General features: G+C 71.1%; 105 protein-coding genes and 7 tRNA genes (2 of these 112 only partly in view). 26 read left to right on the top strand and 86 right to left on the bottom strand.

Annotated features, from left to right (window positions below):
• Together RPQ07_RS30845 and RPQ07_RS30840 are read left to right on the top strand one after the other, a co-directional pair.
• On the top strand, positions 1-1,799 hold the 3' portion of the coding sequence (locus RPQ07_RS30845; RefSeq protein WP_313949086.1) for an MMPL family transporter. 343 nt of this gene lie to the left of the window's left edge; only the last 1,799 of its 2,142 coding nucleotides appear in the window; its start codon lies off the left edge, out of view; it ends in the stop codon at positions 1,797-1,799.
• Between the two features lie 101 nt (positions 1,800-1,900).
• Positions 1,901-2,434: an SMI1/KNR4 family protein gene (locus tag RPQ07_RS30840; protein ID WP_313947492.1), complete on the top strand. Its 534-nt coding sequence runs from the start codon at positions 1,901-1,903 to the stop codon at positions 2,432-2,434.
• A 108-nt stretch (positions 2,435-2,542) separates the two neighbouring features.
• On the opposite strand, the gene RPQ07_RS30835 is transcribed toward RPQ07_RS30840, so the two are convergent.
• Positions 2,543-3,976, bottom strand: coding sequence for an RsmB/NOP family class I SAM-dependent RNA methyltransferase (locus RPQ07_RS30835; protein WP_313947491.1), 1,434 nt, complete (start codon positions 3,974-3,976; stop codon positions 2,543-2,545).
• Between the two features lie 32 nt (positions 3,977-4,008).
• The gene (gene fmt, locus RPQ07_RS30830) at positions 4,009-4,953 is read right to left on the bottom strand and encodes a methionyl-tRNA formyltransferase (protein WP_313947490.1); all 945 of its coding nucleotides are present in this window, start codon (positions 4,951-4,953) and stop codon (positions 4,009-4,011) included.
• Between the two features lie 250 nt (positions 4,954-5,203).
• Between fmt and RPQ07_RS30825 the strand changes: the two genes are divergently transcribed.
• Positions 5,204-5,761: a hypothetical protein gene (locus tag RPQ07_RS30825; protein ID WP_313947489.1), complete on the top strand. Its 558-nt coding sequence runs from the start codon at positions 5,204-5,206 to the stop codon at positions 5,759-5,761.
• Between the two features lie 123 nt (positions 5,762-5,884).
• Here the strand turns inward: RPQ07_RS30825 and RPQ07_RS30820 are convergent, their stop codons facing one another.
• From RPQ07_RS30820 to pyrR, 14 genes are all read right to left on the bottom strand, one after another.
• Positions 5,885-8,029: a primosomal protein N' gene (locus tag RPQ07_RS30820; protein ID WP_313947488.1), complete on the bottom strand. Its 2,145-nt coding sequence runs from the start codon at positions 8,027-8,029 to the stop codon at positions 5,885-5,887.
• A gap of 123 nt (positions 8,030-8,152) precedes the next feature.
• Positions 8,153-9,376, bottom strand: coding sequence for a methionine adenosyltransferase (gene metK, locus RPQ07_RS30815; RefSeq protein ID WP_313947487.1), 1,224 nt, complete (start codon positions 9,374-9,376; stop codon positions 8,153-8,155).
• Positions 9,377-9,629: 253 nt separating this feature from the next.
• A complete protein-coding gene (gene coaBC, locus RPQ07_RS30810) occupies positions 9,630-10,847 on the bottom strand; it encodes a bifunctional phosphopantothenoylcysteine decarboxylase/phosphopantothenate--cysteine ligase CoaBC (protein ID WP_313947486.1) in 1,218 nt (405 codons plus the stop codon).
• Between the two features lie 79 nt (positions 10,848-10,926).
• Positions 10,927-11,199, bottom strand: coding sequence for a DNA-directed RNA polymerase subunit omega (rpoZ, locus tag RPQ07_RS30805; RefSeq protein WP_028814064.1), 273 nt, complete (start codon positions 11,197-11,199; stop codon positions 10,927-10,929).
• 53 nt (positions 11,200-11,252) lie between these two features.
• On the bottom strand, positions 11,253-11,834 hold the full coding sequence (gmk, locus tag RPQ07_RS30800; protein ID WP_313947485.1) for a guanylate kinase: 582 nt from the start codon (positions 11,832-11,834) through the stop codon (positions 11,253-11,255).
• 38 nt (positions 11,835-11,872) lie between these two features.
• Positions 11,873-12,196, bottom strand: a complete 324-nt coding sequence (locus tag RPQ07_RS30795; protein WP_005319887.1) for an integration host factor — start codon at positions 12,194-12,196, stop codon at positions 11,873-11,875.
• A gap of 279 nt (positions 12,197-12,475) precedes the next feature.
• A complete protein-coding gene (pyrF, locus tag RPQ07_RS30790; RefSeq protein WP_313947484.1) occupies positions 12,476-13,321 on the bottom strand; it encodes an orotidine-5'-phosphate decarboxylase in 846 nt (281 codons plus the stop codon).
• On the bottom strand, positions 13,318-14,427 hold the full coding sequence (locus RPQ07_RS30785; protein ID WP_313947483.1) for a quinone-dependent dihydroorotate dehydrogenase: 1,110 nt from the start codon (positions 14,425-14,427) through the stop codon (positions 13,318-13,320). The genes pyrF and RPQ07_RS30785 overlap by 4 nt, the downstream gene beginning before the upstream one ends.
• 62 nt (positions 14,428-14,489) lie before the next feature.
• Complete coding sequence (gene carB / locus RPQ07_RS30780; RefSeq protein ID WP_313947482.1) at positions 14,490-17,798, bottom strand: carbamoyl-phosphate synthase large subunit; 3,309 nt, start codon at positions 17,796-17,798, stop codon at positions 14,490-14,492.
• Positions 17,791-18,927, bottom strand: coding sequence for a glutamine-hydrolyzing carbamoyl-phosphate synthase small subunit (gene carA, locus RPQ07_RS30775; RefSeq protein WP_313947481.1), 1,137 nt, complete (start codon positions 18,925-18,927; stop codon positions 17,791-17,793). Before carA ends, carB begins: the two co-directional genes overlap by 8 nt.
• Positions 18,924-19,493 carry a hypothetical protein gene (locus RPQ07_RS30770; RefSeq protein WP_313947480.1) on the bottom strand — a complete coding sequence of 190 codons (570 nt, stop codon included), beginning with the start codon at positions 19,491-19,493 and terminating at the stop codon, positions 18,924-18,926. Before RPQ07_RS30770 ends, carA begins: the two co-directional genes overlap by 4 nt.
• Positions 19,490-20,776, bottom strand: a complete 1,287-nt coding sequence (locus RPQ07_RS30765; protein WP_313947479.1) for a dihydroorotase — start codon at positions 20,774-20,776, stop codon at positions 19,490-19,492. The genes RPQ07_RS30770 and RPQ07_RS30765 overlap by 4 nt, the downstream gene beginning before the upstream one ends.
• Positions 20,777-20,778: 2 nt before the next feature.
• A complete protein-coding gene (locus RPQ07_RS30760; RefSeq protein WP_313947478.1) occupies positions 20,779-21,765 on the bottom strand; it encodes an aspartate carbamoyltransferase catalytic subunit in 987 nt (328 codons plus the stop codon).
• A 127-nt stretch (positions 21,766-21,892) separates the two neighbouring features.
• Positions 21,893-22,468, bottom strand: a complete 576-nt coding sequence (pyrR, locus tag RPQ07_RS30755; protein WP_313947477.1) for a bifunctional pyr operon transcriptional regulator/uracil phosphoribosyltransferase PyrR — start codon at positions 22,466-22,468, stop codon at positions 21,893-21,895.
• A 197-nt stretch (positions 22,469-22,665) separates the two neighbouring features.
• Between pyrR and bldD the strand changes: the two genes are divergently transcribed.
• Positions 22,666-23,166 (top strand): transcriptional regulator BldD, encoded by a 501-nt coding sequence (bldD, locus tag RPQ07_RS30750; RefSeq protein WP_266489365.1) that lies wholly within the window; start codon positions 22,666-22,668, stop codon positions 23,164-23,166.
• A gap of 364 nt (positions 23,167-23,530) precedes the next feature.
• Here the strand turns inward: bldD and nusB are convergent, their stop codons facing one another.
• The 14 genes from nusB to RPQ07_RS30680 form a co-directional block, all read right to left on the bottom strand.
• Positions 23,531-23,959, bottom strand: a complete 429-nt coding sequence (nusB, locus tag RPQ07_RS30745; protein WP_313947476.1) for a transcription antitermination factor NusB — start codon at positions 23,957-23,959, stop codon at positions 23,531-23,533.
• A 2-nt stretch (positions 23,960-23,961) separates the two neighbouring features.
• Positions 23,962-24,528, bottom strand: coding sequence for an elongation factor P (efp, locus tag RPQ07_RS30740; RefSeq protein ID WP_313947475.1), 567 nt, complete (start codon positions 24,526-24,528; stop codon positions 23,962-23,964).
• Between the two features lie 60 nt (positions 24,529-24,588).
• On the bottom strand, positions 24,589-25,695 hold the full coding sequence (locus RPQ07_RS30735; protein WP_313947474.1) for an aminopeptidase P family protein: 1,107 nt from the start codon (positions 25,693-25,695) through the stop codon (positions 24,589-24,591).
• A gap of 76 nt (positions 25,696-25,771) precedes the next feature.
• The gene (locus tag RPQ07_RS30730) at positions 25,772-26,692 is read right to left on the bottom strand and encodes a Pro-rich N-terminal domain-containing protein (protein ID WP_313947473.1); all 921 of its coding nucleotides are present in this window, start codon (positions 26,690-26,692) and stop codon (positions 25,772-25,774) included.
• Between the two features lie 153 nt (positions 26,693-26,845).
• On the bottom strand, positions 26,846-27,286 hold the full coding sequence (locus RPQ07_RS30725; protein ID WP_313947472.1) for a type II 3-dehydroquinate dehydratase: 441 nt from the start codon (positions 27,284-27,286) through the stop codon (positions 26,846-26,848).
• Positions 27,283-28,374 (bottom strand): 3-dehydroquinate synthase, encoded by a 1,092-nt coding sequence (aroB, locus tag RPQ07_RS30720; protein ID WP_313947471.1) that lies wholly within the window; start codon positions 28,372-28,374, stop codon positions 27,283-27,285. Before aroB ends, RPQ07_RS30725 begins: the two co-directional genes overlap by 4 nt.
• Positions 28,371-28,886 carry a shikimate kinase gene (locus tag RPQ07_RS30715; RefSeq protein ID WP_391845215.1) on the bottom strand — a complete coding sequence of 172 codons (516 nt, stop codon included), beginning with the start codon at positions 28,884-28,886 and terminating at the stop codon, positions 28,371-28,373. Before RPQ07_RS30715 ends, aroB begins: the two co-directional genes overlap by 4 nt.
• Positions 28,883-30,067 (bottom strand): chorismate synthase, encoded by a 1,185-nt coding sequence (gene aroC, locus RPQ07_RS30710; RefSeq protein WP_313947470.1) that lies wholly within the window; start codon positions 30,065-30,067, stop codon positions 28,883-28,885. The genes RPQ07_RS30715 and aroC overlap by 4 nt, the downstream gene beginning before the upstream one ends.
• A 511-nt stretch (positions 30,068-30,578) precedes the next feature.
• Positions 30,579-31,415, bottom strand: a complete 837-nt coding sequence (locus RPQ07_RS30705; RefSeq protein ID WP_313947469.1) for a shikimate dehydrogenase — start codon at positions 31,413-31,415, stop codon at positions 30,579-30,581.
• Positions 31,399-33,123, bottom strand: a complete 1,725-nt coding sequence (gene mltG, locus RPQ07_RS30700) for an endolytic transglycosylase MltG (protein ID WP_313947468.1) — start codon at positions 33,121-33,123, stop codon at positions 31,399-31,401. The genes RPQ07_RS30705 and mltG overlap by 17 nt, the downstream gene beginning before the upstream one ends.
• Positions 33,124-33,227: 104 nt before the next feature.
• Positions 33,228-33,692 carry a Holliday junction resolvase RuvX gene (gene ruvX / locus RPQ07_RS30695; RefSeq protein WP_313949084.1) on the bottom strand — a complete coding sequence of 155 codons (465 nt, stop codon included), beginning with the start codon at positions 33,690-33,692 and terminating at the stop codon, positions 33,228-33,230.
• Positions 33,692-36,361 (bottom strand): alanine--tRNA ligase, encoded by a 2,670-nt coding sequence (gene alaS / locus RPQ07_RS30690; RefSeq protein ID WP_313947467.1) that lies wholly within the window; start codon positions 36,359-36,361, stop codon positions 33,692-33,694. The genes ruvX and alaS overlap by 1 nt, the downstream gene beginning before the upstream one ends.
• Positions 36,361-36,726 carry a DUF6167 family protein gene (locus RPQ07_RS30685; RefSeq protein WP_313947466.1) on the bottom strand — a complete coding sequence of 122 codons (366 nt, stop codon included), beginning with the start codon at positions 36,724-36,726 and terminating at the stop codon, positions 36,361-36,363. Before RPQ07_RS30685 ends, alaS begins: the two co-directional genes overlap by 1 nt.
• A gap of 6 nt (positions 36,727-36,732) precedes the next feature.
• Positions 36,733-37,164 carry a DUF948 domain-containing protein gene (locus RPQ07_RS30680; RefSeq protein ID WP_313947465.1) on the bottom strand — a complete coding sequence of 144 codons (432 nt, stop codon included), beginning with the start codon at positions 37,162-37,164 and terminating at the stop codon, positions 36,733-36,735.
• Positions 37,165-37,322: 158 nt separating this feature from the next.
• Between RPQ07_RS30680 and RPQ07_RS30675 the strand changes: the two genes are divergently transcribed.
• Positions 37,323-39,527: an ATP-binding protein gene (locus RPQ07_RS30675; protein WP_313947464.1), complete on the top strand. Its 2,205-nt coding sequence runs from the start codon at positions 37,323-37,325 to the stop codon at positions 39,525-39,527.
• A gap of 46 nt (positions 39,528-39,573) precedes the next feature.
• Here RPQ07_RS30675 and rpsD read toward each other — a convergent pair whose 3' ends face one another.
• Positions 39,574-40,188 carry a 30S ribosomal protein S4 gene (gene rpsD / locus RPQ07_RS30670; protein ID WP_313947463.1) on the bottom strand — a complete coding sequence of 205 codons (615 nt, stop codon included), beginning with the start codon at positions 40,186-40,188 and terminating at the stop codon, positions 39,574-39,576.
• A gap of 188 nt (positions 40,189-40,376) precedes the next feature.
• On the opposite strand from rpsD, the gene RPQ07_RS30665 reads away from it, so the two are divergent.
• A complete protein-coding gene (locus RPQ07_RS30665; protein ID WP_313947462.1) occupies positions 40,377-41,069 on the top strand; it encodes a DUF2470 domain-containing protein in 693 nt (230 codons plus the stop codon).
• A gap of 22 nt (positions 41,070-41,091) precedes the next feature.
• Here the strand turns inward: RPQ07_RS30665 and RPQ07_RS30660 are convergent, their stop codons facing one another.
• The 4 genes from RPQ07_RS30660 to RPQ07_RS30645 all read right to left on the bottom strand — a co-directional run bounded on the left by RPQ07_RS30660 (position 41,092) and on the right by RPQ07_RS30645 (position 45,398).
• On the bottom strand, positions 41,092-42,453 hold the full coding sequence (locus tag RPQ07_RS30660; RefSeq protein ID WP_313947461.1) for a replication-associated recombination protein A: 1,362 nt from the start codon (positions 42,451-42,453) through the stop codon (positions 41,092-41,094).
• Between the two features lie 54 nt (positions 42,454-42,507).
• Entirely contained in the window at positions 42,508-43,143 is a 636-nt protein-coding gene (locus RPQ07_RS30655; protein ID WP_313947460.1) for a vitamin K epoxide reductase family protein, read from the bottom strand.
• Between the two features lie 268 nt (positions 43,144-43,411).
• On the bottom strand, positions 43,412-44,677 hold the full coding sequence (gene hisS / locus RPQ07_RS30650) for a histidine--tRNA ligase (RefSeq protein WP_313947459.1): 1,266 nt from the start codon (positions 44,675-44,677) through the stop codon (positions 43,412-43,414).
• A gap of 13 nt (positions 44,678-44,690) precedes the next feature.
• The gene (locus RPQ07_RS30645) at positions 44,691-45,398 is read right to left on the bottom strand and encodes an MBL fold metallo-hydrolase (RefSeq protein WP_313947458.1); all 708 of its coding nucleotides are present in this window, start codon (positions 45,396-45,398) and stop codon (positions 44,691-44,693) included.
• A 156-nt stretch (positions 45,399-45,554) separates the two neighbouring features.
• Here RPQ07_RS30645 and RPQ07_RS30640 point away from each other — a divergent pair, with 156 nt between their 5' ends.
• Together RPQ07_RS30640 and RPQ07_RS30635 are read left to right on the top strand one after the other, a co-directional pair.
• Positions 45,555-46,355 carry a peptidylprolyl isomerase gene (locus RPQ07_RS30640; protein ID WP_313947457.1) on the top strand — a complete coding sequence of 267 codons (801 nt, stop codon included), beginning with the start codon at positions 45,555-45,557 and terminating at the stop codon, positions 46,353-46,355.
• A 173-nt stretch (positions 46,356-46,528) separates the two neighbouring features.
• On the top strand, positions 46,529-47,758 hold the full coding sequence (locus RPQ07_RS30635) for a DUF349 domain-containing protein (RefSeq protein ID WP_313947456.1): 1,230 nt from the start codon (positions 46,529-46,531) through the stop codon (positions 47,756-47,758).
• A gap of 85 nt (positions 47,759-47,843) precedes the next feature.
• Here the strand turns inward: RPQ07_RS30635 and RPQ07_RS30630 are convergent, their stop codons facing one another.
• The 15 genes from RPQ07_RS30630 to pgsA all read right to left on the bottom strand — a co-directional run bounded on the left by RPQ07_RS30630 (position 47,844) and on the right by pgsA (position 63,255).
• On the bottom strand, positions 47,844-50,438 hold the full coding sequence (locus tag RPQ07_RS30630; protein ID WP_313947455.1) for a bifunctional (p)ppGpp synthetase/guanosine-3',5'-bis(diphosphate) 3'-pyrophosphohydrolase: 2,595 nt from the start codon (positions 50,436-50,438) through the stop codon (positions 47,844-47,846).
• A 145-nt stretch (positions 50,439-50,583) separates the two neighbouring features.
• Positions 50,584-51,126 (bottom strand): adenine phosphoribosyltransferase, encoded by a 543-nt coding sequence (locus RPQ07_RS30625; RefSeq protein WP_313947454.1) that lies wholly within the window; start codon positions 51,124-51,126, stop codon positions 50,584-50,586.
• Complete coding sequence (secF, locus tag RPQ07_RS30620; protein ID WP_313947453.1) at positions 51,123-52,229, bottom strand: protein translocase subunit SecF; 1,107 nt, start codon at positions 52,227-52,229, stop codon at positions 51,123-51,125. The genes RPQ07_RS30625 and secF overlap by 4 nt, the downstream gene beginning before the upstream one ends.
• Before the next feature lies 1 nt (position 52,230).
• Complete coding sequence (secD, locus tag RPQ07_RS30615; protein WP_313947452.1) at positions 52,231-53,952, bottom strand: protein translocase subunit SecD; 1,722 nt, start codon at positions 53,950-53,952, stop codon at positions 52,231-52,233.
• 147 nt (positions 53,953-54,099) lie between these two features.
• Positions 54,100-54,579, bottom strand: a complete 480-nt coding sequence (yajC, locus tag RPQ07_RS30610; RefSeq protein WP_313947451.1) for a preprotein translocase subunit YajC — start codon at positions 54,577-54,579, stop codon at positions 54,100-54,102.
• A 165-nt stretch (positions 54,580-54,744) separates the two neighbouring features.
• Entirely contained in the window at positions 54,745-55,836 is a 1,092-nt protein-coding gene (gene ruvB, locus RPQ07_RS30605) for a Holliday junction branch migration DNA helicase RuvB (protein ID WP_313947450.1), read from the bottom strand.
• Between the two features lie 130 nt (positions 55,837-55,966).
• Positions 55,967-56,584, bottom strand: a complete 618-nt coding sequence (gene ruvA, locus RPQ07_RS30600) for a Holliday junction branch migration protein RuvA (RefSeq protein WP_313947449.1) — start codon at positions 56,582-56,584, stop codon at positions 55,967-55,969.
• Complete coding sequence (gene ruvC / locus RPQ07_RS30595; RefSeq protein ID WP_313947448.1) at positions 56,581-57,111, bottom strand: crossover junction endodeoxyribonuclease RuvC; 531 nt, start codon at positions 57,109-57,111, stop codon at positions 56,581-56,583. Before ruvC ends, ruvA begins: the two co-directional genes overlap by 4 nt.
• Before the next feature lie 134 nt (positions 57,112-57,245).
• Entirely contained in the window at positions 57,246-57,998 is a 753-nt protein-coding gene (locus RPQ07_RS30590) for a YebC/PmpR family DNA-binding transcriptional regulator (protein WP_313947447.1), read from the bottom strand.
• A 63-nt stretch (positions 57,999-58,061) separates the two neighbouring features.
• The gene (gene pdxT / locus RPQ07_RS30585; RefSeq protein WP_313947446.1) at positions 58,062-58,652 is read right to left on the bottom strand and encodes a pyridoxal 5'-phosphate synthase glutaminase subunit PdxT; all 591 of its coding nucleotides are present in this window, start codon (positions 58,650-58,652) and stop codon (positions 58,062-58,064) included.
• Positions 58,652-59,575, bottom strand: coding sequence for a pyridoxal 5'-phosphate synthase lyase subunit PdxS (pdxS, locus tag RPQ07_RS30580; protein WP_313947445.1), 924 nt, complete (start codon positions 59,573-59,575; stop codon positions 58,652-58,654). Before pdxS ends, pdxT begins: the two co-directional genes overlap by 1 nt.
• Positions 59,576-59,784: 209 nt before the next feature.
• Positions 59,785-60,330: a hypothetical protein gene (locus RPQ07_RS30575; protein WP_313947444.1), complete on the bottom strand. Its 546-nt coding sequence runs from the start codon at positions 60,328-60,330 to the stop codon at positions 59,785-59,787.
• Positions 60,331-60,434: 104 nt separating this feature from the next.
• Positions 60,435-61,640 (bottom strand): glycosyltransferase family 4 protein, encoded by a 1,206-nt coding sequence (locus tag RPQ07_RS30570; RefSeq protein ID WP_313947443.1) that lies wholly within the window; start codon positions 61,638-61,640, stop codon positions 60,435-60,437.
• Positions 61,637-62,539 (bottom strand): phosphatidylinositol mannoside acyltransferase, encoded by a 903-nt coding sequence (locus RPQ07_RS30565; protein ID WP_313947442.1) that lies wholly within the window; start codon positions 62,537-62,539, stop codon positions 61,637-61,639. Before RPQ07_RS30565 ends, RPQ07_RS30570 begins: the two co-directional genes overlap by 4 nt.
• Complete coding sequence (gene pgsA / locus RPQ07_RS30560) at positions 62,539-63,255, bottom strand: phosphatidylinositol phosphate synthase (protein ID WP_313947441.1); 717 nt, start codon at positions 63,253-63,255, stop codon at positions 62,539-62,541. Before pgsA ends, RPQ07_RS30565 begins: the two co-directional genes overlap by 1 nt.
• A 213-nt stretch (positions 63,256-63,468) precedes the next feature.
• Between pgsA and RPQ07_RS30555 the strand changes: the two genes are divergently transcribed.
• Positions 63,469-65,676 carry an elongation factor G-like protein EF-G2 gene (locus RPQ07_RS30555; protein WP_313947440.1) on the top strand — a complete coding sequence of 736 codons (2,208 nt, stop codon included), beginning with the start codon at positions 63,469-63,471 and terminating at the stop codon, positions 65,674-65,676.
• A 165-nt stretch (positions 65,677-65,841) separates the two neighbouring features.
• The gene (locus RPQ07_RS30550) at positions 65,842-67,497 is read left to right on the top strand and encodes a hypothetical protein (RefSeq protein ID WP_313947439.1); all 1,656 of its coding nucleotides are present in this window, start codon (positions 65,842-65,844) and stop codon (positions 67,495-67,497) included.
• A gap of 88 nt (positions 67,498-67,585) precedes the next feature.
• On the opposite strand, the gene RPQ07_RS30545 is transcribed toward RPQ07_RS30550, so the two are convergent.
• Positions 67,586-68,143 carry an HIT domain-containing protein gene (locus RPQ07_RS30545; RefSeq protein WP_313947438.1) on the bottom strand — a complete coding sequence of 186 codons (558 nt, stop codon included), beginning with the start codon at positions 68,141-68,143 and terminating at the stop codon, positions 67,586-67,588.
• Between the two features lie 66 nt (positions 68,144-68,209).
• Here RPQ07_RS30545 and RPQ07_RS30540 point away from each other — a divergent pair, with 66 nt between their 5' ends.
• Positions 68,210-68,911 carry a potassium channel family protein gene (locus RPQ07_RS30540; protein WP_313947437.1) on the top strand — a complete coding sequence of 234 codons (702 nt, stop codon included), beginning with the start codon at positions 68,210-68,212 and terminating at the stop codon, positions 68,909-68,911.
• Between the two features lie 8 nt (positions 68,912-68,919).
• On the opposite strand, the gene thrS is transcribed toward RPQ07_RS30540, so the two are convergent.
• The 3 genes from thrS to RPQ07_RS30525 form a co-directional block, all read right to left on the bottom strand.
• Positions 68,920-70,896 (bottom strand): threonine--tRNA ligase, encoded by a 1,977-nt coding sequence (gene thrS, locus RPQ07_RS30535; protein ID WP_313947436.1) that lies wholly within the window; start codon positions 70,894-70,896, stop codon positions 68,920-68,922.
• 127 nt (positions 70,897-71,023) lie between these two features.
• On the bottom strand, positions 71,024-72,244 hold the full coding sequence (locus tag RPQ07_RS30530) for a hypothetical protein (RefSeq protein ID WP_313947435.1): 1,221 nt from the start codon (positions 72,242-72,244) through the stop codon (positions 71,024-71,026).
• Positions 72,244-72,840 (bottom strand): DUF4365 domain-containing protein, encoded by a 597-nt coding sequence (locus RPQ07_RS30525; RefSeq protein ID WP_313947434.1) that lies wholly within the window; start codon positions 72,838-72,840, stop codon positions 72,244-72,246. Before RPQ07_RS30525 ends, RPQ07_RS30530 begins: the two co-directional genes overlap by 1 nt.
• 172 nt (positions 72,841-73,012) lie before the next feature.
• Between RPQ07_RS30525 and RPQ07_RS30520 the strand changes: the two genes are divergently transcribed.
• Complete coding sequence (locus RPQ07_RS30520) at positions 73,013-73,738, top strand: 3'-5' exonuclease (protein WP_313947433.1); 726 nt, start codon at positions 73,013-73,015, stop codon at positions 73,736-73,738.
• Between the two features lie 73 nt (positions 73,739-73,811).
• Here RPQ07_RS30520 and RPQ07_RS30515 read toward each other — a convergent pair.
• Both RPQ07_RS30515 and RPQ07_RS30510 read right to left on the bottom strand, forming a co-directional pair.
• Positions 73,812-73,883: transfer RNA gene (locus tag RPQ07_RS30515), tRNA-Val, on the bottom strand.
• 50 nt (positions 73,884-73,933) lie between these two features.
• Positions 73,934-74,380, bottom strand: a complete 447-nt coding sequence (locus RPQ07_RS30510) for an SRPBCC family protein (protein ID WP_313947432.1) — start codon at positions 74,378-74,380, stop codon at positions 73,934-73,936.
• 101 nt (positions 74,381-74,481) lie between these two features.
• Between RPQ07_RS30510 and RPQ07_RS30505 the strand changes: the two genes are divergently transcribed.
• Positions 74,482-77,148, top strand: a complete 2,667-nt coding sequence (locus RPQ07_RS30505) for an SCO7613 C-terminal domain-containing membrane protein (RefSeq protein WP_313947431.1) — start codon at positions 74,482-74,484, stop codon at positions 77,146-77,148.
• Between the two features lie 57 nt (positions 77,149-77,205).
• On the opposite strand, the gene RPQ07_RS30500 is transcribed toward RPQ07_RS30505, so the two are convergent.
• Both RPQ07_RS30500 and RPQ07_RS30495 read right to left on the bottom strand, forming a co-directional pair.
• Positions 77,206-77,277 (bottom strand) — tRNA-Val (locus RPQ07_RS30500).
• 78 nt (positions 77,278-77,355) lie between these two features.
• The gene (locus RPQ07_RS30495) at positions 77,356-77,817 is read right to left on the bottom strand and encodes a TIGR02611 family protein (protein WP_313947430.1); all 462 of its coding nucleotides are present in this window, start codon (positions 77,815-77,817) and stop codon (positions 77,356-77,358) included.
• A 190-nt stretch (positions 77,818-78,007) separates the two neighbouring features.
• Between RPQ07_RS30495 and RPQ07_RS30490 the strand changes: the two genes are divergently transcribed.
• Both RPQ07_RS30490 and RPQ07_RS30485 read left to right on the top strand, forming a co-directional pair.
• Positions 78,008-78,421: an SsgA family sporulation/cell division regulator gene (locus RPQ07_RS30490; protein ID WP_003959770.1), complete on the top strand. Its 414-nt coding sequence runs from the start codon at positions 78,008-78,010 to the stop codon at positions 78,419-78,421.
• A 191-nt stretch (positions 78,422-78,612) separates the two neighbouring features.
• Positions 78,613-79,170, top strand: coding sequence for a CGNR zinc finger domain-containing protein (locus RPQ07_RS30485; protein ID WP_313947429.1), 558 nt, complete (start codon positions 78,613-78,615; stop codon positions 79,168-79,170).
• Positions 79,171-79,226: 56 nt separating this feature from the next.
• Here the strand turns inward: RPQ07_RS30485 and RPQ07_RS30480 are convergent, their stop codons facing one another.
• Both RPQ07_RS30480 and RPQ07_RS30475 read right to left on the bottom strand, forming a co-directional pair.
• Positions 79,227-79,379, bottom strand: a complete 153-nt coding sequence (locus RPQ07_RS30480) for a hypothetical protein (RefSeq protein ID WP_313947428.1) — start codon at positions 79,377-79,379, stop codon at positions 79,227-79,229.
• A 170-nt stretch (positions 79,380-79,549) separates the two neighbouring features.
• Positions 79,550-80,002 carry a hypothetical protein gene (locus tag RPQ07_RS30475; RefSeq protein WP_313947427.1) on the bottom strand — a complete coding sequence of 151 codons (453 nt, stop codon included), beginning with the start codon at positions 80,000-80,002 and terminating at the stop codon, positions 79,550-79,552.
• 168 nt (positions 80,003-80,170) lie between these two features.
• Here RPQ07_RS30475 and RPQ07_RS30470 point away from each other — a divergent pair, with 168 nt between their 5' ends.
• A complete protein-coding gene (locus RPQ07_RS30470) occupies positions 80,171-80,698 on the top strand; it encodes a DsbA family protein (protein WP_313947426.1) in 528 nt (175 codons plus the stop codon).
• A 16-nt stretch (positions 80,699-80,714) separates the two neighbouring features.
• On the opposite strand, the gene RPQ07_RS30465 is transcribed toward RPQ07_RS30470, so the two are convergent.
• The 3 genes from RPQ07_RS30465 to RPQ07_RS30455 are packed head-to-tail and all read right to left on the bottom strand — an operon-like array spanning position 80,715 to position 83,482.
• The gene (locus tag RPQ07_RS30465; protein ID WP_313947425.1) at positions 80,715-81,554 is read right to left on the bottom strand and encodes a GNAT family N-acetyltransferase; all 840 of its coding nucleotides are present in this window, start codon (positions 81,552-81,554) and stop codon (positions 80,715-80,717) included.
• 42 nt (positions 81,555-81,596) lie between these two features.
• Positions 81,597-82,427, bottom strand: coding sequence for an aminodeoxychorismate lyase (locus RPQ07_RS30460; RefSeq protein WP_313947424.1), 831 nt, complete (start codon positions 82,425-82,427; stop codon positions 81,597-81,599).
• Positions 82,424-83,482 (bottom strand): chorismate-binding protein, encoded by a 1,059-nt coding sequence (locus RPQ07_RS30455; protein WP_313947423.1) that lies wholly within the window; start codon positions 83,480-83,482, stop codon positions 82,424-82,426. The genes RPQ07_RS30460 and RPQ07_RS30455 overlap by 4 nt, the downstream gene beginning before the upstream one ends.
• A 142-nt stretch (positions 83,483-83,624) precedes the next feature.
• Between RPQ07_RS30455 and RPQ07_RS30450 the strand changes: the two genes are divergently transcribed.
• From RPQ07_RS30450 to RPQ07_RS30430, 5 genes are all read left to right on the top strand, one after another.
• A tRNA-Gly gene (locus RPQ07_RS30450) sits at positions 83,625-83,697 on the top strand.
• 37 nt (positions 83,698-83,734) lie between these two features.
• A tRNA-Cys gene (locus RPQ07_RS30445) sits at positions 83,735-83,808 on the top strand.
• Between the two features lies 1 nt (position 83,809).
• Positions 83,810-83,881, top strand: a tRNA-Val gene (locus tag RPQ07_RS30440).
• Positions 83,882-83,922: 41 nt separating this feature from the next.
• A tRNA-Val gene (locus RPQ07_RS30435) sits at positions 83,923-83,994 on the top strand.
• Positions 83,995-84,018: 24 nt separating this feature from the next.
• Positions 84,019-84,093: transfer RNA gene (locus tag RPQ07_RS30430), tRNA-Val, on the top strand.
• Positions 84,094-84,154: 61 nt separating this feature from the next.
• On the opposite strand, the gene RPQ07_RS37840 is transcribed toward RPQ07_RS30430, so the two are convergent.
• The 6 genes from RPQ07_RS37840 to RPQ07_RS30405 all read right to left on the bottom strand — a co-directional run bounded on the left by RPQ07_RS37840 (position 84,155) and on the right by RPQ07_RS30405 (position 88,710).
• Positions 84,155-84,271 carry an MFS transporter small subunit gene (locus tag RPQ07_RS37840; protein WP_413777795.1) on the bottom strand — a complete coding sequence of 39 codons (117 nt, stop codon included), beginning with the start codon at positions 84,269-84,271 and terminating at the stop codon, positions 84,155-84,157.
• Positions 84,252-85,604 (bottom strand): OFA family MFS transporter, encoded by a 1,353-nt coding sequence (locus RPQ07_RS30425; RefSeq protein ID WP_313947422.1) that lies wholly within the window; start codon positions 85,602-85,604, stop codon positions 84,252-84,254. Before RPQ07_RS30425 ends, RPQ07_RS37840 begins: the two co-directional genes overlap by 20 nt.
• Before the next feature lie 253 nt (positions 85,605-85,857).
• Positions 85,858-86,154 carry a zf-TFIIB domain-containing protein gene (locus RPQ07_RS30420; protein WP_313947421.1) on the bottom strand — a complete coding sequence of 99 codons (297 nt, stop codon included), beginning with the start codon at positions 86,152-86,154 and terminating at the stop codon, positions 85,858-85,860.
• 68 nt (positions 86,155-86,222) lie between these two features.
• Positions 86,223-87,227: a phosphotransferase family protein gene (locus RPQ07_RS30415; protein ID WP_313947420.1), complete on the bottom strand. Its 1,005-nt coding sequence runs from the start codon at positions 87,225-87,227 to the stop codon at positions 86,223-86,225.
• Positions 87,228-88,058: 831 nt separating this feature from the next.
• Positions 88,059-88,265: a hypothetical protein gene (locus tag RPQ07_RS30410; protein WP_313947419.1), complete on the bottom strand. Its 207-nt coding sequence runs from the start codon at positions 88,263-88,265 to the stop codon at positions 88,059-88,061.
• Positions 88,266-88,452: 187 nt separating this feature from the next.
• On the bottom strand, positions 88,453-88,710 hold the full coding sequence (locus RPQ07_RS30405) for a hypothetical protein (RefSeq protein WP_313947418.1): 258 nt from the start codon (positions 88,708-88,710) through the stop codon (positions 88,453-88,455).
• A gap of 286 nt (positions 88,711-88,996) precedes the next feature.
• Between RPQ07_RS30405 and RPQ07_RS30400 the strand changes: the two genes are divergently transcribed.
• Complete coding sequence (locus tag RPQ07_RS30400) at positions 88,997-90,190, top strand: serine/threonine-protein kinase (RefSeq protein ID WP_313947417.1); 1,194 nt, start codon at positions 88,997-88,999, stop codon at positions 90,188-90,190.
• A 19-nt stretch (positions 90,191-90,209) separates the two neighbouring features.
• Here RPQ07_RS30400 and RPQ07_RS30395 read toward each other — a convergent pair whose 3' ends face one another.
• The 10 genes from RPQ07_RS30395 to RPQ07_RS30350 all read right to left on the bottom strand — a co-directional run bounded on the left by RPQ07_RS30395 (position 90,210) and on the right by RPQ07_RS30350 (position 104,130).
• Positions 90,210-91,028, bottom strand: a complete 819-nt coding sequence (locus tag RPQ07_RS30395; protein ID WP_313947416.1) for an RNA methyltransferase — start codon at positions 91,026-91,028, stop codon at positions 90,210-90,212.
• A 53-nt stretch (positions 91,029-91,081) separates the two neighbouring features.
• The gene (gene cobA / locus RPQ07_RS30390; RefSeq protein ID WP_313947415.1) at positions 91,082-92,338 is read right to left on the bottom strand and encodes a uroporphyrinogen-III C-methyltransferase; all 1,257 of its coding nucleotides are present in this window, start codon (positions 92,336-92,338) and stop codon (positions 91,082-91,084) included.
• 1,129 nt (positions 92,339-93,467) lie between these two features.
• A complete protein-coding gene (cobT, locus tag RPQ07_RS30385; RefSeq protein WP_313947414.1) occupies positions 93,468-97,016 on the bottom strand; it encodes a nicotinate-nucleotide--dimethylbenzimidazole phosphoribosyltransferase in 3,549 nt (1,182 codons plus the stop codon).
• Positions 97,017-97,346: 330 nt separating this feature from the next.
• Positions 97,347-98,585, bottom strand: coding sequence for a precorrin-6y C5,15-methyltransferase (decarboxylating) subunit CbiE (gene cbiE, locus RPQ07_RS30380; RefSeq protein WP_313947413.1), 1,239 nt, complete (start codon positions 98,583-98,585; stop codon positions 97,347-97,349).
• Positions 98,586-98,706: 121 nt separating this feature from the next.
• Positions 98,707-99,342 carry a GNAT family N-acetyltransferase gene (locus RPQ07_RS30375; protein ID WP_313947412.1) on the bottom strand — a complete coding sequence of 212 codons (636 nt, stop codon included), beginning with the start codon at positions 99,340-99,342 and terminating at the stop codon, positions 98,707-98,709.
• Between the two features lie 257 nt (positions 99,343-99,599).
• On the bottom strand, positions 99,600-100,427 hold the full coding sequence (locus RPQ07_RS30370) for a MetQ/NlpA family ABC transporter substrate-binding protein (RefSeq protein WP_313947411.1): 828 nt from the start codon (positions 100,425-100,427) through the stop codon (positions 99,600-99,602).
• Between the two features lie 49 nt (positions 100,428-100,476).
• Positions 100,477-101,304, bottom strand: a complete 828-nt coding sequence (locus tag RPQ07_RS30365) for a MetQ/NlpA family ABC transporter substrate-binding protein (RefSeq protein WP_313947410.1) — start codon at positions 101,302-101,304, stop codon at positions 100,477-100,479.
• A 51-nt stretch (positions 101,305-101,355) separates the two neighbouring features.
• Positions 101,356-102,087 (bottom strand): methionine ABC transporter permease, encoded by a 732-nt coding sequence (locus RPQ07_RS30360; RefSeq protein WP_313947409.1) that lies wholly within the window; start codon positions 102,085-102,087, stop codon positions 101,356-101,358.
• Complete coding sequence (locus tag RPQ07_RS30355) at positions 102,084-103,124, bottom strand: methionine ABC transporter ATP-binding protein (protein ID WP_313947408.1); 1,041 nt, start codon at positions 103,122-103,124, stop codon at positions 102,084-102,086. The genes RPQ07_RS30360 and RPQ07_RS30355 overlap by 4 nt, the downstream gene beginning before the upstream one ends.
• Positions 103,125-103,482: 358 nt before the next feature.
• Positions 103,483-104,130: an HAD family hydrolase gene (locus RPQ07_RS30350; protein WP_313947407.1), complete on the bottom strand. Its 648-nt coding sequence runs from the start codon at positions 104,128-104,130 to the stop codon at positions 103,483-103,485.
• Between the two features lie 69 nt (positions 104,131-104,199).
• On the opposite strand from RPQ07_RS30350, the gene RPQ07_RS30345 reads away from it, so the two are divergent.
• The gene (locus RPQ07_RS30345) at positions 104,200-104,559 is read left to right on the top strand and encodes a hypothetical protein (RefSeq protein ID WP_313947406.1); all 360 of its coding nucleotides are present in this window, start codon (positions 104,200-104,202) and stop codon (positions 104,557-104,559) included.
• A 2-nt stretch (positions 104,560-104,561) separates the two neighbouring features.
• The gene (locus RPQ07_RS30340; protein WP_313947405.1) at positions 104,562-104,999 is read left to right on the top strand and encodes a hypothetical protein; all 438 of its coding nucleotides are present in this window, start codon (positions 104,562-104,564) and stop codon (positions 104,997-104,999) included.
• Between the two features lie 43 nt (positions 105,000-105,042).
• Here RPQ07_RS30340 and RPQ07_RS30335 read toward each other — a convergent pair whose 3' ends face one another.
• The 3 genes from RPQ07_RS30335 to RPQ07_RS30325 all read right to left on the bottom strand — a co-directional run bounded on the left by RPQ07_RS30335 (position 105,043) and on the right by RPQ07_RS30325 (position 107,390).
• On the bottom strand, positions 105,043-105,546 hold the full coding sequence (locus tag RPQ07_RS30335) for a GNAT family N-acetyltransferase (RefSeq protein WP_313947404.1): 504 nt from the start codon (positions 105,544-105,546) through the stop codon (positions 105,043-105,045).
• Between the two features lie 36 nt (positions 105,547-105,582).
• Positions 105,583-106,125 carry a sigma-70 family RNA polymerase sigma factor gene (locus RPQ07_RS30330; RefSeq protein WP_313947403.1) on the bottom strand — a complete coding sequence of 181 codons (543 nt, stop codon included), beginning with the start codon at positions 106,123-106,125 and terminating at the stop codon, positions 105,583-105,585.
• 113 nt (positions 106,126-106,238) lie between these two features.
• Entirely contained in the window at positions 106,239-107,390 is a 1,152-nt protein-coding gene (locus RPQ07_RS30325; protein ID WP_313947402.1) for a glycerophosphodiester phosphodiesterase, read from the bottom strand.
• A 233-nt stretch (positions 107,391-107,623) separates the two neighbouring features.
• Here RPQ07_RS30325 and RPQ07_RS30320 point away from each other — a divergent pair, with 233 nt between their 5' ends.
• Positions 107,624-108,286 carry a lysophospholipid acyltransferase family protein gene (locus tag RPQ07_RS30320; RefSeq protein ID WP_313947401.1) on the top strand — a complete coding sequence of 221 codons (663 nt, stop codon included), beginning with the start codon at positions 107,624-107,626 and terminating at the stop codon, positions 108,284-108,286.
• Between the two features lie 155 nt (positions 108,287-108,441).
• Here the strand turns inward: RPQ07_RS30320 and RPQ07_RS30315 are convergent, their stop codons facing one another.
• Genes RPQ07_RS30315 through RPQ07_RS30305 form a run of 3 tightly spaced genes read right to left on the bottom strand, consistent with a single transcriptional unit; the run spans position 108,442 to position 111,906 of the window.
• The gene (locus tag RPQ07_RS30315) at positions 108,442-109,983 is read right to left on the bottom strand and encodes an MFS transporter (RefSeq protein WP_313947400.1); all 1,542 of its coding nucleotides are present in this window, start codon (positions 109,981-109,983) and stop codon (positions 108,442-108,444) included.
• Positions 109,980-110,531, bottom strand: coding sequence for a helix-turn-helix domain-containing protein (locus RPQ07_RS30310; protein WP_313947399.1), 552 nt, complete (start codon positions 110,529-110,531; stop codon positions 109,980-109,982). Before RPQ07_RS30310 ends, RPQ07_RS30315 begins: the two co-directional genes overlap by 4 nt.
• Before the next feature lie 34 nt (positions 110,532-110,565).
• A complete protein-coding gene (locus RPQ07_RS30305; RefSeq protein WP_313947398.1) occupies positions 110,566-111,906 on the bottom strand; it encodes a BTAD domain-containing putative transcriptional regulator in 1,341 nt (446 codons plus the stop codon).
• A gap of 159 nt (positions 111,907-112,065) precedes the next feature.
• Between RPQ07_RS30305 and RPQ07_RS30300 the strand changes: the two genes are divergently transcribed.
• On the top strand, positions 112,066-112,575 hold the full coding sequence (locus RPQ07_RS30300) for a hypothetical protein (RefSeq protein ID WP_313949083.1): 510 nt from the start codon (positions 112,066-112,068) through the stop codon (positions 112,573-112,575).
• Positions 112,576-112,638: 63 nt separating this feature from the next.
• On the opposite strand, the gene argH is transcribed toward RPQ07_RS30300, so the two are convergent.
• A protein-coding gene (gene argH, locus RPQ07_RS30295) for an argininosuccinate lyase (protein ID WP_313947397.1) crosses the window boundary here: on the bottom strand, positions 112,639-113,039 show its end. The gene runs 1,027 nt beyond the window's last position; only the last 401 of its 1,428 coding nucleotides appear in the window; its start codon lies off the right edge, out of view; its stop codon occupies positions 112,639-112,641.

The raw sequence follows: 113,039 nt of genomic DNA, 5'->3' as shown, positions 1-113,039 counted from the left end.
TGCTGGACCGGCCGGCTGATCCGCGGGCGGCCCAGGTCTTCGTCCCCATCGTCATGGACGAGAAGGGCTGGGAACGGATCGGCCCGGCCGTGGACTCGATCCGCGGGGTGACCGGCACAGCGGCTGCGGGCCTCGCGGTGCACGTCACGGGTCCGGGCGGCACGGCGGCCGACTCCTCCGAGGCCTTCGAGGGCATCGACTCGACGCTGCTGCTCTCGGCGCTCGCCGTGGTGATCGTGATGCTGCTGATCACCTACCGCAGCCCCACGCTGCTGCTGGTGCCGGTGATCGCGGCCGTCGCGTCGCTCTCCGCCGCGCAGGCAGTGATCTACCTGCTGGCGGAGCACGCCGGTCTGACCGTCAACGGGCAGAGCGCGGGCATTCTGACGGTCCTCGTCTTCGGCGCGGGGACGGACTATGCCCTGCTGCTGATCGCGCGCTACCGCGAGGAGTTGCGCCGCCACGAGGATCGGCACGAGGCGATGGCTCTCGCGCTGCATCGTGCGGGCCCGGCGGTGCTGGCGAGCGGCGCCACGGTGGTGCTCGGCATGCTGGTCCTGCTCTTCGCCGAGATGAACTCCACCAGTGGACTCGGCCCGGTCGCCGCGATCGGGGTGGCGGTGGCGCTGATCGCCATGATCACGCTGTTCCCTGCGCTGCTCGTCGTCTTCGGCCGCTGGATCTTCTGGCCGGTGATCCCCCACTTCGGCTCGCCCGAGCTCACGGAGTCCGGAGTGTGGGCACGGATGGGCCGGTGGATCGCCCGGCGGCCACGGGCGATCTGGGCCGTCACGGCGGTCGTGCTGGTGGCCTTCTCGATCGGCCTGACCCAGCTGCGCGCCGAGGGCATCAGCAACGCCGATTCCTTCACGGAGAAGCCCGACTCGATCGTCGGGCAGGAGGTCCAGGCGACGTACTTCCCCGCGGGCAGCGGCGACCCGCTGATCGTCATCAGCGACGCGGCACAGGCCGGACAGGTGCGGGCGGCCGTGGCGGCCACGCCCGGTGTGGTCCCGGCCTCCATCGCCGTTCCCCCCGGCACCAAGCCCGTGCACGAGGGCCGGGTGCTGATCGAGGCGACGATGACCGCACCCGCGGACAGCGCGGCCGCGAAGGACACCGTGGAACGCGTACGGGACGCGGTCCACGCGGTCCCGGACGCGGATGCGCAGGTGGGCGGAGGCACGGCCGCCCTGCTGGACATGGACACCGCCACCCGGCACGACAACCTGCTGATCATCCCGCTGGTCCTGCTGGTCGTGCTGCTGGTGCTGACGGTCCTGCTGCGGGCCCTGGTGGCCCCGCTGCTGCTGATCGCGACGGTGGTGCTGTCGTTCGCCGCCGCGCTGGGCCTCAGCGCGCTCGCCTTCCGCTACATCTTCGACTTCGCGGGCGAGACGACCGACTTCCCGCTGTTCGTCTTCGTGTTCCTGGTCGCGCTGGGCATCGACTACAACATCTTCCTGTCGACCCGTATCCGCGAGGAGGCCGGCCACCAGGGCACGCGAGCGGGCGTGGTGACGGGCCTCGCCGCCACCGGCGCGGTGATCACCTCGGCGGGCCTGGTCCTGGCAGGCACGTTCGCGGCGCTGGGCACCCTCCCCATCGTCGCCTTCGCCGAGATCGGCTTCGCGGTGGCGCTCGGCGTCCTGCTGGACACGTTCGTCGTCCGCTCGGTCCTGGTCACGTCGCTGTTCCTGGACGCGGGCCCGAGGGTGTGGTGGCCGCACCCGATGTCGCGCGAGGAGGACCCGAAGGAGCCCCCGGCAACGGCGGAGGAGGAACCGGCGAAGGTCTGACGCAGCTCTCGCTCATGCGCGCAGGGCCCGCGTCTGCTCGCCCCGGGCCTCCGCGGTATCTGTAGTGCCGTCAGTGATCCTTCGACAACGGGACCCCCGCCATGACCGACGCCCTGACGCGTCTCCTCATCATCGCCCCACCGCCGAGCGAGCCCCGCCGCAAGGACTGGGGCGCGGTCGAGCGCACCCTGGGGGTCCGGCTCCCCGCCGACTACAAGGAGCTCGTCCACGTCTACGGAGGAAGCAACTGGGACGACTACCTGTACGTCCTGGAACCCGGCTGCCCCAACGAGAACTACGACCTGATCGCATGGGCGGAGAACCAGGCCGAAGACCTGGAAGGCCTGTGGGTATTCGAGAAGAAGCCGGCGGAACTGGAGCCCGACGGAGCCCACGTCGTCCCGTGGGCGACCACGGACAACGGAGAGTGCCTCTACTGGCTTGTCCGGCCGGGCCTCGAGCCGGACGAATGGACCGTCATGGTGAACGAGGCGCGCGGCGACCGATGGGAGCATTTCTCCGTGTCGTGCACGCGATTCCTCGCGTCCTGCCTCGACGGAGAGCTGCGGTCGGCCATCCTCGCTTCATCGTTCCCCCGCGCCGCACATGAGTTCCGCCGCCTCGGTGGGGTGTGACGCAGCGCCGGGTCTCACAGCTCACGAGCGATGAGGCGGACACGAACCCGGCGCGTGTCCGCGGCCGATCGGTCGGGCGGTGACGTCACAGGCCGCCGCCGGCACACCTCACCCCGTGCGCCTCAGCAGCGCCAGATACATCGCGTCCGTGCCGTGCAGATGCGGCCACAGCTGGATGTCCGGGCCCTCGCCGAGGGCCGGGACGTCCGGCATCAGGGGCCTCGCGTCCAGGAGTTCCGCCTCGACCGGGTCGCCTCCGCGGCCGCGCAGGACGTCGTCGACGACCACCCGCGTCTCGGCGAGGTGCGGCGAGCACGTCGCGTACCCCACCACTCCCCCGACCCGGACCGCGCTCAGCGCCTCGCGCAGCAGGGCGCGCTGGAGGGGTGCGAAGCCCTCCAGGTCCTCGGGGCGGCGGCGCCAGCGGGCTTCCGGGCGGCGGCGCAGGGCGCCGAGGCCCGTGCACGGGACGTCGACGAGCACCCGGTCGAACGTGCCGGGCAGCCACGGCGGGCGTGTGCCGTCCGCGGCGATGACCTGGTACGGGCCGGGGTTGCCCGCCAGCGCCCGCTCCACCAGGCGCGCGCGGTGCGGCTGCTTCTCGGCGGCCAGGAGCGAGGCACCACGCTGCGCCGCGAGCGCCGCCAGCAGGGCCGCCTTGCCGCCGGGACCCGCGCACGCGTCGAGCCAGCGCTCGTCGGAACCCTCCAGCGGCGCACCGGCCAGGGCGATCGCGACGAGCTGGCTGCCCTCGTCCTGCACGCCCGCCCGGCCCTCGCGTACCGCCTCCAGCGCGCCCGGCTCGCCGCCCTCCGCCATCCGTACGGCATACGGGGACCAGCGGCCCGGCAGCCCGGACTCCTCGCCCACCGCCGCCAGCAGCTCGTCCGTCGTGGAGCGGCCGGGCCGGGCGACGAGGGTCACCTCGGGACGCTCGTTGTCGGCCTCCAGCAGGTCCTCGATGCCGGCGCGGCCACCGCCGAGCGAGTCCCACAGTGCGGAGACGACCCACCGCGGGTGGGAGTGCACCACCGCGAGATGGTCCTCGGCGTCCTCGTCGTAGGGCGGGGCGACGCGCTCCACCCAGGTGTCGAGGTCGTCCTGCGAGATCTTGCGCAGCACGGCGTTGACGAACCTGGCGCGCCCGTCGCCGAGCACCACCCGCGCCAGCTCCACACTCGCCGAGACCGCGGCGTGCGTCGGAATACGGGTGCCGAGCAGCTGGTGGGCACCGAGCGCCAGGACATCGAGCACCGGCGGATCGACCTCACGCAGCGGCCGGTCGATACAGGTGGCGATGATCGCGTCGTAGGTGCCCTGCCGGCGCAACGTCCCGTACACCAGCTCCGTCGCCAGCGCCGCGTCCCGCGCGTCGAAGTCGCCCTGCTCGCGAGCCTTCTTCAGCAGCGGCGGCAGGACGAGGTTGGCGTACGCGTCCCGCTCGTCGACGGCCCGCAGTGCCTCGAAGGCGAGGATCCGCACCGGATCCTTCTTCGGGCGGCGGTAGGGCTTGGGGGTACGGCGACGTGCCTGCTCGTTCAAAGGTGCTCCGCGATCGAAAGGGTCCAACCCCCTCAGCCTACGTCGGCGACTCCGACGTGCTCACCGGGGGCGATGCGCACCCCGCGGGCCCAGTCGGCGGCGCGCATCGGCTTCTTGCCCTGCGGCTGGACCCAGAGCAGCTCGACGGCGTGGGACCCGGTGCCGACGTGGACGTTGTTCTTGCCGGCCGCGAGTTCACCGGGTGCGAGGTCGGTGCGGTCGGCGGCCGGCCGCGCGTTCACGATCTTGAGCCGCTCGCCGCGGAACTCCGTCCAGGCGCCCGGCGCCGGGGTGCAGGCACGGATGACGCGGTCCACCCGCAGCGCCGGGGCCCGCCAGTCGACGCGGGCGTCCTCGACGGTGATCTTCGGCGCCAGGGAGATGCCCTCCGCGGGCTGCGGCACGGCGCGCAGGCTGCCGTCCTCGATGCCGTCCATGGTCGCCGAGAGCAGCCCGGCGCCGGCGAACGCGAGCCGGGTGAGCAGATCGCCGCTGGTGTCGGTGGACCGCACCTGCTCGGTGATCACGCCGTAGACCGGGCCCGAGTCGAGGCCCTCCTCGATCAGGAAGGTGGCGGCGCCCGTCATGTCGTCGCCGGCGAGCAGGGCGTGCTGCACGGGCGCGGCACCGCGCCAGGCCGGGAGCAGCGAGAAGTGCAGGTTGACCCAGCCGCGTGCGGGCACGTCGAGGGCGACCTTCGGCAGCAGCGCGCCGTACGCGACAACGGGGCAGCAGTCGGGCGCGATCTCCCGCAGCCGGGCCAGGAAATCCTCGTCCCGCGGCTTGGCCGGCTTGAGCACCTCGATCCCGGCCTCTTCGGCGCGCTGCGCGACCGGACTGGCGACCATGTGCCGTCCGCGTCCCGCGGGCGCGTCGGGCCGGGTGACGACGGCGGCCACCTCGTGCCGCCCGGAGGCGATCAGGGCGTCCAGGGCGGGTACGGCGACCTCGGGGGTGCCTGCGAAGACGAGCTTCATGGGTGGCTGACTGCCTCTCAGGCTGGATGGTGCGGTGGGGAGGCGACGCGTGCGTCGACGAGCAGCACACCAGTCTATGGGCCCCTGACGCAGGGGGCGTACGGACCACCGCGCGCCCCGCGCATACGCGTCCACGCCCCCGAGGCGTGACCACATCGCCCGCTGGCGCGTTGGTCAAGAGAGATTGACCGAAGCGGGCCGCCAGGATGCGGCCCACCCCCTTTTCAACGCCGGTTCGAGAGGCTTGCCAATGGCCGACCACGCAACCCACGACGCCCAAGCCCGGGCGAGTCTGCATCTGTTGGTGCGGGACATCGAGCGGGTCCGCCGGCAGGTGGACGCATTGCGCACGCTCACCGCGCAGCTGGGCAATGTCTACCGGCCCCGCCGCTCCGGCCCCTCCGCGGGCTTCGTCGTCTACGGCAGGGCTCCCGCGCCGACCGTCCGTCTCGCCCAGGAGCTGCGGGACAGCGTCGAGACGCTGGTGACGGCGGCGGTGGACTTCGACCGCTCGCTGGGCTTCTCGTGGGACGCGGTCGGTTCGGCGCTCGGAGTCACCAAGCAGGCCGTCCACCGCCGGTACGGCGCCCGCAGGGCCACGCAGCAGGCGGCCGTCGACGGGGACCACGCCGTGGAGACGACGACGCGCACGCTCCCGCCGCCGGGAATCCCCTCGCCGGGGCTGCCGACGCCGGGACTGCCCGCGGTGCCCGCCGCCCGCACCATGCCGCCGCAGCCGACGGCCACCAGCCAATCCCTCCGGGAGGAGGCCCGCCCGAGCGCCTTCCCCGGCCCGCGCAACGGCTGATCCTCCGCCCCCGGCTGCTGCCCCCGCCCGCGAGGACGGGGGCAGCCGTCTGTCGTCACGTATGACCACGGGTGCGGCGGGACGCGCGGCAGCGAAAGGCCGGGCGCCGCCCGGGGCGGGCCCTCAGCCGATGTCCGGGGGGTCGATCCTGATCCGGACCTGGTCCGTACCCCCGCGTGCCATCCGGGCCGCCTGCGCCGCCTTCAGAGCGGCCGCGAGCGCCGCCCCGCTGCCCGGCGGGACACGCAGCAACGCCCGCTCCCAGGTCTCCCCCACCGGCGGATCGCCCGGTCGACGCGGCCGGCCGGGGTCCGCGACAGGCAGCGGTACGGGGCCCAGCACCTCCACATCGGGTGGAAGCCCGGCCGTCGCGATGAAGGCCGCCACGACGTCCGCCCGGCCGGTCACGGCCGCCATCCGCGACACGGGCGGGAATCCGAGCTCGGCCCGCTCGGCCAGTTCCCGCTGGGCATGACCGACGGGGTCCCAGCGGACGAGCGCCTGGACGGGCCGCAGGGTCGGTTCGGCGACGACGACCACGGTGCCGCCCTCGCTCTGGCCGCGCACCAGGGACGACGCGTCGATCCAGCGTCTGAGCGCGTCCTCGCCGGCGCGCAGATCGGGCCGCCCCAGCATCGCCCAGCCGTCGAGCAGCAGTGCCGCCGCGTAGCCGCCCTCGGCGACGGGCTCGGCACCCGGGGTGCTCACCACCAGCGCGGGCCGCGCCGGGACGGTGTCCAGCACATGATCGCGGCCCGAGGTGCGCACCGGGACAGCGGGAAAGGCCCGGCCGAGCTCCTCGGCGGTGCGCCGTGCACCCACGACGCTCGCCCGCAGCCGCGTGCCTCCGCAGGCCACGCAGTGCCACTCCGTGGCGCCGCGCCCGCACCAGCGGCAGGTCAGATCGCGCGCGTCCGGTGCTTCGAGAGGTCCCGAACAGTGCCGGCACCGGGCCGGGGTACGGCACCGCTCGCAGGCGAGGCGCGGCGCGTAGCCGCGCCGGGGCACCTGCACCAGCACCGGTCCGCTCTTCAGCCCCTCGCGCACGGCCTGCCAGGCCACGCTGGGCAGCCGCGCGGCCCGGGCGGCCTCGTCCCGTGCCAGGTCCTGGTCGCCGACCGTACGGACCAGTGGCGCGGCGCTGCGCACCTGCTCCCGGTCGGCGGCCAGCGGCAGCGCCCAGCCGCTCTCGACCAGCTGGGCGGCCTCCACCGTGCAGCTGGTGCTGCCCAGCAGGAACGCGCAGGTCTCGTGGGTGGCGCGGAGTTCCAGTACCTCTCGGACGTGCGGGAAGGGGGCGTTCTCGTCGCTGTGGCTGGAGTCGCCGTCGTCCCAGACGGCGACCAGTCCGAGGTCCTGCACGGGGGCGAACATCGCTGCCCGCGTCCCGACGACGGCCTTCACGGAGCCTCTGCGCACGGCGAGCCACTGGCGGTACCGCTTCTCGGGCCCGGACTCGGCGGTCAGCAGCGCATGCCGGCCGGCACCCAGCAGCCCGGTGAGCGCGGCGTCGACCCGAGCCGCACGCCGCCCGTCCGGCACGACCACCAGGGCGCCCCGGCCCGAGGCGAGGGTGGCGGCGACGGCACGCGCCAGCTCGTCGGGCCAGCCGGGCCCGGGCAGCGCGGTCCACACGGCCCGGGGTGTTCCGCCCGATGCCAGCGCCTCCAGGAACGCGGGCCCCCGGGCGTACCGCGTCCAGCTGCCGGGCTCCGGGACCGACGGTGCGGGCAGCGGGTCGGGCGACGGCTTGGACTCGGCCCGTCCGTTCCTCGGCGGGATCGCGAGCTGGAGCACGTCCGCGAGGCTCCCCGCGTACCGGTCGGCGACCGCACGCGCGAGGGCCAGCATCTGCGGGCCGAGCACGGGCTCGGGCGAGACGACATAGGCGAGCGCGGCGAGCGCCCCGCCGTAGTCGCTCTCGGCACGCCGCTCGATGAGGAAGCCGTCGATCAGACCGCCGCCCTCGCGCCGTCCGTCGCGCACCCGGTGCGCCCCGGCGCCGAAGCGCACGCGCACCCGCACCCCCGGCTGCGCGTCGGCGTCGAGCTCCTCGGGCACGGCGTAGTCGAAGTACTGGTCGAGGTGCAGCACGCCCTTGTTGACCATCACCCGTGCCACGGGCAGGTCCCGGGCGAGCGCGGCTCCCCGCCAGGTCCGCGGTTTGGCCTTGGGCACGTTGGCCTTGCGGACGGTCTCCCGGATGAGCGCAAGCTGCTCCGGCCCACCGGCGGCGGGCTCGTCGGGCTGCTCGTTGTCGCTGCTCACAGCCAAATTCCTACCAGATGCCACCGACAGCGGGCCCGGGCCGTGGTGCGGCCCAGGCGCACGGCCGAGGCCCGGCGCCCCGTGATGGGTGCCGGGCCTCGGGCCGTGCGGGAGATACGGGGGCTACAGGCCCGCGGCGGTACGCAGCGCGTCCACGCGGTCCGTGCGCTCCCAGGTGAAGTCCGCGAGCTCGCGGCCGAAGTGTCCGTACGCGGCCGTCTGCGCGTAGATCGGGCGCAGCAGGTCCAGGTCGCGGATGATCGCGGCCGGACGGAGGTCGAAGACCTCGCCGATGGACTGCTCGATCTTCTCGACGTCGACCGTCGCGGTGCCGAAGGTCTCGACGAAGAGACCGACGGGCTCGGCCTTGCCGATCGCGTACGCGACCTGGACCTCGCAGCGGGCGGCGAGGCCGGCGGCCACGACGTTCTTCGCGACCCAGCGCATGGCGTAGGCGGCCGAGCGGTCGACCTTGGACGGGTCCTTGCCGGAGAAGGCGCCGCCGCCATGACGGGCCATGCCGCCGTAGGTGTCGATGATGATCTTGCGGCCGGTGAGGCCGGCGTCGCCCATCGGGCCGCCGATCTCGAAGCGGCCGGTCGGGTTGACCAGCAGGCGGTAGCCGTCGGTGTCCAGCTTGATGCCGTCCTCGACGAGCTGCTTCAGCACGTGCTCGACGACGAACTCACGGATGTCGGGAGCGAGCAGCGAGTCCAGGTCGATGTCCGACGCGTGCTGCGAGGAGACGACGACGGTGTCCAGACGGACCGCCTTGTCGCCGTCGTACTCGATGGTGACCTGGGTCTTTCCGTCGGGGCGCAGGTACGGGATCGTCCCGTTCTTGCGGACCTCGGACAGACGGCGGGAGAGCCGGTGCGCCAGGTGGATCGGCAGCGGCATCAGCTCGGGCGTCTCGTCGCAGGCGTAGCCGAACATCAGGCCCTGGTCGCCGGCGCCCTGCTTGTCGAGCTCGTCCCCCTCCTCACCCTTGGCGGCACGCTCGACCCGCTTCTCGTACGCCGTGTCGACACCCTGCGCGATGTCCGGCGACTGCGCGCCGATGGAGACCGAGACTCCGCAGGACGCGCCGTCGAAGCCCTTCTTCGAGGAGTCGTAACCGATCTCGAGGATCTTGTTGCGCACGAGCGTGGGGATGTCGGCGTAGGCCTTGGTGGTCACCTCGCCGGCGACGTGCACCAGGCCGGTGGTGATCAGGGTCTCCACGGCGACGCGGGACGTCGGGTCCTCGCGCAGCAGTGCGTCGAGGATGGTGTCGCTGATCTGGTCAGCGATCTTGTCGGGGTGACCCTCGGTCACGGACTCCGAGGTGAAGAGACGGCGGGACACATCGCTCCCTGGGGTTGCAGCGGCTGCTGGCTGATCATTGGCGGACCGGCAGGGGGCTGCGCCCCGCGACGTTCCATGGGCAGTTTATCCGTCGACCTCCTCCGGCAGTCCACCTGTCTCGCTCCGTGGGAGTCCGATGGGACCACTCTCACCTGCGGCGGAGGGGTGACAGCAGGGCAGGAGGGCCGGATTTCACCGCCGGTACGCCGGGTTTGGCCGATTTTCGCCCAGCTGTCGATCCGCCATCAAGAATTCATCCGAGCCTGGGGGCCACCAGGTCCCAGACGATGTCCGCGAGGGCCTCCTTGGGCCCGTACGGCACGGGTGTCTCGCCGCCGTCCGCGGTGAGGACCACCGCTTCGTTCTCCTCCGAGCCGAAGGTCTTGCGCTCGCCGACCTCGTTGACCACGAGCAGGTCGCAGCCCTTGCGGCGGAGCTTGTCGCGGCCGTTGGCGAGGACGTCGTCGGTCTCGGCGGCGAAGCCCACGATCACCTGATCGGCTCGGGCCCGTTCGTGGCTGATCTCGGCGAGGATGTCGGGGTTGCGGACCAGAGCGATGGGCGCGGGCTCCTGCCCGTCCTTCTTCTTGATCTTGCCGGAGGCGTAGGCGGCGGGCCGGAAATCGGCCACCGCGGCGGCCATCACGACCGCGTCGGCGTCCGCGGCGGCCTTGATCACGGCCTCCCGCAGTTGCACGGCCGTGCCGACGTGGACGACATCGCACCCCGCGGGATCGGTCATCCCGGTATTGGCCTCGATGAGCGTGACCCGGGCACCGCGGGCCGCGGCCGTCCGGGCGAGGGCGTACCCCTGCTTGCCGGAGGAGCGATTGCCCAGGTACCGGACCGGGTCGAGCGGCTCGCGCGTGCCGCCGGCGCTGACGACGACATGGCGGCCGGCCAGATCCGGCTCGGCCGCGCCGCGGGCGAGCACTCGGCGGCACACCTCGAAGATCTCGCCCGGGTCGGGCAGCCGGCCCTTGCCGGTGTCGACCCCGGTCAGCCGTCCCACCGCGGGCTCGACGACCACGGCGCCACGGCGCCGGAGCGTCGCCACGTTCTCCTGGGTCGCGGGGTGCTCCCACATCTCCGTGTGCATCGCGGGGGCGAAGACCACGGGACAGCGGGCGGTGAGGAGCGTGTTGGTGAGGAGGTCGTCGGCGATCCCGTGCGCGGCCTTGGCCAGCATGTCGGCGGTGGCGGGCGCCACCACGACGAGGTCGGCGCCCTGGCCGATGCGGACGTGCGGGACCTCGTGGACGTCGGACCAGACCTCGGTCGAGACGGGGTGACCGGAGAGCGCCGACCAGGTCACCGCGCCGACGAAGTGCAGGGCGGACGCGGTCGGCACCACCCGTACGTCGTGGCCCGACTCGGTCAGCCTCCGCAGCAGCTCGCACGCCTTGTACGCGGCGATGCCACCGCTGACCCCCAGAACGACCTTCGGCTTGTCCACTGCGTCTCCCCGCATTCGGCTCGCTTCCCTCCCATGACACACCACAGGCCCGGCGGATGTTCCGCCGGGCCTGTGATGAAAGTACCGCTACGCCTTACTGGGCCGGGCCCTCAATGGCCTCGGAGGTCAGCAGACCCGCGTTGATCTCGCGCAGGGCGATCGAGAGCGGCTTCTCGTGGACGTGGGTGTCAACGAGCGGACCGACGTACTCGAGCAGGCCTTCGCCGAGCTGCGAGTAGTACGCGTTGATCTGACGCGCGCGCTTGGCCGCGTAGATCACGAGGCTGTACTTCGAGTCCGTGGCCTCGAGCAGCTCGTCGATCGGCGGGTTGATGATGCCCTCGGGCGTGGAAATGGAAGAGGACACGCTCTACCTTCCGACAGATGGGAAAAAGCGAAAACGGTGCTGGGACCCGGAACTCACTGCCCGGAATCCGAAGAAGACACCGCCATCAAGGCTAGCAGCTCGCGCGACACGTCCTCGACGGAGGTGTTGACCAGTGTGGTGTCGAACTCCGACTCGGCGGCCAGCTCGACCTTCGCGACCGTCAGCCGGCGCTCGATCACCTCGGTCGACTCGGTACCGCGGCCCGTGAGACGGCGGACCAGCTCGTCCCAGCTGGGCGGGGCGAGGAAGACCAGCTGGGAGTCCGTCATGGACTCCTTCACCTGCCTCGCGCCCTGGAGGTCGATCTCCAGCAGCACGGGCTCACCCGCCTCCAGGCGGTCGTGCACGGCACGGCGCGGCGTGCCGTAGCGGTTGCCCGCGAACTCGGCCCATTCGAGCAGCTCACCGTTGGCGATCAGCTTGTCGAATTCCTCGTCGGAGACGAAGAAATACTGAACGCCGTGACGCTCGCCGGGACGCGGCTTTCTGGTGGTCGCCGACACCGAGAGCCAGACCTCGGGGTGGACCTTGCGCATATGCGCGACGACCGTGCTCTTACCGACCCCGGAGGGGCCGGAGAGCACGGTCAGCCGCGGACGTACCTCTGCTGCCATGCAGCGATTATCCAGGTTCCCGGGGGTGCCCGGAAACGTCAGGCGGCACCGCCGCCGAACTCGCGCTCGAGAGAGGCGATCTGGTTGGAGCCGAGACCGCGCACTCGGCGGCTCTCGGAGATGCCGAGCCGCTCCATGATCTGCTTGGCGCGGACCTTGCCGACGCCGGGCAGGGACTCGAGCAGGGCGGAGACCTTCATCTTGCCGATGACGTCGTTCTCCTGGCCCTGCTTGATGACCTCGTGGAGCGAGGCGCCGGAGTGCTTGAGTCGATTTTTGACCTCGGCCCGCTCCCGGCGAGCCGCGGCGGCCTTTTCGAGCGCGGCTGCGCGCTGTTCAGGGGTAAGGGGCGGAAGAGCCACGCCTACGTCACCTCGGATGTCGAACTGTCGGATACGGACCGGTGAGGAACCTAGTCGCCCCACACCAGGCGAGCAACGAGCAACGCACTGCACGTTCGCTCTTCGACGGAGACTAGCGGCCATCACCGCTCCAGTCAGCGAGAACAGCGGAAAAGTCCTGGTCAGCATCGATCGACCAGGACTTTTCGGGCATATCGCCCCTGATTTCGGCCAAAGATCTGTCAACAAGCCCCGGACGGGAGTGGTGATGAGGTCGCAGGTCGACGCGCCGGAGCGGTTCTAAACCCCCGAAACGGCCGAACGGACCTCGTCCGCGAAGCGTTCGGCCGACGCGCGCAGCGCCGCCGGGTCGGGTCCGTGCCGCAGTACGCCCCGGCTCACATTGGGCACCACATTGCGCACCGCGGCGCCGAAGACCTTCGGCAGATCGGCGGCCGTCGCGCCCTGGGCGCCGATTCCGGGGGCCAGCAGCGGACCGTTGACGGCGAGGTCGAACGACGACAGATCACCGAGCGTCGCGCCGACGACCGCTCCGAACGATCCCATCGGGGTCTGTCCGGCGTTCTCGGCGGCCAGGTGGGCGAGCATCGTCGCGCCGATGCTGCGGCCGTCCTCGCGTACCGCGCGCTGGACCTCCGCGCCCTCCGGGTTGGAGGTGAGGGCGAGGACGAACAGTCCGGTCCCGCTCTCCCGGGCGAGATCGACAGCCGGCTTCAGCGAGCCGTAGCCGAGATACGGGGACACCGTCAGCGCGTCGGAGAACAGGGGCGCGCCCTTGCGCAGGAAGGTCTCGGCGTACGCGGCCATGGTGGAGCCGATGTCGCCGCGCTTGGCGTCCATCACGACCAGCGCGCCGGCCGCGCGCAGATCCACCACCGCGCGCTCCAGAACGGCGATGCCCCGGGAGCCGAAGCGCTCGAAGAAGGCGCTCTGCGGCTTGAAGACGGCGACATGCTCGCCCAGCGCCTCGACGACCGTCCGGGTGAAGCGCTCCAGGCCCGCGATGTCGTCGCCGAGCCCCCACTCGCTCAGCAGCGACGCGTGCGGGTCGATGCCGACGCACAGCGGCCCGCGCTCGTCCATCGCGGCCCGCAGCCGGGTGCCGAAGGGTTCCAGAGGGCTCATGCGTTCGCCTTTCGGGTGTCGGCGCCGACGGCCTCGGCGAGGCTGGCGTAGGGGCTGGTGGCCAGGCGGGCGGCCAGGCCCTTGTGGATCGCGCGGCTCCACAGGGGGCCCTCGTAGATGAAGGCGCTGTACCCCTGGACGAGCGTGGCACCGGCGAGGATGCGCTGCCAGGCGTCCTCGGCGTTCTCGATGCCGCCGACTCCGACCAGCGTGATCCGGTCGCCGACGCGCGCGTACAGCCGTCGCAGCACCTCCAGCGAGCGCGCCTTGACCGGGGCGCCGGACAGTCCGCCGGTCTCCTTGACCAGGGCCGGGTCGGAGGTGAGCCCGAGGCCCTCGCGGGCGATGGTGGTGTTGGTGGCGATGATGCCGTCGAGGCCGAGTTCCACGGCGAGGTCGGCGACGGCGTCGACGTCCTCGTCCGCCAGATCCGGAGCGATCTTGACGAGCAGCGGGACGCGGCGGTCGGTGACGGTGCGGTCGGCCGCCTCGCGTACGGCGGTCAGCAGCGGGCGCAGCGCCTCGGTGGCCTGGAGATTGCGCAGGCCTGGGGTGTTCGGCGAGGAGACGTTCACGACGAGGTAGTCGGCGTGGCGGGCCAGGCGCTCGGTGGAGGTCACGTAGTCGCCGACCGCCTCCTCCTCGGGGACGACCTTGGTCTTGCCGATGTTGACGCCCACGGTGGTCCGGAAGACGGCCTTCCGCGCGGCGAGACGTTCGGCGACGGCGGCCGAGCCCTCGTTGTTGAACCCCATCCGGTTGATCAGGGCGCGGTCCGGTACGAGCCGGAAGAGGCGCTGCTTGGGGTTGCCCGGCTGGGCCTGGGCCGTGACCGTGCCGATCTCGATGTGGTCGAAGCCGAGCATCGACATGCCGTCGATGGCGACGGCGTTCTTGTCGAACCCCGCCGCGAGTCCGAACGGCCCGTGCATACGCAGTCCGAGCGCCTCGGTGCGCAGCTCCTTGTGGCGGGGCGCGAGCACGGCGGCGACGAAGGTGCGCAGAACGGGGACGCGGGCTGCAAGCCGGATCCAGCGGAACGCCAGATGGTGCGCCTGCTCCGGATCCATCCGCCGGAAGACGAGACGGAAGAAGAACGTGTACATGGTGGTGTCCTCGGGGGCCTCATGAAGAGGGGGACACCGTGTGGTGTCCCCCTCGTGGGTGGCTAGTCGCGGGCCGCGATCAGATGTTCGGCGTGTTCCTGGAGGGAACGGACGCCCACGTCACCGCGGTTGAGCGCGTCGATGCCCTGGACGGCGGCGGCGAGCGCCTGGACCGTCGTCAGACACGGCACGCTGCGCGCCACCGCTGCCGTCCGGATGTCGTAGCCGTCGAGACGGCCGCCCGTGCCGTAGGGCGTGTTGACGATGAGGTCGACCTGGCCGTCGTGGATCAGCTGGACGATGGTCTTCTCGCCGTCCGGCCCTTCGCCCTCGGAGTGCTTGCGCACGATCGTGGCGTTGATGCCGTTGCGCTTGAGCACCTCGGCCGTGCCGGAGGTGGCGAGCAGCTCGAAGCCGTGGGCGACGAGCTCACGGGCCGGGAAGATCATCGAGCGCTTGTCGCGGTTGGCGACGGAGATGAACGCGCGGCCCTTGGTGGGCAGCGGACCGTACGCACCGGCCTGCGACTTGGCGTACGCCGTGCCGAAGACGGTGTCGATGCCCATGACCTCGCCGGTGGAGCGCATCTCCGGGCCGAGGACGGTGTCGACGCCGCGGCCGTGGATGTCGCGGAAGCGCGACCACGGCATCACGGCCTCCTTGACGGAGATCGGCGCGTCCATGGGGAGCGTGCCACCGTCGCCGCGGGCCGGGAGCAGGCCCTCGCCGCGCAGTTCGGCGATGGTCGCGCCCAGCGAGATACGCGCGGCGGCCTTCGCCAGCGGCACGGCGGTCGCCTTCGAGGTGAAGGGGACGGTGCGGGAGGCGCGCGGGTTGGCCTCCAGGACGTACAGGATGTCGCCGGCCAGTGCGAACTGGATGTTGATCAGTCCGCGTACACCGACGCCCCGGGCGATCGCCTCGGTGGAGGCGCGCAGCCGCTTGATGTCGAAGCCGCCGAGCGTGATCGGGGGCAGTGCGCACGCCGAGTCGCCGGAGTGGATGCCGGCCTCCTCGATGTGCTCCATGACGCCGCCCAGGTAGAGCTCGGTGCCGTCGTAGAGGGCGTCGACGTCGATCTCGATGGCGTCGTCGAGGAAGCGGTCGACCAGGACCGGCCGGGTGGGGCTGATCTCGGTGGACTCGGCGATGTACGTCTCGAGGCGGCTCTCCTCGTACACGATCTCCATGCCGCGGCCGCCGAGCACATAGGACGGGCGCACCAGGACCGGGTAGCCGATCTCGTCGGCGATGGCCTTGGCCTCGGCGAAGGTGGTCGCGGTGCCGTGCTTGGGCGCCGGGAGTCCGGCCTCCTTCAGGACGCGGCCGAAGGCGCCGCGGTCCTCGGCGGCGTGGATCGCCTCCGGGGAGGTACCGACGACCGGCACGCCGTTGTCCTTGAGCGCCTGGGCCAGACCCAGCGGGGTCTGGCCGCCGAGCTGGACGACGACGCCGGCGATGGGGCCGGCGAGCGTCTCGGCGTGCACGATCTCCAGGACGTCCTCCAGGGTGAGCGGCTCGAAGTAGAGCCGGTCGGAGGTGTCGTAGTCGGTGGAGACGGTCTCGGGGTTGCAGTTGACCATCACGGTCTCGTAGCCGGCCTCGCTGAGCGCGAAGGAGGCGTGGACGCAGGAGTAGTCGAACTCGATGCCCTGGCCGATGCGGTTCGGACCGGAGCCGAGGATGATCACGGCGGGCTTCTCGCGCGGAGCGACCTCGCTCTCCTCGTCGTACGAGGAGTAGAAGTACGGGGTCCTTGCGGCGAACTCGGCGGCGCAGGTGTCGACGGTCTTGTAGACCGGCCGGACGCCCAGCGCGTGCCGGACCTCGCGGACGACGTCCTCGCGCAGTCCGCGGATCTCCGCGATCTGGGCGTCGGAGAAGCCGTGCCGCTTGGCCTCGGCGAGCAGCTCGGGGCCGAGCTTCTCGGCGGCGGCCAGCTCGTCCGCGTGCTCCTTGATCAGGAACAGCTGGTCGACGAACCACGGGTCGATCTTCGTCGCCTCGAAGACCTCCTCGGGGGTGGCGCCCGCGCGGATGGCCTGCATGACGGTGTTGATGCGGCCGTCGGTCGGGGTGACGGCGACGCGCAGCAGCTCGTCCTTGTCACCGGGCTCGCCGGTGAAGGCGAACTGCGAGCCCTTCTTCTCCAGGGACCGCAGGGCCTTCTGCAGCGCCTCGGTGAAGTTCCGGCCGATCGCCATGGCCTCGCCCACCGACTTCATGGTGGTGGTCAGGGTGGCGTCGGCGGAGGGGAACTTCTCGAAGGCGAAGCGGGGCACCTTGACGACGACGTAGTCGAGCGTGGGCTCGAAGGACGCCGGGGTCTTCTCGGTGATGTCGTTGGGGATCTCGTCGAGGGTGTAGCCGACGGCGAGCCGGGCCGCGATCTTGGCGATCGGGAAGCCGGTCGCCTTGGACGCCAGCGCCGAGGAGCGGGAGACGCGGGGGTTCATCTCGATGACGATGATCCGGCCGTCGTCGGGGTTGACGGCGAACTGGATGTTGCAGCCGCCGGTGTCGACGCCGACCTCGCGGATGATCGCGATGCCGATGTCGCGCAGCCGCTGGTACTCGCGGTCGGTGAGGGTCATCGCGGGGGCGACGGTGATCGAGTCGCCGGTGTGCACACCCATGGGGTCGAAGTTCTCGATGGAGCACACGACCACGACGTTGTCGTTCTTGTCGCGCATCAGCTCCAGCTCGTACTCCTTCCAGCCGAGGATGGACTCCTCCAGGAGCACCTCGGTGGTCGGCGAGAGCGTCAGGCCCTGGCCGGCGATACGGCGCAGCTCGCCCTCGTCGTGCGCGAAGCCGGAGCCGGCGCCGCCCATGGTGAAGGAGGGGCGCACGACGACGGGGTAGCCGCCGAGCGTGTCGACGCCCTTGATCACGTCGTCCATGGAGTGGCAGATGACGGAGCGGGCGGACTCGCCGTGGCCGATCTTCCCCCGGACGGCCTCGACGACCTCCTTGAAAAGGTCGCGGTCCTCACCCTTGTTGATCGCCTCGACGTTGGCGCCGATGAGCTCGACGCCGTACTTCTCGAGCACACCCTGCTCGTGCATCGAGATCGCGGTGTTGAGCGCGGTCTGACCGCCGAGGGTGGGCAGCAGCGCGTCGGGCCGCTCCTTGGCGATGATCTTCTCGACGAACTCGGGGGTGATGGGCTCGACGTAGGTGGCGTCGGCGATCTCCGGGTCGGTCATGATCGTCGCCGGGTTGGAGTTCACCAGGATGACGCGCAGACCCTCGGACTTGAGGACGCGGCAGGCCTGGGTGCCGGAGTAGTCGAACTCGGCGGCCTGACCGATGACGATCGGGCCGGAGCCGATGACCAGAACGGACTGGATGTCGGAGCGCTTAGGCACGCTGGCCCTCCATCAGGGATACGAAGCGGTCGAAGAGGTACGCGGCGTCGTGCGGGCCCGCGGCCGCCTCGGGGTGGTACTGGACGCTGAAGGCCGGCCGGTCGAGCAGCCGCAGGCCCTCCACCACGTTGTCGTTGAGACAGACGTGGGAGACCTCGGCGCGCCCGTAGGGCGTCTCGGAGACCTGGTCGAGCGGGGCGTCGACGGCGAAGCCGTGGTTGTGCGCGGTGACCTCGACCTTGCCCGTGGAGCGGTCCTGGACGGGCTGGTTGATGCCGCGGTGGCCGTACTTCAGCTTGTAGGTTCCGAAGCCGAGCGAACGGCCGAGGAGCTGGTTGCCGAAGCAGATGCCGAACAGCGGGGTGCTGCGCTCCAGGACCGCCTTGACGACGGTCAGGTCGGCGGTGGCGGGGTCGCCGGGGCCGTTGGACAGGAACACGCCGTCGGGCCGGACCGCGTACACCTCGTCGACCGTGGCGGTGGCGGGCAGCACGTGCACCTCGATGCCGCGCTCGGCCATCCGGTGCGGGGTCATGCCCTTGATGCCGAGGTCGAGGGCGACCACGGTGAAGCGCTTGGTGCCGATGGCGGGGACGACGTAGGCGTCGGTGGTGGCCACCTGGGCGGACAGGTCGGCGCCCGACATCTCGGGGGCCTGCCGGACGCGGGTGAGCAGCGTCCCGTCGTCGGCCAGGCCCTCCCCGGAGAAGATGCCGACGCGCATCGCGCCGCGCTCGCGCAGATGCCGGGTGAGGGCGCGGGTGTCGATGTCGCTGATGCCGACGACGCCCTGGGCGACGAGCTCGTCGTCGAGGGTGCGCCGCGAGCGCCAGTTGGAGCGGACCCGGGCGGGGTCGCGTACGACGTATCCGGCGACCCAGATCTTGCGGGACTCGTCGTCCTCGTCGTTGACGCCGGTGTTGCCGACGTGCGGGGCGGTCATCACGACGACCTGGCGGTGGTACGAGGGGTCGGTCAGCGTCTCCTGGTAACCGGTCATGCCGGTGTTGAACACCGCCTCGCCGAAGGTCTCCCCCACGGCCCCGTAGGCGCGGCCGCGGAAGATGCGGCCGTCCTCCAGGACGAGTACGGCGGGAACCTTCGCGGTTCCCCGGGTGGAGGTCGTCATCGTGCGGTGCCTTCCGTCGTGATGTGCGTGTTCATGGAGTTGACGGCCTCGACCCAGGCGGTGTGCTCGGCCGCGTGGTCCGAGCGGAAGCCCGAGTCGATGAGCGTCTCGCCGTGCTGCCAGGTGACGATCAGCAGCCCGCCCTCGGCGAGCACCTTGCCGGCGATCCCCTTGTCGAGCCGTGCCTCGCGCAGCTGTGCCGCGGGGACGAAGAAGTCGGCGGCCCCGGGGCGTACGACATCCAGTCCCGCGTCGGTCAGGGTGAGCTCCACGCGGCTGCGGGTGCCCAGACCGTGCGCCACGATGCGGTCGAGCCACTGACCGGCCGTGGTCGAGCCGTGGTAGCGGCCCGTCATGGTCAGCTTGGCCTCTCCGGGCGCGTCCGGCGCGGTGGGGAGCTCCGGCAGACCGGACTGCAGGCTGCCCCGCCACTTCCAGCCCTGGCGCATCAGCCAGTAGACGAAGGCGATGAAGAGCAGCAGCCCGACGACCCAGCCCGCGCGGGCCGCCCAGTCGGTGACCTCCGCGGACTGCTTCGCGGCGGCGATGTGGAGATGAGTTGTCACGCGAGCTTCCCGTCGACGACCGTGGCGCGGCCCCGCAGGAAGGTGTGGGTGACGCGTCCCGGCAGCTCACGGCCCTCGTACGGGGTGTTGCGGCTGCGGGACGCGAAGCCCGCGGGGTCCACCGCTCCACGGTATGCCGGATCGACGAGCGTGAGGTTCGCGGGCTCACCAGCCGAGACGGGGCGTCCGTGGCCCTTGAGGCGGCCGATCTTCGCGGGCCGGAAGGACATCCGGTCGGCGACACCCGCCCAGTCGGTCAGACCGGTCTCGATCATCGTCTCCTGGACGACGGAGAGCGCGGTCTCCAGGCCGACCATGCCCATGGCCGCCGCGCCCCACTCGCAGTCCTTGTCCTCGTGCGGGTGCGGGGCGTGGTCGGTGGCGACGCAGTCGATGGTGCCGTCGGCGAGCGCCTCGCGCAGGGCCATCACATCGGCCTCGGTGCGCAGCGGCGGGTTGACCTTGTAGACGGGGTTGTAGGTGCGCACCAGGTCGTCGGTGAGCAGCAGGTGGTGGGGGGTGACCTCGGCGGTGACGTCCCAGCCCTTGGACTTGGCCCAGCGGACGATCTCCACGGAGCCGGCGGTGGAGAGGTGGCAGATGTGCACCCGGGAGCCGACGTGGGCGGCGAGGAGGACATCGCGGGCGATGATCGACTCCTCGGCGACGGCGGGCCAGCCGCCGAGTCCGAGCTCGGCGGAGACGACGCCCTCGTTCATCTGGGCGCCCTCGGTCAGGCGGGGCTCCTGCGCGTGCTGGGCGACGACGCCGTCGAAGGCCTTCACGTACTCCAGCGCGCGGCGCATGATCACCGCGTCGTCGACGCACTTGCCGTCGTCGGAGAAGACCTTCACCCCGGCGGCGGAGTCGTGCATCGCGCCGAGCTCGGCGAGCTGCTTGCCCTCCAGCCCCACGGTGACGGCGCCGACCGGCTGGACGTCGCAGTAGCCGGACTCCTTGCCGAGCCGCCAGACCTGCTCGACGACGCCGGCGGTGTCGGCGACCGGGAAGGTGTTGGCCATGGCGTGGACGGCGGTGAAGCCGCCGACGGCGGCGGCCTTGGTGCCGGTCAGGACGGTCTCGGAGTCCTCGCGGCCGGGCTCGCGCAGATGGGTGTGCAGATCGACGAGGCCCGGCAGCAGGATCCTGCCCTCGGCCTCGATCACGGTCGCGCCCTCGGCGCTCAGGCCGGCGCCGACGGCCGCGATGGTCTCGCCGTCGATCAGGACGTCCTGCGGCTCGCCGCCCAGCACCTTCGCGCCACGGATAAGGATCTTGCTCATGGTTACTTGCTCTCCTCGGTACGGGAGTGGGCGGGGCTGACGGCGGGCTCGTTGCCGCCCAGCAGCAGGTACAGGACGGCCATCCGGATCGAGACGCCGTTGGCGACCTGCTCGACGGCGGTGCAGCGGTCGGAGTCGGCGACCTCGGCGGTGATCTCCATGCCGCGGTTCATCGGGCCGGGGTGCATGACGATGGCGTGCTCCGGCATCCGCGCCATGCGGTCGCCGTCCAGGCCGTAGCGGCGCGAGTACTCGCGCTCGGTGGGGAAGAACGCGGCGTTCATCCGCTCGCGCTGGACCCGCAGCATCATCACGGCGTCGGACTTGGGCAGCACCTCGTCGAGGCTGTACGACACCTGGCACGGCCAGTTCTCGACGCCGATCGGGACGAGCGTCGGCGGGGCGACCAGGGTGACCTCGGCGCCCAGGGTGTTCAGCAGGAGGACGTTGGAGCGGGCGACGCGGCTGTGCAGCACGTCGCCGACGACGGTGATCCGGCGCCCTTCCAGGTCGCGGCCGAGGCCGGCGTCGCGCCCGACCAGGCGGCGGCGCATGGTGAAGGCGTCCAGGAGGGCCTGGGTGGGGTGCTCGTGGGTGCCGTCGCCCGCGTTGACGACGGCTCCGTCGATCCAGCCGGAGTTCGCCAGCCGGTAGGGGGCGCCGGAGGCGTGGTGGCGGATGACGACGGCGTCCGCGCCCATCGCCTCCAGGGTCAGCGCGGTGTCCTTGAGCGATTCGCCCTTGGAGACCGACGACCCCTTGGCGGAGAAGTTGATGACGTCGGCGGAGAGCCGCTTGGCGGCGGCCTCGAAGGAGATCCGGGTGCGGGTCGAGTCCTCGAAGAAGAGGTTGACGACGGTGCGTCCGCGCAGGGTGGGCAGCTTCTTGATCGGCCGGTCCGCGACCCGGGCCATCTCCTCGGCGGTGTCGAGGATCAGGACGGCGTCGTCACGGGTGAGGTCGGCGGCCGAGATGAGGTGACGCTTCATCTGGGTGTGCTCCGGTGTGTGGCGGTCGGTGTGCCGGGCCGGCGGGGGGTGACCCGGGCGGGGCACGGTGGACTTGCGGGCGTGCAGAGGCGTCCGTACGGCACGTGGGCCGTACGGAGGAAGCGCGCTACTGCTCGCCGGCCGGGGCGGCCTCGCGGACACCGAGGAGCACGGTGTCGCGACCGTCCTCCTCGGCGAGCAGGACCTTGACCGTCTCCCGCAACGACGTGGGGAGGTTCTTGCCGACGTAGTCGGCGCGGATGGGCAGCTCGCGGTGGCCGCGGTCGACCAGGACCGCCAGCTGCACGGCGCGCGGGCGGCCGATGTCGCCGAGCGCGTCGAGGGCGGCGCGGATGGTGCGGCCGGAGAAGAGCACGTCGTCGACGAGGACGACGAGGCGGCCGTCCACACCGTCGCCGGGGATGTCGGTGCGGGCCAGCGTGCGGGCGGGCCGCATCCGCAGGTCGTCGCGGTACATGGTGATGTCGAGCGAGCCGACCGGCATTGTGCGGCCGGTGATCTCCTCGAGCTTGTCGGCGAGCCGGCGGGCGAGGAACACACCGCGGGTCGGAATGCCGAGAAGAACCACGTCGTCGGCGCCCTTGGCGCGTTCGACGATCTCGTGGGCGATGCGGGTCAGAACCCGCGCGATGTCGGGCGCCTCGAGTACGGGGCGTGCCACATCGGAGCTGCTGGCGTCCATAAGAAACGGACCTCCTTCTCCGCCTCACGGGACGGACGTTAAAGGACGTCGGATTTGCGCCACCCACGGTACCAGGGCCTTGCGGGGCGGCCGGTCGCGCCCCTGTCGACAACCGGTCCGGCCCCATTCGGCTTGACGCATCCAAGTAACGCTGCGTAACCTCACAGTGAGTTACCAGACTTCGTCCGGGGAGCTATATGTCCAGCGAATACGCAAAGCAGCTCGGGGCCAAGCTCCGCGCCATCCGCACGCAGCAGGGGCTGTCCCTCCACGGCGTGGAGGAGAAGTCCCAGGGCCGCTGGAAGGCCGTCGTGGTCGGGTCCTACGAGCGCGGCGACCGCGCCGTGACCGTGCAGCGCCTCGCCGAGCTGGCCGATTTCTACGGGGTTCCGGTCCAGGAGCTGCTGCCCGGCACCACGCCCGGCGGAGCCGCCGAGCCGCCGCCGAAGCTCGTGCTGGACCTGGAGCGCCTGGCCCATGTCCCGCAGGAGAAGGCGGGCCCGCTGCAGCGTTACGCAGCGACGATCCAGTCCCAGCGCGGCGACTACAACGGCAAGGTGCTGTCGATCCGCCAGGACGACCTGCGCACGCTGGCGGTCATCTACGACCAGTCGCCGTCGGTCCTGACCGAGCAGCTGATCAGCTGGGGCGTCCTGGACGCCGATGCACGCCGTGCCGTGACTCACGAAGAGGGCTGATCGCACTTCAGGAGAAACGTCACATCGGAGGGCGAACCCGTCGTATGCGGGTTCGCCCTCCGACGTTTTCCTCCCGGTCCCGCGCCGGGTCCCCGCCCGCCTCCCGGTCCGGCATCTCGCTCCGGATCCGCGGGGCTGACAGCACGTCGGATCCGGCTCGGTTCCCGGATCCTCGGCGGCCCGGCCGGCTCCCGAGCTTTGGCCAACGCTTGGGCGGCGGCAGGCTGCTGTCGGCCCGTCAGGACGTACGTTCCGTCGCCGCCGTATGCGTGCGGACGCCGGGCGCCCGGAGACGGGACATGCACGGGCCCGGGACCGAAGACCTTTCGTCTTCGGTCCCGGGCCCGATGGAACCGTCCCGCCGCTAAGAGCGCCGCAGGCTCGGCTTGAGGTCCTTGAAGCGGCCCAGCAGGCCGTTCACGAACGCAGGGGACTCATCGGTGGAGAACTCCTTGGCGAGCTGCACCGCCTCGTCGATCACCACCGCGTCCGGGGTCTCGTCCACCCACACCAGCTCGTACGCGCCGAGCCGCAGGATGTTCCGGTCGACGACCGGCATCCGGTCGATCGTCCAGCCGACCGCGTACGTGGCGATGAGGTCGTCGATCCGGTCCGCGTACTCCGCGTACCCCTCGACCAGCTCCATGGTGTACTCACCGACGGGCGGCTGCCGGTCGTCGGACCGTGCGTGCCGGACCCAGTCCGCGAGGACCGTCTGCACGGACGCCCCGCGCTGGTCGGCCTCGAAGAGGATCTGGAAGGCGCGCTTACGGGCCTTGTTGCGAGCAGCCACGGTTAGCTGTTCACCCGGCCGAGGTAGTCGCCGGAACGGGTGTCGACCTTGATCTTCTCACCGGTGGTGATGAAGAGCGGGACCTGGATGGTGAAGCCCGTCTCCAGGGTGGCGGGCTTGGTGCCGCCGGTGGAGCGGTCGCCCTGGACGCCCGGCTCGGTCTCCTGGATGACCAGCTCGACGGCGGCGGGCAGCTCGACGTAGAGCACCTCGCCCTCGTGCTGGGCGACGCTGGCCGTGAAGCCCTCGATCAGGTAGTTGGCGGAATCGCCGACGGCCTTGCGGTCGACCATGAGCTGGTCATAGGTCTGCATGTCCATGAACACGAAGTACTCGCCGTCCATGTACGAGAACTGCATGTCGCGGCGGTCGACGGTGGCCGTCTCGACCTTCACGCCGGCGTTGAAGGTCTTGTCGACGACCTTGCCGGAGAGCACGTTCTTGAGCTTGGTGCGCACGAAGGCAGGGCCCTTGCCGGGCTTGACGTGCTGGAACTCGACGACGGACCAGAGCTGGCCTCCGTCGAGCTTGAGCACCATGCCGTTCTTGAGGTCGTTCGTGGAAGCCACGGTTGCGGAATCTCCTGGACTGACGCTGGTGGACGACCGAGGAAACGCGCTGCCGCGAGGCTAGAGCGCGAGCAGTTCCTTGGTCGTGATGGTGAGTAGCTCGGGTCCGCCGTCCGCCTCCTGGCGCACGACGAGCGTGTCATCGATCCGGACACCTCCCCGGCCGGGGACGTGGACCCCCGGTTCGACGGTGACCGGCACACAAGCGTCCAGTTTACCCATGGCGGCAGGGCCCAGCCGCGGGTCCTCCTCGATTTCGAGCCCCACGCCGTGCCCGGTGAGCTGTGCGAGGCCCTCTCCGTGGCCCGCGGCGTCGAGGATCTGCCGGGCCGCGTGGTCGACCTCGCGGTACGCGGCACCGGGCAGGAGGGACTCCCGAGCGGCCCGCTGAGCGGCGAAGACGATGTCGTACAGCTCGATCTGCCAGTCCGCGGGCGAGGTGCCGATCACGAAGGTGCGGCCGATCTCGCAGCGGTACCCGCGGTAATTGGCACCGACGCAGACGGAGAGGAAATCACCCTCCTCGACCCTGCGGTCGGTGGGGCGGTGACCGCCACGGCCCGAGTTGGGTCCGGTCGCGACGGACGTGGCGAACGCGGGGCCGTCGGCGCCGTGGTCCACGAGCCGGCGCTCCAGTTCGAGGGCGAGATGCCGCTCGGTGCGCCCCACCAGGATCGACTCCAGCAATTCCCCCAGCGCCTGGTCGGTGATCTCCGCCGCGATGCGCAGACAGGCGATCTCCTCCTCGTCCTTGACGATGCGCAGGTGCTCGACGGCGAGGCCCAGGTCGGCGATGCGCAGCCGCGGCGCCACCGAGCGCAGCGCGCGATGGCGGACGACGGTCAGGTGGTGCTCCTCGACGGCGAGGGATTCGACGCCCTCCGTCCGGGCCAGCTCGGCGGCGGCGACCGCGGGGTCGCCCGCGGAGGTGGGCAGGACGGTCAGCCGCAGCCGTTCGTCCGGGCGGCCGTCGGCGGGGTCGCCGGTGAGCGTACGGGGGCAGAGCAGGATGTCCTCGGCCCCGCCCAGCAGCAGAACGGCCCCGGGAGGCGCTCCGCCCGCGAGATAGCGGACGTTCGCGGGACGGGAGACCAGGGCCCCGTCGCTGCCGGTGGCCGCGCACCGGTCGCGCAGCCGGCTGCGGCGGACGCCATACACCTCTGACATGTTCCGAGCCTACGAGCGCGGGCGCGAGGCGGCCCGGTCAGCGCGTCCGACCGGGGGCGTGGCACGGCGGGGGCGGCTACCAGGCCGGCGGGCTCGCGATGGAGCGGGCGAGGACCTCGTCGAGGACCCGGGCGGTGGTCTCGACGTCGTACTTGGAGTTGTCGATGATCGGCAGGCCCGAGCCGTACCAGCCGGCCATCCGGCCGTGGATGCTCGCCACCTCCTCGTCGGAGAGCCTGCGGTTCCCGCTGCGCTCGGCGTTGCGCTCCAGCACGACCTCGAGGCCGGGGAGCAGCACGACGGGCAGCAGGCCGGGGCCGACGTGCCGCTTCCAGCCGCCGAGTCCCACGACCGGGCGGTCGGGGAAGACCGCGTCGTCGAGGATGCAGGAGATGCCGTTGGCCAGGAAATTGCGGGCGGCGAAGCCACAGGTGCGGCGGGCGAGGCGGTACTGGGCCTCGGAGCTGTCGTTCCACCCGGACTGGGGGTCGGCGAAGCCCGTGCAGACCCATTCGCGGACGTCGTCGAGGCTGATGTGGGCCGTGGGGACGCGCCGGCTGGTCGCCCAGTGACGGGCCACGGTCGTCTTGCCGGCGCCGGCGGGGCCGATCAGCAGGACGGCGAGGGTGGCCGTGCCGGTGCCGCCGTCGTTCTGCGGGGGCGCGGGTATGGGAACCGGCCCGCCGGGCGGCAGCGGGACGTGCCCGGTGGTGTCGCGGGACGGCGGTGCCGCGGAGGGGTGCTGGGGCCTCGGTCCCGTCCAGCCCTGCGGGGGCTGCCCGGTGTGCGGGGGCGGCGGTCCCGGATGTGCGGGCTGCTGCGGCCGGGGAGCGTGTCCCGCGGGCGGCGGGCCCGCGGGCGGACCCTGCGGCGGTGCGGCCGGGTGTCCGGGGGGAGGGCCCGGCGGCGGCCCGGGGTGCTGGGCGCTGTGTGTCCATCCGGCCGGTCCGTGCCCCGGCCGGTGGGGCGGCAGCGGACCCCCCACTGCGTGCTGCATCCGGTGCCACTCCGTCTCGTGCGACTGTCGCTGGTCAGGCGGCAGCTCGGCCGCCGTTGCTACCGAACCGTACCCCGCGGCGGCGCCGGAATACGTCCTCGAAGTCCCGGCCGCCACTGGGTGAACGGCCGGGATCGGCCCGAAGTGCCCTGTTCAGCCCGCGATTTCCTCCGCCAGCGCGCGCAGGGCGAGCCGGTAGGAGCCGATGCCGAAGCCGGCGACCGTACCGCTGGCGACGGCGGCCACCACCGAAGTGTGCCGAAATGCCTCGCGTGCGTAGGGGTTGGAGATGTGCACCTCGATCAGCGGGGCGGTGCGCTGCGCCGCGGCGTCCCGCATGCCGTACGAGTAGTGGGTGAAGGCACCGGGGTTGAGAACGACCGGAATCGAACCGTCCGCCGCTTCGTGCAGCCAGCGGATCATCTCGCCCTCGTCGTTCGTCTCGCGTACGTCGACGTCGAAGCCGAGTTCCTTGCCGAGCGTCCGGCAGGCCTCCACCAGTCCGGCGTAGGAGGTGGCGCCGTAGACGTCGGGCTCGCGGGAGCCGAGGCGCCCGAGGTTGGGCCCGTTGAGCACCAGCACCCGGCGGGTCACGCGGACACCTCGCCGTACGCGGCGAGCAGCACCGCCGGGTCCGGTCCCTCCAGCACGGTCGGCTTGGCGAGGGAGTCGAGGACGATGAAGCGCAGCAGGTTGCCGCGGGACTTCTTGTCGACCTTCATGGTCTCCAGGAGCTTCGGCCACTGGTCGCCACGGTAGGTCAGCGGCAGCCCCACGGACTCGAGGACCGCACGGTGACGGTCGGCGGTCGCGTCGTCGAGCCGCCCGGCCAGCCGGCCCAGTTCGGCGGCGAAGACCATGCCGACCGAGACCGCCGCGCCGTGGCGCCACTTGTAGCGCTCGTTCTTCTCGATGGCGTGGGCGAGGGTGTGGCCGTAGTTCAGGATCTCGCGGAGACCCGACTCCTTGAGATCGTTGGACACGACCTCGGCCTTGACCCGGATGGACCGTTCGATCAGCTCGGCGGCATGCTGACCGGCGGGCGAGCGCGCGCCCTCCGGGTCGGCCTCGATGAGCTCCAGGATCACCGGGTCGGCGATGAAACCGGCCTTGATGATCTCCGCCAGACCGCTGACGTAGTCGTTGACCGGCAGGGAGTCGAGGGCGGCCAGGTCGCACAGGACGCCGGCCGGCGGGTGGAAGGCGCCGACCAGGTTCTTTCCCTCGGCGGTGTTGATACCGGTCTTGCCGCCGACCGCCGCGTCGACCATGCCGAGCACCGTGGTCGGCAGGGCGATCCAGCGCACCCCGCGCAGCCAGGTCGCCGCGACGAAGCCCGCGAGGTCGGTGGTGGCGCCGCCGCCGACACCGATGACGACGTCGCTGCGGGTGAAGCCGGTCTGCCCGAGGGCCTTCCAGCAGTACGCGGCGACCTCGACGGTCTTGGACTCCTCGGCGTTCGGCAGCTGGATCGCGATGGCCTCGTAGCCCTGGGAGGCCAGGTCCTCACGGATCGCCTCGCCCGTCCCGGCGAGCGCCTCGGGGTGCAGGACGGCCACCCGCTGCGCCCGCCCGATCAGCGCGGGGAGCTCACCGAGCAGCTGACGGCCCACCAGGACCTCGTACGGGTCGGAGCCTTCCGTACCGCCGACCTGGATACGGGTCACGGACTGATCGGTCATACGTCCTTCAGCTCCAAAGCGTCGAGGACCGCCTCGGCGACCTCTTCGGGCGTGCGTTCGTCGGTGGCCACGACGACACGGGCCACCTCGGTGTACAGATGACGGCGGGCGTCCATCAGCTCGCGCCACTGCTTGCGGGGGTTGACGGCGAGGAGCGGCCGGGCCTGGTTCAGCCCCACGCGCCGGACCGCCTCCTCCACCTCCATCGAGAGGTAGACGACGGGCAGGCCGGCGAGCAGTTCGCGGGTCGCGTCGTCGAGGACGGCGCCGCCGCCGAGGGAGAGCACACCCGTGTGGGCGGCGACCGCGTCCCGTACGGCCGCGCGCTCCAGCTCACGGAAGTAGGGCTCCCCCTCGTCGACGAAGAGGTCCGAGATCTCCCGTCCCTCGGACGCGACGATGTCGGCGTCGGTGTCCCGGTAGGCCACGCCCAGCTGCTCGGCGAGCAGCGCGCCGACGGTGGACTTGCCGGAGCCCATCGGCCCGACCAGGACGATCAGCGGGGCGCTCACCGGATGTGCAGGTTGTCGAGGTACGAGCGCACGTTGCGGCGGGTCTCGCTCACGCTGTCGCCGCCGAACTTCTCGGCCACCGCGTCGGCGAGCACCAGCGCCACCATCGCCTCGGCGACGATGCCGGCCGCGGGCACGGCGCAGACGTCGGAGCGCTGGTGGTGGGCGGCCGCGACCTCGCCGGTGGCGACATCGACGGTCGCCAGCGCACGCGGGACGGTCGCGATCGGCTTCATGGCCGCGCGCACCCGCAGCAGCTCACCGGTGGACATGCCACCCTCGGTACCGCCGGAGCGGCCCGTCGAGCGACGGAGCCCGTCGGCGGTGGGCACGATCTCGTCGTGGGCCTTCGATCCCGGCACCCGGGCCAGTTCGAAGCCGTCGCCGACCTCGACGCCCTTGATGGCCTGGATGCCCATGAGCGCGGCAGCGAGCCGTGCGTCGAGGCGCCGGTCCCAGTGGACGTGGGAGCCGAGGCCGACCGGGACGTCGTAGGCGAGCACCTCGACGACTCCGCCGAGGGTGTCGCCGTCCTTGTGAGCCTGGTCGATCTCCGCGACCATCGCCTTCGACGCGTCCGCGTCCAGGCAGCGGACCGGGTCGGCGTCCAGCTTCTCGACATCGGCCGGGGTCGGGACCACGCCGTACGGAGCCCTGGCCGCGGCCAGCTCCACCACGTGGGAGACGATCTCGATGCCGGCCGTCTCCTTGAGGTAGGAGCGGGCGACGGCGCCGAGCGCGACGCGGGCGGCGGTCTCCCGGGCGCTGGCGCGCTCCAGGATCGGACGGGCCTCGTCCAGGGCGTACTTCTGCATGCCCGCCAGGTCGGCGTGGCCCGGGCGGGGACGGGTCAGCGGCGCGTTACGGGCGAGCGCGGCCAGCTCGTCGGGGTCGACGGGGTCGGCCGCCATGACCTTCTCCCACTTCGGCCACTCGGTGTTGCCCACCATGACCGCGACCGGCGAGCCCATGGTCAGCCCGTGGCGCACACCGCCGAGGAAGGTCACCTCGTCGCGCTCGAACTTCATCCGCGCACCGCGTCCGTAGCCGAGACGCCGACGGGCAAGGTGGTCCGCCACCATGTCCGTGGTGATCGGCACACCGGCGGGAAGACCCTCCAGCGTCGCCACCAGTGCGGGTCCGTGCGACTCCCCCGCCGTCAGCCAACGCAACCTGCTCAACGGTGCTCCTCCTGCTCGCGCCTGGGCCTGCGACGGCGCGGCCCGGGACACGTCCCAGCGACAACTGGGGCAGCGCGGCCCTGGCCCGCCTACCCACGATCCTCCCATGTCCGGACGTGGGACCCGGCCGCCGGTCCAGCAGTCGGACGCCGCGTATCAGCGTGTGTCAGCGTCCTCGCCCCGGCCAGGCATGCCGACCACCGGAAAGGACGGCCGCACGGCCGCGTGGGGCCGGCCTCGATCCGGACGGCATCTCCAGCGGGCTTCGAGCCCGCCGGCTTCCGGGTCCTGTCCGGGCGGTCTTCGAGGATCAGCCCGCGGCGTCGGATGCGGTGCATCGCACGGCCGTGGGGGAACCCCCGCCAGAAGCTGGGGAGAGCGTCCTCGTACCGGGCGCACTCGGGCGGCGACTCCGACGACACAGCGTGGGGGCACCTCCCGTGCCCGAAGGGCTACGGGGGAGTGCAACGTAGCCGTCGTCGCAGGCCCGCCAAGATCGCCCGGACAGGGCTCAGCGGGCTTCCAGCGCCCGCTCGCCCGCGGCCCGCATCACGGCCAGGGGCGCCGGTGCGCGGCCCGTCATCTGCTCGACCTGGAGGACCGCCTGGTGCACCAGGAGGTCGAGGCCGCCGACGACCGCTCCGCCGCGCGCCGACCATCCGGCAGCCAGGGCGGTCGGCCACGGCTCGTAGAGCACGTCGAAGAGGGTGCCGGGCCGGTCCGGCACCTCCGCCACGAGGTCGTCGGTGGCACCGGCCGGGGTGGTGGCGACGACGAGCGGCGCCTGGAGCGCCGTGTCGGCCTCCGCCCAGTCGGCGATCCGGACGTCCACCCCGAGCCGCTCGCCCCAGCCGCGCATCTCGGCCGCCCGGCCCGCGCTGCGTACGTACGCGGTGACGGGTCCGGTGCAGATACGCGAGAGGGCGGCCAGGGCCGAGGAGGCCGTCGCACCGGCGCCGAGCACGGCCGCGGAATCGACCTTGTCGACGCCCCGCTCGCGCAGGGCGGCGATCATGCCGGGAATGTCGGTGTTGTCGCCGAGCCGCCGGCCGTCCTCGGTGAGCACGACCGTGTTGACGGCCTCCACGGACGCGGCGGTGTCGCTCATGCCGTCCAGCAGGGGGATGACCGCCCGCTTCAGCGGCATGGTCAGCGACAGACCGGCCCAGGAGCTGTCGAGCCCCTTCACGAAGCCCGACAGCGCGTCCTCGTCCACCTCGAACCGGTCGTAGGTCCAGTGGGCGAGGCCCAGCTCCGCGTACGCGGCGCGGTGGAGCACCGGGGAGAGCGAGTGGGCGATGGGCGATCCGAGGACCGCCGCACGCCGTGCCTCAGTCGTTGCGGGCATCGAACTTTTCCTTGAGCTTCAGGAACTCGTCGTGGGTCTTGGCGAATTCCGTCTTGTCCTTGCCGTCGGTCGCGACGAAGTACATCCAGCCGTCCTTCGTCGGATTCAGCGCCGCCGCGATCGCCGCGTTGCCGGGGTTGCTGATCGGCCCCGGTGTGAGCCCCTTGTTGGTGTACGTGTTGTAGGGGTCCGGGTTGGTGTTGATCTCCTGCTCGGAGATGTCGATGTTGCTCTCGCCCTTGAGGTAGTTGAAGGCCGAGTCGAACTGCAACTCCTGGTTGGTCTCCGTGTTGGTCGGCTTGAGGCGGTTGTAGACGACCTCGGACATCTTGCGGAAGTCGTCGTCCGTCTTGCCCTCGACCTGCACCAGGCTGGCCAGCGTCAGCAGCTCCCACGGACCTGCGAGCCCGAGGCTCTTCGCCTTGTCCTCCAGACCGGCCTTCTCGTACTCCGCGTTGGCGCGGGCCACCATCTTGCGGAGCACGGCCTCGGGCTTGTTGCCCTTGGCCGCCGAGTAGCTGGCCGGGAAGAGGAATCCTTCCAGCGGGTCCTTGACCTTGGGGCGGTTGAGCGCCCACGCGGGCAGCCCGAGGTTCTTCGCCTCTTTCTTGGCGACCGTCTTGGTGGTGCCCGCCGGCAGATCCAGCCGCTTGTCGATCTCGGCGTAGACCAGGACGTTGCGCCGGCCCTCGGCGATGATCAGGTTGTTGCGGCTGCCCGGGCTGAGCATCAGTTCGACGACGCTGGCCGCCGACATCTCCTTCTTCAGGACGTAGTTGCCGTCCTGGATGGTCTTGCCCTGGGGGTTCTTCTCCTGCGCGGACACGAACGCGTCCACGCTCTTGATGACACCGCTGTCCTTGAGGATCCGGCCGATCTCGTACCCGCCGGCGCCCTTGGGGATCTCCACCTCGACGGAGCCGGTGCCCTCGCCCTCGAAGTCCGCCGCGGCACCGAACTGGCCCTGCCAGAACTGGTAGCCGAAGTAGCCGACGCCGCCGAGTCCACCCACGAGGACGAGCGAGACGACCAGACATGCACAACCGTTACGGCTCTTCTTCTTGGTCTTCCCACGGCGCTCGTTGCCGCTGCCGCGCCGCGTCTCGCGCGGGTCGTCGTCGTACTCCCCGTCGTCGTCACGGCCGTCGTCGCCGGTGAAGAAGGGGTGGGTCTCCTCCCCCTCCTTCGCCGCCTCCGCCTCCCACTCGGTGGGCGCGGGCTCCGGCTCGGCCTGCCGCCGGCCCGGGGGCTGCGGCGGCGGGTAGGCCTCGGGGGTCGCGTAGTAGTCCGCCTCCTGGCGGCTGTTGTAGCCCGGGGGCGGGCCGCCGTAGGTGTCGGCGGGGTCGCCCGGGTAGGGCATGGCCGCGTGCTGACCCGTGTCCCAGCCCCCGTTGTGCTGCTGCTGATGCTGCGGGTGCTGGTTCTGCTGCTGATGCTGCGGGTGCTGGTTCTGCTGGGCGTACTGCTGCTGCGCGTAGGCCTGCTGGTCGTACCCCGGCTGCTGGTACTGCTGCTGGGCGTACTGCTGCTGGTACGGGTCCTCGGGTCCGTAATGCTGCTGCGGCTGCTGCGCGTACTGCTGATGCGGCTGCTGGCCGTAGGCGGCCTGGCCGGTCGCGGCCTGCTGCCCTTCCCATCCCGCGTCGCCGTACAAAGGGTCATCGGGATGCCACGGTTCGGAGCCGGGGCCCCGGCCATAATCAGTCATCGATCCCCTAGGGCCGCGAGGCAGGCTTTTACGCGTCCCGCCTCTTTGCTGAGCGGCAGCTGTTCGAACACCGCCGCATCGCGCGGAACGTTACCGTATCGCGATCAGACAACCACTTCGACGGACTCGCCGGGAGCCGCTCCCGACGCCCGTTCGGACTCCAGAGCGTTCTGGAGAATCACCACAGCGGCAGCCTGGTCGATGACAGAGCGGCCCTTTTTGGACTTCACGCCCGAAGCGCGGAGCCCCTGACTGGCCGTCAATGTGGTCATCCTCTCGTCCACAAGTCGCACCGGAAGCGGTGCGATCCCGCGAGCGAGCTCCTGGGCGAAGACCCGGATCTTGGCCGCGGCGGGCCCCTCCCCACCGTTGAGCGAGCGGGGCAGGCCCACGACGACCTCGATCGGTTCGTACTCCTCGACGAGCTGCCGCAGCCGCCGGTGGGCGGCCGGGACGTCCCGTCCCGGCACGGTCTCCACCGGCGTCGCGAGGACCCCGTCGGGGTCGCACGAGGCGACCCCGATACGGGCGTCCCCGACGTCGATCGCGAGACGGCGTCCCCGGCGCATCACGCGGTCTCGGCGACCAGGCGCTCGACGGCGGCCACGGCGTCGCCGACGGCGGCCGGGTTCTGCCCGCCGCCCTGCGCGACGTCCGGCTTGCCGCCGCCTCCGCCGCCCAGCGTCTTGGCGGCGGTGCGCACGAGGTCTCCGGCCTTGAGGCCGCGCTCGCGGGCGGCCTCGTTGGTGGCGATGACCGTGAGCGGCCGGCCGTTCGCGGTGGTGAACAGAGCGACGACGGCGGGACGGTCGCCCTGGATACGGCCCCGGACGTCGAGCACCAGCTTGCGCAGGTCGTCCGCGGAGGTGCCGTCCGGCACCTGACCGGTGACGAGGGCCACGCCGCGTACGTCCCTGGCGCTCTCGACGAGCCCGGCGGCGGCCTGGAGGACCTTCTCCGCGCGGAACTTCTCGATCTCCTTCTCGGCGTCCTTCAGCTTGCCGAGCATGGCGGAGATCTTCTCGGGAAGCTCCTCGGAACGGCCCTTGACCAGCTCCTGGAGCTGGGCGACGACCGTGTGCTCCTTGGCCAGGAAGTTGTACGCGTCGACACCGACGAGGGCTTCAATACGGCGCACGCCGGAGCCGATCGAGGACTCGCCGAGCAGCTTCACCAAGCCCAGCTGCGCGGTGTTGTGCACGTGCGTGCCGCCGCACAGCTCCTTGGAGAAGTCGCCGATGGTCACGACGCGCACGCGCTCGCCGTACTTCTCGCCGAACTCGGCGATGGCACCCTGCCGCTTGGCCTCGTCGATGCTCATGACCTCGGCGTGCACGTCGAGCTCACGGGCGAGCACTTCGTTGATCTTCTGCTCGACGTCCGTGAGCACCGTGCCGGGCACGGCGGCGGGCGAGCCGAAGTCGAAGCGGAAGCGGCCCGGCGAGTTCTCCGAACCGGCCTGGGCGGCCGTCGGCCCGAGGGCGTCGCGCAGCGCCTGGTGCGTGAGGTGGGTGGCACTGTGCGCGCGGGCGATGGCGCGGCGGCGGAGCACGTCGATGGTGGCGTAGGCGGTGTCGCCCACCGTCACCTCGCCGACCTGGACCGAGCCTTTGTGCACGGTGACACCGGGGACCGGCTGCTGCACGTCGCGGATCACGACGACGGCGCCGCTGTGCAGCTTGATACGGCCCTGGTCGGCGAGCTGGCCGCCGCCCTCGGCGTAGAACGGGGTCCGGTCGAGGACGATCTCGACCTCGTCGCCCTCCGAAGCGGCCGGCGAGGGAACGCCGTTGACGAGCAGACCGACGATCGTGGTCTCGCCCTCGGTGTTGGTGTAGCCGGTGAACTCCGTGGCTCCGGAGCCGTCGGCGATCTCGCGGTAGGCGGTGACGTCCGCGTGGCCGGTCTTCTTGGCCTTGGCGTCGGCCTTGGCGCGCTCCCGCTGCTCCTGCATCAGGCGTCGGAAGCCGTCCTCGTCGACCGACAGGCCCTGCTCGGCGGCCATTTCGAGCGTGAGGTCGATCGGGAAGCCCCAGGTGTCGTGGAGCAGGAAGGCCTTGTCGCCGGCGAGGACCGTGGAGCCGGTGGCCTTGGTCTCGGTGACGGCCGTGTCGAGGATGTTGGTGCCGCCCTTGAGGGCCTTGAGGAAGGCGGCCTCTTCGGCGAGGGCGACGGTCTCGATCCGCTTGCGGTCGGTCTCCAGCTCCGGGTACTGCTCGCCCATCGTCTTGATGACCGTGTCGACGAGCTCACCGACGACCGGGCCCGTGGCGCCGAGGAGCCGCATGTTGCGGACGGCGCGGCGCATGATGCGGCGCAGCACGTAGCCGCGGCCCTCGTTGCCGGGGGTGACACCGTCGCCGATCAGCATCACGGACGTACGCATGTGGTCGGCGACCACGCGCAGTGAGACGTCCGAGCCGTGCTCGGCGCCGTAGCGCACACCGGTCAGCTCGGTGGCCTTGTCGATGACGACCTTCAGGGTGTCGGTCTCGTACATGTTCTGTACGCCCTGGAGGATCATGGCGAGACGCTCGAGGCCGAGACCGGTGTCGATGTTCTTCGACGGGAGGTCACCGAGGATCTCGAAGTCCTCCTTGCCGGTGCCCTCGCCGCGCTCGTACTGCATGAAGACCAGGTTCCAGATCTCCACATAGCGCTCGTCGTTGACGGCCGGGCCGCCCTCTTCGCCGAACTCGGGGCCGCGGTCGTAGTTGATCTCGGAGCACGGTCCGCAGGGTCCGGGGACGCCCATCGACCAGAAGTTGGGGCCCATACCCAGGCGCTGGATACGCTCGGCGGGCACGCCCACGACATCGCGCCAGATGCGCTCGGCCTCGTCGTCCTCCTTGTACACGGTGATCCAGAGCTTCTCCGGCTCCAGCCCGTAGCCGCCGTGCGCCACCGGAGTGGTCAGCAGCTCCCAGGCGAGCTTGATGGCGCCTTCCTTGAAGTAGTCGCCGAAGGAGAAGTTGCCGCACATCTGGAAGAAGGTGCCGTGCCGCGTGGTCTTGCCGACCTCTTCGATGTCCGGCGTACGCACGCACTTCTGCACGCTGGAGGCGCGCGGGAACGGCGGCTTGACCTCGCCGAGGAAGTACGGCTTGAAGGGCACCATGCCCGCGGGGACCAGCAGCAGAGTCGGGTCGTCCGCGATGAGCGACGCCGAAGGCACGACGGTGTGCCCGCGCTCCTCGAAGAAGCTCAGCCAGCGGCGGCGGATTTCAGCCGACTCCATCAGTGGTCCTCATTCCGGTTGTGCGATGTGTAGGAGCGCTTGTCGTGCTCGTCGTGCTTGTCGTGCTTGTCGAACGGGCGCCTCGGCGGCTCGACGGCGGCGAGGCGGCGCTGCGCGGGCAGTTCGGGGCCGCCGGGCGGGGCCGCGAGGCCGAGCGCCTCGCCCAGTTCGCTCTCGCGCTGGACCATTCCGGCCCTGACGTCGAGTGCGAAGTCCTTGAGCTTGTGGCCCGCGTCGATCGCCTTGTTGGCCGCCTGGGCGGCGAGGCTCTCGGGGGTCAGCTGCTTCAGCTTGCGATTGACCTTGGTGGTGGCCCAGACGCCGGCTGCGGCGCCGGCGGTGAACCAGAACGTGCGGCGGAACATGGTGCGTCAGCCCCTCTGCTTCTTTCGCCGGGCGGCCGGCACGGTACGGCCGACGATCACTGACCGGCGGGACGGCTCGGGTGCCTCGCCGTCGCCCTTGCGGCTCATCGCCCGGCGCACTCCGTAGCCGAACGCGGCGACCTTGACCAGCGGGCCGCCGAAGGTGGACGCGACGGTCGTGGAGAGCGCGGAGGCGTTGGAGGTGACCTCCTGGACGTCGGTCGCGATGGCGTCGACCCGGTCCAGCTGCGTCTGCGCGGAACGGACCGTCGCTGAGGCGTCGGACAGAAGCGGCACCGCCTGCTCGGTCACGTCCGCCACGAGCCGGGTGGTCGCCTTGAGGGTCTGGGCCAACCTCACCAGCACCACGGCGAGGAAGGAGACCAGGATCGCCCAGAAGACGGCCACCAGGATCCCGGCAACCTCTCCACCGGTCACGCTGCACCGCTCTCTGCTAGTCGCTGAAACACGTCGGAAAACCTCCTCCGACCCTATCGCGCCCAGGCTCGCACCCCGTACCGCATTACCAGGGGGCCGAAGGGAGTTGTGCAAGCAGATTGTACGGAGTGCTTACACGCGGGTACGCTCCGTGTCCTATGCGGCGCACCTCTCGCAACGGCCCTTCGCCCGACGATCACTCCCCGCCGCGGGGCCGTCTCCCGGCGGAACTGACCCCGTTCGTGGGCCGGGCCGGCGAGCAGGACGCACTCGCGCGGCTGATCGACAGTGGCCTCCGGTTGATCACCGTCGCCGGAGCGGGCGGTGTGGGGAAGTCGCGGCTGGCGATCCGTGTCGCGGCCGGGCTGCGGGAGCGGGGCAGCCACCGCGACGGGGTGTGGCTGAGCGAGCTGTCCACGCTGTCCGACCCCGCGCTGGTCGCGCATGCGCTGGTCACCGCCCTCGGCATCACCGACCACACCAGCAGACCGCCCCGCGAGGTCCTCCTCGGCCACCTCGCGGAGCGCCGGCTGCTCCTGGTGCTGGACGGCTTCGAGCAGTTCGTCGACGACGGCGCCGAGCTCGTAGGCGATCTGCTGCGCCACGCCCCCGGCCTTCAGATCCTGGCGGTGAGCCGCCGTTCGCTGCGGCTGGCGGGTGAGGTGGTCTTCCCACTGGCACCACTGACGGAGAGCGACGCGGTGCGGCTCTTCGCGGATCGCGCGGCGGCGGTGCTGCCGCACTTCGCGCTGTCCGGCGAGAACACGGGCGCGGTACGCGACCTGTGCCGCCGTCTCGACGGGATCCCCCTCGCGCTGGAACTGGCGGCGGGCCGGCTCGCCGCACTCTCCCTCGACCAGCTGCTCCAGCGGCTGGACGACCGATTCCTGCTGCTGACCGGTGGCAGCCGGGGTGCCCTGCCACGCCATCAGACGCTGCGTACGGCGATCGGCTGGAGCCATGAGCTGTGCACTCCCGAGGAACGGCTGCTGTGGGCGCGGCTGTCGGTGTTCGCCGGGCAGTTCGAACTGGAGGCCGTGGAGTACGTGTGCAGCGGCCCCGATCTCCCCGCCGAACAAGTGCTGGACGTGCTCTCCGGGCTGCTCGCGCAGTCCGTGGTCTTCCGCGAGGAGACGCCCGCGGGCGTGCGCTACCGCATGCTCGACACCGTCCGCGCGTACGGCGCCGAGTGGCTGGAAGCCCTCGGCGACTCCCTGCGGATGCGCAAGCGGCACCGGGACTGGTACGTCGGACTGGCCACCTGGTGCGAGCTGGAGTGGTTCAGTCCGCGGCAGCCGGAGGTGGCGGACTGCACCGACAGCGCGCTGCCCAATCTGCGGGCCGCGCTGGAGCTGTGCCTGGAGTCCGCGGAGGACACACATCTGGGTCACCATCTGGCGGGCACGCTGTGGTTCTACTGGGCCGGCTGCGGCCGGCTCGCGGAGGGCAGGCACTGGCTGGACCGGGCGCTCGCGCAGTCCGGGGACCACGAGGAGGCGCGGCTCAAGGCTCTGTGGGTGCTCGGCTATGTGGCGGTCCTCCAGGGCGACAGTGCGGCGGCCGCCGGCGCGCTGCACGAGTGCCGCGAGGAGGCGGGCCGCACGGGCAACCCGGTGGCGGCGGCGTACGCCGTCCACCGCATGGGGTGCCTGGCCCTGCTGTCCGACGACATGCCGCGCGCCGAGGAGCTGATCCGCTCGGCCCTCGTGGCCTACCGGGACCTCGGCGAACTCAACAGCAATGTGCTGATGGGGCAGGTCGAGCTGGCCATGGCGCTCGTCTTCCAGAACCGTCTGGAGGAGGCGGTCGGCCTCTGCGAAGAGGTGCGGGAGATCTGCGAGGAGCGCGGCGAGCTGTGGACCCGCGCCTATGCGCTCTACGTCCTGGCCTATGCCGCGTGGACGGGCGGCGACCACTCCCGGGCGCGAGCCCTGCTCCAGGACGCCGTCGTCATCGACCACCGGTTCAACGATCTGGTGGGCCTGGTGCTGGCGATCGAACTGCTGGCGCTGGTCACGGCCGGCGAGGGGGACCCGGCGGAGGCGGCGGTGCTCCAGGGCGCCGCGTCCCCGGTGTGGGGCGCGGTCGGGATGCCGCTCTTCGGCTCCGGCCACTTCAGCGGGCCGCGGGCGCTGTGCGAGCAGCAGGCGGGCGCTGTGCTGGGGGCCGAGCGGTACGCCTCATGTGCACGGGTGGGCCGTGAGCTGTCGCTGGACGCGGCGGTGCGGCGGGCCCTCGCCACACCGAAACGCCCGCCGGCGGCCATACCGGGCAGGCCGCGTCCGGTCCGTACAGCGACGCCCGTGGAAACGCGAGAGCCCGCCGGCTCCCCCGCCGGAAAGGGCGGGGAAGCGGCGGGCTGAAGCGTGGTGAGTCACTCTCCCGGCTGTCGCCGGGAGGGCCCCTGAATCAGCGGGCGTAGTACTCGACGACCAGCTGCTCGTCGCAGATGACCGGAACTTCCTTGCGCTGCGGGTCACGGTCCAGGCGGAACGCCAGGGCCTTCAGGTTGACCTGCAGGTAGCGCGGGGTCTCACCGTCGGCGGCGAAGCCACCCTCACGAGCGACCTGGAACAGGCTCTTCTCGCGGGAGCGCTCGCGGACCATCACGACGTCGTCGGGACGGACGCGGAAGGACGGCTTGTCGACCTTGCCACCGTTGACCTCGATGTGGCCGTGGACGACCATCTGGCGGGCCTGGTAGATGGTCCGGGCGATGCCCGAACGCAGCACGAGGGCGTCGAGACGACGCTCGAGCTCGATGACCAGCGCCTCGCCGGTCTTGCCCTCGGCCTTGCGCGCGCGGTCGTAGGCGCGGGCCATCTGGCGCTCGCTGATGTCGTACTGGGCGCGCAGACGCTGCTTCTCGAGCAGACGGACCTTGTAGTCCGAGTTCTGCTTGCGCCCACGGCCGTGCTCGCCCGGCGGGTAGGGGCGGGCTTCGAAGTACTTGACAGCCTTCGGCGTCAGCGCGATACCGAGCGCGCGAGACTTCTTGACCTTGGGACGCGACTGGTTAGGCACGTTCTCCAGACCTCCGTTGTAGGTTAGGTTAGGCTCACCTTACTCAAGGAGATCGCATGTCTCGCCCTGGGAACACCAAGCGCATCACGGACAGCACAAAAGAAGCCGACGCTGCTCAGAGCGTCGAGGCGACGGAGGTCCGATCAGCTCATGGTCAGCCGCGTCCCAGCGGGCTTGAAATCACTCGGATGCCGTCAGCAGCCGAGCGCACACGAACTCTCGTACAGAGTACATGCTCCGCGGTACTGCTCATTCCCGGTGTGGATGTCACCCGGCCGGAGCAGCTGACCCCGCAGGCACGCGTGGTGGGCACCGACGGTGAGGTCTTCCTGCTCTTTCCCGCGGACTCCCCGGCCGTACGGGCCGCGACCCACGCCCAGGACGACGAGCTGTCCGCCGTGCTGGAGATCACGGATGTCGCCCCGGTCTCGGTCCCCCATCGTATCCGCGGGCGCGCATGGGTCACCGGCTGGCTGACCTGCGTCCCCGGCCTCGCCGAACCCGGCGCCATGATGCTGCGGCTGGAGGTCGGCGAGCTGCGCGTGGACGATCTGTGGGGTGTGTCGAGCGTGGAGCCGGAGGACTTCGCCCGGGCCGGCGTGGACCCGCTGGTGTCGTACGAGACGGAGCTGCTCCAGCATCTGCACTCCGTCCACGGCGAGCAGGTGCAGGGTCTGTGCGGACTGCTCGGCGACCGGGCCGAGGGGACGGACTCGGGCGGCCAGCAGGCGGTGCCCCTGGCGCTGGACCGCTTCGGGCTGCGGGTGCGGTTCGTCGGCGAGCGCTGCTTCGACGCGCGGTTCGACTTCCCCGAGCCCGTCCGCGACGTCACCGAACTGCGCCGGGCGATGCACACGCTCTTCGAGGCCGCCGCGCCCTGACGGCACGACGCGCAGCAGGCGGTCAGTCGCCGGCGGTGCCACCGCGCAGCCGCTCACGCACCTTCTCCACGACGTCCGCGTACCGCGCCTCGGCGCCGTAACGCGTGGGCTCGTAGTACCGCTTGCCGTGCACCGCGTCCGGGGCGTACTGCTGGGCCGCGATCCCGCCGGGCACATCGTGCGGATAGACATACCCCTGGGCGTGGCCGAGCTTGGCCGCGCCCTTGTAGTGACCGTCCCGCAGATGCGGAGGGACCGGACCGGCGAGACCGGCCCGGACATCGGCGAGCGCGGCACCGATCGCCGTCGTGGCGGTGTTCGACTTCGGGGCCAGCGCCAGCGCGATCGTGACATGGCTGAGGGTGAGCGCGGCCTCCGGGAAGCCGATCATGGCCACGGCCTGCGCCGCGGCGACCGCGGTCGGCAGGGCCGCCGGGTCCGCCAGGCCGATGTCCTCACTCGCCGAGATCATCAACCGCCGCGCGATGAAGCGCGGGTCCTCCCCCGCCTCGATCATCCGCGCCAGATAGTGCAGGGCCGCGTCGACGTCGGAGCCGCGGATGGACTTGATGAGCGCGCTGGCCACGTCGTAGTGCTGGTCGCCGTCCCGGTCGTACTTCACCGCCGCCCGGTCGACCGTCTCCTCCACCGTCTCGAGCGAGATCTCCTTCTCACCCTTGTCGAGGGTGGCGCCCGCGGCGGCCTCCAGAGCGGTCAGGGCCCGCCGGGCGTCGCCGCCCGCGATACGGAGCAGATGTGCCTCGGAGTCGGCGGGCAGGGTGACGGCCCCGCCGAGGCCGCGCTCCTCGGTGAGCGCCCGGCGCAGCAGTCCCGTGAGGTCCTCGTCGGTCAGCGACTCCAGCGTCAGCAGCAGCGAGCGGGAGAGCAGGGGGGAGATCACCGAGAAGTAGGGGTTCTCGGTGGTGGCGGCGATCAGCGTCACCCAGCGGTTCTCGACGGCCGGCAGAAGGGAGTCCTGCTGGGCCTTGGAGAAGCGGTGGATCTCGTCGAGGAAGAGGACCGTCTCCTTGCCGAAGCCGCCGGCCGCGCGGCGGGCTCCGTCGATGACGGCCCGGACCTCCTTGACGCCCGCGGTGATCGCCGACAGCTCGACGAAGCGCTTGTTGGTCGCCTTGGAGACGACATAGGCGAGGGTCGTCTTCCCGGTGCCGGGCGGGCCCCAGAGGATGACGGACGCGGGTCCCGCGGGACCTCCGCCGCCCTCGCCGACGAGGCGGCGCAGCGGCGATCCGGGCTTGAGCAGATGCTGCTGGCCGACGACTTCGTCGAGAACGCGCGGACGCATCCGGACGGCCAGCGGACTGCTGGACGGATCCTTCTCCTGGCGTTCTTCGGCAGCTGCGGTAAAGAGGTCGGGCTCCACGCTGTGAAGCCTATGTCAGCGCACTGACAACGCTTCTCGGCTCCCCCGCTCCGCTCAGCTGGTCCAGAAGTCCCACCAGCGGGTGAGGATCAGCATGCCGATGATCCCGATCCACAGCACCGGCGGCATCCAGTGGAACTCCAGCAGACCGCTGCGCAGCCCCTCGGGAGCCCTGATCACCCGGTGCTTGATGTTGTGCGCGGTGACGTAGCAGAACATCACGATCGTCGCCGCCCACGCCAACGAGCACCACAGACACAGGGCGTTGATGTTGTACAGCGACTGATACTGCAGCCACGTACAGAACCCCACCCCGAACAGACAGCCCGCGTTCAGCCCCAGCCAGAACCACCGCCGGTACCGCGCACCCGCCAGCAGCCCCGCGCCGATCGCGATCACCATGCCGTACGTGACCAGACCCAGCATCGGATTCGGGAACCCGAACGCCGCCGCCTGCTCGCTCTTCATGATGTTCCCGCAGGACACCACCGGGTTCAGACTGCACCCCGGCGTGAACGACGGGTCCTCCAGCAGCTTGAACTTGTCGATCGTGATGACCCACGAAGCCAGCAGACCCGCCGCACCCGTGATCACCAGAAGCCAGGCGAACGCCCGGCCGGCACCGATCGTGCGCGTGGAGCCGTCCGCTCGCTCGTCTGAGGACACGTCGTCCACCGCCGCAGTCGTCATATCGCCGTTCCGTCGCTTCGTAGCCTGCTCGGGCACGGTCATTCTGCCGCACCTGCGCCGGTGTCCGCCGTTCGCCGGACATAAGCACCGGCACTCCGGCGACGCCGCGGGCCGGTGCTCCGCGGGGCCGCCGGGCGCTCCGGCCTCGGGCAACGGGAGGTGACGTGGCGGTCTCCGGCGTCGGCACGACGACCGGAAACCGCCGCCGACCCGTCCGAATCGGCCTCGCACGGCAGGAGGAGAAAACTCCCGCCGGGTTGACGCCGGGCTAGGAGGCCAGGCGCCTGCGCAGTTCCTCGACGACGAGGCCCAGCGCCACAGCGCTCTGCTCGCCGGACTCCATGTTCTTGATCTGGACCACGCCCTCCGCGAGATCGCGCTCTCCCGCGACGATCGCGTACCGGGCGCCCGAGCGGTTCGCGCTCTTCATCGCGCCCTTCAGGCCCCGCCCGCCGAACGCGAAGTCCGTGGCGATGCCCTCCCTGCGCAGCTCGGTGACGACGCCGAAGAGCACACGCCGTGCCTCCTCGCCCAGCGGGACGGCGAACACGCTGGTGCTGGCGGGGAGTTCGAGCTCGATGCCCTCCGCCTCCAGGGCCAGGACCGTACGGTCCACGCCCAGCGCCCAGCCCACGGACGGCAGTTCCGGGCCCCCGATCATCTCGGAGAGACCGTCGTAGCGGCCGCCGCCGCCGACCGCGGACTGCGAGCCGAGTCCGTCGTGCACGAACTCGAAGGTGGTGCGCGTGTAGTAGTCCAGGCCGCGGACCAGCTTCTCGTCGTCCTCGAAGGCCACACCGGCCGCCGTCAGCAGCTCGCGGACCTCCTCGTGGTACGCCTTGCACGCGTCGCACAGGTAGTCGCGCAGCATCGGCGCGCCCACGAGCTGCTTCTGGACGTCGGAACGCTTGTCGTCGAGCACCCGCAGCGGGTTGATCTCGATCCGGCGCCGGGTGTCCTCGTCCAGGTCGAGCTCGCGCAGGAAGCCCTGGAGGGCGTCGCGGTAGACCGGACGGCACTCCTTGTCGCCGAGCGAGTTGAGCAGGATGCGGAACTCGCGCAGGCCGAGCGTGCGGTACGCCTGATCGGCCAGGATGATCAGCTCGGCGTCCAGCGCCGGGTCCTCGGCGCCGATCGCCTCGGCACCGACCTGCGAGAAGTGGCGGTAGCGCCCAGCCTGCGGCCGCTCGTAGCGGTAGTACGAGCCGGAGTACCAGAGCTTGACGGGGAGGTTGCCGGCCTTGTGGAGGTTGGCCTCCAGGGCCGCGCGCAGCACGGAGGCGGTGCCCTCGGGGCGCAGGGCGAGCTTGGTGCCGCCCTTGGTCTCGAAGGCGTACATCTCCTTGCTCACGATGTCGGTGGATTCACCGACGCCGCGCGCGAACAGCTCGACGTTCTCAAAGCCGGGTGTCTCGATGTAGCCGTAGCCGGAATTCTTCAGCGGTGCGGAGATCGCCTCGCGGACCGCCAGGAACTTCGCGGACCGGGGCGGGATCAGGTCGTACGTGCCCTTCGGGGCCTGAAAAGTGCTCACGGAGCTTCTCTCGTCACATTCCTCGTCGGGGAGCCGCCTGGCTCCCGAGGCCGCCGGCCACGTCCCGCAGATAGGGATTGGTGGCGCGCTCACGGCCGATGGTCGTCTGGGGGCCGTGTCCGGAAAGGACCACGGTCGAGTCGTCGAGCGGCAGGCACACACGCGCCAGCGACGCGAGCATCTCGTCCATGTCACCTCCCGGCAGGTCCGTGCGTCCGATGGAGCCGGCGAACAGCAGGTCTCCCGAGAAGAACACGGACGGGACGTCCGCGGCCTCGGGCATGCCGAAGGTCACCGACCCCTTCGTATGGCCGGGCGCGTGCGCGACCGAGAAGTCGAGTCCGGCGAGGCGCAGCTTCGCGCCGTCGGTCAGTTCCCTGACGTCGTCCGGCTCTCCCACGGTCAGCTCGCCCATGAGCGGCATCCCGATCGACCTGCCGAGCGCCTTCTCCGGGTCGCTCATCATGTACCGGTCGGAGGGGTGGATCCACGCGGGCACGTCGTGCGCGCCGCACACCGGGACGACCGAGGCGACATGGTCGATGTGGCCGTGGGTGAGGATGACGGCGACGGGCTTGAGCCGGTGCTTCGCGACCGCCTCGGCGACACCTTCGGCGGCCTGGTGGCCCGGATCGATGATCACGCACTCCTCGCCGGCGGCGGGGGCGACCAGGTAACAGTTGGTCCCCCAGGCCCCGGCGGGGAACCCGGCAATAAGCACGATCGTCCTCAGTGTGGTCGTGGAGAGAGTTCTCGCTGCCTCGAAATGCAGCAGATCAGAGCCTACCGGCGCTGCTCCTCCCACAGCCAACCCGTATACGGTACGGGCACACTCGGCCGGTCGGCATCAGACGTACGACTACAAGGAGAAGACCCGGTGGTCAGCAGCGATCAGCGGCGGCGGCAGCTCGCCAGGGAGAAGTTCGAGCGCCAGCAGCAGCGTCGGGCACAGTCACGCAAGAGGAAGCAGCGGAACACGATCATCGCGGCCACACTGGCCGTGGTGCTCGCCGCGGGCGCGGCCGCCTACGCCTCGGTGGGCCTGTCCGACGGCGACACCAAGGCCGACGGGCAGACCGCGGGCGACGAGAGCACCACGTCGCCCAGCGCCTCCCCCACTCCCTCCGAGGCCAAGAGCCCCGAACCCGCCCTGTCGATCGACAAGACGGCGAAGTACTCGATGGACCTGACGACGAACCAGGGCGACATCAAGATCGCGATGGACGCGGCGAAGACCCCGCGCACCGTGAACTCGTTCAAGGCGCTCGCGGACAAGGGCTTCTTCAACGGCACGAAGTGCCACCGGCTGACCACACAGGGCATCTTCGTGCTCCAGTGCGGCGACCCGAAGGGCGACGGCACCGGCGGGCCCGGGTACACGATCCCCGACGAGAACCTGACCGCGCTCGGCAAGGCGGCCGCCGACGGTTCGGTGACCTACCCGCCCGGCACGGTGGCGATGGCCAACACCGGTCAGCCGAACTCCGGCGGCAGCCAGTTCTTCCTCGTCTACAAGGCGACCAAACTGCCGCCGACGTACACACCGTTCGGAAAGATGGACGCCGCCGGCCTCAAGGCCGTCGAGAAGGTGGCCAAGGCCGGAGTCACCGGCGGCGCCGGCGACGGTGCCCCGAAAACGGCCGTCACCATTGAGAAGGCTGCCGTCCCCAAGGCGTGAGCGGGGAATTTCAGCCGCGCTGAGTGCGGACAGCCGGGCGGCCGGTCGCCTAGATTGGCGTTGTGCAGCGCGGCCGGCTTCGCGCTGCGGAAGGCGGGCGATGCCCGCCCTGGAAACTGTGGACGATGCCCGGGGGGCGAACCCCCTCGCGGGCATCAGGTGGAGGAGGCGCTGTGAGCAGCGACCCGTGGGGCCGTGTCGACGAGACGGGCACCGTGTACGTGCGTACAGCCGACGGCGAGAAGGTCGTCGGATCGTGGCAGGCCGGGACTCCCGAAGAGGCTCTGGCCTATTTCGAGCGCAAGTACGAGGGCTTGGTGGTCGAGATCGGCCTCCTCGAGCGTCGGGTGAAGACCACCGATCTCTCGGCCAAGGATGCCCAGCAGGCCATCGACCATCTGCGCCAGCAGGTGGACGAGCATCACGCCGTCGGCGATCTCGAGGCGCTGGCCAAGCGTCTCGACGCGCTGGTGGAGTCGGTCGAGAAGCGCCGCGAGGAGCGCAAGGTCCAGCGCGCCAAGCAGAGCGACGAGGCACGGCACGCCAAGGAAGCCCTGGTCAACGAGGCCGAGGAGCTGGCGCAGAGCGAGCAGTGGCGGGCGGCCGGTGAGCGGCTGCGCGCGCTGGTGGACACCTGGAAGGGCCTGCCGCGGCTCGACCGGAAGTCCGACGACGAGCTGTGGCACCGCTTCTCGCACGCCCGGTCGGCGTTCTCCAAGCGCCGCAAGGCGCACTTCGCCTCGCTGGACGCGCAGCGCGAGGAGGCCCGCAAGACCAAGGAGAGGCTGGTCGCCGAGGCCGAGTCGCTGTCCGGCTCCACGGACTGGGGCGTCACGGCCGCCCGCTACCGCGAGCTGATGGCGGAGTGGAAGGCCGCGGGCCGTGCCCAGCGCGAGGCCGAGGACGACCTGTGGAACCGCTTCCGCGGCGCCCAGGACGTCTTCTTCGCGGCCCGCAGCGGGGTCTTCGCCGAGCGGGACGCCGAGCAGGCGGAGAACCTCAAGCTCAAGGAGGAGCTCGCCGCCGAGGCGGAGAAGCTCGTCCCGGTGACGGACCTGAAGGCGGCGCGTGCCACCTTCCGCTCCATCAACGAGCGCTGGGAGGCCGTCGGCCATGTACCGCGGGACGCCCGTCCCAAGGTCGAGGGCCGGATGCACGCCGTCGAGCGGGCCCTGCAGGAGTCCGAGGAGACCGAGTGGCGCCGGACCAACCCGGAGGCGCGTGCGCGTGCCGCGGGTCTGACCGGACAGCTCCAGGCGGCCGTGGACAAGCTGCGCGGCCAGATCGACACGGCGCGCGCCGCGGGCAACAACGCCAAGGCGGACAAGCTGGCGAAGGAGCTCGAGGGCCGGCAGGCGCTGCTGGACCAGGCGCTGAAGGGCCTGGAGGAGTTCGGCGGCTGACAGCTGCCACATCGAAAGGGCCTCCCGTACGCGGTGTACGGGAGGCCCTTTCGTGTGTCCTGTCCCCTGCGGGCAGGGGATCCGGTCAGGGGCGGCGGGCCGACGTCACCCGGTACACGTCGTAGACGCCCTCCACCCCGCGGACCGCCTTCAGCACGTGCCCGAGGTGCTTCGGGTCGCCCATCTCGAAGGTGAAGCGTGAGGTGGCCACCCGGTCACGGGAGGTCTGGACGGCGGCGGAGAGGATGTTGACGTGCTGGTCGGACAGCACCCGGGTGACGTCCGACAGCAGCCGGGACCGGTCCAGCGCCTCGACCTGGATGGCGACCAGGAAGACCGAGGACTGGGTGGGCGCCCACTCGACCTCGAGGATGCGCTCCGGCTCCTGGGACAGCGAGTCGACGTTGACGCAGTCCGCGCGGTGAACCGATACGCCGCTGCCGCGGGTGACGAAGCCGATGATCGGGTCGCCCGGCACGGGCGTACAGCACCGGGCGAGCTTGACCCACACGTCCTCGACGCCCTTGACGACCACGCCGGGGTCGGCGCTGGAGCGGCGCTTGGAGCGGCCGTGCGAGGGCGGGGTGCTCTCGGCGAGGTCCTCGTTCGCGGCCTCCTCGCCGCCGAGGGCCTGCACCAGCTTCTGCACGACGCCCTGCGCGGCGACATGGCCCTCGCCGATCGCCGCGTACAGCGACGAGATGTCGGGGTAGCGCATCTCGTGCGCGAGCGTGACGAGCGAGTCGCCGGTGAGGATGCGCTGGATCGGCAGGTTCTGCTTGCGCATGGCCCGCGCGATGGCGTCCTTGCCGTGCTCGATGGCCTCGTCGCGACGCTCCTTGGAGAACCACGCGCGGATCTTGTTGCGGGCCCGCGGTGACTTGACGAAGCCGAGCCAGTCGCGCGAGGGGCCCGCGCCTTCGGCCTTGGAGGTGAAGACCTCGACCAGATCGCCGTTGTCCAGAGTGGATTCGAGCGGTACGAGCCGCCCGTTGACCCGCGCGCCTATGGTGCGGTGGCCCACTTCCGTGTGCACGGCGTAGGCGAAGTCGACGGGTGTGGCGCCGGCCGGCAGCGCTATGACGTCGCCCTTCGGCGTGAAGACGAAGACCTCGTTGCGCGAGAGGTCGAAGCGCAGCGACTCCAGGAACTCCGAGGGGTCCTCGGTCTCCTTCTGCCAGTCCAGCAGCTGGCGCAGCCACGCCATGTCGTTGACGGCGTCGTCCTTGCCGGCCTTCTTCGGCACGTCGGTGCGCACCTTGGAGGCCCCGGCGGACGGCTCCTGCTTGTACTTCCAGTGCGCGGCGATGCCGTACTCGGCACGGCGGTGCATGTCGAACGTACGGATCTGGAGCTCGACGGGCTTGCCGTTGGGACCGATCACCGTGGTGTGCAGCGACTGGTACATGTTGAACTTCGGCATCGCGATGTAGTCCTTGAACCGGCCGGGGACCGGGTTCCATCGCGCATGGACGGTGCCGAGCGCCGCATAGCAGTCGCGGACGGTGTCGACGAGGACGCGGATGCCGACCAGGTCGTAGATCTCCGCGAAGTCCCGGCCGCGGACGATCATCTTCTGGTAGACGCTGTAGTAGTGCTTGGGCCGGCCGGTGACGGTGGCCTTGATGCGGGCGGCGCGCAGGTCGGACTGGACCTCGTCGGTCACTATGGCGAGGTACTCGTCGCGCTTGGGGGCGCGCTCGGCCACCAGCCGCACGATCTCGTCGTACATCTTGGGGTAGAGGATCGCGAAGGCGAGGTCCTCCAGCTCCCACTTGATGGTGTTCATGCCCAGCCGGTGGGCCAGGGGCGCATAGATCTCGAGGGTCTCGCGGGCCTTCTTCTCCTGCTTCTCCCGCTTGAGATAGCGCATCGTGCGCATGTTGTGCAGCCGGTCGGCCAGCTTGATGACCAGGACGCGCGGGTCCTTGGCCATGGCGACGACCATCTTGCGCACGGTCTCCGCCTGCGCGGCCTCGCCGAACTTGACCTTGTCCAGCTTGGTGACGCCGTCGACGAGGAGGGCGACCTGGTCGCCGAAGTCCCGGCGCAGGGTGTCCAGGCCGTACTCGGTGTCCTCGACGGTGTCGTGCAGCAGCCCGGCCATCAGGGTCGCCGGGTCCATGCCGAGCTCGGCGAGGATGGTGGTCACGGCGAGCGGATGCGTGATGTACGGGTCGCCGCTCTTGCGCTTCTGGCCCCGGTGCCAGCGCTCGGCGACCTGGTAGGCGCGCTCGATCTGGCGCAGCGTGGCGGTCTCGATCTTGGGGTCGTTGCTGCGCACGATCCGCAGCAGCGGCTCCAGAACGGGGTTGTACGGCGACGAGCGCTGCACACCGAGCCGGGCGAGACGCGCGCGTACCCGGTTCGAGGAGCCGGCGCTGCGCGGCACGGCGGCGGGTGTGGGCCTCGGGGCCGGGGCCGGGGTGGGAGCCGGGGGCTTGGGGGCGGGCGCGGGGGCCGCGCCGTTCGCACTCGCCGGGGTCTCACCGGTGGCGGCGCCCTTGGCCGGCGCAGGCCGGCGGACGTCGACCGGAGCGACACCCGTCCCGCTCCCCTCGGGCGCAGCAGGCTTCGCCTTCTTGTCGGCCGGCTGGGTCTCGGGCGTGACAGGGGCTGCCGCGGCCTGGTCGGCCTTCTGGTCGGGCTGCGCGGCGGCGGGCTGGGCCTCGTCTGGCAAGAGCGCTCCTCGTGCGGTTCCGGGTCCCCCGGTCAGGTCCGGAGAAGCCATGGTATCGACCTCGCTGTCCCGGTGCTCACGAGGCCGTGACAGACCGGTGGGCGCCCCGGGAGATCCCGGGACGCCCACGGACGGCCGTACGACTTCAGATGGTGATCAGGGACTCCAGTGGAGCTCCCCGCAGCGTGGGCTCCAGGCGGGCCCTGCCGCCGAGGAAACCCAGTTCCATCAGGACCGCGATGCCCGCGACCTCGGCCCCGCTGCGACGGATCAGTTCGACCGCCGCCCCCGCGGTGCCGCCGGTGGCGAGCACATCGTCGATGACCATCACACGGTCGCCCGTCTGCAGGTCCTCGGCGTGCACCTCGATCTCGGCGCTGCCGTACTCCAGCTCGTACGCCTGGGAGAGCGTCGCTCCGGGGAGCTTGCCCGCCTTGCGTACGGGGATGAAGCCCAGCCCCGCGCGGACCGCGACCGGGGCGCCGAGGATGAACCCCCGCGCCTCGAGTCCGACGACCTTGGTGGCCCCGTGCCGCGCGCACCCTTCGGCGAGCACGTCGGTGAGGGCCGTGAAGGCCTTCGGGTCCGCCAGCAGGGGCGTGATGTCCTTGAACACCACGCCCGGCTTCGGGTAGTCGGGTACGTCGCGGATACGGCTCAGCAGCAGCTCCTGCACGCCGTCGGTCATCGACGCCTGCCCGAGGGGCGGCCGCGGCCACGACCCCGAGGTCCGACGACGGCGCCCGCCGTCGCGGCGTCGCCCGGCACCTCGTCCGACGGCCCGTGGGGCTCCTCGGCCTGGTCCGGGGACTCGCCCTTGGCCGCGGCGGCCGCGCGCTTGGCGAGGACCCGCTTCTTCAGGGCCTTCATCTGCGGCTCGCGCTCCTTGAGGTCGGCGACGAGCGGCGTGGCGATGAAGATCGAGGAGTACGCACCGGCGGCGAGGCCGACGAAGAGCGAGAGCGAGATGTCGTTGAGCATGCCGGCGCCGAGGAAGCCGCCGCCGATGAAGAGCAGACCGGCGACCGGCAGCAGCGCGACGACCGTGGTGTTGATCGACCGCACCAGGGTGCCGTTGATCGAACGGTTGGCGATCTCGCTGTAGGTCCACCGGGTCTGCTTGGTGATGTCCTTCGTGCCTTCCTTGAGGCTGTCGAAGACGACCACGGTGTCGTACAGCGAGTAACCGAGGATGGTCAGCAGACCGATCACGGTGCCCGGGGTGACCTCGAATCCGACCAGGGCGTAGATGCCCACCGTGATCGTGATGTCGTGGATCAGCGCGATGAGGGCGGCGATGGCCATGCGCCACTCGAAGGCGATCGCCAGATAGATCACCACGAGGATCATGAAGACCCCGAGGCCGGTCCAGGCCTTGTTGGCGATCTGCTTGCCCCAGCTCGGGCCGACGAGCTCCTGGTCGATCTGGTTCTTGTTCATGTCCAGATCGGCGGCGAGCTTCGTGGCCACCGCGTCGGCCTGCTTGGTGTCCAGGTCGCTGACCTGGATACGCAGAGTGTCGTTGCCGAGCTGCTGGACGATGGCGTCATGGCCGGAGGCCGTTTCCGCGAACTCCTCGGCCTGCGCGACGGACACATTCGTCTTCGCGGTGTTGAAGACGGCACCGCCCTTGAACTCGATGCCCATGTTCAGACCCTGTACCGCCAGGCCGACGATGGCCGTGATGGTGATCAGGATCGAGAGGCCGTACCAGATCTTCCGCTTGCCGACGAAGTCGTAACCGACCTCGCCGCGGTAGAGCCTGGCGCCGATGTTGCCGAGACGCGACATCTCACGCCTCCTTCGGGTCGGTGGGGGCGGAGGTGCGACGCGTGCGGCGCAGCGGGGGCTTGGCACCGAGGCGCTTCGGGTCGAGCCCGGACCAGGAGCCGCCGGAGGAGAAGAACTTCGTGCGGGCGAGGAGCGTCATGACCGGCTTGGTGAAGAAGAACACCACGACCACGTCGAGCAGGGTGGTCAGACCGAGGGTGAACGCGAAGCCCTGGACCTTGCCGACGGTGACCACGAAGAGCACCGCGGCGGCGAGGAACGACACGAAGTCGGAGACCAGGATGGTGCGCCGGGCACGCGGCCAGGCACGCTCCACGGCGGGCCGCAGCGTACGGCCCTCGCGGATCTCGTCCCTTATGCGTTCGAAGTACACGATGAACGAGTCGGCGGTGATACCGATGGCAACGATCGCACCACACACCGCGGGCAGGTTCAGGGCGAACCCGATGGCCGGGCCGAGCAGGGCCATCAGCGAGTAGGTGAGGGCTGCCGAGACCAGGAGGCTGAGGATCGCCACCAGGGACAGACCGCGGTAGTAGACCACCAGGTAGATGATGACCAGCGCGAGGCCGATGGCACCGGCGATGAGGCCGGCCTGGAGCTGCTCGCCGCCGAGCGCCGCGCTGACGGTGGTGACGCTCTGCTCCTCGAAGCTGAGGGGCAGCGCACCGTAGGACAGGATGTTGCCGAGGTCCTGCGCCGACTGCTGGTCGAAGCTTCCGGAGATCTCGGCGTTGGCGCTGAGCGTCTGGTTGACCTGCGGGGCCGAGACGACCTCGCCGTCGAGGACGATCGCGAACTGGTTCTGCGGCGACTGCTGCTGCGAGAGCTTGCTGGTGATCGCCTGGAACTTCTTCGAGCCGGCGCTGGTGAAGTCCATCGTGACGATCCACATGCCGCGCTGCTGGTCCAGCTGGCCCTTGGCGTCGTCGACGTCCTTACCGCTCACCGCGGCGGGTCCGAGAACGTACTTCTCCCACTGCCCGGCGCTGTTCTTGCCACAGGCGACCGTGGGCTCCTCGGGCTTGACGCCCTCGCCCACGTTGCCGCGCTCGGTCTGGTCGAGGCAGTTGAGGTCGGTGAACTTCTTCTCCAGCGCGGCGGTGCCGGGCGGGGGCGGCGTCGCGGCCGGCTTCTCGGCGGCGGAGCCGCTGGGCTTCGGCGACGGGGCCTTCAGCCCGTCGGTGACGGCGCGGCCCTGCGTGGTGGCGCTGGGCGACGGGGAGGTCGCCTTGTCGGCGCCGCCCTTGTCCGTGGCCTTGTCCGGCGCGGAGGCGCTCGGACTGGGCTTGGGCTGCGGGGCGGTCGGCCCACCCGCGGCGACGGTCAGAACGGGCCGGAAGTAGAGCTGGGCGGTGGTACCGACCTGCTTACGGGCCTGCTCGGAGTTCGTCCCCTTCGGGATGTTGACGATGATGTTCTCGCGGCCCTGGGTCTGAACCTCGGCCTCCGAGACACCGAGACCATTGACACGGCGTTCGATGATCTCGACCGCGGTGTTCATGTTGGTCTCGTTGATCGCGCTTTCCTTGCCGGGCTCCGCCTTCGCGGCCAGCGTGATCGTCGTACCGCCGGCCAGGTCGATGCCCAGGCGAGGCGTGGTGTGCCCGGACCAGAACATCCCACCGGTCAGCGCGACCATGGCGATCAGGATCAGAGCGAGGACGCGCCCCGGCTTCCCCTGAGCCCCCGCGGGCCTTCGGCCCCTGTTCGGTGCTGCCACCTTCTCGTTTCTCCCTGTCCAACCGCCCCCGCGCCGGGTGTGCGCCGGGTCGGCCACGAAGTGTTGTGGGGACCTGCCCCCGCAGAAGTCAACACGACCCGGGGACCGCAGGGCACCGGTCGGTGCCTCCGCGATCCCCGATCATGACTACTTCTCGCCGTCGGCCTTGCCGTCCTTGGGCTCCGTGTCAGTGGCGTCGGCGTCGGCATCCTTGGCGCCGGCCTCGTCCGCCGCGTCCGCCTCGGGCTTCTTGCCGAGGTCGATCTTGGCGTCATCGGACTCGGTCGTGCCGGTCAGCGAGGACGCGTCGTCCGGCACGATCGGGTCGTCGATCCGAGCAGCGTCGTCGCCGTGCACGATGCGGTTGTACTCGTCGTCGTCGAGGACCGCGCCGATGGCGTTCTTCGCATACATGGCGTGGACGCCGGGAGCGACTTCGAGCAGCACGGCGTCGTCGTGCAGCTCCTTGACGGTGGCGTACATCCCCCCGATCGTCCGGACGCCGGTGCCGGGCTGCATCTGGTTGCGCATCTGCGCAGCAGCCTGCTGCTTCTTCTTGGCGGACCGGGTCATCAGGAACATGGCCCCGATGAGCACGATGAAGGGGAGGAGGGTCACGAGACTCACGGGAAGAAACTTCCTTCACACGACCGCACCGATGAGGCGGCCTTATCTACGGGGGTGGGTACGCCGACCTGGAAGGGCGGCATCGGCGGAGTCTAAGCGAGTCCGCATCAAAGGAACAACGCCCAGCATCGCACCGTGGTTCCTGCCCGGCGAGTATCCGCGCCGTCACGTCCCGAACAGCCCCGGTTGTCCGCTTGCACCGGGGGCCTGCTGCGGCGGAACGAGGCCGAGATGGGCCCAGGCGGCGGGGGTCGCGACCCGTCCGCGCGGGGTCCGGGCCAGCAGTCCCTCCCGTACGAGGAAGGGCTCGGCGACCTCCTCCACGGTCTCCCGCTCCTCCCCCACGGCCACCGCGAGCGTCGACAGGCCCACCGGGCCGCCGCCGAACAGCTTGAGCAGCGCCTGGAGGACCGCCCGGTCCAGACGGTCGAGGCCCCGGGCATCCACCTCGTACACCTTGAGTGCCGCGGCCGCGATGTCCCGGGTGATCAGTCCGTCCGCCTTGACCTGCGCGTAGTCGCGTACGCGGCGCAGCAGGCGGTTGGCGATGCGGGGCGTGCCACGGGAGCGGCCGGCGATCTCGGCGGCGCCGTCGGACTCGATCTCCAGGTCGAGGAGCTGGGCGGAGCGGTGGATGACGCGTTCCAGCTCGGTGGGGTCGTAGAACTCCATGTGCGCGGTGAAACCGAACCGGTCACGCAGCGGCGGGGGCAGCAGTCCGGCCCTGGTGGTGGCGCCGACCAGGGTGAACGGCGGCAGCTCCAGCGGGATGGCGGTGGCCCCGGGTCCCTTGCCGACGATGACGTCGACACGGAAGTCCTCCATGGCCATGTAGAGCATTTCCTCGGCGGGCCGGGACATCCGGTGGATCTCGTCGAGGAAGAGGACCTCGCCCTCCTGGAGGGAGGAGAGGATCGCCGCCAGGTCGCCGGCGTGCTGGATGGCGGGGCCCGAGGTGATGCGGATCGGGGCCTTCATCTCAGCGGCGATGATCATGGACAGGGTGGTCTTGCCGAGCCCGGGGGCACCGGAGAGCAGGACGTGGTCGGCGGTGGCGCCACGGGCGAGAGCGGCCTTGAGGACCAGGTCGAGCTGCTCGCGCACCCTCTCCTGGCCCACGAACTCGTCGAGGGACTTCGGCCGCAGCGCCGCCTCGACGGCCTGGTCCTCGCCGTCGGCGGAGGGGCCGACGAGCCGCCCGTCGGCGGCATAGGGCGCTTCGTCGGCGGGGGCCGGGGTGATGTCGTCCCAGTTCACTGCGGAGGTGCCTCACGAGGTCGTCGCGGCACTCGCGCCGCGGGGTGGTCGGGGTCGTCCGTCCCCGGGCGTGCCCTGCGGCACGGACGGGAGGGGCGGGGGCCGGCAGGCGCGCGGACGCGCCCACGGGTCATCTCGTGCGGTTCAGCGACTGGAGGGCGGCCTTGAGGAGCTGACCCACCACCGGCTCGCCCGCCGAGGCCTCGGCCTGCGGCGCGACCGCGGCCACCGCCTCGTCGGCCTCGCGGGTGGCATAGCCCAGTCCGATCAGCGCGCCGTGCAGCTGGTCGCGCCAGGAGGAGGAGACGGCCGTGCCGATGCCCTGCTTGCCGATGTGCGCGCCGAGCGGCTCCCCGAGGCGGTCCTTCAGCTCCAGCAGCAGCTTCTGCGCGCCCTTCTTGCCGATGCCGGGGACGGCGGTGAGCGCCTTCTCGTCGCCGGTCGCCACCGCCACCCGCAGGGCATCGGGGGTGTGCACGGCCAGCATCGCCTGGGCCAGTCGTGGGCCGACGCCGCTCGCCGTCTGGAGCAGTTCGAAGACCTGCCGCTCGTCGTCGTCGGCGAAGCCGTACAGCGTGAGCGAGTCCTCCCGGACGACGAGGGAGGTGGCGAGCTTGGCGTCCTGGCCGATGCGCAGCGCGGACAGGGTGTTGGGCGTGCACTGGAGGGCCATGCCGACGCCGCCGACCTCGATGACCGCGGTGGTGGGAGCGAGGGCGGCCACCGGGCCGCTGACAAAGGCGATCATGCGGTACGGCCTTTCGATGCGTGCAGGGCGACAGCCTGCTGCAGGCGGTTCTGCGCGGGTGCGCGCCAGATGTGACAGATGGCGAGGGCGAGGGCGTCCGCCGCGTCGGCGGGCTTCGGCGGGGCGTCGAGCCGCAGCAGGCGGGTGACCATGGCGCCCACCTGAGCCTTGTCGGCCCGGCCGCTGCCGGTGACGGCGGCCTTCACCTCGCTGGGAGTGTGCAGGACGACGGGGATACCCCGGCGGGACGCGCAGAGCATGGCGACGGCGCTGGCCTGGGCGGTGCCCATGACGGTGCGGACGTTGTGCTGGCTGAACACCCGCTCCACGGCGACCCGTTCGGGACGGTACTCGTCCAACCACTGCTCGATGCCCTGCTCGACGGCGACCAGGCGGTGGCCGAGCTCGGCGTCCGCGGGGGTGCGCACCACTCCGACGCCCAGCATGGTCAGCTGACGGCCCGCCACTCCCTCGACGACCCCCACACCGCACCGGGTCAGTCCCGGGTCCACCCCCAGCACACGCACGCCGTCCTCCTCCGTCCTCCCCCGGCGGCGCCGGGAGGTCCCCTGTTCGTGCAGGCTATCCGCCGGCACCGACAACGCGCCGGAACGCCGACGGGCCGACGGGTGTGTCCCGTCGGCCCGCCGTACGAAGCGGATCAGGCGTCGACCTTCTCCATGACCTCGTCCGAGACGTCGAAGTTGGCGAAGACGTTCTGCACGTCGTCGCTGTCCTCCAGCGCGTCGATCAGCTTGAAGATCTTGCGAGCGCCCTCTTCCTCCAGCTCGACCTGCATGGTCGGGACGAAGTTGGCCTCGGCCGAGTCGTAGTCGATTCCGGCCTCCTGGAGCGCGGTGCGCACCGCGACCAGGTCGGTGGCCTCGCTGAGGACCTCGAAGGACTCACCGAGGTCGTTGACCTCTTCGGCGCCCGCGTCCAGGACGGCGCCGAGGACGTCGTCCTCGCTCAGCTCGCCCTTGGGGACGATGACGACGCCCTTGCGGTTGAAGAGGTAGGAGACCGAGCCGGGGTCGGCCATCGAGCCGCCGTTGCGGGTCATGGCGACACGGACGTCGGAGGCCGCGCGGTTGCGGTTGTCGGTGAGGCACTCGATGAGCACCGCGACGCCGTTCGGCCCGTAGCCCTCGTACATGATCGTCTCGTAGTCGGCGCCGCCGGCCTCCAGGCCCGCGCCGCGCTTGACCGCGGAGTCGATGTTCTTGTTCGGGACCGAGCTCTTCTTGGCCTTCTGGATGGCGTCGAAGAGGGTGGGGTTGCCGTCGACGTCGGCACCGCCCGTACGGGCCGCAACCTCGATGTTCTTGATCAGCTTCGCGAAGAGCTTGCCGCGCTTGGCATCGATCACGGCCTTCTTGTGCTTCGTCGTAGCCCATTTAGAGTGGCCGGACATCTGCCTGTCTCCTTCGCGTAACCCATTGCTGCTGCGTTCGGCAGAGATCCTACCGGGACGGCGTCACCAGGCAGCGCGCACCATGTCCACAAACAGGCCGTGCACCCGGTGGTCTCCGGTGAGTTCGGGGTGGAAGGACGTCGCCAGCGCGTTGCCCTGGCGCACGGCGACGATGTGGCCGTCGTACTCCGCCAGCACCTCGACCTCGGCGCCCACCGACTCCACCCACGGAGCCCGGATGAAGACGCCCTCGACCGGTCCGTCCGCCACTCCCCGCAGATCCACGGACGCCTCGAACGACTCGTTCTGGCGGCCGAAGGCATTGCGGCGGACGATCATGTCGATGCCGCCGAGCGTCTCCTGGCCCGAGCGCGGGTCGAGGATCTTGTCGGCGAGCATGATCAGCCCGGCGCAGGTGCCGTACACGGGCATGCCGGAGCGCACCCGCTCGCGCAGCGGCTCAGTCATGCCGAAGAGCGCCGCGAGTTTGGACATGGTGGTGGACTCGCCGCCGGGGATGACGAGGCCGTCGACCTCGGCGAGTTCCTCGGGACGCCGCACCTGCCTGGCCACGGCATCCGCCGAGGCCAGGGCGATCAGGTGCTCCCGTACGTCGCCCTGGAGGGCCAGGACTCCGATGACCGGCGAAGTCATCACCAGCCTCGGTTGGCGTAGCGCTCGGCCTCGGGGAGGGTGTCGCAGTTGATGCCGACCATGGCCTCGCCCAGGTCGCGGGAGGAGTCCGCGATGATCTTCGGGTCGTCGTAGAAGGTGGTGGCCTTCACGATGGCGGCGGCGCGCTTGGCCGGGTCGCCGGACTTGAAGATGCCCGAGCCCACGAACACGCCCTCGGCGCCGAGCTGGCGCATGAGCGCGGCGTCGGCGGGGGTGGCCACACCGCCGGCCGAGAAGAGGACCACCGGCAGCTTGCCCAGCTCGGAGACCTCCTTGACCAGCTCGTAGGGGGCGCGGAGGTCCTTGGCGGCGGCGTAGAGCTCGTTGTTGTCGAAGCCGCGCAGCCGGGCGATCTCGTTCTTGATCTGGCGCAGGTGGCGGACGGCCTCGACGACGTTGCCGGTGCCGGCCTCGCCCTTCGAGCGGATCATGGCCGCGCCCTCGGCGATACGGCGCAGTGCCTCACCCAGGTTGGTGGCACCGCACACGAAGGGGGTGGTGAAGGCCCACTTGTCGGAGTGGTTGACCTCGTCGGCCGGGGTCAGCACCTCGGACTCGTCGATGTAGTCGACGCCGAGGGACTGGAGCACCTGGGCCTCGACGAAGTGGCCGATCCGCGACTTGGCCATGACGGGGATGGACACGGCCTCGATGATCTCTTCGATCATGTTCGGGTCGGACATCCGGGCCACGCCGCCGTCCTTGCGGATGTCGGCCGGAACGCGCTCCAGGGCCATGACGGCCACGGCTCCCGCGTCCTCGGCGATCTTCGCCTGCTCGGCGTTGACCACGTCCATGATCACGCCGCCCTTGAGCTGCTCGGCCATGCCGCGCTTGACGCGGGCGGTGCCGGTGGCCGGGGAGTCGGTGGACTGCGGGGTGCTGGGGAGCGTACTGGACACGGAAGGGACCTCACTCGGTGACGACAGTCGATGCGTAACCGATGGAACCTTCACCGACCAGGCCACTGCAAGGGCCAATGAACAGCCGGTGGATCGTTTTCACCGCTGGAGTGAAGGGGAGGACCCCTTCGCGCCTGGATACGTGAGGTACCCGGCCCGGCTGGTAACCGCGCCACGGGTACACCGGACACCGCGTCCCGCCCGGGACGTCAGGTACCCGGCCGGTCCGCCAGCGCGACCGGAGCCTCGTCGTCCATCTCGAAGGCCAGCGGGAACGGCGCATGACCGGCCAGCCGGAACCAGCGGACCGTACGGTGACGGCGCAGGGCGCGTGCGGCACGCACCGCGTCGTTGTGGAACCGCCGTGCCATCGGGACCCGCCGCACGGCCTGCGCCAGCTCCAGCGTGGCGTCCTCGCCGCCCGGCACCTCACGCACCGCCTCGATCTGCACCGTCTCGGAGAAGACGGCCCGCAGTGCGGCGCTCAGCTCGCTCTCGGCGACCTCGCGCTGCTCCTCCTCGGCCTGGCGGGCGGCGTGCGCCGCCTCGTAGAGGACGATCGACGCGGCCGGGTCGAGCACTCCGGAGGTCGCCAGTTCCTGGGTGACCGAAGCGCGGCGTACGAGCTGGGCGTCGAGGGCGGCGCGGGCGGCGTCGATACGGGCGTGCAGCCGGTCCAGCCGTCCGGCGGTCCAGCTCAGATACAGGCCGATCAGGACGAGGCCGACGACGATCCAGATAAGGGTTACGGTCACGGGCGGCAAGGCTACCGCCCCGGTCCGAGGGCTCCCGCGGCGCGTTCCGCGCCCGGGCGCCCGCCGTCACCGGAGCGTGGCGGCGGAGCCCTTCGGAGGCGGGCTCAGTCCCGCGCGAGGCCGAAACGGGCGCGGAAGCCGGGCCGTTCGTCCGCCGCCACCGAGGCGGCGCCGTCCGTCACCGTCTCGTAGACCGAGAGGATGTCCGCGCCGACCGTCGACCAGTCGAAGCGGCGTACGTGCTTGCTGCCCCGCTCCCGCAGCTCGGCCCGCCGCTCGGGGTCGCCGAGCAGCCGGACCGCGGCACTCGCCAGCGCGTCCGCGTCCTCGTTGGCGAACAGCTCGCCCGCCGATCCCTGGTCCAGCACCTGGGCGAAGGCGTCCAGGTCGCTGGCGAGCACCGGCGCGCCCGCCGACATGGCTTCGACGAGGATGATCCCGAAGCTCTCGCCGCCGGTGTTGGGCGCGATGTAGAGGTCGACGCTGCGCAGCAGCCGCGCCTTGTCCTCGTCGCTGACCATGCCGAGGAACTCGACGCGGTCGCGCATCTCCTTCGGCAGGGACGCGACGGCCTCGTCCTCGTCGCCCCGGCCCGCCACCAGGAGCCGGGTGTCCGGGCACTCGGCGAGGATCTTCGGCAGCGCCTTCATCAGCACCGGCAGACCCTTGCGGGGCTCGTCGATACGCCCTATGAAGCCGATCGTGCCGCCGCGCCGCCCTCCGTCACCGCCGTCCGGGTCGCGCGCGCTGTCCGACTGCCATTCGGCCTTGGGCTCGGCGCCCTCGAAGAAGCCGACGTCCACGCCGTTGGGGATGACGACGGCGTCGCCGCCGAGGTGCTCGACGAGCGTCCTGCGGGCGTACTCACTGACCGCGATCCGGGCGTTGATCTTCTCCAGCGCGGGCTGGAGGATCGGATACGCGGCGATCATCGCCCGCGAACGCGGGTTCGAGGTGTGGAACGTCGCCACGATCGGCCCCTGCGCCGCCCAGCAGCTGAGCAGGCCCAGCGACGGCGACGCGGGCTCGTGGATGTGGATGACGTCGAAGGTGCCGTCGTGCAGCCAGCGCCGCACCCGCGCCGCCGACAGGAAGCCGAAGTTCAGCCGGGCCACCGAGCCGTTGTACGGGACGGGCACCGCCCGGCCCGCGGAGACCACGTACGGCGGGAGCGGTGTCTCGTCGTCCGCCGGCGCCAGCACCGACACCTCGTGGCCGAGCCGGATCAGGTGTTCGGCCAGGTCCCTGATGTGGAATTGGACGCCGCCCGGTACGTCCCAGGAGTACGGGCAGACGATGCCGATCCTCACGTCCGCTCCTCCTGGGGCTCGAGATCGGCGAGCCACAGCCGCTGCAGCATGTGCCAGTCCTCCGGGTGGTCGGCGATGCCGGTGGCGTAGGCGTCGGCCAGTGCCTGTGTCATGGAGGACGTCTTCTCGGCCCGGGTACCTGTCTCGGGTACGTCGATGGCCGGGTGGACGCGGCCGTACATCATCGGCGCGTCGCCGAACCAGAGCGTGGCCGGGAGGAGCAGGGCCCCGGTCTGCTGGGCGAGCATCGCCGGTCCCGCGGGCATCCGGGCCGTCTCGCCGAAGTACTTCACTTCGACGCCGTTGGCCGACAGGTCGCGGTCGGCCACCAGGCACACCACCCCTCCGGCCCGCAGCCGACGGGCCAGGGTGCCGAACGCGGAGCCGCCGGCGTGCGGCAGGACCTCCATACCGAGGCTCTCGCGGTAGGCCACGAAACGGTCGTACAGCGTCTCCGGCTTCAGCCGCTCGGCGACCGTGGTGAAGGGAACGCCCCGCGCCCGGGTGAGATAGACCCCGGCGAGGTCCCAGTTCGCCAGGTGCGGCAGGGCGAGGATCACCCCGCGGCCCGAGGCGATGCCGTCCATCAGACGGTCGATGTCGTGGATCTCGACGCTTTCCCGGACGCGGTCGGCGCTCCAGGTGGGCAGACGGAAGGACTCCATCCAGTACCGCATGTAGGAGCGCATGCCGGCCTTCGACAGCTCGGCGAGGCGCGCCGGATCCGCGTCGGGGACGACGCGGGCCAGGTTGGACTCCAGCCGCAGCACGCTCTTGCCGCGGCGCTTCCAGGCGATGTCGGCGATGTTCCTGCCGAGCGCGGCGGCCGCCGGCTCGGGCAGCTTCTTGACGGTGCTCCAGCCCAGTCCGTAGAGCCCGTCGGTCAGCCGGTCCCGCATCACGTCGCCTCAGCCTCGCTTCCGTGCGCCGCGGCGTCGGCCTCCGCGGACTCCCGGCGCACCGTGACCACCCGCTGCCCCAGGGTCACCAGGCTGCCGACCGCCACGATCCACAGCGCGATCGGCAGCAGGATGTCGATGCCGGGCACGCCGAAGGCGTGGAGACCCGCGAGTCCCGCCGCGACCAGGGAGATCACCAGCCGCTCGGCGCGTTCGATCAGACCGTTCACGGCGACCGGCAGGCCGATCGATTCTCCACGTGCCTTGGTGTACGACACGACCTGGCCGCTCGCCAGACAGAAGATCGCCACGGCGCAGAGCACGTTGTCGTTGCCGCTGCCCGCGTACCAGAGCGCGAAGCCGCCGAAGATGGCGCTGTCGGCGACCCGGTCGAGGGTGGAGTCCAGAAAGGCTCCCCAGCGGCTGGACACGCCGGCCTGGCGGGCCATGTTGCCGTCGACGAGGTCCGAGAACACGAACATCGTGATGACGATCGTGCCCCAGAAGAACTCTCCGCGCGGGAAGAAGACCAGCGCACCCGCCATCACTCCGGCCGTGCCGACGAGCGTCACCGCGTCGGGACTCACCCCTCGACGGAGCAGAAATGCGGCGAACGGTGTGAGGACACGCGTGAAGAATGCACGCGCGTACTTGTTCAGCATGGCCTTCCCGAGGGTCGGTGGCCGGGCGGCCCCATTGGCCACCGGCTGGCCCATCGTAGCCAGGACCGAAGCGCTCCACCGCCGCGCACCCACCCCGCACGGCGGCGTACGACGTATGGACGCATTGTGACCTGAGTGGAAAGCTCGAAAGACGACTGCGGGCACCGCCGGAGCTGCCCCTGGATGCCGTCCGGAGGCCACAGTCACGGCTTCGTACGCCCGCGGCCCCTCTCTCCTCACCGTGCAATCGATCGGGAGGCAAGAATCATGGGCGACAAGGCGAGTGGACACACCGGAGCCGCCGGCAGGGCGGCGACGGCCGACCGGCCCTCATCCGTACGGAACGTGGTGCTGGTCGGCCACAGCGGATCGGGAAAGACGACGTTGATCGAGGCTCTCGCGCTCACCGCGGGAGCGGTCAACCGGGCAGGAAGGGTGGAGGACGGCGGGACCGTCTCCGACTACGACGAGATCGAACACCGGCAGCAACGCTCCGTACAGCTGTCACTGGTCCCCGTCGAGTGGGGCGGGTACAAGATCAATCTCCTGGACACTCCCGGATACGCCGACTTCGTCGGGGAGCTCAGGGCCGGTCTGCGAGCCGCGGACGCGGCCCTTTTCGTTGTCTCGGCAGCCCAGGAACCCGAGGCGATCGCGGGCGCGACCCGCATGGTCTGGGAGGAGTGCGCCGCGGTGGGCATGCCGCGCGCCATCGTCGTCACCCACCTGGAGACGGCGCGGACCGGCTTCGAGGAGCTGACCCGGGTCTGCGGAGAGATCTTCGGCGGCGACGACCCCGACGCCGTACTGCCGCTGTACCTGCCGCAGTACGGGCCCCAGCACCCGGACGGCCACGCACCCGTCACCGGTCTGGTCGGGCTGCTGTCCCAGAAGATCTTCGACTACTCCTCCGGCGAGCGCAAAGAGACGCCACCGGACCCGGATCAGGCGCCGCTGCTTCAGGAGGCCCGCAACCGGCTCATCGAGGGGATCATCGCCGAGAGCGAGGACGAGACCCTGATGGACCGCTACCTCACGGGCGCGGACATCGACATCAAGACCCTCATCACCGATCTGGAGAAGGCCGTCGCACGCGGCATCTTCCACCCGGTCCTCGCCGCGGCCCCGGCGGCCGACGGGGCCAAGCAGGGTCTCGGCACGGTCGAGCTCCTCGAACTGATCACCGGCGGCTTCCCCACCCCGCTGGAGCCGCAGTCCCCGGTCGTCACCACGCCCTCGGGCGCACCCGGTCCGCAGATCAGCTGCGACCCCGACGGCCCGCTGGTGGCCGAGGTCGTCAAGACGGCGTCCGACCCGTATGTCGGCCGGCTCTCGCTCGTCCGGGTCTTCTCCGGCACCCTGCGGCCCGACGAGACAGTGCATGTGTCGGGGCACGGACTCGCCGACCGCGGACACGAGGACCACGACGTCGACGAACGCGTCGGCGCGCTCTCCGTGCCCTTCGGCAAGCAGCAGCGCCCGCTCGGTCATGTCTTCGCCGGAGACCTCGCCTGCGTCGCGAAGCTCTCCCGCGCGGAGACCGGCGACACGCTCTCGTCCAAGGACGATCCGCTGCTGATGGAGCCGTGGACGATGCCCGACCCGCTGCTGCCGCTGGCCATCCAGGCGCACAGCAAGGCGGACGAGGACAAGCTCTCCCAGGGCCTCTCGCGGCTGGTGGCCGAGGACCCGACGATGCGGCTGGAACAGAACCAGGCCACACACCAGGTCGTGCTGTGGTGTCTGGGCGAGGCGCACGCGGACGTGGCCCTGGAACGGCTGCGCAGCCGCTACGGCGTCCAGGTCGACGTCGTGCCGTACCAGGTGTCGCTGCGCGAGACGTTCGGCGGGAAGTCGACCGGGCGCGGGCGGCATGTGAAGCAGTCCGGCGGACACGGCCAGTACGCGATCTGCGAGATCGACGTGGAGCCCCTGCCGGCCGGTTCCGGCATCGAGTTCGTCGACAAGGTGGTGGGCGGCGCTGTCCCGCGGCAGTTCATCCCGTCCGTGGAGAAGGGAGTGCGCGCCCAGGCGGCGCGCGGCGTCGCCGCCGGATACCCGCTCGTCGACGTACGGATCACACTGCGGGACGGCAAGGCGCACTCGGTCGACTCCTCCGACGCCGCGTTCCAGACGGCCGGCGCGCTCGCGCTGCGCGAGGCCTCGTCGGACGTCCGCATCCATCTGCTGGAGCCGGTGGCCGAGGTGCAGGTGCTGGTGTCGGACGAGTACGTCGGCCCGGTGATGAGCGATCTGTCGGGACGGCGCGGGCGGGTCGTCGGTACCGAACAGACCAGCGGATCACGCACGTTGGTCCGGGCCGAGGTACCCGAGATCGAGATCGGGCGGTACGCCGTCGATCTGCGCTCGATCTCCCACGGCACGGGCCAGTTCTCCCGCGCGTACGCCCGGCATGAACCGATGCCCCAGCAGGTCGCCGACAAGATGCGTGGCCAGGGCGGGAACGGCTCATAGGCGAGGGTGCCGTCCGCCGGCGGCCGTGCGGCGGACGGCATCGGGCCGTCCTGTGACGAATGCCGTGCGCCCCCGATACGCTGAGCTGCGCAGCTCAGCAGGTGTGCGAGGCACGGTAGTTGGGAACAGGCCGCAGTGCGGATGCAGCGCGGCGAGGGGGCGGCAGTGGCGAGCGACGGTTTCGACTTCAGTCCAGGGGCACAGGTGCCGCTCACGGGCGCCGCCGGGCAGACCGCGGCGACGCATGCCCTCGCCTCGGCGGCGTACCGCGACGGGCCGGTGGCCGAGATCCTCAAGGCGAACAACGAATGGCACACGTCCGTCGTGAAGCCGGGCAAGTTCTCGCTCTTCGAGCCGAATCTGGGCGAGGCGTTCTCGCGCGCCGTGCAGACACGGACGCTGGGGGGTGCCCGCAAGGCACTGATCCAGTCCTTCGGGACCGAGCCGCAGTCCGTCGTCGAGCACTGCCTCGCGGCGACCGGCATACGCAAGGAGCGGGATTCCAAACTGACCGGCATCATGGTGCTGTTCGGGCTGGTCTTCCTGCCCGGACTGCTGCTGTGGATGGCCGTGTTCCAGCTCCGCCGGACCCTCGCGGGCGCCCAGAACAGGAGCGCGGGGGCACTCGGCACCCTGCTGCTCGTCGCCGTCGGCGGTCTGATCGCGCTCTTCCTGTTCAAGCTGCCCTTCGGCGGCTTCTGGGCGCTGTATCTGCGCCTCATGCTCGTCGCCCCCATCGTGGGATGGATGCTCGCCAAGCGGGTCTGCGAAGCGACGGCCAAGGACATGCGCGCCCGCTGGGACTCGCTCCTCGCTGGCGGCGGCATCGGTGCCAAGGTTCCCGAAGCCGTCCCCGGACACCCGAACGAGACCGCGCGCGAGCAGCTGCGACAGGGCCTGGAGAAGCTCACCGCCGAGCAGCAGTCCAACTCGGTCTTCTACGCGGGCCCCAAGGGCATACTCGGCATGGGCACGCGGTGGGGCAGCTGGCAGATGGCCGAGGAACTGGTCTCCAAGGAGCCGGGCAAGGACATCAACCAGTTCCGCAGCTGGGACGTCGTCCGCGCGATACACGACAAGATGAAGATGCTGGAGCGCGGACCGCTGAACTCGGGCGGCTTCCCCAAGCCGTCGGTCAAGCACTGGATCGTCTCCCCCGTCGGCGAGAACGCCAAGGAAGTGGCGCGGCCCGAGGGCCAGGACGTGGAAGCCTTCCAGGTCAAGGGCCACGAGATACAGCGCATCTGCAACCACCAGCAGTTCGGCGGTGGCAACCGGCACTACCTGGGCGTGCAGTTCACGCTCTGGGACGGCCAGTTGGTGATCACCATGATGATCACGGTCACCGTGCTCCACGAGACCCTGCGCATCGAGGTCACCGGTCACGCTCTCGGTCCGGTGCACCCGCTGTTCACGACCAAGCCCGCGCCCAAGACCGTGACGGTGAGCAAGACGGTCCGCTTCTGGGAGACCGTCGACCGCCAGCTTCCGCTGGTGGAGCCCCGCGAGGTGGTGCGCCTCGCGGTGCGGGCGCCCTTCACCTGGTACCCGCCCCTGCTCGACTTCCTCGGCGGCAAGCTGGTGCTCCCCGAGCCGTTCGGACTGCGGCACGCCTGGGCGGACCAGCCCTGGCGGCACCGGTTCATGGCGGACGACGCGATGCGTGCCGCCACCCCCGTGCTGCGGGTGGCGCACGCGGCGGCGATCAAGGTGCTGGAGGAGAACGGCGTGGACACGGACCGCTTCGGGAACCGCTCCATGGTGGTCAGCAGCTTCGTCCAGGACCCGACGCCGCGCAAGGCCGATCTCTACGACGCGTAGCACCCGTACGACACACCGCCCCGGCACACCGGCGGACAGCAGAACGCCGGGCCCTTCGCGCAGGGCCCGGCCGGCTGTCGTGCAGCCCTCAGGCGGGCCAGGCCTCCGCCAGCATCGTGCGGGTGTCGGCGAGCAACTGCGGCAGGACCTTGGTGTGTCCGACGACCGGCATGAAGTTGGTGTCCCCGCCCCACCGCGGCACGACGTGCTGGTGCAGATGCGCGGCGATCCCGGCACCGGCGACGGAGCCCTGGTTCATGCCGATGTTGAAGCCGTGCGCGCCCGAGGCGTTGCGCAGCGCGGTCATGGCCCGCTTGGTGAAGGCCGCCAGTTCGGCGGTCTCGGCGTCGTCCAGCTCCGTGTAGTCCGCGACATGGCGGAACGGCACCACCATCAGGTGCCCGCCGTTGTACGGGTAGAGGTTGAGCACCGCGTAGACGTGCGAGCCGCGGGCGATGACAAGCCCGTCCTCGTCGGATTTCGCGGGAATGGCGCAGAAGGGACAGCCGTCCTCGGCGCCGGGGCCGGTCGGCTTGTTCTCGCCCTGGATGTACGCCATCCGGTGGGGCGTCCACAGACGCTGGAACGCGTCCGGCGTCCCCACTCCGATCTGCTGCTCCGGCTCACTGGTCATGCTGTGCAGCATATGACTTCGCCTGTACGGGGCGTGTCGCCGGGGGCGGCCCACGGCACACCCCGCGATGCTGGGGCCATGACCGACGAAAGCCCGGTGGAGCGCTGGCAGCGGCGTATCGAGATCCCGATGCTCGCCGCCTCGGCGCTCTTCCTCGCCTCCTTCACGGTCCGGGTCCTCGCGGAGAACCTCCCGGCCGGCTGGTACGCCCTCTGTGAGGCGGTCACCTATGCCTCGTGGACGCTGTTCGTCGTGGACTACGCGGTGCGCTGGGTGCTGAGCGGTGAGGGCCTCGCGTTCGTCCGCCGGCACGTCATGGACGCGATCGTCGTGGTGCTGCCGCTGCTGCGGCCCCTGCGGATCGTCAAGATCTACGAGGCGGTGCAGCGCCGCCACGCCCACGCCCGGCTGCCTCTGCAGGCCCGGGTGATCGCGTACGCGGGGCTGTCGACGCTGCTGCTGGGCTTCGCGGGCGCACTCAGCGTCTACCACGACGAGCGCAACGCGCCGGGCGCGACGATCAAGACCTTCGGGGACGCGATCTGGTGGACCGCCTCGACCGTGACGACGGTCGGCTACGGCGACATGACCCCGGTGACTACGCGGGGACGTGTGGTGGCGGTGGGGATGATGGTGGGCGGTGTCGCGCTGCTGGGAGCGGTGACGGGGTCGTTCTCGTCCTGGCTGCTGCAGACGTTCGCACAGGACGAAGAGCAGAAGCTCGAAGAGAAGAAGCCCCCGGGGGGCACCCCGGGGGCTTCGGACGGCCTGCGGCCGTAGACCTTCGGTCAGACCTGGACGCGGTCCTCGACGACCTGCACCAGCTTCGCGAGGGCCTCCTCGCGCGGGATGCCGTTCTCCTGCGAACCGTCGCGGTAGCGGAACGAGACCGTGTTCGCGTTCATGTCGTCGTCACCGACGATGATCATGAACGGGACCTTCTGCTTCTGCTGGTTCCTGATCTTCTTCTGCATCCGGTCCGAGGACGCGTCCACCTCGACCCGCAGGCCCTTCTTCTTCGCCTCCGCGGCGAACTCCTGGAGGTACGGGACGTGGGCGTCGCCGACCGGGATGCCGACCGCCTGGACCGGGGCGAGCCACGCCGGGAACGCACCCGCGTAGTGCTCCAGCAGCACCGCGAAGAAGCGCTCGATGCTGCCGAACAGCGCGCGGTGGATCATGACCGGACGCTGCTTGGTCCCGTCGGGCCCGGTGTACTCCAGGTCGAAGCGCTCCGGCAGGTTGAAGTCGAGCTGGATGGTCGACATCTGCCAGGTCCGGCCGATGGCGTCCTTCGTCTGGACCGAGATCTTCGGACCGTAGAAGGCGGCGCCGCCCGGGTCCGGGACCAGCGGGAGGCCCTGCTTCTCGGCCACCTTGCGCAGCGTCTCGGTGGCCTCCTCCCATGCCTCGTCGGAGCCGACGAACTTCTCCGGGTCCTTGGTGGAGAGTTCGAGGTAGAAGTCGGTCAGGCCGTAGTCGCGCAGCAGGTTCAGCACGAAGGTCAGCGTCGAGTCGAGCTCGTCCGCCATCTGCTCCCTGGTGCAGTAGATGTGCGCGTCGTCCTGGGTGAAGCCGCGGGCCCGGGTGAGGCCGTGCACGACGCCCGACTTCTCGTAGCGGTACACGGTGCCGAACTCGAAGAGGCGCAGCGGCAGTTCACGGTAGGACCGGCCGCGTGCGTCGAAGATCAGGTTGTGCATGGGGCAGTTCATGGGCTTGAGGTAGTAGTCCACGCCCTCGTCGAGCTGCATGGGCGGGTACATGCCGTCGGCGTACCAGTCCAGGTGGCCCGAGGTCTCGAACAGCTTCCCCTTGGTGGCGTGCGGGGTGTAGACGAACTCGTACCCCTCCTCCTCGTGCCGGCGGCGCGAGTAGTCCTCCATGACCCTGCGGATGACACCGCCCTTGGGGTGGAAGACCGCGAGGCCCGAACCGATCTGCTCCGGGATGGAGAACAGGTCCAGCTCGCTGCCCAGCTTGCGGTGGTCGCGCTTCTCGGCCTCGGCGAGGAACTCCAGGTGCGCCTTCAGCTCCTCCTTGGAGGGCCAGGCGGTGCCGTAGATGCGCTGGAGCATCGGGTTCTTCTCGCTGCCGCGCCAGTACGCGGCGGCATTGCGCATCAGCTTGAACGCCGGGATGTTGCGGGTGGTGGGCAGGTGCGGACCGCGGCAGAGGTCCTTCCAGCACAGCTCGCCCGTCTTGGCGTCGAGGTTGTCATAGATGGTCAGCTCGCCGGCGCCGACCTCGACGTCCGCCCCGTCGTCGGAGGAGGCGGAGCCCTTGAGCCCGATGAGCTCCAGCTTGTACGGCTCACCGGCCAGCTCCTCGCGGGCCGCCTCGTCGCTCACCACACGCCGCGAGAAGCGCTGACCGCGCTTCTGGATCTCCTGCATCTTCTTCTCGACGGCCTTGAGGTCCTCGGGTGTGAAGGGCCTCTCGACGTCGAAGTCGTAGTAGAAACCGTCCCTGACCGGCGGGCCGATGCCCAGCTTCGCCTCGGGGAACAGCTCCTGCACGGCCTGCGCCATGACGTGCGCGGTGGAGTGCCGCAGAATGTTGAGCCCGTCCTCGGAGGAGATCTCGACGGGCTCGACCTCCTCGCCGTCCCTGACCTCGTACGCGAGGTCCTTCAGCTCACCGGCGACCCGCGCAGCGACGACGGTGCGCTCACCGGTGAAGAGCTCGGCAGCCGTAGTGCCCGTCGTCACCACGCGCTCTTCCCGCTCGGAATCGCGTTGGATGATCACACGGACGTCCGACACCGGTCTCTCCTGACTGAGGGGGCTGCGGCAGTGGACACTGCGCGCGCCTGAATCGTACCGAGCCGAGGGGGCCGTCCGCGAAACGGTTCCCCCGTCGCCGCGGCCCCCTGCTCTCGGGCCCCGCCCGTCATTCACCCGCGCCGCAGGCGTCCTCGAAGAAGTCCAGATTCTCGTGGAGCGACTTCATCAGCCGGTCCCGCTCGGCATCGTCGACCTGGACGGGCGTCACATTCGTGGCGTCGGTGAGCCGGCGGAAACCGCCCCGGCTCTCCAGCCGGCCGACGACCCGGATGGGCAGTCCGACGAGATGGGCATGACCGGCGGTGCGGTACGCGTCCTCCTCCAGCGCCACCCGGATGTGCGGAACCTCCGCCCCTGCCAGCACCCGCAGCCGTACGGTCCCCGGCCCCCGCGGCCCCGAGCGGCGCATCCGGATCACCGTGCCCGTGATCCGCACCGGCACCGACGGCTCGTCCTGGAGATAGCGGGCCCCCGCCTCCCGCAGGGCCGGCAGGTCCCCGGGCGAGAACTCCACCGGCTCGCTGACGGGAGCGCACCCGTCGGGCACCCCGGCCGCGGGCGACCAGGCCAGCTCGATCCGCGCCCCCTCCGAGCCGCGGACGAGCGCGATGACGGCCTCGGTCAACTCGCGGCTGACACCGAGCTCGACCGCCTGGTCGAAGGCCTCCATACCGCCGGTGGCCCGCTGGTAGTCGGTGGCCTCGCGGGCCGCCTGGAGGGCGTGATGGAGGCGGACCACGACGGCACGGCCACCGGCCACGGGCACGAAGGCGGTGAGGCTGCGCCCGCCCGGAGCGGGCCCGACCAGCACGCCTTCGAGCGAGGCGTGAGCCTGCCGCCGGTGGCGCGCGCCGTAGTAGCCGGCCCGGCCGCGGGCCGCGAGAGCGCCTGCCAGCAGCATCTGCCGGGCGGCCGCGCGCATCTGCTCCTGCACGGTCCAGGCAGCGGTACCCGAGGGTCCCTGCGGCACATCGCGCCACCAGCGGACCTCGTCGCTCGGCACGGTGAGCCCGACCAGCACCTCGCGGGCCGAGGGGGCGGCACTGCGCGCGAGCGCGATCAGCGCCTCGGACAACAGGTCCTCGCAGTCGGGAAAGGACCTGCTCTCGGGGACGAGCAGGCTGGTGCCGCCCACGGACGGACCGGGCGGTGTCCAGCGGGCGTAGCGGCCCGCCGCTCCCCCGCGTCGCCGCCAGCCGTGCCGGTCGAGCAGCGCGCCCAGGACGACGGGGTCGACCTGGGCGGGATCCGGTTCGCCTCCGTACCAGGGTCCTGGCACCTCCGCGCCCGGATGCGGCCGTACAGATTCGTCGAAGGGCCGGTGCATCAGGGTCTCCCTCCCGCCCCGACCCGCGTCATGATCTCGCAGAGCGCACGGTCGTCGAAGATCCGTGAGGTCGGGATCCGCACTGTGGTCCTGCGCCTGCCCGTCACCGGGTGGCCGGCCAGGTTGGTCCAGTAGCAGCAGTGACGCAGATCGAGCCGGTCATGACTGGCGCGCAGCCATTCGTCCTGGGTCCGCGGAACGAGCATCACGACGAGGATCTTGTGCACGGACACCGGGGTGCGGGCCAGTTTCACCAGATGGTCGTTGTCGAGCGTGAAGGAGAAAGCGGGACCCGGTGGATGCGGAGGGATCTGATAGGTGCATTTCAGCTGCACCTTTATCGTCACCTCGTCGTCGACGGTGTGACCGGCCGAGCTGTGACTGACGTGCCAGTCGATGCCGTTGTCCGGAAAGGGCTGGGAGAGCGAGCATCCGGCCGCGGCCGCGACCGCGTGGAGATAGCCCACCTGGAGGGTCTCCATGCAGGCGGTGGTGGCGAGTGAGCCGCGCAGTGGTGCCGTCCGTGGGGACAGCAGCCCTCCCCCGACACTTTCGGCACGGGAGGTACCCCCAAATTCCGGCTGCGGGAGAGCCATTGCTCTTCGTGCCTTCCGGGCGGTACTGAATCGAAGTCCAGACGACAGAGCGTCAATTTCTTTGTCTGTCATCTGTGTTGTCACCGCCCGGCGTACAGCGCAAACGGCCCGGGTATCACGGATTCGGGCAGGGGTTTTCTCCATCTGCCAGACGTGTGCGAGGAGTTCGGGGATGACGCACTGGTTCGACGGCCCGCTGGCCGCATTTGACACCGAAACAACCGGAGTCGACGTAGAGGAGGACCGCATCGTGTCCGCGGCGGTCGTCGTGCAGGACATGGCGGGCGGGCGGCCGCGTGTCACCCGCTGGCTGGTCAACCCCGGCGTTCCCGTACCGCCCGGGGCGACCGAGATCCACGGTCTGACCGACGACCATCTGCAGCGCAACGGCCGCTGGCCGGCACCGGTGATGGAGGAGATAGCCCGCACCCTCGCCGAGCAGTGCGCCGCGTCCCGGCCGCTGGTGGTGATGAACGCGCCGTTCGACCTGACCATGCTGGACCGTGAGCTGCGACGGCACCGCGCCTCGTCGCTCGCCCGCTATCTGGAGAACAAGCCGCTGTGTGTGCTCGACCCGCGGGTTCTGGACAAACACCTGGACCGCTACCGCAAGGGCAAGCGCACCCTGACCGATCTGTGCGCGCAGTACGAGGTGGTGCTCGACGAGGCTCACGACGCGGCCGCCGACGCCCTGGCGGCGATGGAGGTGACCCGTGCGGTGGGCCGCCGCTTCGCCACCCGGACGGAACGGCTGTCCGCGGCCGAGCTGCACACGCTCCAGGCGGTGTGGCACGCGGCGCAGGCGCGGGGGCTTCAGGCGTGGTTCGCCCGCAGCGGTACCCCGGAGCTGGTGGACCCGGCCTGGCCGCTGCGGCCCGAACTGCCCGCCGCCGCCTGACGCGTACGCCCGCGGGGCACGGCCCCGTACAACAGAGAAGCCGGTCCGTCGGTGACGGACCGGCCTTTCCCGGTGGGCGATACTGGGTTCGAACCAGTGACCTCTTCGGTGTGAACGAAGCGCTCTCCCACTGAGCTAATCGCCCGGGAACGGACTGAACCATACAGGCCCCGGCCGCCTGCCTTCAAATCTCATTCAGCCGGTCCGCAGGTACGCCGCCAGTCCGCGGCGGCCACCGCGCATCATCGCCGCGTGGTTGGCGCGGAAGACCGGACGGCACAGCGGCGCCAGCCGCCTCATCAGCGGCTTCCGTACCTCCACCTCCTGCTCGTAGACGACGTGGGTGCCCTCCCCGCGGTGGGCGAGCGTCCAGCGCGCCCAGCCCTCCAGGTCGCCCTCCAGGCCGATCTCCAGGACCAGCCCCGCCGGATCGCTCCGGAGGGCGCGGGCGGTGACGAACAGGTCGTACGGCAGGAACGAGCGGAAGCGCGCGGTACCGCTCACCTCGTCGAGCGGGATCACCTCGCGGACCTGCGGCCACCAGCGCGGGTACTCCTCGGCCCGTTCGAGCGCCGCGTACACGGCCGCGGGCGCGGCCCCGAGATCCCAGACGCTCCGAAAACGGTAGTGAGACCAGTTCATGGCCCAAGTCTGCGCCCGGTAGGCGGGCCCGGGCGGTACTCATACGCGATCTGAGTACGCGCGCGCATGTCCGCCACTGTGGCCGGGGCCACACTCCGAACATGGACAACGTTCCGCCACCCGCCGAGGAACTGGCGATACTCGACCGCGAGCTGGCCCGACTGGACGCCCGGCGGGCCCAGTTGCTGGCCCGCCGCGCCTGGCTGCTCACCCTGATCCGGCCCGTCGCCGCACCGCCCCAGGCCGCATGGGCCCATGGCGGACGGCCATTCGCCGCACCACCCGCCGAGACGTCACCGCCCAACGTGCAGAATCTGCTGCTCACCTTGGGCGGCATTCTGCTGACCATCGCGGCGATCGCCTTCACGCTCGTCAGCTGGGGCGACATGGGCATCGGCGGACGGTCGGCCGTGCTCGGCGCCGTCACCGTCGCCGCGCTCGCCGCCCCGGCCCTGCTGGTGCGCCGCACACTCACCTCGACCGCGGAGGCAGTGGCCGCGCTCGGGATGGTGCTGATGGTGCTGGACGCCTACGCCCTGCACGCGGTCGCCCTGCCGGAGACGAGCGGGCTCGGTTACTCGGCCGCGGCGGCGGCCGTTCTCGCCGCCGCCTGGACGGCGTACTCCTTCGTGCTGCCCCGGCTCCGGACCCCCCTGCCGGTCGCCGCGGTGACGGCCCAACTCCCCCTGTGGCTCTGGTCGCTGACCGGATCGGCGGGTGCACCGCCGATGGAGTGGGCGCTGCTGGCGACGGCCGCGCTCGATGTGGCGGCCGCGGTGTGGCTGAAGCGGGACACCATCCGCGGGATCGCGCTGGTGGGTGCCGCGGTGACGGGCGGCGGGGCGCTGCTGCTCGGCCTGGGACAGTCGGTGACGGCCTCCGGACCGGTCGCGGCCCTCCCGCCGGCCGCGCTGCTCACGGTCGCGGCCGGTGTCGCGATGTTCACGGCGTGGCGCGTGCCCGCGGCCACGGTCGCCGCGTCGGTGGTGGCCGGCCTCGCGCTGATCGCCGGTGTGGGCGGTGTCGTACGGGCCGCTGTGGCGGCGGAGGCGGAGGGGTGGGGCATCCTCACCTATCTGCTGTGCGCGGTGGCCCTGTTGGGCGTCGTCCGCTCGCCTCTGCCGCGGCGTCTGGTGCCGGGACCGGTCTACGCGTCGGCCGCTGTCCAGGGCCTCGCCGTCCTCGCCGCGCTGCCGCTGCTGCTGGTCACCCTGGCGGGCCCGTTGTCGGTGCTGCCGGACATCTGGTCGGGCGCTCCGTCGGACGCCCGGACCTCCCTCGGCGCGGACCTGCCCGCGGAGGGTCTGACGTCCGCGCCGGTCGTCCTGCTCGTGGTCACGGGCGTGCTGGTGCTCTTCTCACGTCGCCCGGAACTCGCCGCGCCGTCGGCCGGACCGGCTGCGGCGACCGCGCACGACCACGCCCCGGACGCACCGCTCTCCGCGGCCCGCCCTCACCCGGCGCCCGGTCCTTCCGCCGCCGGTCCGGCGGCGGGCGCCGCACCCGCCGAGGAGCCGTCCGGAGCCGACGACACGGCCACCGGCACGGACCGGCCCGGCACGGCGGCGAGCGGTCAGGACGCACCCGGCGCCGGCCCGTGGGGCGCCTGGAGGCCCGGCACCGTTGATCCCACCGCGGCCCGGCCGTCCCCCCGTGATCTGGCCCGCGGCGGTGCCCTCGCACTCGGCTGGGCCGCCCTGGTCGTCGTCCCGCCCGCCTTCGGGCTCGGGTACGGCCTCACCGTGGCCCTCCATCTCGCCCTCACGCTCGGCATGCTCGCGCTCGCCGCCCGGCGCTCCCCCACCTCCGCCGCCATCGCCCTCGCCTGCGGCCTCGCCGGTGCGGCCGGCGTCACGGTACTGGCCCTCGCGACCCGGCCGGCGACCTTCACCGTGCTCGGCACGCTCGTCGCCGCGCTCACGGTGGCCGCGGTCGCCGCCCGGACCGGCACCGCGATCAGGTCCGTACTGGCCTGCGCGGCGGCCGTGTTCACGACCGCCCTGCTGGGCGCGCTCGCCGGAGCGGCCGAACTCCCGCCCCATCAGGCGGCGTTGCTGATGCTGCTGGTGCCCGCCGCCGTCGCACTGCTCGCCCACCGGCTCGGTACGCACCCGGTCACCCTGCCGCTGGAGTGCACCGGAGCGGCAGCGGGCCTCCTCGCGATCGCCCTCGCCGCCGGCGACCGGCCGGCCCTCGCCCTGGTCCTCGCGCTCTGCGGTGTCATCACCGCCGGCACAGCTCTGCGGCCCGAGCGCCGCATCGCGGCCGGCGCCACCGCGACCGTGCTGTTCGTCCTGGCGACCTGGGTGCGTCTGGCCGCGTCGGACGTCTCCACCCCGGAGGCGTACACGCTGCCCGTGACGATCCCCGCGCTCGCCATCGGCGTACTGCGCCGGCGCCGCGACCCGGCGGCCTCCTCATGGCCGGCGTACGGCCCCGGGCTCGCCGCGACGCTGCTGCCGAGCCTGATCGCCGCCTGGGGCGACCAGCACTGGCTGCGGCCGCTGCTGCTGGGCGTCGTGGCGCTCGCGATCACGCTCGTCGGCGCGCGGCTGCGTCTCCAGGCGCTGCTGGTGCTCGGCGGGACGGTCCTCGCCCTGGACGCGCTGCACGAGCTGGCGCCGTACGTCGTCCAGGTCGTCGGTGCGCTGCCGCGCTGGCTGCCGCCCGCGCTGGCGGGCCTTCTGCTCCTCGCCGTGGGTGCCACGTACGAGCAGCGGCTGCGTGACGCGCGCAGGCTGCGGGAGTCCCTGGGCCGCATGCACTGAGGCGGTAACGCCGAAGGCCCCGAAGACCTGTTGGGTCTTCGGGGCCTTCGGTCCGGGTGGGCGATACTGGGTTCGAACCAGTGACCTCTTCGGTGTGAACGAAGCGCTCTCCCACTGAGCTAATCGCCCGGGCGCATCGCAAACATTACCCCATGGCGGGGGTCCCCCCGGCCGCGCGCCGGCGGAGGGTGCGCGCCCCTTTCCGCATCACTCCTTGATCTTCCACGGCATCTCGAAGCCGAACTTCCAGACGTAGATCCCGACCAGCACCGCGATGATCACCAGACCGATCGTGGTCAGGATGATGTTCCGCCGGCGGACCTTGGGATCGAGCGCCCTCTGTGCCGCCTCGGTGACCTTGCGCTTGGTCCAGCGCAGCACCAGCTGGGCCCAGACGAACTCGGTCGCCCAGATCGCCATGCCGCCGAAGATCACCAGCCAGCCGGGCCCCGGCAGCGGCAGCATCACGATGCCGGCGCCGACGACCGCGAGGCCGACCACGAAGACACCGACCTGCCAGCTCAGGTGCAACGGCTTCGACCGCTTGATGAAATGGGGCGCACGGGACCCGAGCTCCGGCTCGGCCCCTTCCGGCGCCGTTACGTCCCCCGTCACGGGGTTGGAGGCCACCGCCGTGGCCTTCCCCCGCTCGTCACTCTCCGCATTCATGGACACAAACGTACCGGATCGGGTGACGTCACCGGAATGGCCGTATGACCCAAAGTAATACACCGCCGTACGAGCGACATGAAGGATCACAAAACGGTCAGAGGGGTTTACAACGGCACCGTAGGTGGCATGTCGATTTCGCCGACGTGCGAATCCCCGAGCGCACACTGAGCGAAAGGCCCTGGCGCTTATGAACACCACGGTCAGCTGCGAGCTGCACCTGCGCCTCGTTGTATCGAGCGAGTCTTCACTGCCTGTACCCGCGGGCCTGCGGTATGACACGGCCGATCCTTATGCCGTGCACGCCACCTTCCACACCGGAGCCGAAGAGACGGTCGAGTGGGTCTTTGCCCGCGACCTTCTCGCCGAGGGGCTGCACCGGCCCACCGGCACGGGCGACGTCAGAGTCTGGCCGTCACGCAGTCATGGCCAGGGCGTCGTCTGCATCGCGCTGAGCTCCCCGGAGGGCGAAGCCCTGCTCGAGGCCCCGGCGCGGGCCCTGGAGTCGTTCCTGAAGCGGACCGACGCAGCCGTGCCACCCGGCACCGAGCATCGTCACTTCGATCTCGACACGGAGCTCTCGCACATCCTGGCCGAAAGCTGAGCCAGGCAGAGAGCTGCACGGCGCCGTCCTACTCGGGGAGACGGCGCCGCGCGGACAACCTCATACGGCGGACATCGGCGCCGTCACCGCGCATTCCAGCGCGGTGACGGCGCCGATGCGCTCCCGGCGCGAACCGCTAGAGTCAGCGCAATTCGGCGGGGACCCGCCCGCAGCAGGCCAGGGAGCGAATCGTGCTGATTCCCCACGACACCAGGATCGCCCTCGACACCGTCGTCGATCTGGTGAACACCGCACCGGAGACCGAGCAGGGGGACGGGCTCGCGAACGTCGCCGCGCTGTACGACTTCGCACGCGGTCACGACATCAGCGGCGTGGGTGAGCTCGGCCACCGGGACCTCAAGGCCGTGCAGGACGTCCGCGGCCGGTTCGCGGAGATCTTCGCGGCGACCGACGCCCGCAGCGCGGCCGAGATGGTCAACGAACTCGTCGCGGCCGCGGGCACCACCCCGCAGCTGACCGACCACGACGGCTACGACTGGCACGTGCACTACTTCGCGCCCGGCGCCTCGATCGCCGACCACCTCGCCGCCGACTGCGGGATGGCACTGGCCTTCATCGTGGTCGCGGGCGAGCAGGAGCGGCTGCGGCGCTGCGAGGCCCCGGACTGCGGGCGCGCCTTCGTCGACCTCTCGCGCAACCGCTCCCGCCGCTACTGCGACAGCCGCACCTGCGGGAACCGTCTGCATGTGGCCGCGTACCGCGCCCGCCGCAAGGAAGCCGCGGGCTGAGCCCGGCGCGCCGGCCCGGAACCCCCGGCGCGGGAATGGTTCTCACCCGTGGCCGCTCACAGGAGGAACAGATCGTGCACGGCTGCCATGAGCAGCAGGATGCCGATCACCGTCAGAAAGATCATCAGGGGCGGCTGGGAGAGCGCGAAGAGACAGCCTCGCGGCTCTTGCGGCGGTGCGGGGGCCTCGCCCCGGGAGGTATCGACCATCTCGGGGTGATGATGACGCAGTACGGGCCGCCGTGATCGAGCAACACGCCCCGCGACTTTGGGAGTTCATCCGTTCCCGTGGTCCCGGGGGACCCGATCCCCTGTTGCCGCGGGACGCGGTCCCCGGCCGGCCCGTGTTCCGGCGCGCGGCACCGGTTCAGATGCCGTGCTCAGATGCCGTGCTTCTTCAGGATCGCCTCGATGTCGCTGAAGTCCTCGCCGGTGCCGGCCGCCTCCTTGGGCTTCTTCGCCGAGGGGCGGGCCGCCGGGGTGGCACCCTGCCCCAGAGAGGGCGCGGACGCCGCGGGTGCGACGGCCTCGCGCTGGGCCGCGGCCCTGGCCGCCTTGCGCTCCTTACGGGTGCCGCCCGAGCGCCGTTCGACGGCGCGGGTCGTCAGGAACAGCAGCCAGGCGGCGCCCAGCAGCCCGAAGCCGATCCAGGCGGTGAGGCTGAAGGCGGTGTCGACGGCCCACTCGACGGCACCGGTCAGCACCAGCCCGATGGGGACCAGCGAGTAGGCGGCGATCCTGGTGGCCGCGAGGAATCGCTTGCGGTACGCCGTGATGGCGGCGATGCCCAGGCCCGCCGCGGACACCGCGGAGCAAATGGTCTCGGCAATCATCCGGTCCTCCAGGCTTCGGCGGGCATGGGCGGTTACGTCCCCCTCCATCCTGCACCGCACGGCGGCAAAGCGGCCACGGTCGGGTGCGACCTCAGGGAGATCTCCGGGGCGGGCTCCTCCCCAGGTCCCGGTTGGGTGGTGCCGCGGCGGGCTGGGAGACTGGACCCCATGAGCGACTCCACCACCGCCCGCCCCGTCGTCCTGGACGTCTGGTGCGAGCTCCAGTGCCCCGACTGCCGCAGCTCCCTCGACGATCTGCGGGCCCTGCGCGAGCGCTACGGCGACCGGCTGGAACTGCGGCTGCGGCACTTCCCCCTGGAGAAGCATGCGTACGCCTTCGCCGCCGCCCAGGCCGCCGAGGAGGCCGCCGAGCAGGGGCAGGGCTGGCCGTACACGGAAGCCGTACTCGCCCACGTGGGACGCCTCGGCCGTGAGGGTGAGGCCTTCCTCGTCGAGACCGCACGTGAACTGGGCCTGGACGCCGAGGAGTTCGACACCGCGCTCATCGACGGCCGGCACATCCTCATCGTCGACGCCGACCAGGCCGAGGGCAAGGCGATCGGTGTGACGGGCACCCCGACGTATGTCGTCGGCGGCGAGCGGCTCGACGGCGGCAAGAGCCAGGAGGGGCTGCGCGCACGCGTCGAGGAGATCGTCGACCGGCTCCTCGCCACGCAATCCTCGGGCGCCGCCTAGGAAGTGTCCCGGCCGGCTACAGCAGCGGCTTGGTGAAGTTGACGCCTGTCGTCTCGTAGCCGAGCGAGGTGTAGAGACCGAGCGCCGGGGCGTTGCCGGCGAAGACGTGCAGTCCGAGCAGCCGCGCGCCGGACTCCAGCGCGCCCTGCTCGGCGCGCAGCATGAGTGAACGTCCGTGGCCCTGACCGCGGTGGGCCTCGGCCACGGCCACGTCGTACACGTACGCGCCCTCCTCGCCGGGACGCACCTCGCGCCGTCCGACGAACAGATGGCCGACGACCTCGCCCTGCCGGACGAGGACCTCCAGGCGCACACCCGGTGTGGCGAGGCCCTCGGGCAGGCTTCTGTGCCGGTCGGCGTCGGCCTTGGCGCGCGCCTCGGCGACCGTCAGGCCGCGCTCCGACCAGCTGGTGACGTAGTCCTCGTGCTGAACGTCCCACCAGGTACGGAACTCCGGCTCGGTCATGGGCCGTGCCTCGACGCCCTCGGGAAGCGCGGGCGGCTCGGCGGCGAGGGTCTTGAGCATGTTGCGGCTGCGCTCGGTGTAGCCGAGGGCGGCGGTCAGCCGGGTGGCCTCGACCGCTTCCGGCGGTACGGACACCGTCACCTGCGAGCAGCCCCAGCCCCGCAGGACTTCCTCGGCGGCGAGCGCGGCAACCGTGCCGCGACCGCGGCGCCGGTCCGCATCGTCGATGCCGAGCGAGCGGACGGTTCCCGCCCTCGGCCCGAGCGCGGGCAGGGTGGCGATCTCGACGGAACCGACGGGACGGCTGTTGACGCAGACCACGAAGGTCCGCGACTGGGCGCCGTCCGCCTCGTGCTGCAACGGCCCGGTCGGCCGCAGGGTGGTGGTCATCAGGGGTGTTCTACCTGCCCGGCGGCCGTCCGTCACGGGGTTTTACGGAGCCTTCGGATCGAGATCGGCCGCCGCACGCTCCGCGAACACCCGCATGGCCTTCGCGGTGACCGGGCCGGGGGCGTCCGTGAGCTCGCGTCCGTCGACCCGGTGAACGGCCTGGACGTCGCGCAGCGTGGACGTGAGGAAGACCTCCTCGGCCCGCTCCAGCACGTCGAACGGCAGGTCCGTCTCCTTGGCACCGGTCCAGTCGGCCGTCAGGGCGCGGGTGATGCCCGCCAGACAGCCGGAGGCCACGGGCGGGGTGTGCAGCTCTCCGTCGACGACGACGAAGACGTTGGACCCGGTGCCCTCGCAGAGCTGTCCGACCGTGTTGGCGAACAGCGCCTCGGACGCGCCGTGCTCGGACGCGCGGGCGAGCGCGACGACGTTCTCCGCGTACGAGGTGGTCTTGAGGCCCGTCAGCGCGCCACGCTCGTTGCGCGTCCAGGGCACGGTGATCACGGCGGTCGTGTCCTTGCGGCGCTTGGTCTCACCGAGGGCGACGACCAGCGTCGGGCCGGCGGTGCCACGGTCGGAGCCGAGGGGTGAGACGCCGCCGGTGTAGGTGATGCGCAGCCGGCCGAGCGCCATCGGGTTGGCGTCCAGCACGGCGGCGCAGGCGCGGCGCACCTCGTCGTGGTCCGGCTCGGGAAGACCGAGACCGGCGGCGGAGCGGCTCATCCGTTCGAGGTGGAGCGTGAGCGCGAAGGGCTGCCCGTGGACGGCCTTGACCGTCTCGAAGATGCCGTCGCCGACGGTGAGACCGTGGTCGAACACCGAGACCCGCGCCTCGTCGGCGTCCCGCAGTCCTCCGTTGAGCCAGAGCTTCATCCCACTGTCCTTCCGCCGGTCACGTACGCCCCCGACGCTACCGCGAGCAGGCGCGACGCCTTGAGTTCGGTCTCGTCCCACTCGCGTTCGGGGTCGGAACCCCAGGTGATACCCGCACCGGTGCCGAACCGCAGGACCGGGCCGCCGGGCGGGGTCCGGTCGATCCAGAACGTCCGTATGCCGACTGCCAGCTCACCGGTTCCCCGGTCGGCGTCGACCCAGCCGACCCCTCCGCAGTACGGCCCCCGCGGTGCGGTCTCCAGCGCGTCGATGATCTTCAGCGCACTGGACTTGGGGGCTCCGGTCACCGAGCCGGGCGGGAAGGTCGCCTCCAGCAACGCCTGCCAGCCGTCCTTCGGCCCGAGCTCGCCGCGTACGGTCGAGACGAGATGCACGAGCCCCGGGTGGGCCTCGATCTCGCAGAGCGCCGGGACGGAGACGGTGCCGGTGGCGCAGACGCGGCCGAGGTCGTTGCGCACGAGGTCGACGATCATGACGTTCTCGGCGTGGTCCTTCTCCAGCAGGTCCTCGGGGGTCCGGCCGGTGCCCTTGATCGGCCCCGACTCGACCACGGCGCCGTCGCGCCGCAGATAGAGCTCGGGCGAGGCGGTGGCGATCTCCACGCCGTGGCCGGGCAGCCGAATCGTCCCAGCAAAGGGAGCCGGGTTGCCCCGCGCGAGGAGTGCGGTCAGGGCGTCGACATCGGCTGCGGCCGGGTCGGGCAGCGGCGCCGACAGGATCCGGCAGAGATTGGCCTGATACACCTCGCCGGCCGCGATGTGCTCGCGGATGCGCCGGACTCCGGCGGTGTATCCGGCGCGGTCCAGCGACGAGGTCCAGTCGTCCGCGGCGGGACCGCGCCACTGCCCGGGGACCGGCGCGGGCACCGGCTCCGTCCGTACGTCACCGAAGCGCGCGCAGGTCAGAGCGCCCTCGAAGTCCGCGACGACGGCCCAGAAGCCGGCGGAGTCGAGGGCTTCGGGGTCGCTGGTGACATCCCGGAGGTCCGTGGCGATGAGTCGCCCGAAGCGGGCCAGAGGAGCGAGGTCGTGCACGTCTGCGAGTCTATGACCGGTGCGGATGTGCTGCTGCGGCCCGAACACACGTCAGCACGCTGCGGAAACGCGTTTTTGTGCTGGACCAGTAATCCGCTAGAGTTCAACACGTCGCCGGGACACGTCAGTGATCCGGAAACAAGCGGACGTGGCTCAGTTGGTAGAGCATCACCTTGCCAAGGTGAGGGTCGCGAGTTCGAATCTCGTCGTCCGCTCGAAGTGGGGGATCTTTCCCGAAGCCCCTGCACTCCTGGTGGAGTGGCCGAGAGGCGAGGCAACGGCCTGCAAAGCCGTCTACACGGGTTCAAATCCCGTCTCCACCTCCAAGGACGATTAGCTCAGCGGGAGAGCGCTTCCCTGACACGGAAGAGGTCACTGGTTCAATCCCAGTATCGTCCACTGATCCGTAAGGATCTTCCCGGTCTTCAGACATGGGACCCGCGCGATTAGCTCAGCGGGAGAGCGCTTCCCTGACACGGAAGAGGTCACTGGTTCAATCCCAGTATCGCGCACGCAGTACCACGCATGATCGTCCCGCGCGATTAGCTCAGCGGGAGAGCGCTTCCCTGACACGGAAGAGGTCACTGGTTCAATCCCAGTATCGCGCACCAGCCAGAACCCCCGGCCGTCTCGACGGCCGGGGGTTCTGTCGTCGGCGGGTCCGGCCGCCGGCTACCCCGTGAAGAGCTGGGTGGCTTTGCGGATCAGCTCGTAGAGGCCGTAGCCGAAGGGCACGGCGACCCAGAGCCAGACCGCGACGCCGAGCGCCTTACGCCTGCTGCTGTTCATGGACCGCCCCTTCCTTCCGCGGCTCGTGGAAGCGCGCGTCGACCGGCCGTACGAGCTCGTTGGCGACGAAGCCGACGGCCAGCAGCCCGATCATGATGTACAGCGACGCGGTGTAGAGGCTGGGGCCGGTGCGGCCCGCCGACTCCTGTGCGTCCGCGACCCAGTTGACGATCAGCGGTCCGAGGACTCCCGCGGTGGACCAGGCGGTGAGCAGCCGGCCATGGATGGCACCCACTTGATAGGTGCCGAAGAGATCCTTCAGATACGCGGGGATCGTGGCGAACCCACCACCGTAGAACGACAGGATGACCAGCGCGCAGACGACGAAGAGCGGCTTGGAGTCGTTGCCGAGCTGCACGATGGCGAAGTACATCAGCGCGCCGACGCCGAGGTAGACGCGGTAGATGTTCTTCCGGCCGATGAGGTCCGAGGTGGAGGACCACAGGATGCGGCCGGTCATGTTCGCGAGGGAGAGCAGGGCGACGAAGCCCGCCGCCGCGGAGGCGGTCACGGCGGCCGGGGTGTCGGCGAAGAAGTCCGTGATCATCGGCGCGGCCTTCTCCAGGATGCCGATGCCTGCGGTGACGTTCATGCACAGAACCACCCACAGGCACCAGAACTGCGGTGTGCGCAGGGCGTTGTCGGCCGACACATGGGCCGTGGTGATCAGCGTGCCGGAGTGCTCCTTGGGTTCCCAGCCCTCCGGTTTCCATCCGTCGGGCGGGACACGGACGAGCATGACGCCCAGCGACATGAACGCCGCGTACGCCAGGCCGTGGACGAGGAACGCCGAGGCGATGCCGGTGTTGTCCGTGCCGAAGGAATCCAGCATCTGCGTGGACCAGGGCGAGGCGATCAGCGCTCCGCCGCCGAAGCCCATGATGGCGATGCCGGTGGCCATGCCCGGGCGGTCCGGGAACCACTTGATGAGCGTCGACACCGGGGAGATGTAGCCGATACCGAGACCGATGCCGCCGATGAAGCCGTAGCCGAAGACGACAAGCCAGTACTGGCGGGTCGCGGCGCCGAGGGCGGCGATCAGGAAGCCGGAGGAGAAGCAGATCAGGGAGACGAACATGGCCCAGCGCGGGCCGTTGCGTTCGACGAGCGTGCCGCCGAAGGCCGCGGAGAGGCCGAGCATCACGATGCCGAGTTGGAAGGGGAGGGCGCTGGCGGTGCCGGACAGATCGAGGGACGACTCGAGCGCGGGCTTGAACACGCTCCAGGCGTAGGCCTGTCCGATGGAGAGGTGGACCGAGAGAGCGGCGGGGGGAACGAGCCAGCGGCTCCAGCCGGGGGGTGCGACGGTGCGGGACCTGTCGAGGAAGGTCATGGCGGCACCCTAGAGAGCGATCATGCTCATGACTAGATGCCGAGGGCACCTTTTTTGTCGACGATATACGCGGGGCGTGGTGCGGGCGGTGATGCGGGCGGCGCGGGAGGCGCTGCGCGCGCTGCAGGAGGCGGTGCGGGCGGTGCGGGTGGTGCGGGTGGTGCGGGCCCGGACGGGGAGCCCGGGCCCGCGGGTGCCGCGGCCGTCGTCGCGCCCGTCGGTAGGAGAAGACCGACCGCGGGCACGAAAGCGGTCAGGAGGAGAACAGCATCCGGCCGAAGCCCTTCTGCCGGTGATGACCACCGTGGTGCCCGCCGTGATGCGGGGCGCCCCAGGCGGGCGCCGGAGGGGCGGGGTACGCCTGCGGGGCCGGGGCCGCCGGGTACCCCTGCGGGGGCGGGGCCTGCTGCTGCCACTGGGACTCGAGACGCGTGAGGGACTCGAGCTCGCCGTAGTCGAGGAAGATTCCCCGGCAGCCGCTGCACTGCTCTATCTGGACGCCGTTGCGGTTGTACGTGTGCATCGCTGCATGGCACTTGGGACACTGCATGGTCTGCTTCAGCTCCTCGCCGTTCGGTCGACGTCGCCGGATGCATGCCCGGTGACAAGGACTTCAGCCTACGACGGAGGCTCGAACTCCAACTCGGGCGGGAGGTCGACTATTCGAGCACACGCATCGATCATCATCTGATCGACCTCGTCCGTTTCGCGCTTCTCCGCGATCGCTCTGGCCAGCGAGAGCGCGGCGGTCTGGACGGTGAGCGCCCGGGCGGGGACGTCGAGTTGAGGCCACGGGTCGCCGTCCACGGGGACGGCCGGTCCCTGTTCGGCGATGTACGCGCCGAGGAAGCGCTGCCAGATCTGCGGGGCCAGCAGGCCGGCGGCGTACCAGGCGGCGGGCCGGGCGAGATCCCACGCGGGGTCCCCCACGCCGAGATCGTCGACGTCTATCAGCAGCCAGGGGCCGGACGGGGCGGGGTGGCGGACGAGCTGGCCGAGGTGGAGGTCGCCGTGACAGAGCGCGTCGCGGGGGGTGGCGGTGTCTTCGCGGGGGGACGGGGTCACGTCGCGGGGGGACGCGGTCACGTCGCGGGCCCAGGCCGGCAGTCGGTCCCAGGCGCGGCGGACGACAGCCGCGGCGGGGTGCTCCCCCGCCACCGACTCCATCCGCGCGAGGGCCCGGGCGACCTTGGCGGGGCCGCGCATGGGCGGCAGCGGGCCGGGGAGCGCTGCGACGTCCACCCGGTGCAGGCGCGCGAGCAGGACCGCCGCCTCCTCCCAGGGGGCGGCGTCGGGGTCCTCCGGGTCCACGGGGGCGCCGTACGGCCACGCAGTGACCGGTCTGCCGTGCACGTCCGGTGCGTCCAGCGGGAGGGGCGGCAGGAGGATCCCCGCGAGGAGGGGATCCGACGCCACGGCGAGGCGGGCGCGGTGGCCGTTCGGGTCCGTACCGGGGGCGTGAGCCTTGGCGACGGCCTCGCCGTGGCGGACGACGGCACCGTCGTCGCGGTCCGCGAGCACGGACTCGTCCTCGTCGCGTCGGCAGGCGGGGCAGGGGCGGCGGGCGCCGGGGAGATGGGCGGCGCTGCGGGCGGTGCGAGCGAGCTCGTTGACGACGGACATGGTTCCCCCGGGGGTGTGCTGGGCGTTCACCCTACGGGGGCGGTTGCGGGGTCTGGGCGGTGGTGGCTGAGCCGCGTGGTGTTGTTCGCCGGGGTTCTTGTGGCTCAGCCCCTTGTTCGGTGCGGGTGCGTGTGGCTCGGGCCCGGGTGCTTGTGGCTCAGCCCTTGTTCGGCTCGGGCCCTTGTGGCTCAGCGCCTGTTCGGCTCGGGTTCCTGCGGCTCGGCCGTCAGGTGGTTGTGGCGCGGCCGGTTGTGCGGCTGCTGTCCCGGTGCCGTTCCGGGGTCATGTCCGGGACTGCGGTCCTCACCGCGCTTCGCGCGAGTTGCGGGCGCTTTGACGTCCCGGACACGACCCCTGCACGTCCCCGTCCCTGAACTCCACCAGGGCGGTACGCCCCTCAGCGGCAGCACCTTCGCAGTGCACCCCTGTTCACGGAGGGTCGCGGGGACGGCGGGAGGGGGGCGGGGGCGCAGGAGGGGGGTGTCCGGACGTCAAAGCTTCAGCAACTCGCGCGAAGCGCGGTGAGAAAGCAGTCCGGACACCCCCCTCCGGAGAACCCGAACCCCGCACCCACCCACCGGGCCAGCGCAGCCGCACCACAAGAACCCGCACCACAACAGGGGCGCACCACAAGACCCCGCACCGGACAAGCACCCGCACCAAGCCCCGCACCACAAGAACCCGCACAAGAAGACCCGCGCGGACAATGCGCGATGGCCGGTCAGCTCCCCAGCTGACCGGCCATTGCTGCCGTCCGCCGCACCCCCGTCCCCACGGGGTTTTGGCCGGATGTCCCCGACCCGGACCGCTCTTCCGGGTCCGGGGCGCTGGTCAGCGCCCCAGCATCACGCCCACGGACGACGCTTGTGTGACCACTGCTTCCCAGCCGCCGAAGGCGACCACCAGCAGTGCCGCCAGAGGAAGAACCATCGCCGTCGCCACCAAGGGGTGTCGCCGGCCGGACGCGCGGCCGCCGAACGCGGCGTATGCCCTGCGTCCCTGCGTGCGGATCATGGTCCGCGATGCCGTGTCCGCCATGGTTCCTCTCCTGTTCGTCTGTAAGCGGCGGGTGCCTGACCTCGGGGGACGAGTGCTGCACCCGCCGCTTGACAACAACATTAGGGATCTCGCGGGCCCCGGGCGTCATGCCCGCGTACCGATTGCCGGGCCTCCCGGAGGATGAGCCGTCACCCCCCGGCGTACTCCCCAGGGTGGAGATGCCGCTCTAGGCCTTGGGGTCTTCCCGGAGGGGACCCTCCGAGGCGTCCTCCCGGGGGACCGGCTGCTCCACCAGAGCGAGGACTCGGGTGGCCATGAAGCGGGCCGTCCGGACCACGGTTCCGTTGCGGGTGACTTCGCTCACTTCCACCACGCCTCTGCGCACCGCCGTCTCCACCCGGCGACCCGCCCGGCTTGCCACGACTTCGTACGTCCGCGTCGTGTCACCCGCGTCCACCACTATCTCCACGCGGTCACCCTTCATAGATCCAATCCCCCTTCTGCGACGGACCGTTGAGATCTCGCACGGGCCAAGCGACATGGATCCGGCGTCCCCTGACCACTCTTCAAGTTTCCCACCCGGCACTGACAATCGATCGGGCCGCGAGGGCGCGGCCTATGAGCGCACCGGGGCGGGGATCCGTAAGCTGTGCCACGTCAGACGGACGACCGGGCAGCGGGGCGGGGCCTCCCGCCCGCTGGGCAGAGGTGGGGCTCCTCCCACCGCCAGGCAGGGGTGGGGTCTCCCCCACCGTAGGTAGGGGACGGACATGGCGATGATGCGGCTCCGGCGCGAGGATCCGCGTGTCGTCGGCTCGTTCAGGCTTCACCGGCGGCTCGGCGCGGGCGGGATGGGCGTCGTCTATCTCGGTTCGGACCGCCGGGGCCAGCGGGTCGCGCTGAAGGTGATCCGGCCGGATCTGGCGGAGGATCAGGAGTTCAGATCGCGGTTCGCCCGTGAGGTGTCCGCCGCCCGGCGGATCCGCGGCGGCTGTACGGCGCGGCTGGTGGCGGCCGATCTGGAGGCGGAACGGCCGTGGTTCGCCACGCAGTACGTTCCCGGCCCCTCGCTGCACGACAAGGTCGCCGAGGAGGGCATCCTCGCGGCCTCCGAGGTCGCCTCGGTCGGGGCGGCGCTCGCCGAGGGCCTGGTGGCGGTGCACGAGGCCGGTGTCGTGCACCGGGATCTGAAGCCGTCGAACATCCTGCTGTCGCCCAAGGGCCCGCGCATCATCGACTTCGGCATCGCCTGGGCGACCGGCGCGAGCACGCTGACGCACGTGGGTACGGCGGTCGGCTCTCCCGGCTTCCTCGCCCCCGAGCAGGTACGGGGGGTGGCGGTCACCCCGGCCACGGACGTGTTCGCGCTGGGGGCGACCCTCGCCTACGCGGCGACCGCGGACTCCCCTTTCGGGCACGGCGGTTCCGAGGTGATGCTGTACCGCGTCGTGCACGAGGAACCGCATCTGCACGGCGTACCCGACTCGCTCGCCCCGCTGCTGAGCGCCTGTCTGGCCAAGGACCCGGAGGAGCGCCCGAGCACCCTGCAGCTCTCGATGCGGCTCAAGGAGATCGCGGCGCGGGAGGCCCAGGGGCTGCCGGAGGCGCGGCCGCCGGCCCAGCGCGAACGCATCGAGGCGGACCGGCCGACGTCCCGCTACCCGGAACGCCTCGAGCGTACGGAGCGCATGGAGCGGCCCGAACGGCCGGAGCGCGGTGAGCGGCCGGAGCGGCGTACGGGGGGTTCGGGGTCGCGGCCGCAGCCGTCGCGCACCGGGGGTTCGCGCCCGCAGCAGCCGCGCAACTCCCGCCCTCAGGGACGGCAGGGCACCCGGCCCGGAGGGCGGACGACGTCGGGGGGGCGGCGGCCGGCCAACCCGAGGCTGTTGCGGCAGCGGATCATCGTCTTCTTCGTCGTGACGCTGATCGTCGCGCTGGGCATCGCCGCCGCCCAGCAGTTGTGACCCGGGCCCCGGGGGTGGTTCAGGCTCCCGGGCGGCCCGTCGCCACCGCGTAGAACGCCACCGCTGCGGCCGCGCCGACGTTCAGCGAGTCGACGCCATGGGCCATCGGGATGCGCACCCACTCGTCCGCGGCGACCAGCGCCTGGGTGGACAGGCCGTCGCCCTCGGCCCCGAGCATCAGCGCCACCCGTTCCAGCCGGTGCGGTGCGGCCTCGTCGATCGTCGCGGCCTTCTCGTCGGGGGTGAGGGCGAGAAGCTTGAAGCCCGCCTCCCGTACGGCGTCAAGTCCCTTGGGCCAGGCGTCGAGACGGGCGTACGGGACGGAGAAGACCGCACCCATGGAGACCTTCACGGACCGGCGGTAGAGCGGGTCCGCGCAATCCGGGGAGAGCAGGACCGCGTCCATCCCGAGGGCGGCGGCGCTGCGGAAGATCGCGCCGATGTTGGTGTGGTCGTTGACGGACTCCATCACCACGACCCTGCGGGTGGTCCGGAGCAGTTCGTCGGCCGTCGGGAGGGGCTTGCGCTGCATGGACGCGAGAGCGCCGCGGTGCACGTGGTAGCCGGTGACGCGTTCGGCGAGCTCGGGGCTGACCGCGTAAACGGGTGCCGGGAGTTCGTCGATGACATCGCGCATGACGTCGACCCACTTGGCGGAAAGCAGCATGGAGCGCATCTCGTAGCCGGCGTCCTTGGCCCGTCTGATCACCTTCTCGCCCTCGGCGATGAACAGGCCTTCGGCGGGCTCGCGCTTGCGTCGCAGCTCGACGTCGGTCAGCCCCGTGTAGTCGCGCAGACGCGGGTCGTCGGGGTCCTCGACAGTGATGAGATCGGCCACAGGGTGATACTGCCTTCTCCTGGTGGTGGTGCCAACGCCTGGGCAGGAGTCGGTTACTGGGGGTTACGCGGGTGCTGGGGGTTCCGCGGGCCGACGGTGACGACCTCGCCGATGACGATGACGGCCGGCGGACGTACGTCCTCGGCCACGACCGTCTCCGCGACGGTGGCGAGGGTCGCGTCGACACGGCGTTCGGCGGCCGTCGTGCCCTCCTGGATCAGGGCGACGGGAGTGTGCGGGTCACGGCCGTTGGCCGTCAGCGTCTGGGCGATCGCGCCGATCTTGTCGACGCCCATCAGGACGACGAGGGTGCCGCGCAGCCTGGCGAGTGCCGGCCAGTCGACCAGCGAACGGTCATCGTCCGGGGCGACATGGCCGCTGACGACGGTGAACTCATGGGCCACACCGCGGTGGGTGACCGGGATGCCGACGGCTCCGGGCACGCTGATCGAGCTGGAGATCCCGGGGACGACGGTGCACGGGATACCGGCCTGGGCGAGCGCCTCGGCCTCCTCCATGCCGCGGCCGAACACGAAGGGGTCGCCGCCCTTGAGCCGTACGACGGCCTTGCCCGCCTTGGCGTGCTCGATCAGGGCGTTGTTGATGGCCTCCTGGGCCATGTAGCGGCCGTAGGGGATCTTCGCGGCGTCGATCACCTCGACGTGCGGCGGCAGTTCGTCGAGAAGGTCGCGGGGGCCGAGACGGTCGGCGATGACGACATCGGCCTCGGCGAGGAGCCGGCGGCCGCGGACGGTGATGAGGTCCGGGTCGCCCGGACCGCCGCCGACGAGAGCGACGCCCGGGGTCCTGGTGCGGTGGTGCGGGGCGGCGAGGGTGCCGTCGCGCAGTCCTTCGACGATGGCGTCGCGTACGGCGGCGGAGCGGCGCGGGTCACGGCCGGTGAGGACGGCGACCGTCACACCCTCCGACCGTCCGGTCGCGGGGGTCCAGGCGGTCGCGGCACCGGCGTCGTCGGACCGCACGCACCAGGTGCGGGTGCGCTCGGCCTCGGCGGAGGCCTGTGCGTTGGCCTCGGCGTCGGCGGTGGCGATGAGGACGTACCAGGCGTCGGAGAGATCCCCGTCGGCGTACCGGCGCTGCTCCCAGCGGATCTCGCCGGACGCGGCCATGGCCTCGACGGAGGGCGTCGCGGAGGGCGAGACGAGCAGGATGTCCGCACCGGCGGCGATCAGCGCGGGGAGCCGGCGCTGGGCGACCTGCCCGCCACCGACGACGACGACGCGTCGCCCCGAGAGGCGGAGCCCGACGGGGTAGGCGGGGTGCTCGGGCGCGTGCGCTTGCTCGGCCATGGCGGTGGGGACTCCTCGTACCGTACGGAGGTGCGGTCCGCTGCGACGATGAAGCGGCTGGTGGGGCCACGATATCGGGGGGCGGCGAGAGGGTGCCCGGGCGGGCGGCGCGGCTGGGTTGTGACGTCGGCCGAGACCCGGGTTGCGGGTGGGCGGTGCGGCAAGCAGTTGCCGCGCCATGGCGCCGGCGTCGTCGCGCCGGCAGGCGGTGCCGGCTTCGCGCGAGCGCGGGGGCCGGCTGGCGGGCCGGGCCCGCGGAGGTGGCGAGCAGCCGCCGTACTCCGAGGGGTGCTAGCGGCCCCGCGCGGCCGGCGGGCGGACCGGGACACCGGGCACGGTGAGCGGCCGTCGCCCCCACCCGCCCCGCTTCCGCGAGCGCAGCGAGCAACCCGACCCACCGACATCGCGGACGAGGTGAGAGGCACTGACCCGTTTCTCGGCGGCCAACCAGCCCGGGGTGGCTGACAACCGGACCGCCCGGAAACGGCAGGCAGCCGGCGGAGCGCCCCGCGGCGATCCGGGCAGCGCCGCTGCCGTCGCGCCCACAGGCGGGCCCGGCCCTGAGCACGGGCGCCGACGGACCGGGACCGTGTGCGACACCCCCGCCGGCAGACAGGTCCGGCCCGGGCGGCAGACAACCGGCCCCGCAGGCGCGCATCGGCACGCGGGGCCCGGTCCGCGCCCGCAAGGCGGCCGGCAGCCGCCCCAGCAGGCGGGCCCGGCCCTGAGCACGAGCGCCGACAGACCGGGACCGCGAGTTCCCTTGCGACGGGACGACAGACAACCAGCCCCGCAGGCGCGCGCCCCCGGGCCGACGCCCACCGCTCGCATCGGCACGCGGGTCCGGTTCCGGCTCGCAAGGCGGCCGGCAGCCGTCCTCTGCCGTTCGTCGCGCCCGCAGGCGGGACCGGCCCTGAGCACGGGCGCAGACAGACCGGGACGCGTGCGACACCCGCGCCGGCAGACAGGTCCGGCCCAGGCGGCAGACAACCGGCCCCGCAGGCACGCGCCGCCCTGCGGGTCCGTTCCGGGCCCGCGGGGCGGCCGGCATCCGCCCTCTGCCGCCCCGTCGCCCCAGCAGGCGGGACCGGCCAAGCCCAAGGGCCCGGCCCGGGCCCGCCCGCTTTCGCTACTTCTCCGTCACGCCCGCCGAGTCGAACGTCGCCACCTCGTGCATCGCCCTTGCCGCGCTCTGCACCACCGGCAGTGCCAGCAGTGCGCCCGTGCCCTCGCCGAGGCGGAGGTCCAGGTCGACCAGGGGGCGCAGGCCCAGCTTGTTGAGGGCTGCCACGTGGCCCGGTTCCGCGCTGCGGTGGCCCGCGATGCAGGCCGCCAGTGCCTCGGGTGCGACGGCGCGGGCGACCAGGGCCGCCGCTCCCGCCGAGACGCCGTCCAGCACCACCGGCGTACGCAGTGACGCGCCACCCAGGATGAAGCCGACCAGAGCCGCGTGCTCCAGGCCGCCGACCGCGGACAGGACGCCGATCGGGTCCGCGGGGTCCGGCGCGTGGAGGTCCAGCGCGCGGCGGACGACGTCGACCTTGCGCGCGTGCATCTCGTCGTTGATGCCCGTGCCGCGGCCCGTGATCTCGCCCGGGTCGATGCCGGTGTAGACGGAGATCAGCGCCGCCGACACCGTCGTGTTGGCGATGCCCATCTCGCCGGTGAGCAGCGCCTTGTTGCCCGCCGCGACCAGGTCCCGCGCCGTCTCGATGCCGACCTCGACCGCCGCGAGGACTTCCTCACGGGTCAGCGCAGGGCCGGTGGTGAAGTCCGCCGTGCCGGCGCGCACCTTGCGCGGCAGCAGTCCGGGCGTCGCGGGCAGGTCGGAGGCGACTCCGACGTCCACGACGCAGACCTCGGCGCCGACCTGGTTGGCGAAGGCGTTGCAGACCGCTCCCCCGCCGAGGAAGTTCGCGACCATCTGGCCGGTCACCTCCTGGGGCCAGGCCGTGACCCCCTGCGCGTGCACCCCGTGGTCTCCGGCGAAGATCGCGACGGCCGCGGGCTCGGGGATCGGCGGCGGGCACATCCGGGAGAGTCCGCTCAGCTGCGCGGAGATGATCTCCAGCATGCCGAGCGCTCCGGCCGGCTTCGTCATCCGCTTCTGGCGCTCCCACGCCTCGCCGAGCGCCTTGGCGTCCAGCGGGCGGATGTTGGTGACGGTCTCCTGGAGCAGATCGTGCGGGTCCTCGCCGGGCAGGGCGCGGCGGCCGTACGTCTCCTCGTGGACGACCCACGACAGCGGCCGGCGCTTGGACCAGCCCGCCTGCATCAGCTCGGGCTCCTCCGGGAACTCGTCGACGTAACCGACGCACAGGTACGCCACGACTTCGAGGTGTTCGGGCAGTCCGAGCGCGCGCACCATCTCACGCTCGTCGAAGAAGCTGACCCAGCCGACACCGAGCCCTTCCGCGCGGGCCGCGAGCCAGAGGTTCTCGACCGCGAGGGCCGAGGAATACGGCGCCATCTGCGGCTGCGTGTGACGGCCGAGCGTGTGGCGTCCCCCGCGCGTCGGGTCGGCGGTGACGACGATGTTGACCGGGGTGTCGAGGATCGCCTCGATCTTCAGTTCCTTGAACTGCTTGGCCCGGCCCTTCGGCAGCGACTTGGCGTACGCCTCACGCTGGCGCTGGGCGAGTTCGTGCATCGAACGCCGGGTCTCGGCGGAACGGATGACGACGAAGTCCCACGGCTGCGAGTGACCCACGCTGGGCGCGGTGTGCGCGGCCTCCAGGACGCGCAGCAGCACCTCGTGCGGGATGGGGTCGGAACGGAAGCCGTTGCGGATGTCCCGGCGCTCGCGCATCACGCGCAGTACGGCCTCGCGCTCGGCGTCGTCGTAACCGGGCGCGGGCCCGTTGTCGGCGGCGACCGGTTCGGGCCCGGCGACCGGAAGGGTCTCCTCCGGTACGGGCTCGGCCGCGGGGTCCTGGACGGACATGGGCTGGGACTCCTGTACGGCCTCGGCGTCCGGCTCCGGCACGGGCTCGGGCTCCGGCGCGGCGTCGGTCACCTCTTCCGCGTGCTGGACGACGACGTGCTCCGAGGCCTCGCGCGGCGCGGGCACCATGACCCCGGCGTCGGCCTCCACCTCTGCTTCGGGCTCCGCCGGGTGCTCGATCGCCGCCACGGGCTCGGCGGACGGAACCTCGTCGACCGGTTCCGCCTGCGCGGGTACGGACACGGTCCCCACCTCGGCCTCAGGCGCCTCATGGAGGGCCTCCGGCGACGCGGAGACAGGCTCCTCCACCACGACCTCCGGTGTCGCGACCGGCTCCGGCTCGGCCGCCTGTTCCGGGACGACGGCGACCGGCGTGGGCGCCAGGTGCTGATCGTCGGGCAGCGAGCCCTCGACCGGCACGAAGTGTCCCTCGGACGACTGCTCCGGCGCGGGCTCGGGCAGCGCTTCGGGCTGCTGCTCCGCCTCCTGCTCCGGTACCGGCGTTTCCGCCACCGGCGCTTCCGCCACCGGCATCTCCGCCACCGGCATTTCCGTCACCGGCGCTTCCGCCACCGGCATCTCCGCCACCGGCGCTTCCGTCGCGACCGGTGTGACAGAGGCGTCCGCTGTGACAGGCGAGGGCTCCGGGACGACCGTTTCTGCTGGTACCGGATCCGGGGTCCGGAGCTGCGGGGCCTGGGGCTGGGGAACCTGCGGCTGCGGGTTCCAGGGCGCCCCCGCCTGCGGCGGGATCTCCCCCAGCTGCGGACCCGGCAGCGGGGCGCCGTTCTCGTCCCGCGGAATGTCCAGGTACTCCGGGCCCGTGGTGGCCGGTCCGGGATTGTTCTGCACGGTCAGGGGGTGCGGAGGCATGCCCGCGGGACCGCGGTCGGCCAGGGAGCGGACGACACCGCCGGAGGTGTCGGGCATCGGCGGGCCCATGTGCAACGGACGCCGCGCCGGCGGAGGCGTCGGGGTCGCGGACGACGGCGGGATGCGGACGCCTCGGAGGTCGACGGAGCCCGAGTGACGGCCTCCGGCCTCGTGCGCACCGGTTTCGTGCTCGACGGCAGCACGCGCCGCGGCTTCGTGAACCGCCGTCTGGGAAGCGGCCTCGTGGGAAGCCGCCCCACGCGTGCTGTCGTGTGCGTTCGCCTGCCCGTTCTCCGCGGCCTCGTACAGGCCCGCAGCCGGCTCGCCCCCGAACGCCGCCTGGAAGTTCTCGGCGAGGGCGGACTGCTGCGCCGAGGCCACCGGGCCGAGACCCTGCCCCGGACCGGCGGCGGGCTGTATGCCCGTCACCGCGTGGTCGGGAGCGCCGGAGAAGCCGGGGGTTCCCGGATCCGCCGGGGCGTCGAAGCCCGGGCTGCCCAGATCCGTCGGAGCGGCGAAGGCGCCTCCCGCCTGCGGGGCGCTGCCGTACTCGGCCATCGGCTGGTCGGAGGCGTAGTGCTCGGCCAACGGCGCCTGGGTCATCCGGTGCGCGGGGGCGGCGAACTGCTCGGCCACCGGCGCCGGCGCATGGCCCGTCGCGCCGTGGTGCGTCGGTGCGGCCGGCACGGACTGCGGGTCGCTCCACGCGCCCTGCGCCCCCGGCATGAGCAGCAGATCGTCCTCTTCGGAATGGGTCTCGGACGGGTCCTGGAAGGTGTACGCACCGGGGATGCCCGGCTGCTCCACCACGCCCGCGTTCTCGGGCATTCCCTCGCCCGGGATCTGGCCGGTGTCAGTCATGCATACCCCTCGCCCATCGCTTGTGATCCTTCCCCGTCGCCCGGGGCGCCCGGCGCCGCGCACCTGACGCCCGTCAACAAGAACGAGCGGGTGCGCCGCGCGGCACGATGCCCCACGGACTCACAGCATTCTCGCGGCCGTTCGCGGCCATGGCACGGAGATCCGGCACGGTCCGCTGTGGGCTGCGCCACGTTGCGCGTCCCCCGGTTCCGACGTACCACATACCGGAGCCAAAGCGACCCCATTTTCCGGACATTGACGAACGAAGCGACGAACGTCCGGGCGCGGTACAACGATCGGCCAGCCTACCCCGCGGCCCTCGGCGGCGGGTCAGTGGGCGCGGTCGGGCTGCCGTCCGGAGAGCAGGAAGACGACGGACCGTTCGCGCTCCGCCCAGCCCTCGGGGTCCAGTTCGACGCTCTGGAGGAGCGCGCATTCGACGATGTATCCGCCGGCGGCGAGTGCCTCGCCGATCGCCTCGGCCTCGTCACGGGTCGACGCGTGGGTGACGATGCGTTCCGGCCGCCGGTCGGCGCAGGCGGTGACGACGGGGACCCCGCCGCCCCCGATCCGTACGACATCGGGTTCGGGCAGCCGCTCCAGCACATGGGGTGCCTGGGCGTTCACGATCTGCATCTGGACGCCGGCGCCGCGTGCGGCAGCGTCGGTACGGGCGCAGTTGCGCGCGTCGGCGTCGACGGCGATCACCGCGGCACCGAAGCGGGCCGCCTCGGCGGCGAGGGCGCCGCTGCCGCAGCCGATGTCCCAGACGAGGTCGCCGACACGGGGCCCGAGGCGGGCCAGTTGGGCGGCGCGCAGCTGCTCCGACTCCCCCTCGCCTCCGCTCTCCCGCTCGTCGCCGTCCTGCGCGTAGGACTCGGTGGGCAGCGCCCAGCCGCGCGTCCCGGACGGATAGCCGGGCTCGCGGCCCGCGATCCAGCCGCTGCCCTGGACGGTGGTGCTGCCCGTGCCGCCGATGACGATCACGACGTTGGGGTCGCGCCACACGTGGTCGGCGGCCTTGTCGGAGGTGAGGACGGTGACCTGCTCGCGGTCGGTGCCCAGCTCCTCGCAGATGACGAAGGTGCGGTGGACGCCTTCCAGCAGGAGGGCGAGCTCGGCGGGGCCCGCGCCCGGGGAGGTGAGGACGGCGACCTTGGTGTGTGCGCGGCAGACGTTGACGGCGCGTCGCAGGGTACGGCTGTGGGCGACGACCACCTGGGCGTCGTCCCAGGGCATCCCCGCGCGGGCGAAGGCGGTGGCGACGGAGGAGACGCCGGGCACGACCTCGACCTCCAGGCCGTGCTCGGGGGCCCGCAGGGTGCGGACGACGCCGAAGAAGCCCGGGTCGCCGTCGGCGAGGACGACGGCGCTGCCACGGTGGACCGCGATCCGCCTGGCGGCGAGGTCGACACTGCCGAGCCGGATGCGCTCGGCGTCCCGTGGCACCTCCGGGAGCGCGAGATGGTGGGCCGCCCCGGCCACCAGCGTGGCGGCGGAGAGGGCGGACCTGGCCGCGGCGGTGAGGGGCGAACCGTCCCAGCCGATCACCGTGACGCGGTCGGCCATCGTCGTCAGTCTCCCTGGTGGTGTCGCAGGTGGTGCAGGGCGTGCCCGTACGGGCACGCCGAGGCTACCTGGGGTACGCACTCACTGAATCAGCCGGGGCCCGGGCAGTTCCAGTCGGCGGTCAGTTCCAGTCGGTGAACGATGCGTAGCCGGAGTCCGCCAGCTGGTCCGTGACGCCTTCGAGGTCCTCGGACAGCAGGCTCCAGACGATCAGGTCGGTGCGGATGTCGGCCCAGCCGCCGTCGGCCGTCTGTGTCCGCGCTATCCAGGCGTTCCGCAGGACACCCTCGCTGATGCAGCCGATCTTCTGGGCGACCTGCTGGGAGGCGGTGTTGTCGGCGGGGGTGCGCAGTTCCATGCGTTCGAAGCGCTGTACACGGAACAGCCACTGGGCCATGGCCAGGACGGATTCGGTGGCGTATCCCTCGCCGCGCGCCCAGGGGGCGGTGACATAGGCGACCTCGGTGGCGAGTGTGCGCCAGTCGGTGTTCCGCAGGTGCACCATGCCGACGAGCCGCTGAGTGAGGAATTCGGTGACGGCCAGGGCGATCCCGCGGCCTTGTGTACGTTCAGAAGGAGCGATCCTGCGCACCCAGCGCTCGGCGTCCGTCGTGGTGTACGGCTGGGGCACGGACGTCCAGGCCGTGACCATCTCGTCGTTCATCATCTCGGTGAGCGCCGGGATGTCGGCCTCTTCGAAGGGGCGCAGCACCAACCGCTCCGTGCTGATGGACACGTCCGGGAAGGTGGTAGTCATGCGCGCTCCGTAACCAGGGGCCTGCTGAAAAGCCCAGCATGCAGCATGACGCGCCGGAACTGCACCACAGGGTCCCGGACTTGAGCAGGGGGCGGGAATGCCGACGGGCCCCGCACCCCCGTGAGGGAAGTGCGGAGCCCGCGGGACCGCGACGGCCCGAAGCCCGGCTTCCGGATCGTGCCGGGCTCGCGGGCCCGAGCCGGGGGCCCAGGGCCTCTCGATCGGTTCTTGCCGGGCTCGCGTGCACGGCCCGGGGTCTAGCCCGCGGCGGCCGGCAGGACGGAGCCCTTGTAGGTGTCCTGGATGAACTTCTTCACCTCGGGCGAGTGCAGCAGCGTGACGAGCTTCTTCACCCGCGGATCGTCCTCGTCGCCCTTCTTCACGGCGAGGACGTTGGCGTACTCGTTGCCCTCGGCGCTCTCCAGCAGCACGGCGTCCTTCTTGGGGTCGAGCCCCGCGTCGAGCGCGTAGTTGCTGTTGATCACCGCCGCGTCCACGTCACCGAGGACACGCGGCAGCTGCGCCGGCTCCAGTTCCTTGAACTTCAGCTTCTTCGGATTGGACGTGATGTCCGCGGGGTCGGCGGTGACGCCGGCCCCCTCCTTGAGCGTGATGACCCCCTGGGAGGCCAGCAGCAGGAGCGCCCGGCCCTCGTTGGTGGTCTCGTTCGGCACGGCGACGGTCGCACCCGCGGGCAGCTCGGCGATGTCGTCGAGCTTCTCGGCGTACACCCCCATCGGAGGCAGATAGGCCTCGGTGACGGGGACGAGGTCGGTGCCCTTCGTCGTGTTGAAGTTCTCCAGGAACGGGGCGTTCTGGTACAGGTTCGCGTCCAGCTGCCCTTCCGCGAGTGCGGTGTTGGGCAGGACGTAGTCCGTGAACTCCTTGACCTGGAGGTCCAGGCCCTCCTTCTCGGCGAGGTCCTTGGCGATGAAGTCGAGTACCTCACCGGCCGGCACGGCGGTGGCGCCGACGACGAGGGTCTTCGCGTCACCGCCGCCCTTGCCCGGTCCCGAACCGCACGCCGTCAGCGCCAGGGCGAGTGCCCCGGTCGCGGCGACGGCCGCGATGGCCCGCTTGCGCATGGTGTGCTCCCTGTCGTGTCGTACGGGCTGTGGTGGTCGTCCGGGCCGGTCAGACGGCCGGGACCACGGAGCCCTCGTACGTGTCCTCGATGAACTTCTTCACCTCGGGCGACTTCAGCAGCTTGGCGAGCTTCACCACGCGCGGGTCCTTCTCGTTGCCCTTCTTGACCGCGAGGAAGTTGCCGTACGGATTGCCCTTGGCGGACTCGAGGACGAGGGAGTCGTCCTTGGGGCTGAGCTTGGACTCCACGGCGTAGTTGCCGTTGATCACGGCGGCGTCGACGTCGTCGAGCGAGCGCGGCACCTGGGCGGCCTCGATCTCCTTGAACTGGATCTTCTTGGGGTTCTCGGCGATGTCCTTGGGCGTCGCGTCGTTGCCCGCGCCGGCCTTGAGCTTGATGACGCCGTTGAGGGCGAGCAGCTTGAGGGCGCGCGCCTCGTTGGTGGTGTCGTTCGGCAGCGCGACCGTGGCGCCGTTCTTCAGGTCGGCGATCTTCTTGACCTTGTTGGAGTACAGGCCGAGGGGCTCCAGGTGCACCGTGGCGACGGGCACGATGTGCGTGCCGTTCTTCTTGTTGAAGTCGTCGAGGTACGGCTTGTGCTGGAAGTAGTTGGCACCCACCTCACCGCTCTCGGTGGCCGTGTTCGGCGTCACGTAGTCGGTGAACTCCTTGACCTCCAGCTTGAGGCCGTCCTTCGCCGCGAGGTTGTCCTTGACGTAGTTCAGGATCTCGGCGTGCGGGACGGAGCTCGCGGCGACGACGAGCGGAGCGTCGGCGTCGGCGGAGGAACCGGAGTCGGAGCCGCAGCCGGAGAGCCCGAGGGTGAGGGCTCCGGCGGCCAGGACGGCGGTGGTGATCTTGGCGGTGTTACGCACGAAAAGTGCCTTTCTCCATGGGTGGTACGACCCTGGTGGGGTCATGGGGGGTCAGGAAGTCTTGGTGGGTTCCGCGGTCGCGGTGGCGGGCTTGAGGATCCGCAGCCGGGGCGCCGAGCTGCCGCGTCCGCGCTGGTGCAGACCGCGGGCCGCGTAGTCGCCGGCGAACTGGATGAGGGAGATGACGACGGCGAGGATGGCCACCGTGATCCACATCAGTTCGGTCTCGAAGCGCTGGTAGCCGTAGCGGATGGCGATGTCGCCGAGTCCGCCCGCGCCGACCGTTCCGGCCATCGCCGAGTAGCCGATGAGCGCGACGATCGTCGTGGTGGCGCTGGAGATCAGCGACGGCAGCGACTCGGGCACCAGCACCTTGCGGACGACCGTCCAGGTGCTGCCGCCCATCGACTGCACGGCCTCGACCAGTCCTCCGTCGACCTCGCGGACGGCGGTCTCCACGAGCCGGGCGAAGAACGGGATGGCACCGATCGCCAGGGGCACGATGGCGCCCTCCCGGCCGATGGTGGTGCCGGTCAGCGCCTTGGTGAAGGGCATCAGCGCGACCATGAGGATGATGAACGGCATCGAGCGCGTGACGTTCACGATCTGGCCGATCACCTTGTTCAGCAGGGAGCTGCTGAGCAGGCCGCCGCGGTCCGTGAGGACGAGGACGACACCGAGCGGCAGTCCGCCGACGACGGCGATGAGGGTGGACCAGCCCACCATGTAGAGGGTGTCCCAACAGGCCTGCTCCAGCAGGGGCTGCATCTCCGACCAGGTCACTTGGCACCGTCCTTCACAAGCTCGCCCGTAACGGCCTCGTCGGCCACCTCGACCTGGAGTCCCTGCTCGCGCAGGAATCCGATCGGTACGACGTTCTCCTCGAACCGGCCGGGCAGCTCGATCCGCATCCGGCCGACCTGCCGGCCAGCGACCGTGTCCATCGCGGCGCCGAGGATCGAGATGTCGATGTTGTACGTACGGGAGAGCTGCGAGATCACCGGACGGGTGGCGGCCTCACCGTGGAAGGTGACGTCGACGACCGTGCGGTCGAGGCCCGAGGCGTCGCCGCTGACCGGGAAGAGCGCGGCGGCCAGCTCGGAGCCCGGGGTGGCGAGCAGCTCGCTGACGGTGCCGGACTCGATGATGCGGCCCTGTTCCATCAGGGCCGCGGAGTCGCAGACCGTCTTGACGACGTCCATCTCGTGCGTGATGAGCAGGACCGTCAGTCCCAGCTGGCGGTTGAGGTCGCGCAGCAGATGGAGGATGGAGCGGGTGGTCTCCGGGTCGAGCGCGCTGGTGGCCTCGTCGGAGAGCAGCACCTTGGGGTCGCCGGCGAGGGCCCGGGCGATGCCGACCCGCTGCTTCTGGCCGCCCGAGAGCTGGCTCGGGTAGGCCTTGGCCTTGTCGGCGAGGCCGACGAGGTCGAGGAGTTCGAGCGCCTTGCGGGAGCGTTCCCGGCCGGAGATGCCGAGGATCTCCAGCGGCAGTTCCACGTTGTCCTGCACGGTGCGCGAGGACAGCAGGTTGAAGTGCTGGAAGACCATGCCGATACGGCTGCGGGCTTCGCGCAGCTGCTTGCCCGCCCGCGGTCCGCGGCCGGCGAGAGCGGTGAGGTCCTTACCGGCCACGGTCACGGTGCCGGCGGTGGGACGTTCCAGGAGGTTCACGCAGCGGATGAGCGAGGACTTGCCGGCGCCGCTCTGGCCGATGACGCCGTACACCTCGCCCTCCTCGACGTGGAGATCGACGCCGTCCAGGGCGGTGACCTCGCGTCCTCGCGAGCGGTAGACCTTGGTCAGGCCCGTAGTGGTGATCACAGGGATATCCGTCACTGTCGAGTGCACGGCAGGGGTGTCGCCGGGCACGGGGCATTCACATTCGGAAAGCGGCACGGATTCGTTCCGGAGCACGGAACGGGAAAAGTGCGCGGGGGCAGGCGTGGTCCATGGCTATGGACGCGGTGTCTGCGGTCTCACTTCGGGGCGCGAAACAACGGCAGGGGCCCTCAGAAGGCGCACATTCGACACATACAACGAGCACCGGGCGTCGTGATCGCCTCGGTCGCAAGGGTGCGGCTGCTCGTCGTGGTCATGGCGGCAAGTAAACCAGACCGTCACACCGGACGATCACAGCCGTCCGAATAGCGGACAGCCCTGATACGGAAAATGGACGGAGTCACTCCGCTGCGGTGATCTCCAGGCCGGCCCCGCTGACCTGCGCAGACACCGCCGAGAGGTCACGGACGACGACATCGGCCAGCAGCTCGGTCGCCGCGTGCGTTGTGGTCAAGGCCACGGTTCGCATGCCTGCGGCCCGCCCCGCGGTCAGTCCCGCCGGGGCGTCCTCGAAGACCACACAACCCTCCGGCCGCACCCCGAGCCGGCGCGCGCCGAGCAGGAAGGGCTCCGGGTCCGGCTTGCCCCGGGTGATGTCGTCCGCGGCGATGAGGTTCTTGGGCCGGATGCCGACCTCTTCGAGCCGCGCCTCGGCCAGCCGCCGCGTCGCGGAAGTGACGACCGCCCAGCGGTCGGCGGGCAGGCTGTCCAGGAGTTCGGCGGTGCCGGGCAGGAGCACGACTCCCCCGGCGACGTCCTCGACCTCCAGCTGCTCGATACGGGCCACGGCCTCGGGGACCACCGCGGCGGGCAGCAGGTCGGCGGCTATCTCCACGGCGGGACGGCCGTGCAGCTCGACGCGGGCGAAGTCCTCCGCGGTGATGCCGTACTCCCGCGCCCAACGGGTCCAGCAGCGGTACACCGACTCCATCGAGGAGACGAGGGTTCCGTCGTTGTCGAACAGCAGGGCTTCGGCGGGGATCTTCATGCTCCCGACCCTACGGGGCGCACCGGGGCCGCTCGCATCGGGCCTTTTGGCCCGTAATACGCTCGGGCCATGCTTGACGCCCTGACGGTCGCGGTCGCCGTGACCGCGCTCGCTCTCGCCGCCTGGTGCGGCTTCGCCGCCTATCGCGATCAGCCGACCAAGGACTGGCACTTCATCGGCATGGCCGTGGTGACCGTCCTCGCGCTGGCGCAGCTGGTGGTGGGCATCGTGCAACTGGCGCGCGGGCAGGAGGCGCACGAGGGCAACACGATCTTCGTCGCGTATCTCATCGGCTCGTTCCTCTCGGTCCCGGCCGCCGGGTTCCTGTCACTGACGGAGCGGACCCGCTGGGGGTCGGCGACCGTCGCGGCCGGGGCCGTGGTCCTCGCGGTACTCGAAGTACGGCTCTACGACATCTGGGGAGGCTGACGATGGCCGAGCCCGTCACCGGCGAGAAGAGCGGCCGGCAGGAGCGGACCACGCTGGTCCAGGGCCCCGGACTGCTGCTGGTGTGGCTGTACGGAGTGATGTCGGTCGGCGCGGTGTCGCGCTCGGTCTACCAGATCCTCACCGACTTCGGCAGCGCCCCGCTGGCGCACGTGCTCTCCGCCGTCGCCGCCGTGGTGTACGCGTTCATCACCTACACCCTGGTCCGCGGCGGGGAGAAGGCCCGCAGGGCGGCGCTGGTGTGCTGCGCCGCCGAGCTCGCGGGTGTCCTGATCGTCGGTACCTGGACGGTGCTGGATCCGTCCGCCTTCCCCGACTCGACGGTCTGGTCGGAGTACGGCATGGGCTATCTCTTCATCCCGGTGCTGCTGCCGGTCACCGGCATGCTGTGGCTGCGCCGCTCACGCAGGCAGCCCACGTAGGGAGTGTCCGCCGCGGACACGGCCTACGCGGGCTGCCCGGGCACTATGCGCTGGCGACGAACTCCCGTGCGGCCGCTTCCTTCTGGAGCGTGACCAGCGTGAGTCTCGGGCCCACCTGCTCGCTGGAGACCTGTACATATCCGCGGCTGCGGTAGAGCCGGAGGTTGCTCTCGCTGCGGTGGCCGGTGAACAGCTGGAAGCGCTTGGCCGCGGGCTCCGCGGCGAAGCCCTTCTCGATCGCGTCGAGCAGCCGGCCGCCGAGACCGTGGCGCTGCATCCGCGGGTGCACGATGAGTTTGGCGATCCGGGCCGTCCCCTCCTCGTCGACCCGGCCGCGCACGGAGGCGATCACCTCGTCACCGAGCCTGGCCACCAGGGCGTGGCCCTGGTCGATCTCGGCCCGCAGATCGTCGAGTGACTGGGTGAGAGGCTCGATGCCGTAGTCCCCGTAGAGCTCGGCCTCGGCCTGGTAGCACAGATACTGCAGCTTGAGGATCTGCTCCGCGTCCTGTGCTCTCGCCGCTGAGATGGTCACGCTCATGCCCATGTGCGCACGCCTCCCGCTCACCTGTCCGCCGGTTGTCTACCGCTCCTTTCCCCCATGTTCAGGAGCCGCAACCTCTGTCGTGAGCATTCTGCGCAGGCATCCCAGGCAACGGGAACGCATCGGCCCCAGACTTCCTTGTGAGATACCCAACTCCCCTGCGATTTCCCGGTAGGTGGGGTCCTCGGGCGACAACATCGCAGTCAGCAGTCGGGGACAGCTCCCGGGAGTGCGGGCCACGGCCTCCCGTAGGGTCCGGCGGCGTTCGGCGCGCAGCGCCGCCCGTTCCGGTCCGCCGGCCGGATCGGCCGGATCGGCCGAGAACTCTGCGCCGTACGGACGCTCCCGTGCGGCCGTGCGCCGGGCGCGCCGCGCCTCGGCCCGTACCGCGGACCTGACCCAGCGGGCCGCGTCCGGCGGTGGTCCGCCACCGTCGAGTTGTTCGAACAGCCGCACCCACACGGCCTGTTCCAGATCGCCCGCGTCCATCGCCGCACCGAGGGCCTCGGCCGTCGCCTCCGCGCTCACCAACGGACGCAGGGCGCTGACGACATCAGCCGCGGAGTCATCGAGAAGCGTCATGCCCGGCGGGACGCGCTGTGGAGCGGCGACGGTTGCCCCGCGGGCGCGCAGTCACCCGTACGGGCGGACAGGGCCTGCCCCCGCCGTACGCAGGGGCAGGCCGGTTCCCCGGGTCAGCCGCGGAAGTCCGCGGCGGCCAGCAGTCCGGTGTCGGCGTTGTCGGTGAAGATGCCGTCGATGCCGGTCTCGAAGTAGACCTTGAACGCGCCGAACGCGTCGCCGTAGGCGTTCGGGTCGCTGCCGCGCCGGAAGTCCGCGGGCAGGAAGCTGTTCTCGTTCCGCATGGTGTACGGGTGGAGGATCAGGCCCTTGGCGTGCGCGTCCCGCACCAGCGTCGTCGTTTTGGTCAGCTTCCCGTTGGCGTCCCTCGGGATGATGAGGTCGACCCACGGGCCGATGCCCTGGGCGAACGACGCGATCCACTTCAGACCCTCGGGCTTGACGAGGTCGGCGACCGTACGCGGGTCCCCCGCCGTCACGAAGTCCCAGGGGCGGGTGTTCGCGGCGTCGAAGAGCACCACGCGCGGCGAGTCGACGAGCTTCGCCATCCGCTGCATGCTGCTCGGCTCGAACGACTGGAGGAACACGGGCGAGTTGCGGCGGTCGCGCCCGTAGCGGCGCAGCAGCTTGGCGAGCCGCTCCTCCAGCCCGAGGCCGATGCCCCGGAAGTACGTGGGGTGCTTGGTCTCGATGTGCAGCCACACCGGCCGGCCCCGACGACGGCCCTCGGTCTCGGCCCAGCGCAGCACCTCCTCGAAGGAGGGCACGGCCCACCGGCCGTCGTAGAGCGTGTTCTCCTGCCGGACGGCCGGGATCCGCTCCTTCGCACGCAGCGTCTTGAGCTCGGCGAGCGTGAAGTCCTCGGTGAACCAGCCCGTGAGGCTCACCCCGTCGACGCTCTTCGTCGTTTTCCGCGCGGCGAATTCGGGATGGTTCGCCACATCCGTGGTACCCGTGATGTCGTTCTCGTGACGGCATACGAGATGGCCGTCCTTGGTGGGCACCAGGTCCTGCTCGATGACGTGCGCGCCCATGTCGAGCGCCAGCTGGTACGAGCCGAGCGTGTGCTCGGGCCGGTAACCACTGGCGCCGCGGTGGGCGATGACCGTCGGATACGGCAGGTCCTTGTATCCGCCGTGACCGCCGTGCCGTTCGGCAGCCCCGGACGGCGTGGCGGTGGCGCCGACACCGAGGGCTGCCGTGCCGAGTACCGCCGCTCCGAGAACAGTCCGGCGAGCCGGGCTTCCGTCCGAACCCTGCGTCATCGAGGTACCTCCATGTGATGTCCCGCACCTGTCGAGAGTCGCCCGATCGTAGGCAGCTACGCCTTACATACGGCAGACCCTGGACGAACACGCCGGAAACACACGTCAACACTGCGTATCCGCTCCGTGAACCCGATGTGCGGTGGGGACAAGCCGCGAGTATCGTCCTCACCTGCACAGACTTGGCCGTCCACTACCGTCCGTCCCTGAGACCGGAGGACCCGTTGTCCCGCTTGTCGCTCATCAAGGCCGTCCTAGGACCCTTCCTGCGCCTGATGTTCCGTCCACGGGTGGAGGGCACGGAGAACATTCCGGGCACCGGTCCTGTCATTCTCGCCGGCAACCACCTGACGTTCATCGACTCGATGATCCTGCCGTTGGTGTGCGCCCGTCCGGTGTACTTCATCGGCAAGGACGAGTACGTGACGGGCAAGGGACTCAAGGGCCGGGCCATGGCCTGGTTCTTCACGGGCTGCGGGATGATCCCCGTCGACCGCGACGGCGCCAACGGCGGAGTGGCGGCACTGATGACCGGACGGCGCGTGCTGGAGGAGGGCAGGATCTTCGGCATCTACCCCGAGGGCACCCGCTCCCCCGACGGCCGGCTGTACCGCGGCCGCACCGGCATCGCCCGCCTCACGCTGATGACCGGCGCGCCGGTGGTCCCGTTCGCGGTGATCGGCACGGACAAGCTCCAGCCGGGCGGCGCGGGCCTGCCGCGTCCGGGCCGGGTGACGATCCGCTTCGGTGAGGCGATGGAATTCTCGCGGTACGAGGGCATGGACCGCGACCGTTATGTGCTGCGGGCGGTGACGGACTCGGTGATGACCGAGGTCATGGAGCTGTCGGGCCAGGAGTACGTGGACATGTACGCCACGAAGGCGAAGGCCGCCTGAGAGCGCCGAGGGCTTCCGGGGGCGCTGCGAACCGCACCGCGGCAGGGCGCCGTTGACCGGGTGAGCCGGCAGCCGCACGACGTACGACGACGGGCCGGGACCTGCTGAGGTCCCGGCCCGTCGTCGTACGTCGTGCCGCGCGCACTCGCCCTGCGTCAGTGCTCGATGCCGCTTTCGAGGCGCTGGCCGCGCAGCAGGAACCATGCCGCGATCGCCGTCGCGAACAACACGGCCGAGCCCACCGCGCCCGCCACGTGGAACCCCTCCGTGAACGCGTTCTGCACCGAGGTGAGCAGCGCCTCGCCCTGATGCGCGGGCAGCCCCTCGGCCACCTCCACGGCGCCGCCGAGCGAGTCCCGGGCCGCTTCCGCCGCACCGGCCGGCACGTCCTGCGGGACGGTGAAGTCCCGGTAGACGCCGGTCACGACGGTGCCCAGCAGGGCGATGCCGAGCGCCGCACCCAGTTCGTACGCCGTCTCGGAGACGGCCGACGCGGCGCCCGCCTGCTCCTTGGGCACCGTGGACAGGATGACGTCCGCGGTCACGGTGAACGCGAGTCCCGCACCCAGTCCGCCGATGAACAGGGCCACGCCGAGCATCAGCGCGGAGGTGTCGGCCGTCAGCAGTGTGCAGGCCGCGAGGGCGAGACCGACGGCCGCCAGCCCCGTCGAGACGGCGCTGCGCACGGAAGCGCGGCGCGCCGCGTAGCCGGCGAGCAGGCCGGCACCCACCGCTCCGATCGCCGCCGGCAGTTCGATGAGCCCGGCCTCCAGGGGCGAGCGCCCCTGGACGAGCTGGAGGAACTGCGAGAGGAAGAACACCAGTCCGGACAGGCCGAGAATGGTCAGCAGGTCCGCCAGTACCGCGCCGGAGAAGCCCTTGTGGTGGAACAGGCGTACGTCCAGGAGCGGTGAGGGCAGCGTCAATTGCCGTCGTACGAACCAGACGAGTGCGGCGATACCGATGACCGCGGCCCCGCACGTGTCCGGGCGCAGGCCGTGGACGGTCGCCTCCTTGACGGCGTACACGACGGCGACGATGCCGATCAGCGAGAGGGCGACGCTGATGAGGTCCCAGGGGCCGGGGTCGGGGTTGCGCGACTCGGGGAGCAGCTTGATGCCGACGACCACCAGCACCGCCATGACGGGCAGATTGATGAGGAAGACCGAGCCCCACCAGAAGTGCTCCAGCAGGAACCCGCCGACGACGGGCCCGACCGCGGCGCCCGCCGACGCGGCGGCGCCCCAGATGCCGACCGCGACGCTGCGCTCCTTGGGGTCGTGGAAGATGTTGCGGATCAGGGCCAGCGTGGAGGGCATCAGCGTGGCACCGGCGATGCCGAGGAGCGCGCGGGCCAGGATCATCATCTCGGGGCTGGACGCATAGGCGTTGAGCACCGACACCGCGCCGAACGCGACCGCGCCGGTCAGCAGCAGCTTCTTGCGGCCGATGCGGTCGCCGAGGCTGCCCATGGAGACGAGCAGGCCGGCGATGACGAACGAGTAGACGTCGCCGATCCACAGCAGCTGGGTGCCGGACGGCTTCAGGTCCTCGCTGAGGTAGGGGGTCGCGAGGCCGAGCACGGTGGCGTCGACCGCGACGAGCAGCACCGCCAGAACCAGGACTGACAGGGCGAGCCACCGGCCGGGTGCGCGCACGGTCTCGTGTGCCGTCGCCCGCTGGTCGGTTGTGCTCATTTCTCCACGCTCCGTCGTGCGCCGCCGAGCAGCAGCTCGGCGATCATGAATTGGTAGTCCTTGCCGGCGACGCGGCCGTCCTGCACCGCCCAGGCGCACGAGCCGATCAGCCCGTACAGCGCCTCGGTGAGCCAGGCAGGGGTGAGGTCGATGCGGAAGTCGCCCTCGTCCTGGCCGCGGCGGAACAGCGCCGAGACCCGGGCGTCGAGCCTGGCCCAGCCCTCGTTGACCTCTTCGCCCTCGAACAGCTGGTTCTCGGTGACGAGGAAGGCGAGCAGTCCCGCACTCGGCTCGGTCGCGGCGATGAGCCGGCGCAGCGCCTCGGGAGCCGGTCCCTCCGCGAGGCGGGCGGCGTCGAGGGCCGTCTCGAACTCCCGGATCCCGAGGTCCTCGAGCGCCCGCACCAGCGCCTCCCGCCCGGCGAAGTGCCGGTGCAGGGTGGCGCGTCCGATGCCGGCGGCCCTGGCGACCTCGTCCATCGTCGACGTCGCCTTACGGGAGAGGAGGCCGGCGGCGGTCCGCAGTACCTGCTCACGATCCACAGTCATGAGACAAGCATAAACCATATGAGACATCATTGTCTCATTCCTGCGTCGGGTGCCCCTTTCCGCAGGTGCCGAGACTGCACCACCGGCGGCGGCCGCTCTCGTCGAGGAAGAGCCAGCCGCATTCTTCGCCGGGGCAGGCGCGGATCAGGAACCGGCGGGGGTCGGCGAGCAGATCGGCGGCGCTGCGGGCGACGGCCCAGAGCGGGAGCCGCAGCCCGGCGCCGGGAGAGAGCCGCCAGCGGCCCAGACCGTCCTCGCCGCGGACGAACACCGAGGCCCGGGCGGCCTCCTCGGCCACGGCGGCCACCGCGGTGAAGGCGCGCCCGTCGTCCGGCGCGCTCAGGCAGGCGTAGAGCCGGCCGCGGAAGTCCCGTGCCTCCTTCAGCGCGGCGGCCGCCTCGGCCGGCTGGCGGCGCGCCTGTTCCAGCAACCGGGAGACGAGCCGGTCCTCGGCCAGGTCCAGATGTCCGGCCCAGACCGCGAGGGTCGAGTAGCCGCGCAGCCACTCCGAGCCGGGAAGCTCCGGGCCGCCCCAGCCGGCGTAGGTGTTGCAGAACTCCAGTGCCGGATGGCCGCTCGTGTTCCACGGCAGCCATTCCTCACCGACGCGTACCGCGTAGACGGGCGCGGGCGAGCGGTCCAGACGGGGATCGGCCCGGAGCATACGGTCGTGCAGGGTGCGCAGCCCGCTGCCGGGTTCGACGCCGAGTTCGGCGACCAGGAACCGGCGGGTGCCGCGGTAGAGCGCCAGGGCATCGGCCTGGCGGCCGCCGCGGTACAGGGCGGTCATCCGGGCCGCGACGAGCCGTTCGCGATCCGGGTGCTGCTTGGCCGGCAGCGCCAGGTCGGCCACGACGCTCTCGTGCAGGCCCATGTCGAGCTGGGCCTCGGCCCGCTGCTCCAGTGCGGACAGCCGCAGGTCGTCGAGCGCGCCGCCGATACGCTCGCGCAGCCGGGGGCCGGCCACGTCGGCGAGCAGCGGGCCGCGCCATAGCGCGAGCGCCCGGTCGTGCAGACGCACCCGCGGGGCGAAGTCCCCCGTGGCGGCGGCCTCGCGGACGAGATGGACGAACTCGCGCGCGTCGATGACGTGGGTGTCCGGCTCGACGGCGTAGCCGTCATGACGGGTGTCGAGGCGCAGCCCGTACGGCGCGAGCGCGGCCCGCAGCCGTCCGATGTAGGTGTGCACGGTGCCGCGTGCGGACGCGGGCGCGCCACCGTCCCACAGGAGGTCGATGAGCCGGTCGGTGGTCACCACGGCGCCCGCCTCCAGCAGCAGGATCGCCAGCAGACAGCGTTCCTGGCGACGGCCGGCCACCAGGATCCGCTGTCCTTCGTGGCGGGCCTCGAACGGCCCGAGCAGGTGGAACTCCATGAACCGCTGAGCGTAGCCGGGCACTTGGGCTCAGCCCAGGCGTCTTTCGACGGTGGTGAGAGTGTGGTCAGCGGCCGGGGAGAAGGTGGCCGGGTCCCGATCCCGCTTCCTCACGGATCTCCCCGAACTCACGGAGTGACCATGCGAACCGCTGTTGCCGTGCGACGAACCGCCCTTGCGCTGACGGCACTTGCCACCACGCTGCTGTGCCCGGCGGTCGCGTCGGCGGCGGACACCGCCCCCGGCTGGGAGCCTGCGCCGTCCCCGCCGTTCGATCTCGCCGCGGGCGTGCGCTGCGACTTCCCGGTTCATGGCGAACCGCTGGTCGACGAGGTCGTCCGGCGCGTTGTCGAGCGGCACCCGGACGGCTCGGCGAAGCGGGTGGCGTACAAGGGTGATCTGGTCGTCCGGGTCACGAACACCGGAACCGGTGACTTCTACGACGCCGACGTGAGCGGCACGGCCCTCGTCGACCACCGCACGGACGGCTCCCAGTTCTGGTCCGTCCTGGGCCCGGTCCTGGTCGGCGTCGGCGCAGGGGGCGGCAATCTGCCCCGCAGCATGTATGTCGTCGACGGGCTCTACACCATGGACATCAGCGCGACCGGCCACAAGACGGTCACCATGGTCCACGGCACGCGGACCGACATCTGCGAGCAGATCGACTGACCGCGGGCCGGCCCGTGCGCGTCGGGCGGCCGGCTGTCCGGCCGGCCGCCCGGCGCGAGCGGGTCAGTGCTTCGCCCGCGCCCACGCGTGCTGGATCACCAGGTCCGCCTTCACCTCGGACAGCTGCGTGGCCACCGCCGACGGCGCCGTCCCGCCGCGCCCGTTCCTCGACGCCAGCGCCCCCGGAACGTTCAGCACGCCGCGTACCTCCGGGGTCAGATGCTCCGAGATCTTCGCGAACTGGTCGTCGGTCAGCTGGTCCAGTTCGATCCCCTGCTGCTCGCACTCCTTCACGCACTCGCCCGCGACCTCGTGCGCCACCCGGAACGGCACGCCCTGACGGACCAGCCACTCCGCGATGTCCGTCGCCAGGGAGAAGCCCGCCGGGGCCAGTTCCTCCATCCGCTCGCGGTTCACCGTGAGCGTGGCCATCATGCCGGTGAAGGCGGGGAGCAGGACCTCCA

The organism is Streptomyces sp. AM8-1-1, from assembly GCF_032229325.1.
In the GTDB taxonomy this organism is placed as follows: Bacteria; Actinomycetota; Actinomycetes; order Streptomycetales; family Streptomycetaceae; genus Streptomyces; species Streptomyces achmelvichensis.
Note: the sequence above shows the minus strand (reverse complement) of the source record. Positions and strands in the feature narration are given on the sequence as shown.

Coding starts and splice junctions, on each gene's coding strand:
- RPQ07_RS30410 (WP_313947419.1), bottom strand. CDS start 88,265: ATGGCGGACACGGCATCGCGGACCATGATCCGCACGCAGGGACGCAGG.
- RPQ07_RS30470 (WP_313947426.1), top strand. CDS start 80,171: ATGAGCGACTCCACCACCGCCCGCCCCGTCGTCCTGGACGTCTGGTGC.
- RPQ07_RS30315 (WP_313947400.1), bottom strand. CDS start 109,983: ATGAGCACAACCGACCAGCGGGCGACGGCACACGAGACCGTGCGCGCA.
- RPQ07_RS30735 (WP_313947474.1), bottom strand. CDS start 25,695: ATGTCAGAGGTGTATGGCGTCCGCCGCAGCCGGCTGCGCGACCGGTGC.
- RPQ07_RS30490 (WP_003959770.1), top strand. CDS start 78,008: ATGAACACCACGGTCAGCTGCGAGCTGCACCTGCGCCTCGTTGTATCG.
- RPQ07_RS30840 (WP_313947492.1), top strand. CDS start 1,901: ATGACCGACGCCCTGACGCGTCTCCTCATCATCGCCCCACCGCCGAGC.
- RPQ07_RS30405 (WP_313947418.1), bottom strand. CDS start 88,710: ATGAAGGGTGACCGCGTGGAGATAGTGGTGGACGCGGGTGACACGACG.
- aroB (WP_313947471.1), bottom strand. CDS start 28,374: ATGACCGATCAGTCCGTGACCCGTATCCAGGTCGGCGGTACGGAAGGC.
- RPQ07_RS30345 (WP_313947406.1), top strand. CDS start 104,200: ATGCTTGACGCCCTGACGGTCGCGGTCGCCGTGACCGCGCTCGCTCTC.
- alaS (WP_313947467.1), bottom strand. CDS start 36,361: ATGGAGTCGGCTGAAATCCGCCGCCGCTGGCTGAGCTTCTTCGAGGAG.
- RPQ07_RS30495 (WP_313947430.1), bottom strand. CDS start 77,817: ATGAATGCGGAGAGTGACGAGCGGGGGAAGGCCACGGCGGTGGCCTCC.
- RPQ07_RS30530 (WP_313947435.1), bottom strand. CDS start 72,244: ATGCACCGGCCCTTCGACGAATCTGTACGGCCGCATCCGGGCGCGGAG.
- RPQ07_RS30335 (WP_313947404.1), bottom strand. CDS start 105,546: ATGGGCATGAGCGTGACCATCTCAGCGGCGAGAGCACAGGACGCGGAG.
- RPQ07_RS30425 (WP_313947422.1), bottom strand. CDS start 85,604: ATGACCTTCCTCGACAGGTCCCGCACCGTCGCACCCCCCGGCTGGAGC.
- bldD (WP_266489365.1), top strand. CDS start 22,666: ATGTCCAGCGAATACGCAAAGCAGCTCGGGGCCAAGCTCCGCGCCATC.
- RPQ07_RS30370 (WP_313947411.1), bottom strand. CDS start 100,427: ATGCGCAAGCGGGCCATCGCGGCCGTCGCCGCGACCGGGGCACTCGCC.
- fmt (WP_313947490.1), bottom strand. CDS start 4,953: ATGAAGCTCGTCTTCGCAGGCACCCCCGAGGTCGCCGTACCCGCCCTG.
- RPQ07_RS30510 (WP_313947432.1), bottom strand. CDS start 74,380: ATGAACTGGTCTCACTACCGTTTTCGGAGCGTCTGGGATCTCGGGGCC.
- ruvX (WP_313949084.1), bottom strand. CDS start 33,692: ATGCGCCGGGGACGCCGTCTCGCGATCGACGTCGGGGACGCCCGTATC.
- gmk (WP_313947485.1), bottom strand. CDS start 11,834: ATGGCAGCAGAGGTACGTCCGCGGCTGACCGTGCTCTCCGGCCCCTCC.
- RPQ07_RS30760 (WP_313947478.1), bottom strand. CDS start 21,765: ATGAAGCGTCACCTCATCTCGGCCGCCGACCTCACCCGTGACGACGCC.
- secF (WP_313947453.1), bottom strand. CDS start 52,229: ATGTCGCGTCTCGGCAACATCGGCGCCAGGCTCTACCGCGGCGAGGTC.
- RPQ07_RS30765 (WP_313947479.1), bottom strand. CDS start 20,776: ATGAGCAAGATCCTTATCCGTGGCGCGAAGGTGCTGGGCGGCGAGCCG.
- RPQ07_RS30525 (WP_313947434.1), bottom strand. CDS start 72,840: ATGGCTCTCCCGCAGCCGGAATTTGGGGGTACCTCCCGTGCCGAAAGT.
- RPQ07_RS30465 (WP_313947425.1), bottom strand. CDS start 81,554: ATGACCACCACCCTGCGGCCGACCGGGCCGTTGCAGCACGAGGCGGAC.
- RPQ07_RS37840 (WP_413777795.1), bottom strand. CDS start 84,271: ATGAACAGCAGCAGGCGTAAGGCGCTCGGCGTCGCGGTCTGGCTCTGG.
- RPQ07_RS30520 (WP_313947433.1), top strand. CDS start 73,013: ATGACGCACTGGTTCGACGGCCCGCTGGCCGCATTTGACACCGAAACA.
- RPQ07_RS30730 (WP_313947473.1), bottom strand. CDS start 26,692: ATGCAGCACGCAGTGGGGGGTCCGCTGCCGCCCCACCGGCCGGGGCAC.
- RPQ07_RS30475 (WP_313947427.1), bottom strand. CDS start 80,002: ATGATTGCCGAGACCATTTGCTCCGCGGTGTCCGCGGCGGGCCTGGGC.
- RPQ07_RS30505 (WP_313947431.1), top strand. CDS start 74,482: ATGGACAACGTTCCGCCACCCGCCGAGGAACTGGCGATACTCGACCGC.
- RPQ07_RS30340 (WP_313947405.1), top strand. CDS start 104,562: ATGGCCGAGCCCGTCACCGGCGAGAAGAGCGGCCGGCAGGAGCGGACC.
- RPQ07_RS30785 (WP_313947483.1), bottom strand. CDS start 14,427: ATGTACACGTTCTTCTTCCGTCTCGTCTTCCGGCGGATGGATCCGGAG.
- pdxT (WP_313947446.1), bottom strand. CDS start 58,652: ATGACTTCGCCGGTCATCGGAGTCCTGGCCCTCCAGGGCGACGTACGG.
- carA (WP_313947481.1), bottom strand. CDS start 18,927: ATGACGACCTCCACCCGGGGAACCGCGAAGGTTCCCGCCGTACTCGTC.
- cobT (WP_313947414.1), bottom strand. CDS start 97,016: ATGACTGACACCGGCCAGATCCCGGGCGAGGGAATGCCCGAGAACGCG.
- RPQ07_RS30590 (WP_313947447.1), bottom strand. CDS start 57,998: ATGTCCGGCCACTCTAAATGGGCTACGACGAAGCACAAGAAGGCCGTG.
- RPQ07_RS30330 (WP_313947403.1), bottom strand. CDS start 106,125: ATGACGCTTCTCGATGACTCCGCGGCTGATGTCGTCAGCGCCCTGCGT.
- RPQ07_RS30675 (WP_313947464.1), top strand. CDS start 37,323: ATGCGGCGCACCTCTCGCAACGGCCCTTCGCCCGACGATCACTCCCCG.
- cobA (WP_313947415.1), bottom strand. CDS start 92,338: ATGGCCGAGCAAGCGCACGCGCCCGAGCACCCCGCCTACCCCGTCGGG.
- RPQ07_RS30305 (WP_313947398.1), bottom strand. CDS start 111,906: ATGGAGTTCCACCTGCTCGGGCCGTTCGAGGCCCGCCACGAAGGACAG.
- RPQ07_RS30415 (WP_313947420.1), bottom strand. CDS start 87,227: ATGTCCGTCGTCAACGAGCTCGCTCGCACCGCCCGCAGCGCCGCCCAT.
- RPQ07_RS30480 (WP_313947428.1), bottom strand. CDS start 79,379: ATGGTCGATACCTCCCGGGGCGAGGCCCCCGCACCGCCGCAAGAGCCG.
- RPQ07_RS30705 (WP_313947469.1), bottom strand. CDS start 31,415: ATGCCCGCAACGACTGAGGCACGGCGTGCGGCGGTCCTCGGATCGCCC.
- RPQ07_RS30685 (WP_313947466.1), bottom strand. CDS start 36,726: ATGTTCCGCCGCACGTTCTGGTTCACCGCCGGCGCCGCAGCCGGCGTC.
- RPQ07_RS30460 (WP_313947424.1), bottom strand. CDS start 82,427: ATGAAGCTCTGGCTCAACGGAGGACTGCGGGACGCCGACGAGGCGCGG.
- RPQ07_RS30420 (WP_313947421.1), bottom strand. CDS start 86,154: ATGCAGTGTCCCAAGTGCCATGCAGCGATGCACACGTACAACCGCAAC.
- RPQ07_RS30375 (WP_313947412.1), bottom strand. CDS start 99,342: ATGACTACCACCTTCCCGGACGTGTCCATCAGCACGGAGCGGTTGGTG.
- RPQ07_RS30350 (WP_313947407.1), bottom strand. CDS start 104,130: ATGAAGATCCCCGCCGAAGCCCTGCTGTTCGACAACGACGGAACCCTC.
- RPQ07_RS30545 (WP_313947438.1), bottom strand. CDS start 68,143: ATGCTGCACAGCATGACCAGTGAGCCGGAGCAGCAGATCGGAGTGGGG.
- RPQ07_RS30665 (WP_313947462.1), top strand. CDS start 40,377: ATGCCGTCAGCAGCCGAGCGCACACGAACTCTCGTACAGAGTACATGC.
- ruvA (WP_313947449.1), bottom strand. CDS start 56,584: ATGATCGCCTTTGTCAGCGGCCCGGTGGCCGCCCTCGCTCCCACCACC.
- RPQ07_RS30655 (WP_313947460.1), bottom strand. CDS start 43,143: ATGACGACTGCGGCGGTGGACGACGTGTCCTCAGACGAGCGAGCGGAC.
- RPQ07_RS30565 (WP_313947442.1), bottom strand. CDS start 62,539: ATGCGGGACCGGCTGACCGACGGGCTCTACGGACTGGGCTGGAGCACC.
- RPQ07_RS30825 (WP_313947489.1), top strand. CDS start 5,204: ATGGCCGACCACGCAACCCACGACGCCCAAGCCCGGGCGAGTCTGCAT.
- RPQ07_RS30540 (WP_313947437.1), top strand. CDS start 68,210: ATGACCGACGAAAGCCCGGTGGAGCGCTGGCAGCGGCGTATCGAGATC.
- coaBC (WP_313947486.1), bottom strand. CDS start 10,847: ATGCGGGGAGACGCAGTGGACAAGCCGAAGGTCGTTCTGGGGGTCAGC.
- RPQ07_RS30400 (WP_313947417.1), top strand. CDS start 88,997: ATGGCGATGATGCGGCTCCGGCGCGAGGATCCGCGTGTCGTCGGCTCG.
- pyrR (WP_313947477.1), bottom strand. CDS start 22,468: ATGGACGCCAGCAGCTCCGATGTGGCACGCCCCGTACTCGAGGCGCCC.
- RPQ07_RS30325 (WP_313947402.1), bottom strand. CDS start 107,390: ATGACGCAGGGTTCGGACGGAAGCCCGGCTCGCCGGACTGTTCTCGGA.
- pyrF (WP_313947484.1), bottom strand. CDS start 13,321: ATGAGCCCTCTGGAACCCTTCGGCACCCGGCTGCGGGCCGCGATGGAC.
- cbiE (WP_313947413.1), bottom strand. CDS start 98,585: ATGGCCGACCGCGTCACGGTGATCGGCTGGGACGGTTCGCCCCTCACC.
- pgsA (WP_313947441.1), bottom strand. CDS start 63,255: ATGGGCCAGCCGGTGGCCAATGGGGCCGCCCGGCCACCGACCCTCGGG.
- mltG (WP_313947468.1), bottom strand. CDS start 33,123: ATGACTGATTATGGCCGGGGCCCCGGCTCCGAACCGTGGCATCCCGAT.
- RPQ07_RS30310 (WP_313947399.1), bottom strand. CDS start 110,531: ATGACTGTGGATCGTGAGCAGGTACTGCGGACCGCCGCCGGCCTCCTC.
- RPQ07_RS30625 (WP_313947454.1), bottom strand. CDS start 51,126: ATGACCGACGGCGTGCAGGAGCTGCTGCTGAGCCGTATCCGCGACGTA.
- RPQ07_RS30555 (WP_313947440.1), top strand. CDS start 63,469: ATGGGCGACAAGGCGAGTGGACACACCGGAGCCGCCGGCAGGGCGGCG.